Origin of the sequence: Belliella kenyensis (genome assembly GCF_022549675.1) — a bacterium.
GTDB lineage: Bacteria > Bacteroidota > Bacteroidia > Cytophagales > Cyclobacteriaceae > Belliella > Belliella kenyensis.
On the sequence record NZ_JAKZGR010000016.1, the window covers coordinates 1 to 101047 of the forward strand.

General features: G+C 37.2%; 101 protein-coding genes. 30 read left to right on the forward strand and 71 right to left on the reverse strand.

Annotated elements, in window-relative coordinates; genetic code table 11:
- On the reverse strand, nt 1–564 hold a 564-nt coding region (locus MM214_RS15445; protein ID WP_241296727.1), incomplete at its 3' end, for a DUF1016 N-terminal domain-containing protein.
- 220 nt (nt 565–784) lie between these two features.
- On the opposite strand from MM214_RS15445, the gene MM214_RS15450 reads away from it, so the two are divergent.
- A complete protein-coding gene (locus tag MM214_RS15450) occupies nt 785–997 on the forward strand; it encodes a hypothetical protein (protein WP_241296732.1) in 213 nt (70 codons plus the stop codon).
- A gap of 88 nt (nt 998–1085) precedes the next feature.
- Here the strand turns inward: MM214_RS15450 and MM214_RS15455 are convergent, their stop codons facing one another.
- From MM214_RS15455 to ruvB, 7 genes are all read right to left on the reverse strand, one after another.
- Nucleotides 1086–2159 (reverse strand): fatty acid desaturase family protein, encoded by a 1074-nt coding sequence (locus tag MM214_RS15455; protein ID WP_241296734.1) that lies wholly within the window; start codon nt 2157–2159, stop codon nt 1086–1088.
- Nucleotides 2149–3246, reverse strand: a complete 1098-nt coding sequence (locus MM214_RS15460) for a fatty acid desaturase family protein (RefSeq protein ID WP_241296735.1) — start codon at nt 3244–3246, stop codon at nt 2149–2151. The genes MM214_RS15455 and MM214_RS15460 overlap by 11 nt, the downstream gene beginning before the upstream one ends.
- Before the next feature lie 163 nt (nt 3247–3409).
- A complete protein-coding gene (locus tag MM214_RS15465; protein ID WP_241296737.1) occupies nt 3410–4171 on the reverse strand; it encodes a reverse transcriptase domain-containing protein in 762 nt (253 codons plus the stop codon).
- A gap of 707 nt (nt 4172–4878) precedes the next feature.
- On the reverse strand, nt 4879–5691 hold the full coding sequence (locus tag MM214_RS15470) for a hypothetical protein (RefSeq protein WP_241296739.1): 813 nt from the start codon (nt 5689–5691) through the stop codon (nt 4879–4881).
- Nucleotides 5692–5693: 2 nt separating this feature from the next.
- Nucleotides 5694–6263 carry a hypothetical protein gene (locus MM214_RS15475; protein ID WP_241296741.1) on the reverse strand — a complete coding sequence of 190 codons (570 nt, stop codon included), beginning with the start codon at nt 6261–6263 and terminating at the stop codon, nt 5694–5696.
- A gap of 1099 nt (nt 6264–7362) precedes the next feature.
- Nucleotides 7363–8304, reverse strand: a complete 942-nt coding sequence (queG, locus tag MM214_RS15480; RefSeq protein ID WP_241296743.1) for a tRNA epoxyqueuosine(34) reductase QueG — start codon at nt 8302–8304, stop codon at nt 7363–7365.
- 672 nt (nt 8305–8976) lie between these two features.
- A complete protein-coding gene (ruvB, locus tag MM214_RS15485) occupies nt 8977–10011 on the reverse strand; it encodes a Holliday junction branch migration DNA helicase RuvB (RefSeq protein WP_241296748.1) in 1035 nt (344 codons plus the stop codon).
- A 152-nt stretch (nt 10012–10163) separates the two neighbouring features.
- On the opposite strand from ruvB, the gene MM214_RS15490 reads away from it, so the two are divergent.
- The 12 genes from MM214_RS15490 (at nt 10164) to MM214_RS15545 (ending at nt 24518) form a co-directional block, all read left to right on the forward strand.
- Nucleotides 10164–11222 (forward strand): FAD:protein FMN transferase, encoded by a 1059-nt coding sequence (locus MM214_RS15490; RefSeq protein ID WP_241296750.1) that lies wholly within the window; start codon nt 10164–10166, stop codon nt 11220–11222.
- Between the two features lie 33 nt (nt 11223–11255).
- A complete protein-coding gene (locus MM214_RS15495) occupies nt 11256–12029 on the forward strand; it encodes a ZIP family metal transporter (RefSeq protein WP_241296752.1) in 774 nt (257 codons plus the stop codon).
- Between the two features lie 128 nt (nt 12030–12157).
- A complete protein-coding gene (locus tag MM214_RS15500; protein ID WP_241296754.1) occupies nt 12158–12580 on the forward strand; it encodes an IS1/IS1595 family N-terminal zinc-binding domain-containing protein in 423 nt (140 codons plus the stop codon).
- A 204-nt stretch (nt 12581–12784) separates the two neighbouring features.
- Nucleotides 12785–14230 (forward strand): porin, encoded by a 1446-nt coding sequence (locus tag MM214_RS15505; protein WP_241296756.1) that lies wholly within the window; start codon nt 12785–12787, stop codon nt 14228–14230.
- Nucleotides 14231–14253: 23 nt separating this feature from the next.
- Entirely contained in the window at nt 14254–14517 is a 264-nt protein-coding gene (locus MM214_RS15510; RefSeq protein WP_241296758.1) for a DUF4212 domain-containing protein, read from the forward strand.
- A gap of 19 nt (nt 14518–14536) precedes the next feature.
- Nucleotides 14537–16240: a sodium:solute symporter family protein gene (locus tag MM214_RS15515; protein WP_241296760.1), complete on the forward strand. Its 1704-nt coding sequence runs from the start codon at nt 14537–14539 to the stop codon at nt 16238–16240.
- 100 nt (nt 16241–16340) lie between these two features.
- On the forward strand, nt 16341–16544 hold the full coding sequence (locus tag MM214_RS15520; RefSeq protein WP_241296762.1) for a hypothetical protein: 204 nt from the start codon (nt 16341–16343) through the stop codon (nt 16542–16544).
- A complete protein-coding gene (locus tag MM214_RS15525; protein WP_241296764.1) occupies nt 16537–19290 on the forward strand; it encodes an ATP-binding protein in 2754 nt (917 codons plus the stop codon). The genes MM214_RS15520 and MM214_RS15525 overlap by 8 nt, the downstream gene beginning before the upstream one ends.
- Nucleotides 19265–19621, forward strand: a complete 357-nt coding sequence (locus MM214_RS15530; protein WP_241296766.1) for a response regulator transcription factor — start codon at nt 19265–19267, stop codon at nt 19619–19621. The genes MM214_RS15525 and MM214_RS15530 overlap by 26 nt, the downstream gene beginning before the upstream one ends.
- Nucleotides 19622–19709: 88 nt before the next feature.
- Entirely contained in the window at nt 19710–21647 is a 1938-nt protein-coding gene (acs, locus tag MM214_RS15535; RefSeq protein ID WP_290295109.1) for an acetate--CoA ligase, read from the forward strand.
- 242 nt (nt 21648–21889) lie between these two features.
- Complete coding sequence (locus MM214_RS15540; protein ID WP_241296770.1) at nt 21890–23836, forward strand: DUF294 nucleotidyltransferase-like domain-containing protein; 1947 nt, start codon at nt 21890–21892, stop codon at nt 23834–23836.
- Nucleotide 23837: 1 nt separating this feature from the next.
- Entirely contained in the window at nt 23838–24518 is a 681-nt protein-coding gene (locus MM214_RS15545; RefSeq protein WP_241296772.1) for a 3'-5' exonuclease, read from the forward strand.
- A gap of 105 nt (nt 24519–24623) precedes the next feature.
- Here MM214_RS15545 and MM214_RS15550 read toward each other — a convergent pair whose 3' ends face one another.
- Complete coding sequence (locus tag MM214_RS15550; RefSeq protein ID WP_241296774.1) at nt 24624–25811, reverse strand: esterase; 1188 nt, start codon at nt 25809–25811, stop codon at nt 24624–24626.
- A gap of 197 nt (nt 25812–26008) precedes the next feature.
- Entirely contained in the window at nt 26009–27478 is a 1470-nt protein-coding gene (locus MM214_RS15555) for a glycine--tRNA ligase (protein ID WP_241296776.1), read from the reverse strand.
- Nucleotides 27479–27601: 123 nt separating this feature from the next.
- Here MM214_RS15555 and MM214_RS15560 point away from each other — a divergent pair, with 123 nt between their 5' ends.
- From MM214_RS15560 to MM214_RS15570, 3 genes are read left to right on the forward strand one after another with little or no spacing between them, the layout of a single operon-like run.
- The gene (locus MM214_RS15560; RefSeq protein ID WP_241296778.1) at nt 27602–28084 is read left to right on the forward strand and encodes an RNA polymerase sigma factor; all 483 of its coding nucleotides are present in this window, start codon (nt 27602–27604) and stop codon (nt 28082–28084) included.
- Complete coding sequence (locus MM214_RS15565; RefSeq protein ID WP_241296779.1) at nt 28068–28397, forward strand: hypothetical protein; 330 nt, start codon at nt 28068–28070, stop codon at nt 28395–28397. The genes MM214_RS15560 and MM214_RS15565 overlap by 17 nt, the downstream gene beginning before the upstream one ends.
- A gap of 7 nt (nt 28398–28404) precedes the next feature.
- Nucleotides 28405–29073, forward strand: coding sequence for a Spy/CpxP family protein refolding chaperone (locus MM214_RS15570; RefSeq protein ID WP_241296781.1), 669 nt, complete (start codon nt 28405–28407; stop codon nt 29071–29073).
- A gap of 502 nt (nt 29074–29575) precedes the next feature.
- Here MM214_RS15570 and MM214_RS15575 read toward each other — a convergent pair.
- From MM214_RS15575 to htpG, 15 genes are all read right to left on the reverse strand, one after another.
- Nucleotides 29576–30307, reverse strand: coding sequence for a hypothetical protein (locus MM214_RS15575; protein WP_241296783.1), 732 nt, complete (start codon nt 30305–30307; stop codon nt 29576–29578).
- Between the two features lies 1 nt (nt 30308).
- A complete protein-coding gene (locus MM214_RS15580) occupies nt 30309–31220 on the reverse strand; it encodes a hypothetical protein (RefSeq protein ID WP_241296785.1) in 912 nt (303 codons plus the stop codon).
- Nucleotides 31221–31617: 397 nt separating this feature from the next.
- The gene (locus tag MM214_RS15585; protein WP_241296787.1) at nt 31618–31905 is read right to left on the reverse strand and encodes a type II toxin-antitoxin system RelE/ParE family toxin; all 288 of its coding nucleotides are present in this window, start codon (nt 31903–31905) and stop codon (nt 31618–31620) included.
- Nucleotides 31892–32137 carry a ribbon-helix-helix domain-containing protein gene (locus tag MM214_RS15590; protein ID WP_241296789.1) on the reverse strand — a complete coding sequence of 82 codons (246 nt, stop codon included), beginning with the start codon at nt 32135–32137 and terminating at the stop codon, nt 31892–31894. Before MM214_RS15590 ends, MM214_RS15585 begins: the two co-directional genes overlap by 14 nt.
- A 417-nt stretch (nt 32138–32554) precedes the next feature.
- The gene (locus tag MM214_RS15595; RefSeq protein WP_241296791.1) at nt 32555–32941 is read right to left on the reverse strand and encodes a hypothetical protein; all 387 of its coding nucleotides are present in this window, start codon (nt 32939–32941) and stop codon (nt 32555–32557) included.
- Between the two features lie 11 nt (nt 32942–32952).
- Nucleotides 32953–33135, reverse strand: coding sequence for a hypothetical protein (locus tag MM214_RS15600; RefSeq protein ID WP_241296793.1), 183 nt, complete (start codon nt 33133–33135; stop codon nt 32953–32955).
- A 132-nt stretch (nt 33136–33267) separates the two neighbouring features.
- Nucleotides 33268–33666: a hypothetical protein gene (locus MM214_RS15605; RefSeq protein WP_241296794.1), complete on the reverse strand. Its 399-nt coding sequence runs from the start codon at nt 33664–33666 to the stop codon at nt 33268–33270.
- Nucleotides 33667–33677: 11 nt separating this feature from the next.
- Nucleotides 33678–33860 carry a hypothetical protein gene (locus MM214_RS15610; protein WP_241296796.1) on the reverse strand — a complete coding sequence of 61 codons (183 nt, stop codon included), beginning with the start codon at nt 33858–33860 and terminating at the stop codon, nt 33678–33680.
- A 132-nt stretch (nt 33861–33992) separates the two neighbouring features.
- The gene (locus MM214_RS15615; protein WP_241296798.1) at nt 33993–34400 is read right to left on the reverse strand and encodes a hypothetical protein; all 408 of its coding nucleotides are present in this window, start codon (nt 34398–34400) and stop codon (nt 33993–33995) included.
- Between the two features lie 323 nt (nt 34401–34723).
- A complete protein-coding gene (locus MM214_RS15620) occupies nt 34724–35110 on the reverse strand; it encodes a hypothetical protein (protein WP_241296800.1) in 387 nt (128 codons plus the stop codon).
- Nucleotides 35111–35121: 11 nt separating this feature from the next.
- Nucleotides 35122–35304 (reverse strand): hypothetical protein, encoded by a 183-nt coding sequence (locus tag MM214_RS15625; protein ID WP_241296802.1) that lies wholly within the window; start codon nt 35302–35304, stop codon nt 35122–35124.
- Between the two features lie 132 nt (nt 35305–35436).
- Entirely contained in the window at nt 35437–35823 is a 387-nt protein-coding gene (locus MM214_RS15630) for a hypothetical protein (RefSeq protein WP_241296804.1), read from the reverse strand.
- Nucleotides 35824–35834: 11 nt separating this feature from the next.
- Nucleotides 35835–37607 carry a hypothetical protein gene (locus tag MM214_RS15635; protein ID WP_241296805.1) on the reverse strand — a complete coding sequence of 591 codons (1773 nt, stop codon included), beginning with the start codon at nt 37605–37607 and terminating at the stop codon, nt 35835–35837.
- Between the two features lie 199 nt (nt 37608–37806).
- Nucleotides 37807–38265, reverse strand: coding sequence for a Fic family protein (locus tag MM214_RS15640; RefSeq protein ID WP_241296807.1), 459 nt, complete (start codon nt 38263–38265; stop codon nt 37807–37809).
- Nucleotides 38266–38713: 448 nt separating this feature from the next.
- The gene (htpG, locus tag MM214_RS15645) at nt 38714–40597 is read right to left on the reverse strand and encodes a molecular chaperone HtpG (RefSeq protein ID WP_241296809.1); all 1884 of its coding nucleotides are present in this window, start codon (nt 40595–40597) and stop codon (nt 38714–38716) included.
- 935 nt (nt 40598–41532) lie between these two features.
- Here htpG and MM214_RS15650 point away from each other — a divergent pair.
- Nucleotides 41533–42570 (forward strand): DUF6090 family protein, encoded by a 1038-nt coding sequence (locus tag MM214_RS15650; RefSeq protein WP_241296811.1) that lies wholly within the window; start codon nt 41533–41535, stop codon nt 42568–42570.
- Nucleotides 42571–42617: 47 nt separating this feature from the next.
- Here the strand turns inward: MM214_RS15650 and MM214_RS15655 are convergent, their stop codons facing one another.
- The 4 genes from MM214_RS15655 to MM214_RS15670 all read right to left on the reverse strand — a co-directional run bounded on the left by MM214_RS15655 (nt 42618) and on the right by MM214_RS15670 (nt 48081).
- Nucleotides 42618–42983 (reverse strand): DUF2200 domain-containing protein, encoded by a 366-nt coding sequence (locus MM214_RS15655; RefSeq protein ID WP_241296813.1) that lies wholly within the window; start codon nt 42981–42983, stop codon nt 42618–42620.
- A gap of 203 nt (nt 42984–43186) precedes the next feature.
- Nucleotides 43187–44011: a hypothetical protein gene (locus MM214_RS15660; protein WP_241296815.1), complete on the reverse strand. Its 825-nt coding sequence runs from the start codon at nt 44009–44011 to the stop codon at nt 43187–43189.
- Between the two features lie 18 nt (nt 44012–44029).
- Nucleotides 44030–45907 carry a DUF4153 domain-containing protein gene (locus tag MM214_RS15665; RefSeq protein ID WP_241296817.1) on the reverse strand — a complete coding sequence of 626 codons (1878 nt, stop codon included), beginning with the start codon at nt 45905–45907 and terminating at the stop codon, nt 44030–44032.
- 470 nt (nt 45908–46377) lie between these two features.
- A complete protein-coding gene (locus MM214_RS15670) occupies nt 46378–48081 on the reverse strand; it encodes an amidohydrolase (protein ID WP_241296819.1) in 1704 nt (567 codons plus the stop codon).
- 441 nt (nt 48082–48522) lie between these two features.
- Here MM214_RS15670 and MM214_RS15675 point away from each other — a divergent pair, with 441 nt between their 5' ends.
- From MM214_RS15675 to MM214_RS15690, 4 genes are all read left to right on the forward strand, one after another.
- Nucleotides 48523–51525, forward strand: a complete 3003-nt coding sequence (locus MM214_RS15675) for a PAS domain S-box protein (RefSeq protein ID WP_241296822.1) — start codon at nt 48523–48525, stop codon at nt 51523–51525.
- Nucleotides 51526–51752: 227 nt separating this feature from the next.
- Nucleotides 51753–52907, forward strand: a complete 1155-nt coding sequence (locus tag MM214_RS15680) for a lycopene cyclase family protein (protein ID WP_241296824.1) — start codon at nt 51753–51755, stop codon at nt 52905–52907.
- A 150-nt stretch (nt 52908–53057) separates the two neighbouring features.
- Nucleotides 53058–54404: a PhoH family protein gene (locus MM214_RS15685; RefSeq protein ID WP_241296826.1), complete on the forward strand. Its 1347-nt coding sequence runs from the start codon at nt 53058–53060 to the stop codon at nt 54402–54404.
- Between the two features lie 283 nt (nt 54405–54687).
- Nucleotides 54688–55038 carry a hypothetical protein gene (locus MM214_RS15690; protein WP_241296828.1) on the forward strand — a complete coding sequence of 117 codons (351 nt, stop codon included), beginning with the start codon at nt 54688–54690 and terminating at the stop codon, nt 55036–55038.
- A 77-nt stretch (nt 55039–55115) separates the two neighbouring features.
- Here MM214_RS15690 and MM214_RS15695 read toward each other — a convergent pair whose 3' ends face one another.
- The 7 genes from MM214_RS15695 to MM214_RS15725 all read right to left on the reverse strand — a co-directional run bounded on the left by MM214_RS15695 (nt 55116) and on the right by MM214_RS15725 (nt 64285).
- Nucleotides 55116–55871 (reverse strand): LytR/AlgR family response regulator transcription factor, encoded by a 756-nt coding sequence (locus MM214_RS15695; RefSeq protein WP_241296830.1) that lies wholly within the window; start codon nt 55869–55871, stop codon nt 55116–55118.
- Between the two features lie 141 nt (nt 55872–56012).
- Nucleotides 56013–56750 carry a LytR/AlgR family response regulator transcription factor gene (locus tag MM214_RS15700; RefSeq protein ID WP_241296832.1) on the reverse strand — a complete coding sequence of 246 codons (738 nt, stop codon included), beginning with the start codon at nt 56748–56750 and terminating at the stop codon, nt 56013–56015.
- A gap of 12 nt (nt 56751–56762) precedes the next feature.
- Nucleotides 56763–57815: a sensor histidine kinase gene (locus MM214_RS15705; protein ID WP_241296834.1), complete on the reverse strand. Its 1053-nt coding sequence runs from the start codon at nt 57813–57815 to the stop codon at nt 56763–56765.
- Nucleotides 57816–57895: 80 nt separating this feature from the next.
- On the reverse strand, nt 57896–60730 hold the full coding sequence (gene uvrA / locus MM214_RS15710) for an excinuclease ABC subunit UvrA (RefSeq protein ID WP_241296836.1): 2835 nt from the start codon (nt 60728–60730) through the stop codon (nt 57896–57898).
- 129 nt (nt 60731–60859) lie between these two features.
- Nucleotides 60860–62521: an AsmA family protein gene (locus MM214_RS15715; RefSeq protein WP_241296838.1), complete on the reverse strand. Its 1662-nt coding sequence runs from the start codon at nt 62519–62521 to the stop codon at nt 60860–60862.
- Between the two features lie 82 nt (nt 62522–62603).
- Complete coding sequence (locus MM214_RS15720; protein ID WP_262916649.1) at nt 62604–63479, reverse strand: lytic transglycosylase domain-containing protein; 876 nt, start codon at nt 63477–63479, stop codon at nt 62604–62606.
- A gap of 74 nt (nt 63480–63553) precedes the next feature.
- The gene (locus MM214_RS15725; protein WP_241296842.1) at nt 63554–64285 is read right to left on the reverse strand and encodes an LOG family protein; all 732 of its coding nucleotides are present in this window, start codon (nt 64283–64285) and stop codon (nt 63554–63556) included.
- 198 nt (nt 64286–64483) lie between these two features.
- Here MM214_RS15725 and MM214_RS15730 point away from each other — a divergent pair, with 198 nt between their 5' ends.
- From MM214_RS15730 to MM214_RS15745, 4 genes are all read left to right on the forward strand, one after another.
- The gene (locus tag MM214_RS15730) at nt 64484–65086 is read left to right on the forward strand and encodes a YkgJ family cysteine cluster protein (RefSeq protein WP_241296844.1); all 603 of its coding nucleotides are present in this window, start codon (nt 64484–64486) and stop codon (nt 65084–65086) included.
- Nucleotides 65087–65160: 74 nt separating this feature from the next.
- Complete coding sequence (locus tag MM214_RS15735) at nt 65161–65505, forward strand: phage holin family protein (RefSeq protein ID WP_241296846.1); 345 nt, start codon at nt 65161–65163, stop codon at nt 65503–65505.
- A gap of 5 nt (nt 65506–65510) precedes the next feature.
- Nucleotides 65511–65873, forward strand: coding sequence for a hypothetical protein (locus tag MM214_RS15740; protein ID WP_241296848.1), 363 nt, complete (start codon nt 65511–65513; stop codon nt 65871–65873).
- Nucleotides 65854–66636 (forward strand): geranylgeranylglyceryl/heptaprenylglyceryl phosphate synthase, encoded by a 783-nt coding sequence (locus tag MM214_RS15745; protein ID WP_376856758.1) that lies wholly within the window; start codon nt 65854–65856, stop codon nt 66634–66636. The genes MM214_RS15740 and MM214_RS15745 overlap by 20 nt, the downstream gene beginning before the upstream one ends.
- Here the strand turns inward: MM214_RS15745 and MM214_RS15750 are convergent.
- From MM214_RS15750 to panC, 6 genes are all read right to left on the reverse strand, one after another.
- Entirely contained in the window at nt 66616–67548 is a 933-nt protein-coding gene (locus tag MM214_RS15750) for a helix-turn-helix domain-containing protein (RefSeq protein WP_241296852.1), read from the reverse strand. The two genes, MM214_RS15745 and MM214_RS15750, sit on opposite strands and share 21 nt — an antisense overlap.
- A 141-nt stretch (nt 67549–67689) precedes the next feature.
- Nucleotides 67690–68829, reverse strand: a complete 1140-nt coding sequence (locus MM214_RS15755; protein ID WP_241296854.1) for an acyl-CoA dehydrogenase — start codon at nt 68827–68829, stop codon at nt 67690–67692.
- 109 nt (nt 68830–68938) lie between these two features.
- Nucleotides 68939–69625: a zinc metallopeptidase gene (locus tag MM214_RS15760; protein WP_241296856.1), complete on the reverse strand. Its 687-nt coding sequence runs from the start codon at nt 69623–69625 to the stop codon at nt 68939–68941.
- 37 nt (nt 69626–69662) lie between these two features.
- Nucleotides 69663–70664 (reverse strand): lysylphosphatidylglycerol synthase transmembrane domain-containing protein, encoded by a 1002-nt coding sequence (locus MM214_RS15765; protein WP_241296858.1) that lies wholly within the window; start codon nt 70662–70664, stop codon nt 69663–69665.
- 3 nt (nt 70665–70667) lie between these two features.
- Nucleotides 70668–71015, reverse strand: a complete 348-nt coding sequence (gene panD, locus MM214_RS15770) for an aspartate 1-decarboxylase (RefSeq protein ID WP_241296860.1) — start codon at nt 71013–71015, stop codon at nt 70668–70670.
- A gap of 24 nt (nt 71016–71039) precedes the next feature.
- Nucleotides 71040–71885, reverse strand: coding sequence for a pantoate--beta-alanine ligase (gene panC, locus MM214_RS15775; RefSeq protein WP_241296862.1), 846 nt, complete (start codon nt 71883–71885; stop codon nt 71040–71042).
- Nucleotides 71886–72014: 129 nt separating this feature from the next.
- Here panC and MM214_RS15780 point away from each other — a divergent pair, with 129 nt between their 5' ends.
- The 3 genes from MM214_RS15780 to glmS all read left to right on the forward strand — a co-directional run bounded on the left by MM214_RS15780 (nt 72015) and on the right by glmS (nt 76131).
- Nucleotides 72015–72827: a glycogen/starch synthase gene (locus MM214_RS15780; protein ID WP_241296864.1), complete on the forward strand. Its 813-nt coding sequence runs from the start codon at nt 72015–72017 to the stop codon at nt 72825–72827.
- On the forward strand, nt 72811–74151 hold the full coding sequence (locus tag MM214_RS15785; protein WP_241296865.1) for a DUF4270 domain-containing protein: 1341 nt from the start codon (nt 72811–72813) through the stop codon (nt 74149–74151). The genes MM214_RS15780 and MM214_RS15785 overlap by 17 nt, the downstream gene beginning before the upstream one ends.
- Before the next feature lie 138 nt (nt 74152–74289).
- The gene (glmS, locus tag MM214_RS15790) at nt 74290–76131 is read left to right on the forward strand and encodes a glutamine--fructose-6-phosphate transaminase (isomerizing) (protein ID WP_241296867.1); all 1842 of its coding nucleotides are present in this window, start codon (nt 74290–74292) and stop codon (nt 76129–76131) included.
- Between the two features lie 51 nt (nt 76132–76182).
- On the opposite strand, the gene MM214_RS15795 is transcribed toward glmS, so the two are convergent.
- Nucleotides 76183–76686 carry a hypothetical protein gene (locus tag MM214_RS15795; RefSeq protein WP_241296869.1) on the reverse strand — a complete coding sequence of 168 codons (504 nt, stop codon included), beginning with the start codon at nt 76684–76686 and terminating at the stop codon, nt 76183–76185.
- A gap of 305 nt (nt 76687–76991) precedes the next feature.
- On the opposite strand from MM214_RS15795, the gene MM214_RS15800 reads away from it, so the two are divergent.
- Nucleotides 76992–77744, forward strand: coding sequence for an SDR family NAD(P)-dependent oxidoreductase (locus MM214_RS15800; protein WP_241296871.1), 753 nt, complete (start codon nt 76992–76994; stop codon nt 77742–77744).
- A gap of 4 nt (nt 77745–77748) precedes the next feature.
- Nucleotides 77749–78603, forward strand: a complete 855-nt coding sequence (locus MM214_RS15805) for a fumarylacetoacetate hydrolase family protein (protein ID WP_241296872.1) — start codon at nt 77749–77751, stop codon at nt 78601–78603.
- A 585-nt stretch (nt 78604–79188) separates the two neighbouring features.
- Here MM214_RS15805 and MM214_RS15810 read toward each other — a convergent pair.
- The 28 genes from MM214_RS15810 to MM214_RS15945 form a co-directional block, all read right to left on the reverse strand.
- Nucleotides 79189–79752: a pentapeptide repeat-containing protein gene (locus MM214_RS15810; protein ID WP_241296874.1), complete on the reverse strand. Its 564-nt coding sequence runs from the start codon at nt 79750–79752 to the stop codon at nt 79189–79191.
- 22 nt (nt 79753–79774) lie between these two features.
- Entirely contained in the window at nt 79775–81232 is a 1458-nt protein-coding gene (locus MM214_RS15815) for an SDR family oxidoreductase (protein WP_241296876.1), read from the reverse strand.
- A gap of 233 nt (nt 81233–81465) precedes the next feature.
- Complete coding sequence (locus tag MM214_RS15820) at nt 81466–81945, reverse strand: DUF2306 domain-containing protein (RefSeq protein ID WP_241296878.1); 480 nt, start codon at nt 81943–81945, stop codon at nt 81466–81468.
- A complete protein-coding gene (locus MM214_RS15825; protein ID WP_241296880.1) occupies nt 81938–82660 on the reverse strand; it encodes a DUF1211 domain-containing protein in 723 nt (240 codons plus the stop codon). The genes MM214_RS15820 and MM214_RS15825 overlap by 8 nt, the downstream gene beginning before the upstream one ends.
- Nucleotides 82661–82895: 235 nt before the next feature.
- Nucleotides 82896–83288 (reverse strand): DUF1398 domain-containing protein, encoded by a 393-nt coding sequence (locus MM214_RS15830; RefSeq protein ID WP_241296882.1) that lies wholly within the window; start codon nt 83286–83288, stop codon nt 82896–82898.
- 476 nt (nt 83289–83764) lie between these two features.
- A complete protein-coding gene (locus MM214_RS15835; protein WP_241296888.1) occupies nt 83765–84301 on the reverse strand; it encodes a YfiT family bacillithiol transferase in 537 nt (178 codons plus the stop codon).
- A gap of 230 nt (nt 84302–84531) precedes the next feature.
- A complete protein-coding gene (locus tag MM214_RS15840) occupies nt 84532–85806 on the reverse strand; it encodes an agmatine deiminase family protein (protein WP_241296889.1) in 1275 nt (424 codons plus the stop codon).
- A 473-nt stretch (nt 85807–86279) separates the two neighbouring features.
- Nucleotides 86280–86480: a Rossmann-fold NAD(P)-binding domain-containing protein gene (locus MM214_RS15845; RefSeq protein ID WP_241296890.1), complete on the reverse strand. Its 201-nt coding sequence runs from the start codon at nt 86478–86480 to the stop codon at nt 86280–86282.
- A 28-nt stretch (nt 86481–86508) separates the two neighbouring features.
- Entirely contained in the window at nt 86509–86670 is a 162-nt protein-coding gene (locus MM214_RS15850) for an SDR family NAD(P)-dependent oxidoreductase (RefSeq protein ID WP_241296891.1), read from the reverse strand.
- A 54-nt stretch (nt 86671–86724) separates the two neighbouring features.
- Complete coding sequence (locus MM214_RS15855; RefSeq protein WP_241296893.1) at nt 86725–87066, reverse strand: hypothetical protein; 342 nt, start codon at nt 87064–87066, stop codon at nt 86725–86727.
- Nucleotides 87067–87445: 379 nt separating this feature from the next.
- Nucleotides 87446–88264 (reverse strand): SDR family NAD(P)-dependent oxidoreductase, encoded by an 819-nt coding sequence (locus MM214_RS15860; RefSeq protein ID WP_241296895.1) that lies wholly within the window; start codon nt 88262–88264, stop codon nt 87446–87448.
- Nucleotides 88248–89039 (reverse strand): hypothetical protein, encoded by a 792-nt coding sequence (locus MM214_RS15865; RefSeq protein ID WP_241296897.1) that lies wholly within the window; start codon nt 89037–89039, stop codon nt 88248–88250. The genes MM214_RS15860 and MM214_RS15865 overlap by 17 nt, the downstream gene beginning before the upstream one ends.
- Nucleotides 89033–89299 (reverse strand): hypothetical protein, encoded by a 267-nt coding sequence (locus tag MM214_RS15870; protein ID WP_241296905.1) that lies wholly within the window; start codon nt 89297–89299, stop codon nt 89033–89035. The genes MM214_RS15865 and MM214_RS15870 overlap by 7 nt, the downstream gene beginning before the upstream one ends.
- An 87-nt stretch (nt 89300–89386) precedes the next feature.
- On the reverse strand, nt 89387–89956 hold the full coding sequence (locus MM214_RS15875) for a Crp/Fnr family transcriptional regulator (protein WP_241296906.1): 570 nt from the start codon (nt 89954–89956) through the stop codon (nt 89387–89389).
- Nucleotides 89957–90238: 282 nt separating this feature from the next.
- Nucleotides 90239–92197 (reverse strand): DUF1963 domain-containing protein, encoded by a 1959-nt coding sequence (locus MM214_RS15880; protein ID WP_241296907.1) that lies wholly within the window; start codon nt 92195–92197, stop codon nt 90239–90241.
- Between the two features lie 254 nt (nt 92198–92451).
- Nucleotides 92452–93069, reverse strand: a complete 618-nt coding sequence (locus tag MM214_RS15885) for a hypothetical protein (RefSeq protein ID WP_241296908.1) — start codon at nt 93067–93069, stop codon at nt 92452–92454.
- Between the two features lie 342 nt (nt 93070–93411).
- Nucleotides 93412–93789: a nuclear transport factor 2-like protein gene (locus tag MM214_RS15890; RefSeq protein WP_241296909.1), complete on the reverse strand. Its 378-nt coding sequence runs from the start codon at nt 93787–93789 to the stop codon at nt 93412–93414.
- A 227-nt stretch (nt 93790–94016) separates the two neighbouring features.
- Nucleotides 94017–94304 carry an addiction module antidote protein gene (locus MM214_RS15895; RefSeq protein WP_241296910.1) on the reverse strand — a complete coding sequence of 96 codons (288 nt, stop codon included), beginning with the start codon at nt 94302–94304 and terminating at the stop codon, nt 94017–94019.
- Nucleotides 94305–94423: 119 nt separating this feature from the next.
- Nucleotides 94424–94957 carry a CPBP family intramembrane glutamic endopeptidase gene (locus tag MM214_RS15900; protein WP_241296911.1) on the reverse strand — a complete coding sequence of 178 codons (534 nt, stop codon included), beginning with the start codon at nt 94955–94957 and terminating at the stop codon, nt 94424–94426.
- Nucleotides 94958–95145: 188 nt separating this feature from the next.
- On the reverse strand, nt 95146–95763 hold the full coding sequence (locus tag MM214_RS15905; protein WP_241296912.1) for a DUF998 domain-containing protein: 618 nt from the start codon (nt 95761–95763) through the stop codon (nt 95146–95148).
- Between the two features lie 78 nt (nt 95764–95841).
- Entirely contained in the window at nt 95842–96423 is a 582-nt protein-coding gene (locus MM214_RS15910; protein ID WP_241296914.1) for a Crp/Fnr family transcriptional regulator, read from the reverse strand.
- Nucleotides 96424–96623: 200 nt separating this feature from the next.
- Entirely contained in the window at nt 96624–97031 is a 408-nt protein-coding gene (locus tag MM214_RS15915) for a putative toxin-antitoxin system toxin component, PIN family (RefSeq protein WP_262916650.1), read from the reverse strand.
- Nucleotides 97021–97236, reverse strand: coding sequence for a hypothetical protein (locus tag MM214_RS15920; protein ID WP_241296916.1), 216 nt, complete (start codon nt 97234–97236; stop codon nt 97021–97023). The genes MM214_RS15915 and MM214_RS15920 overlap by 11 nt, the downstream gene beginning before the upstream one ends.
- 204 nt (nt 97237–97440) lie before the next feature.
- On the reverse strand, nt 97441–97731 hold the full coding sequence (locus MM214_RS15925; protein ID WP_009183299.1) for a helix-turn-helix domain-containing protein: 291 nt from the start codon (nt 97729–97731) through the stop codon (nt 97441–97443).
- Complete coding sequence (locus tag MM214_RS15930) at nt 97728–98096, reverse strand: type II toxin-antitoxin system RelE/ParE family toxin (RefSeq protein WP_241296918.1); 369 nt, start codon at nt 98094–98096, stop codon at nt 97728–97730. Before MM214_RS15930 ends, MM214_RS15925 begins: the two co-directional genes overlap by 4 nt.
- Nucleotides 98097–98195: 99 nt before the next feature.
- Nucleotides 98196–99221 carry a transposase gene (locus MM214_RS15935; protein WP_241296919.1) on the reverse strand — a complete coding sequence of 342 codons (1026 nt, stop codon included), beginning with the start codon at nt 99219–99221 and terminating at the stop codon, nt 98196–98198.
- A complete protein-coding gene (locus MM214_RS15940; protein WP_241296921.1) occupies nt 99209–99565 on the reverse strand; it encodes an IS110 family transposase in 357 nt (118 codons plus the stop codon). Before MM214_RS15940 ends, MM214_RS15935 begins: the two co-directional genes overlap by 13 nt.
- 466 nt (nt 99566–100031) lie before the next feature.
- The gene (locus MM214_RS15945; protein WP_241296923.1) at nt 100032–100739 is read right to left on the reverse strand and encodes an Abi family protein; all 708 of its coding nucleotides are present in this window, start codon (nt 100737–100739) and stop codon (nt 100032–100034) included.
- Nucleotides 100740–101047: the final 308 nt, after the last annotated feature.

Sequence of the window (101047 nt, forward strand, 5' to 3'; positions counted from 1 at the left end):
ACGCTGTAAATCCATTTCACTGTGGCGCTCAGGTAGATTTAAAAACTCAAAAACATAACTATCCTTAAATGTGTTTATCAAGTCCTGATTATTATCTCTCAACGCTGTCGAGAGTTTTGAGTTTCCAATCATTGTTCGCTCAAAAAGACTTGATGAGATTTGTCGGTCAAGTTCCCGAAAGCTGTAACCTTCTCGTTTAGCTAATTTTAAGTAAAACTCTCTTTCTTCATTGTTTTTACATCTGGAGAAAATAGCTAGATTATGAGACCAACTAATTTCTCTCAACAGTGTTGAGAGTTTTGGCAAGTCCTTGTAAGTCTCATAAAACTGCTTCATTCTCCAAATATTTTTATCGGAGAAACCTTTAATTTCTGGTTCGTGTGCCTGTATGAATTTTGCCAACTCTGTCACAACTGAGTCACCCCATTCTGATTGTTCAATTTTCTTGCTGATATATTCTCCAATATTCCAATAGAGGTTTATCAGTTCAGCGTTTACGGCTTTTATAGCATTAGTCCGAGATTGTTTAATTAGCTGAATTATGTCCGTAAAACGATTGTCCATTATTTATTTCTATATGCTACAAATTTATGTTTTTCCAGTCGTATTTCTCCTTTGGAACTGGTTTTTTGCCATTCTGACTAATGTAAACAAAATCCCTCAATTTGAGCTGATTTCCAATCCTCATTAGTCAGACCGTCCCGATCCTCGGGATGCTTTTATATTCTCTTAACTAAGCCCAACTTTCTTTCACAAAACCTTTCAAACCAAATCCCGCACCTTCTTGATCCATTTACAGGATTCAAGAAAACAAGGGTTGGATCCAAGACATGTCGAAAATTCAAATCCCCATATCTTGGGTAGGGGAAGTCATGCCCAAACCAAAGCAAAAACTCCCAAAGTCATCGAAAAACAGAAACAACCACTTACTAAAACCCACCAACCAGCCTACTATTCCACCTTGCAAGCCCTTCACCCTACGGATGTACGCCACTAGCACAAGTCAGTCACTTACCAAAAAATCTGATAGGTGAATGCATCAATCAGGGATTTTTCCCAAGGTTTTTTGGCTAGTGGGCTAAATGTTAAAGGGCGTTTTTCTTGTCCGCATAGCTCATTCGTTTTAATAATTTCAAGTGTGATATAAGACCGCCCCAATAAGTTGTCTGATTTGGTTTTATATTGTTTTTGTTTAAAATATCATACAGTATTCTGTTAAGTTTGGGGTAGTGAATATGATGAAAATGAGGAAACAAATGATGTGCAATGTGATTGTTGAAACCGCCAAGTATGAAGTTCGCTGTTTCGCTAAATGGATGCATATCATTTGAACTTTTAATTTGGTTCATCAGCCAAGATGTATTGATATAACCTTTATCGTCTGTCGTTGGATATTCAGTATCTTCAACGTGATGTGTCATAAAGAAAGTGAAAAGTAAAAACAAAGACTGTGTTAAGTGCATTAATAAAAAACCAAGCAATACAATATACCAAACTTGAACAGAGAACAGTAATGGTAAAGCAAGAATGAAAGTCAGATAAACAGTCTTTTGCGTCCAAAAGGAAAGATGATATTTTAATCCTTTTTTTTCTGAGTATTCGTCTTTTGAAAACAGAATTACATAGTCCTTAATAAAAACCCAAAAAAGCGAATAAGTAGTATAGGCAAACGGAGCATAAATGTATTGAAACTTGTGATACCAAAAATGTTCACTATTTGGAATTACTCTTATCAGTTTTGTTATTTTCAAATCAGAGTCATAGTCTTCCACATTTGGTGCATAATGATGTGAGTTAATGTGTCTTTGTTTCCAAGCTTCTGCGTGCGCTCCAACGATTGTGTAAATGAAAATAAAGCAAATGTTGTTTAGCTTTTTATTTTTAAAAATCGTGTTATGAGAAAAGTCGTGTGAAAAATTGAAAGCAAATAATAACGACACAAAGCCATATAACACAAAGCTTAGTATGAAATATGTCGGTTTATCAACCAAATACAACAATGAATAAGCTAAAGCCGAAAATGAAAAGTAAAAAATGAATTTAGCCCATATCTTCAACAAAAACATATTTTTGTCAATAATAAGTTGCTCATCAACTTGTCTGTAAATAGTTTTTAGCAATTCGCTATCTTGTGCGATATGAATATGTTTATCTCTCAAAGGGAATTGGTTTAAAAGTTTGTTGTGTACCCATTCCTTTTAAAAATCTGAAATGAGATGCTAATGATTTTCCGTAGGGCATTTCCATATAATTCAGACCGTGTTTTTGTGCCAACTCTCTGAATATTGGAAGAATTTCTAAATAGTGAACGTGACAAATGTTGGGTAGCAAATGATGTAAAGCGTGAGCATTAAAACCACCCAATGTCCAATTAAAAAATTTACTGTCTGCATTATAGTCAACTGAAGTACACATTTGTAATTTTGGCCAACTCATATCTAATTTATTGTTTTGGTCTGGTATTGGATGCTCTACAAAATCTGATAAATGAGAAACTCCTAACACGCCAACAAATAGTATTGAAACCATAAAGTGATTTAACAGGAATGCCAACAAAACTGTTTGCCAACCAAAAGGCAAGAAGTAAATTGGAAGTAAAATCATATATCCGATGTACATAATTTTATAAATAATCAATTTGACTACTTCATTTTTAGGTATTTCTATTTTGATGGTTCTACTTGAAAGATTAAACAGCATTAAGGTTTCACGAAAGAAAAACCAGTTTAATGAATAGAGTAGATAAAGGAATGGTGCGTAAATAAACTGATAACGATGAAACCATTTTAATTCTTGACTTTCAGTCATTCGGAATAGTGGGTTATTTAAAACGTCTATGTCGCTTCCTTCAATGTTGGTATATAAATGATGTGATTCGTTATGATTCTTTCCCCAAACGTAGGCGTTGTTTCCTTGAAGATTAAAACTTAATGAGAAAAGTAATTTGTTCCAAAACTTACTTTTAACTGCAACTCCGTGTGCTGCATCGTGAGAAATATTGAATGCTGTCAGCAAAACAGAAATACCCATTAACAGATAAAAAGTATAAAAAGCTAATGTATTTGTGCTTGTAATCATAAGTCCATAAAACAAGATGTCAAGAATGAAATAAAGTATGATTTTAAAAATCATTGTCTTGTTGCCTGTCTTACGAATTCCTTTTTCAGAAAAGTACTGTTCGATTCTTTCGTTCAGTTCTTTGTAGAAGTCAGAACCTTCGTCCTTTGAGAATTTTAATTTATTCATTTTGTCAATGTTTGTCTTTGTCGGTGGGGTCGTCTTTTAAAATGCCCTATAATCGGGTCAGACGAGGGAATTTCACCCCTACCTTCCCGCAGAACCGTGCGTGAGACTCTCATCCGCTGCGGCGGACTCTTCATGTTTGTAAATCGCTTCGGTTCTAATGTACCTAAGATTGAACCAAATTCCAATGTTCAAACAGGTTGGGGGTAGACTTATATTGTTGCTTTAGCCATCTGACTGCCGCCCATTTGTATAGTCCTTTCTCCCATTTCACCCACTTGAGTAAACGATGGTTGAGTTGGTTCCATACTTCACGTATGGATTCTCCCCTAAGCTTGTGATAGTAATTGAGCAGTCCCTTGATGACAGGATTCAAACGATTGGCCACTTCCTTTATGGGTTTGCGCCACTTGTGGATTCGCATTTCCCTGAACTTGCCAAGTATTGCAGTTCTGGACTTGATACTCACAAATGTCCTAGGTAGCAACATCCCCTTTCCTTTGATATCAAGGTCTACTACAAAGTCATGCCCAAAACAGTTTCGCTCTGATTGGTTCACTGCTTGGTGAGCATTACGATTCGGTCTATAGCCAAATGAACTCTCATGGAACAGTGGCTCGAGTTTTCTCTCCAAATGCGCTCTTACTACTTGCTGGGCAATACGGACGAGAAGTGTGGGTATGCCTAACTTGCGGACACCTCCATCCTTCTTGGGTATCTTAACTTGCTTGACTGGCACAGGAAAATAGCTCCCTGAGGTCAGTCGGTTCCATAGTTTATACAGGTTTGAGGATAGATTGCTGTCTAAGTCCTCCCAGTCCATACGGTCTATGCCTGCACTTCCCATGTTGGATTTCACTTTCTTGTACGCCTGCCACACCATCAGCTTGGTAATTGGTTGCGATTTTGTTTCATAATAATCTGTCATCTCCGCCGCGGCGGATTGTAAACTAGTTTGAAACTAAACATGTCCAGCCCTTGGCTCCACTCCCGTTACAGGTGTTTTATCGCTACTACGACTGGATCTGCCCCCCATGCCTCACCCAACCACGGGTGCAGGTTTCCTCTCTCGATTTGACCTGACGATATGGAGTTCACTTGTTCCTTGAAATGGCCTGTACTGCGTTCCTGCCAGCTTAACCCCGGATGCGATGTGGCCAGTATATCCGATCATCCGCCACACTTTGTCATAGTTATCCCAAGCTATCGGGATAACCACCTATTTTTCACATCGTAATTTGCTTTATCGAGGCTTCGTCACTGGTTCTCCGCCGCGGCGGATCAGCTCCTTCAGTACTCACCTACAGGGATCAAAGCCCCCGTTTTTCCTTACCGCTCACTACATATTGGTTTCCCAGATATGCAGCGTAAGGTAGTTTGATAGCTGCTTTCCCGAAGCTTCGGGACCATCGGAGGGCCTCTCTATTAGTTACCTAATAGTCCTCCATCCATTTCAAAGCATTCGACCTGCTTTTAAGGTCGATTCAAGTCACACACGGTTTGGCGCTTGGCGCAGTAGCGGATTTCGGAGCACAAAACTGTCAATACACCACAAAAATTGATGCGAGGTAGAATGTTCAATGAACCACTTCACCCGCCATTGAGCCAAACGCCTGTTACCACAAGTTGTTCTTCTCATATTAGTTCAAGTAGTCTTTCTTTTTCTGTCCATTTTACAGGCTCTCTAGTTGTCTTTTCTCTTAGTAATTCAAAGATAAAGGCTGATTTATCTGGCAGATAACCATCTGACGTATCATTTACTATTGTTAATCGTTCTTTGATTAAGTCGGTGTATTTTGATTTAACGGCAATTTCAAAATTAACGATAGACTTTCTCAAGTCATTTTCAAAGTATGTCTGTGTCGAGCCGGTAACATAAGTCAATAAGTAAAGCTTTGAACTTTTGTTAATTATAGCATTAAACTTAATGCTTTGAAAGTCGTCAAGTGCAGAACGTAATTTTACTTTGTCGGTGTAGTTCGCTTTCAAATAATCGTTTGCATCTCTTCTAAACGTTTCTCTTTCTTTTTCTTCCTTCTCGTCTTTATACTGAATACAGAAAGCATTCACAACGCCTACAATAAAGTTAGCAAGGTCAAAAACTGCACTCGGTATTTGTTCAATATTGTCGCAAGTCTTGTAGTAAAAGTTTACGCCTTCTTTGTCTACTGTTGATTTTACATTAAATGAAGATTGAAATGAATTTGTAACTCTGTTAATTATAAATTCGGAATCATAATACAAAGGAGTGTCATAATAGTTTTGGTCTATCCAACCGCTGTCTGTGACAACAATTTTGTTTTTTGTAAATGTTATAAAAACTGAAACGAATTTGCTGTTTATTGTTGAATATGCGGTAATAACTTCAAGAGCATTATTTCTAACCTTAAAATTTGTCAGGTTGCAAAATGATGATTTTATTCTGTCTATGATTTCTTGGTTATTCATTGCTATTCAAAAGAAATGTTGTCAAAGTTAATATTTTGAACGGCAGTAAACGCAAATTCTGGTGCTTTATCAATGATACTAGGAAAGTCGCCTGTTGAAAGCTTTGTATTACTTTCCATACAGAAAAGAGAAACTCCAAAGTTCACATCTTCAGCAATTATTTGAGCTTCTTTTTCGTTTTTTAAAGTCTCATTTTTATATGCTATAGGTTTACCATCTTCTTTGTAAGAGTTAAAATGTGGTGTCGTTACTGATTGTTCTTCTAATGGTATTTCAGGAAAATCATTTCTATGTGCTGGTCCATCTGAGTCGAATCGAAAAAATGGTTCTCCTGTCAGCGATGGACAACGTAATTTGACGCCATATTTTGAATCTCTTTTGCTTCTTTCAACGGTAAAGGAAATTTCTTCATTTATTGTTTCGTGTTGAACTGAGCTTTGTCCAGTCAGCCACTTAGCGTTACTTTTCTTTGGTTCTAAGTGAATTGTCTTTGATAAAACAATTTTGTCGACCGTGATTAGTTCTCTAAAAAAGTCGAATTGGTCTCGTATGTCCTTGTTTGTTCTGTTCATCGTTGTCTTTTACAATTGGTGGTAACAAATCTCTTCACGCCATAGTGGCGAATAGCATTCCAAATCGGCGTGATAGACGCCATTATGGCGCTTATTCCTACAATATCTCCAAACATAACCATTCCTAACTTATCATAAAATACCAACTACAGGGTATTTTTCAAGGTAAAAACAAAAGAAAACCATAATCAAGCTATACAAAAGGGAGTAAATCCGACTAAACCCTACACTATTGCGGATAGAGATTTGGAGTTTGTATATACATACTGCCAGTTTTAATAGGTTTTTTATCTACAGATTTATTTTTGTCAACCGATAGCAAAAAATATAATAGAAGGGGCTTTTACCATGAATTTGAGCATCTTCTCTTGATATTAATTTTTCATTAGTCGAACAAAATCTCAAAGCCTTCATTCCATTGAAATCAAACTCCCAAAAAGCACCATAGAGAGCAAAAGGAATAGATCTATTCAATTCTAGATAATTAGAAATTTCAAATTCTTTCAAGCCAAATGACCTTATACAATCTTGATGAATCGTGACTTGATTTTGTGCCTTGTTGATATCACTACCAAAAACAAAACTAAATTCACTTGAGTTAGATTTTTCCCTTTTTATCTCCAAAATAAAATTATTTATTATGGATATACAGAACTTTGCCAATAACATTACAAAATTCCGATTTATCTAACTTCCGATATAAATTGATATTGGTTACTTATGGATATTGACCATTAACAACCTGTTAAGCCAATGAATTGAAGTTACTGGTAAAAAAGCGTATAATCAGGCTTTTTATAAACTTCCTCTTCAAACTATCAAGTTGATGGTAAGTTCGCCCAGAAAAAATAGTTTTCTGCTCAATAAGACAATCAAAATGATTAAGCTCGATTTCATAACGATAAATTTAACTGTTAATAATTATTTTCAGCAAAACTAGGCTCTGGATTCCACCAAATTGGTATTGCTAAGGGTGGAAAAAAGTAGGAATAAGGGAGGAATCTTAATGGGTAGGGGTGAAAAAGATGCTTTTTTACCCCTTAGGCAATGAATTTGAAAAATTAGGATTAATATTTTAGCTTTTTTCTAAGAACACCTTTTACTTTTTCACAAACGAAATATTCCTCCTCAAGCCTTCAAGTTTTGTTCGCTTTACAGCTGATTTTTGAAAGACTTTATTGAATGTCTCTTGGGTAATTTCTTCCCAGTCTCTTGATGTGAATCCTTCCAACTCTGGATGGGGCAAAAATGCAGGCTCTTGGTGAGCCTTTGAAAACCTATTCCATGGGCATACATCCTGACAGATATCACAGCCAAATATCCAATTTTCGAATTTGCCTTTGACTTCTACAGGGATTTGGTCTTTGAGCTCTATGGTGAAGTAGGAGATGCATTTGGAGCCATCCACCACTCCTGGCTGGACGATCGCATCTGTGGGGCAGGCATCAATGCATTTGGTACATGTCCCGCAATAATCCTTTGCCATCGGAATATCGGGGCTCACTTCCAAATCAATGATCAATTCAGCCAAAAAGAAAAAACTCCCCATCTGCCTGTTGAGCAGAAGGCTGTTTTTACCTGTCCAGCCCAAACCTGATTTTTGCGCCCATTGACGCTCCATCACGGGAGCGGAATCAACAAAGGCACGACCTCCTATCTCTCCAATTTGTTCTTGCAGGTTTTCCAGCAATGTTTTGAGCTTGTCTTTGATCACAAAATGGTAGTCTTTGCCATAAGCATACTTTGCAATCTTATACGTTCCCTCCTCCTCAGCTATTGGCTTATCTGGATAGTAATTATAAATTAAGCTCACGACTGTCTTTGCACCATCCACCAGCTTCGTGGGATCCAAGCGCTTATCAAAATGATTGGCCAAATAGGCCATTTGACCTTGGTAATTTTGATTAAGCCAATTTTCAAGTTTCGGTGCTTCCTCCTCTAAAAATTCCGCTTTGGCTATCCCACAAAAGTCAAAGCCCAGACTTTTGGCCTGGGATTTTATGATTTGGGCATATTTTTCTTTAGAAGTTGTTAAGCTCATTTATGGTAAATACAAAGGTTGATTTTTTTCGAAAGGACAGTGGATATAGGGTTGAAATATTTGGGTTAATTAAATATGAATCGAACTAGGGTGTTCCTGTTTATTTCACGACATCTTAATTTGAAATAAAGTAGAAATAAGGTTGAAATATTGTAGAAATATTTGGGTTAATTAGATATGAATCGAACTAGTATGTTCCTGTTTATTTCACGACATCTTAATTTGAAATAAAGTAGAAATAAGGTAGAAATATTTGGGTTAATAGATAGGAATCGAACTAGTATGTTCCTGTTTATTTCACGATATCTTAATTTGAAATAAAGTAGAAATAAGGTAGAAATATTGTAGAAATATTTGGGTTAATTTAGATATGAATCGAACTAGTTCATTCCTGTTTATTTCACGACATCTCTATTTAGCCAAGCTTTACTTTAGAAAGCTAGAGTTTATTTCAACATTATTTCAGCGAAGCTATATTTCTATTTATTTCAATAAAGTGATATTCAGCCAAACCTTACTCTAAATAGCTAAAGTTTATTCCAGCCCTGTCTTGAAAGTAAACCCAAGTATCAATCAATATCAAATATCTACCAATATCTATTTCAATAATATCTCAGCGAACCTGTCTGCCGTAGGTAGAGCAATATTTCTACCTATTTCATTTTAGTTGCATTACGAAAATAAGTTACCTGTTTGACCTCCGAAGTCGGCTTTGATTTTGAGATGCTTGTATGCTAACTCTGTAGCCATTCTACCTCTCGAAGTTCTCTTGAGATAGCCCTCCTGAATCAGAAACGGTTCATAGACTTCCTCAATGGTCTCCGCTTCCTCACTACAAGCCGTAGCTATAGTGCTGAGACCTACAGGGCCACCTTTGAACTTTTCTATAATGGTCAGCAGTATTCTGTTGTCCATTTCGTCCAGGCCATTTTCATCGACATCTAGTGCATCCAATGCCATCTTAGCTATTTCGAGCGTAATCTTTCCATTTCCTTTGATCTCAGCAAAATCTCTCGTCCTTCGCAAGAGCATGTTGGCGATCCTTGGTGTACCCCTACTCCTTCTGGCGATCTCATAAGCCGCCACCTCATCTATTGGCGTCTTAAGTATTCCAGAAGACCTTGTCACGATATCTGTCAGAAGCTTGGCATCATAATATTCAAGCCTTGAATTGATCCCAAACCTTGCCCTTAGTGGAGAAGTCAATAAACCAGATCTTGTAGTAGCACCAATGAGTGTAAATGGACTCAGAGATATCTGAACTGTACGGGCATTTGGCCCAGAATCAAGCATGATGTCAATGCGAAAGTCCTCCATTGCCGAATACAAGTATTCCTCCACGATTGGATTGAGGCGATGAATTTCGTCTATAAATAGCACATCACCCTCCTCCAAGTTGGTCAACAGTCCAGCCAAATCAGAAGGCTTATCCAAAACGGGTCCAGAAGTGATCTTTATCCCAGCTTCCAGCTCATTGGCAATAATATTGGAAAGTGTGGTCTTGCCTAGACCTGGAGGTCCATGAAGCAAAACATGATCTAGTGGCTCTTGTCTTCTCTTTGCCGCTGCCACAAAGATTTTTAGGTTTTCTACAATTTTAAATTGCCCCGTAAAATCGTCAAAGCTCAACGGCCTCAATGCTTTCTCTATCTCTCTATCAGATGAACTTAGATGATCGGAATCACCATTCAAATAATCTTCTCGCATACTTTGAACTGGTCTAGCTACAAAGATAAAAAAAACGGTGAAGGGGAATAAACATTCTATTAGTAATCAAAACTGCAATGTGATTGCAATCTGTTGATACCTACTTCCTCACTTTTGAAAAAATAGCATTAACTTTCGCAAAAAATTTGACAATGAGAAGTAACGCCAATAAAAATATCATTTATTCCATCATCCTTTTGCTCCTTGTAGCTGTAGTATATCTCTACAGACAAAATCAAAATAAGCCAGAGGAAGAAACTGTAGAATTGGCGACAGGCAAGGTAGTATTGACAGGAAGCACCATGGGGACTAGCTATAGAATAGTTTATCTAGATATGGCAGAGCGAGATTTCAAAAAAGAGATTGATTCTGTTCTTGTGGATTTCAATCAATCCATGTCCACTTACATCAAAACTTCCGAAATCAGCCAGTTCAATCAAACTGACACATTATACTTCAAGTCAGGCTATTTTTTGCCCATTTTAGAAGAGAGTAAAACGATTCACGAGATCACAGCAGGTGCTTTCGATCCTACGGTGGGACCACTTACTGACCTATGGGGTTTTGGTCCAAAGGGCCCTCAACTCAGGGACAGTGTGAATATCGATAACATGCTACAGTATGTAAACTTTGATTTGATTTCTTTTGATCAAGAAAAAGCTTGGAAGCCAATGAATGAAATGCACCTAGACTTCTCTGCCATAGCCAAAGGATATGGGGTAGATGTAATAGTATCCTATTTAGAAAGCGTGGGAATAGAAAATATGCTTGTCGAAATCGGGGGAGAACTTGTAGCACGTGGTGTCAATGAGAATGGTGAATTGTGGAAAGTGGGTGTGAGTACCCCAACAGAAGGTATAGACTCAGAAGAGCTCTTTGGAATCATTGCTTTGGACAACAGAGGAATGGCTACTTCTGGCAACTATCGCAACTACTACGAAGTGGACGGTTTGAAAATCTCTCATACCATAAATCCCAAAACAGGCAGACCTGTAAGGCATAACTTACTAAGTGCCACAGTGCTCGCTGAAAACTGTATGAGAGCTGATGCATTAGCCACTGCGATCATGGTTATGGGAAAAGAAGAAGCTATTGCATTACAAGCCAAATCAAATTTTGAATTTTACCTCATTTATAGTGATGAATCAGGAGAGATCAAGTCTCATGCTAGTGAGGGGATCAAGCCATTTTTATCCTTTTCACTTAATTGAACCATTTAGTATAAATCACGGATTATTCCTTATATGTTATTCAACTTCCTTTTGCTCTTCTTTACTGCCCTGATAGCGGGTGGCTTAGCTTATTTTCTACCCAACTGGCAAGAGCGCTACTTCAAGTTGGTATTGGTATTTGCTGGTTCTTATTTGTTTGCCATCACAGTAATGCATATTTTACCTGAACTATTTGTTGGCACAGAGGATGCAAGGTTTATGGGCTTGTATATTCTTTTGGGCTTTTTACTTCAGCAGATACTTGAATTATTATCTTCAGGAGTAGAGCATGGACATATTCACCATCATGGACATCATCATGGAATAGAATCAGGTGTATGGACCTTGATGATTGGTCTTTTCTTACATGCCTTTTTGGAAGGGACACTCTTATCTCATGATGGTATGCTTGCTCTTCATGATCACAGTCACGATGGGCATCACCACCATCACCACCACGGTAGCAACAATCTCCTTTTTGGCATCATGCTGCATAAGGGTCCAGAAGCTTTTGCTTTGGTAGCAGTATTAATGACTGCATTGAAAAAAAGATGGGTTCTTGCGCTTTTAGTAATCTTTGCATTGGCTAGCCCTTTGGGTATGTGGGCCAGCTCATTCCTTTATGAAACAGATTTGATTGGCAGAGGTGCATTGAATGTGTTCTACGGAATGGTAGCAGGAGGATTTTTACACATTTCTACTACCATCTTTTTTGAAAGTAGTCCAGACCATCGCTTTCATTTGAATAAAGTGATCATCTCTATGATAGCATTTGGGCTTGCCATCGGATTTGAATTATTAGCTTAGTATTCATTGTTTGTGCAAATTTTTGGGTATCGTATTCATGTTTAGTAAATTATATGGCTGATGAGCTTGTATTATTGCTAAAATATTATACTTTCGCTAAATTGATATATCGAACCCAAAATTCAACTATGGAACAGCCAATATGTCCCAAATGTGATCATACCAAAGTAGTCAAAAGTGGTATAGTAGGAGGAAGACAGAGATTTAAATGCAAACGCTGCAGCTATCACTTCACGGTGAATAAAATAGGAAAAGCGATCGATAAATACTACGTAGTCAAAGCTTTGCAACTCTACATCGAAGGGATTTCATATCGAGAAATAGAAAGAATTTTGGGCGTAAGCCACGTTTCAGTAATGAACTGGGTAAAGCAATATAAAATCAAAGCCCCAGAAAGCTATGATTACCGTCCCACCTACAAAGTACTGAACCATACAGAATTGGTCAAATTCATGGCTATCAAAGAAAACCTTCTTGATACGGGTATGCTGATCACAGAACTTGGTGACAAGTTTATGATTATCAAATGGGAAAGGTTTAAAAATAGGTAGTTTTAACAATTTTTTGACTATTCACCACCTCTTCGAAATTGATATCAATTCATTAAAAAATCAGGTTGATAGATTCACATAGATGTATTTCTATATTCAATTAACAAAAATCTATCATCAACTTTTCTTTTCATGGGCTTCTTTTCAAATTGGACTTCACATCATTACCTCGATGGTGTGAAAAAACCCAAATAGCCAATAACCATGAAAAATCACTTTCCCTCCATACTTGGTTATGCATTGATGTTCCTGGCATCCACAGGCACAGCCCAACAAATAACTAGCAAAAGTCCTTCAGAAAAAGGAAACGAAGATTTTGTAGATCACACATACAAGCCTCTTACACTCAAGCTTGATGAAGAGGGAAATAAGTACATCAGGTTTCTATTTTGGAATCAAATGTGGACAAGAGCAATCCAAAACAATCCAGGATCACTCGACTTTGCTGGAAATCCACAAAAATACACCACCGATATAGGAATCCGAAGAGCCAGGGTATTGGCATATGCAGAGATCTCTCCCAGGTTTATGATTCTGACACACTGGGGTATCAACAATCAAACATTTAGAACAGGCGGGGTACCTGGTGGTGGATTCACTGGAAATCCAGGGGATATCCCTGTTCAAGTGGACCCAATCAACGGTATAGGCACAGCCAATGGAATGTCGGCAAAAAAGCCTCAACTTTTTTTTCATGATATCTGGACAGAATTCAAAATCATACCAGAGCTGTATGCAGGACTTGGGCTTCATTACTGGAATGGAATCTCTAGAATGTCTAGTGCAAGTACTTTGAATTTCATGACACTTGATGCTCCAATTTTCAATTGGCCTCTAATTGAAATGACAGATCAGTTTGCTCGTCAGTTTGGCTTTTATGCAAAGGGTCAAGTCAACAAATGGGACTATAGGCTCGCACTCAATAAGCCATTTGCAGTGGGTAATGGCGGGAGTTTTGACACTGAGCGAAATAGATCCGTTTCAAATCATATTGTAAATGATAATTGGGCTACACAAGGATATATTGCTTATCAATTTTGGGATACTGAGAATAACAAGCTACCCTATTTTGTAGGATCATATTTGGGAAGCAAGAGGGTTTTCAATATCGGTGGAGGATGGCACCACCATCCCAAAGCCATGAACTCCTCCAATGCTTCAAACCAGATCCAGTTTCATGACATGAAACTTTTTGGGTTAGATAGCTTTCTAGACTTGCCTTTAAACAAATCAGCTGGAACTGCTTTGACAAGCTATGCTGTATTTTATCATTATGACTTCGGCCCTAACTATATCCGAAACATTGGAATCATGAATGTGGGAATGGGATCAGGATCATCACAAAATGGACCAGGAAATGCCCAACCAACCATTGGTACTGGAAATATCTTCTACATTCAAAGTGGCTATTTACTCCCCAAAAAAATACTCAAGGACAAAGGCAAGCTTCAACCTTATGCCGCATTCACCCACAAAAACTTCGAATACTTTGACGAAGGATCTTGGCAATATGACTTGGGCTTGAATTACTACATCAATTCACATCAAGCCAAAATAACCTTACAATATAGTCAAAGACCTATTTTTGAACAATATAGAAGGTCTGGATCCGCTTCGGAATTTATCTTACAAACTCATATTTTCCTATAATATTCACCAATAACCCAATAACCATGAAACAATCAAAATCAAGTAAAGAAGCCTATTGGAAAAAAAATTTAAAACTCCTCGGAGTGCTTTTAACAATTTGGTTTACAGTATCATTTGGATTTGGAATCCTATTAGTTGAGCCCCTAAACCATATTAGAATCGGAGGTTTCAAGTTGGGGTTCTGGTTTGCACAACAAGGTTCTATCTATGCTTTCGTGGTCTTGATATTCATCTATGTATTCATGATGAATAAGCTTGACAAGGAATTTGATGTAAACGAACAATAAACCACCTAAATACTTTGAAATGGATATTTTAACTTGGACATATATACTTGTAGGCTTATCGTTTGCACTATACATAGGTATAGCAATCTACACAAGAGCTGGATCTACAAAAGAATTCTACACTGCTGGGGGTGGTGTGTCTCCCCTAGCCAATGGCATGGCAACCGCAGCTGACTGGATGTCAGCAGCATCATTCATTTCTATGGCTGGAATCATCTCTTTCTCTGGATATGATGGCTCTGTATACCTGATGGGATGGACCGGTGGCTATGTATTACTTGCGTTGCTACTCGCCCCGTATCTTAGGAAGTTTGGGAAATTTACAGTTCCAGATTTTGTTGGGGACAGGTATTATTCTAATAAAGCCCGAGTGGTGGCTGTAATTTGTGCCCTTTTTATTTCTTTCACCTATGTAGCTGGACAGATGAGAGGTGTGGGAATAGTCTTTTCAAGATACTTAGAAGTCGATATCAATACAGGTGTGATCATAGGAATGTGCATCGTTTTCTTTTACGCAGTATTAGGTGGTATGAAAGGAATCACTTACACCCAAGTGGCTCAATATTGCGTATTGATTTTTGCTTTTATGGTACCTGCGATATTTGTTTCGATGCAACTGACGAGTAATCCTATTCCTCAGTTGGGACTGGGAGGTACAGTGGCAGATGGATCGTATTTGTTGGATAAACTAGATGGAGTACTTACCGAATTAGGTTTTGCAGCATATACTTCAGGGAGAAAAGGTATATCCGACATATTTGCCATTACCTTGGCTTTGATGGTTGGTACAGCTGGTCTTCCTCATGTTATAGTGAGATTCTTCACAGTGCCAAGGGTCAAAGATGCAAGACTTTCAGCTGGATATGCGTTGGTATTTATCGCTATATTGTATACTACTGCTCCAGCAGTGGCAGCTTTTGGGATTTATAATGCCATAGACACAGTGGCAAGCAAACCTATAGATGAGCTACCTGACTGGGTAGAAAACTGGGAAAAAACGAATCTCATTAGGATCGATGATAAAAACGGAGATGGTATAGTGCAGTATGCCGCTAATCCTGAAACTAATGAACTCAGCATTGACAAAGACATCATGGTACTTGCAAGTCCCGAGATCGCTAATCTACCAAACTGGGTTATTGGTCTGGTAGCAGCTGGAGGAATGGCTGCGGCACTTTCTACTGCTGCTGGTCTGCTATTGGTCATATCAACATCAGTCTCAAGAGATCTCTTTAGGACATTTAGACCTCAAATGACTGAAAAAAGAGAACTTTGGATAGCCAGGATTTCAGCCGCAGGAGCTGTGATACTTGCTGGGTATTTTGGTGTCAATCCTCCCGGATTTGTGGCAGAGGTGGTCGCATTTGCGTTTGGTCTGGCAGCTGCATCATTTTTCCCTGTGATCATCATGGGCATATTTTCTACTCGGATGAACAAACAAGGAGCCATTACAGGCATGTTGTCAGGCTTGATATTTACTCTAGTCTATATTGTATATTTCAAGTTCGGTGTTACACTCTTTGGTATATCTCCTGATTTGGTTAGTTCTGATTATTATTTATTTGGAATTTCACCAGAGGGCATTGGAAGTGTAGGTATGCTGCTGAATTTTATAGTTTGCTATATAGTGTCCAAGCTCACGCCTGCACCACCACAGGCAGTTCAAGAAATGATTCAAGAGATCAGGATTCCAAGAGGTGCAGGAAGTGCGCATGATCATTGATAAAACCACACTAACTAAAAAGTAGACAGCCAAGGATGATGACACATCCAATCAAAAAGTGTAAATTAATCATGCTAATCAATAATCACGAAAATTAAGAATGAAGGAAGGTCTGAAGTCACAGTATTTATGGGCACTGTTCCTTCTTGGATTGTTTCTTTTGAACTATCCCATGATGGCAATATATGATATACCAAGCAGATGGCTTGGTATACCTGTACTCTACTTTTGTGTATTCAGTATTTGGATTGGTCTTATCGTGCTGACCTTCATCATCATCAAGAGAAGCAAAAAAGATGTTTAGCAACCTTATCATCATCTTCTTTACCTTCGGCTATTTGGCTTTGCTTTTTGCTATAGCTTGGTTTTCAGAACTGAAAGCCAAGCAAGGCAAAAGGCTGTCCAACCATCCAGCGATTTATGCATTGACTTTGGCTGTATACTGTACCGTATGGACCTATTATGGATCGGTAGGAAGAGCAGCTACTAATGGACTAGAGTTTTTGACCATTTACATAGGCCCTAGTCTGATAGCTCCCTTATGGTGGCTGATCATGAGGAAGATCATCCGAATATCAAAAGTACAGCGGATCTCCTCTATAGCCGATTTCATTTCCAGCAGGTATGGGAAAAATATCACCTTAGGTGGAGTAGTGACCGTGGTGTGTCTTCTTGGTGTATTACCTTATACTTCGATTCAAATCAAAGGGGTAGCAAGTTCTTTTGAGATTCTTCAAGGTGCTTCAAGTATTGCTCTTTTGCAAGTTGTACCATTCTATCAAGATACTGCATTCTATTTGGCTATAGGGCTAGCATTGTTTACAGTGCTTTTTGGTACAAGAGATATCGAAGCCACTGCACAGCATGAAGGCATGGTCATGGCCGTAGCATTTGAATCTATTTTCAAACTGCTAGCCTTTTTGGTGGTGGGGATATTTGTAAGCTTTTTCGTATTTGATGGAGTTGTTGAGATTTTTGATCAAGCAGAAAAAGCTGGTCTAAGTACGCTTTTTCAGATGAAGGGAGATGGAAGCCCAACGGAATGGTTCTGGATGTCCGCCCTATCCATGATGGCCATATTATTTCTGCCCAGACAGTTTCAAATGAGTGTGATCGAAAACTCAAATGAACGACATATTGATACAGCGATGTGGCTCTTCCCATTGTATCTCTTGCTGATTAATTTGTTTGTGATGCCAATAGCCCTCGGGGGATTGGTCTACTTTCCATCTGGGAGTTTTGAAGCGGATACCTTCGTCCTTGCATTTCCTATAGCATTTGATCAGAAATGGTTAGCATTGTTGGTTTTTCTTGGAGGTTTTTCGGCAGCTACAGGGATGATCATCGTTTCGACGATAGCATTGAGCACCATGGTGAGCAACAACTTAGTGATGCCTGCCTTATTATTGAGTAAGCATTTTCAAGCAAGAAATCAGCACCAACTAGGGAAAATCTTGATTTGGACTCGTAGATTAGCCATTTTCGGCATTATTCTAGCGGCTTATCTTTATTATAGGCATGTGGCTGGGCAATTCACCTTGGTCAGCATAGGTTTGATTTCCTTTGTGGCCATTGCCCAGTTTGCTCCAGCTATCATAGGAGGTATATTCTGGAAAAGAGGAGCTAGAGTAGGTGCCTTGGCAGGAATTATTGGAGGATTTATCATTTGGTTCTATACCTTAGTGATACCTACTATGATTACAACTGGTTATATTGATGAATCCCTGATGACCGAAGGCCTTCTTGGAATAGGATGGTTAAAGCCACATGGACTGCTCGGGTTCGAGGACTTGAGTTACATCACTCATGGATTGTTCTTCAGTCTTTCGATCAATGTAATGTTATACGGGACATTAAGCCTCCTGGCAAATCAAAGCTCAAAGGAACACAATCAGGCAGCGGTCTTTGTTGATATCTTCAAGCACAGCGAGACAATGGATGATGTTGTGATTTGGAAGGGTCAAGCCTACCTCTATGATTTGAAGAGATTGCTCAGCAGTTTCATTGGAAAAGAGCGAACAGATCAAGTTTTGGAGGAATTTGAAAAGAGTACGGGCAAAAGCTTAAACCAAAATGAAATGGTAGACCCTGCATTGGTCAATTATTCCGAAAGGCTTTTGTCAGGAATCATTGGGGCTGCCTCTGCGCGCATCATGGTATCGTCAGTAGTGAAAGAAGAGGAGATTACGATGGATGAAGTATTGGGCATCCTCAAAGAGACGCAAGAGCTCAAATCATTGAATAACGAACTCAATGCCAAAAGTCAAGCCTTAAAGAAGGCTACAGAAGAGCTCCAAGACCTCAATCAAACACTTCGCCTAAATGATATGCTGAAGGACGAATTCATTTCTACAGTCACTCACGAAATGAAAACCCCGATTACTTCTATTCGGGCATTTTCGGAAATCCTACTTGAAGAAGAAGGAAGTCTGTCTCAAGATGAAAGCAGAAAATTCTTAGACATCATCATACAGGAAACCAATAGAATGACCAGACTAATCGATCAAGTCCTTGACTTGGAAAGGTTTGACTCTGGAAAGCAGGAATTGAACTTAGAAAATGTAGCAGTAAAGTCAATCTTGATGCAAGCGGTAAATAGCATAGCTCAAGTTATCAAAGAAAAAGGACTTAAATTAACAGTCGCTATTGAATTGGAAAATATAGAAATGATAATGGATCAAGATCGAATCACACAAGTCATCTTGAATCTCATGTCAAATGCTTCAAAATTTGCCCAAAGAGACATTTATTTTCAAGCAAAGATCAATCAAGATCAATTGATAGTGACAATCAAAGATGATGGCAAAGGAATACCAGAGGAAGAAGTCCCATTCATTTTCGACAAGTTTTTCCAAGCTAAAAACCAAACGAGTAAAAAGCCAATAGGTAGTGGACTTGGATTAGCGATTTGTAAAAAGATTATAACATATCATCAAGGAAATATAAAAGTAGAGAGATTGGATGGCATGACATGTTTTGAATTCAGCATACCCATACAATTTCAACAAACTCAAATAAAAACCAATGAACAAAATTCTAATAGTAGATGACGAACCCAACATTCTGCTCTCTTTAGAATACCTATTCAAAAAAGAGGGATTCACGGTTTACATAGCACGAGATGGAGAAGAAGCCATGGAGATCATCGATGTGGATCTTCCAGAAATAGTGATCTTAGACATCATGATGCCTAAAGTAGATGGCTATGAAGTTTGTAAATATATCAAAGAAAAAAACGAAGCAGTCAAAGTCGTATTCTTGACAGCTAAAAGCAAAATTCAAGACATTGAAAAAGGGCTTGAAACTGGTGCTGATTTATACTTAACCAAGCCATTTACCAACAAGGATTTGATCACAAAGGTGAGGAATCTAATCAATTGACATTACTTACAAATCTAAGGTTTGTTTGGAGTGAATATTAGAAAATTGACATGCTAAAGCATAAATCAACCATTAATAAAACATTGAAATAAAACGAAAATCACATAATCAACTCATCAAAATAACCAAAACTATGAGCGACAGAATTCACACCCTTAGTGGGTATTTTCATGAATATCAAAAATCAGTAACCCAACCAGAAGAATTTTGGGCAAGAATAGCAGACTCATTTCATTGGAAAAAGCGCTGGGACAAGGTGCTAGACTGGAACTTTGAAGAACCAGATGTGAAATGGTTTGTCAATGCCAAACTCAACATCACTGAAAATATCCTAGAGCGTCACCTTTACACCATAGGAGATAGACCAGCTATCATCTGGGAGCCCAATGACCCAAATGAAGAAGGTCGTACTTTGACATACAAGGAATTGTATAAAGAGGTATGTAAATTTTCAAACGTGCTCCAAGAGAAAGGAATCAAAAAAGGGGATAGGGTTATCATCTATATGCCTATGATTCCAGAAGCTGCCATTGCAATGCTTGCTTGTGCCAGAATAGGAGCTGTACATTCTGTAGTTTTCGCTGGATTCAGTTCTTCCTCACTGGCTGATAGAATCGAAGATTGTAAAGCGAAAGCTGTACTAACTTCAGATGGAAATTTCAGAGGAAGTAAAAAAATTGCTGTCAAAGCAGTAGTAGATGAAGCCCTTGAAAAAGCGACAGTGGACACGGTGATTGTATATCAAAGAACTCATCAAGAAGTTAGCATGAAATCAGGAAGGGATTTCTGGTGGCATGAACTTGTCGAAGGAGTCTCTGAACAGCATGAAGCGGTAGAGACTGATAGTGAAGATATGCTATTCATCCTTTACACTTCTGGGTCTACAGGAAAACCAAAGGGTGTAGTACATACCGTGGGGGGATATATGGTTTATACCAAGTATTCATTCGAAAACGTCTTTCAGTATACACCAGGAGATGTATATTGGTGTACAGCTGACGTAGGATGGATTACAGGTCACTCTTATATTGTCTATGGGCCACTTTTGGCAGGGGCAACTACTTTGATGTTTGAGGGAGTTCCTACTTTTCCAGATGCAGGTAGATTTTGGTCTGTAGTAGAAAAGCACCAAGTAAATCAGTTCTACACAGCGCCTACAGCAATCCGTGCGCTACAAGCACACGGTACAGAGCCTATTGAACCATACGACTTGAGTTCGCTCAAGGTACTCGGGTCAGTTGGAGAACCGATCAATGAAGAAGCATGGAATTGGTATCATACACACGTCGGAAAATCTAGGTGCCCTATCGTAGATACCTGGTGGCAAACAGAAACTGGCGGAATCCTAGTTTCACCAATCGCAGGGATCACACCTACCAAGCCAGCTTACGCTACACTTCCCCTCCCAGGTATTCAGCTCTGCATTGTAGATGCAGAAGGCAATGAACTGAAAGGCAACTCTGTAGAAGGCAACTTATGTGTGAAATTCCCATGGCCCAGCATGATAAGAACAACCTATGGAGATCATGAAAGGTGCAAGCAAACTTACTTCTCCACTTACAAAGGTATGTACTTCACAGGTGATGGTGTCAAAAGAGATCACGATGGCTACTACAGAATACTGGGAAGAGTGGATGATGTGATCAATGTATCTGGACACCGTATGGGTACCGCAGAGGTGGAAAACGCTATCAATGAGCACCCACTGGTAGTGGAGTCAGCTGTGGTAGGCTACCCTCATGAGGTAAAAGGCCAGGGAATCTATGCCTATGTAATCTGTGACATGAAAAATAGGACAGAGGAGAACCTCACCAATGAGATCAAAGATACAGTATCAAAAATCATCGGCCCGATTGCTAAGCCTGACAAAATCCAAATTGTCTCTGGACTTCCTAAGACTAGATCTGGAAAAATCATGCGAAGGATTTTGAGAAAAGTAGCAGAAGGAACTGTAGACAACCTAGGTGATACCTCTACCTTACTGGATCCAGAAGTAGTTCAAGAAATCATAGAAGGCAGGCAATAAATCAGGTATAAGTTACGCAATTTGTGATTTACATATGCCTTCGGCGATAAATTATAGTACACCTACAGGCTGAAATAAAAGTATCAGAATAAACATATTTCAATTTGTTAAAATATTGCTATAATGTTTCACCGAAGGCTTATTTCTACATTATTTCCATCTTTTCTCTACCATATTCCTAATATATATCAAGTTCAAACCATAAGAGCTTAATTTTGCATTCTATAGCAATGAAATAAAACATGTCCAACGTAATCTTCAATAGAGTTAAGGAGTTCTTGAATCGTTTTCCTCCATTTCATTTTCTGGATAGTGCCACACTACTTGCTGTAGCACAAGTAGTGGAGGTTCGATACTTTTCAGCAGGTGAAAGACTTTTCCAAAAAGGTGATCCAGCACAAGATTATTTCTTTGTACTAAGAGAAGGTTCCGTTCACTTGATCGATCATGAGGACGGGAAAGACATCATTGTGGAGGTGTGTGATGAAGGTGATGTATTTGGTGTATTGGCCTTACTAGGCAAACGTCCCTACATACTACAAGCTTTGGCTAAAGAGGATAGTTTAGTATATGCTATTCCTGTAAGTACATTTGATAAAATTTTGCAAGAAAATAGTCGAGTGAGTCTATATTTTGCTGCTGGATTTGCATCTGGGCAAGTAGTAGTTAGGCGAGATTTGTCTCAGGTACAAAAAGCAAGAAGTGAATTCAAAGAAATTTCCCAGGACAATGGACTGATGATATTTACAGGTCAATCCGATATGAAGTTTTCGGAGGATGTCCTTTGTGTCCAGCAGGGCACAAGTATAAGACAAGCGACTATCGCAATGTCTGACAAAGGAGTGGGCTCTGTAGTGATCACAGATGCGAAACAGTTTCCAGTGGGAATTATAACAGACAAAGATATAAGAAATAGGGTGGTTGCAGCTGGGTTAGGATATGATGTACTCGTCGAGTCAGTAATGACTACACCAGTGATCACGAGAAGAAAAGATGCAGGTTTTGCGCCACTATACCTTACCATGATCAAAAATAGGCTTCATCACTTGATATTCACAGAAGATGGTAGTGATCAGAGTCCTGTGACAGGCATCTTATCTGATCATGACATCTTACTTTCTCAAGGCAATAGCCCAGCAGTTTTGATCAATGCACTGATGAACACTTGGGAAGTAAGCGAAATGGCTCAAGTGAGAAATAGAGCCGAGCGACTACTGAAGTATTATTTGGAAAATGAAATTGGGATGGAGTTCATCGCCAACATCATTTCAGAGATCAATGACATCATCATCCAAAGGGCTGTTCAAATCGCCAAAAAGAAATATGATGAAGCTCATCCAGAAGCTTCAAAAGTTAAATTTTGCTTTCTTTCCTTAGGAAGTGAAGGTCGAGAAGAGCAGCTACTGAGGACTGACTTGGACAATGCAATTGTCTATGAAGATGTCCCCGCTGATCAAGCAGAAGCTGTTCAAGCATACATGCTTCAAATAGGCAACGAAGTGATTGATATCCTTCTGCATTGTGGGTTTGAGCCCTGTCCAGGCGATATGATGGCCAACAATCCCAAATGGTGTCAATCCTTGAGCCAATGGAAGCAGTATTTTTCAGATTGGATACTGATTCCTGATCAGAAGGCCTTGATGCATGCCACCATATTTTTTGACTATAGGCCTGTGTATGGACACAAGGCCCTGTCAGATGCCATGACAGATCATATTTACCAAGAAATAGCTGGGAAATCTGTTTTTCTCAATTTCCTGGCAAAAAATGCATTGCTAAACCCCGCGCCATTGGGATTCTTTAAGAACTTTATAGTAGAAAAAAGTGGTGAACATCGAGACAAGTTTGACATCAAACTCAGGGCAATGATGCCTTTAGCCGACTTAGGTAGATTGCTTGTCCTTAGTCATAGGGTCGTGGGAATCAACAATACTTTTAGACGATTTGAAAAAATTGCAACCCTAGAACCTCAGCACAAAGAACTCATGCTAGAGGCTGGCAAGGCCTATGAGATTCTCATGCGCATGCGTGCCATTGAAGGGCTTAAGTCTGGTTCGTCTGGAAGATACATACAGCCAGATGCTCTGGGAAAGCTCCAAAGACAATTACTCAAAAATGCTTTTGCTCCTATAGATGAGCTTCAGCGTATCATGAGCGTCAGGTTTCAAATGGAATACTTCAACAGGTGATATGGGATTCTTAGATTTTATATTCAGAAATAAGCCTAGCAAATCTAACTTTGTAGTGCAGTATGAGAAGTTTATGATCAAAAAACAGGCAGAATTTACTCCTATAGATCAGTTGAACTTTACGATTTTGGACACTGAGACTACTGGATTAGATATTAAGAAAGACTATATAGTCTCTTTCGGTGCTGTCAAAATGAAAGGCTATAGACTCAATCTAGAACAGTCTTGGGAAGTATACCTAGATGCTCCATTGCAAAATGAAGCTTCACTGAAAGTTCATGAAATCCTCTATCCCATTGAGATTTCTCCTCTCAAAGACTTTGCAGCAGATTTGTTGAAATACATTGATAGAGATATTATCGTAGGTCACCATATAGGCTTTGATTTGGGAATGTTGGAAAAGATATTGAAAAGCTTTGGCCTAAAACAAATCCTCAACCCTATTTTAGATACACAAGCATTGGCTATAAGACTAGAACAAGGACCACACTTTGACCGCAGGCTCATGAGAAAAGGAGAATATGCTTTGGATGCACTCTGTGAGCGTTATGGCATACCACTCGATGACAGGCACACAGCTTCGGGAGATGCTTTTCTCACTGCTCAACTTCTCATGAAGCTATTGAAACTTGCAGAGAAGAAGGGTATTAAGAACTTTAAAGACTTGATGATGGTATACTGATGCTAGAAGTGCATTGGAGTTTTTACTATGAACCACAATGCATGATCAAATTAACCTAACAGCGTCCAACCGATGAATTTACGTTTAAAAGCCAATTACTATTCACTAAAACAACTGTGGTGCAAACTGGCTTAGGTATACCCTCCAATTTCTCCAAATATGTCCTCCTTCACTTTCTACATAGGTATATGACATATCAATCCCATCTAGCAATTTCTTAAACTCCTGGTTGGCATCGTATAAGAAGTCTGTTTTGCCTATCGCGATCCAATATAGCTTGTATCCATTATCACGCTGTACTTTTAAGGTCCCTTCGATATCTTTATATACTTTTCCTGTGGCATCTTCTCGCGGCATAATGGCTGCAGAATATAGACCAATAAAATCGAAAGTGTCAGGAAAAAACCTAGAAACATGCATTGTATGAAACCCTCCCATTGATAGACCAGCTATGGCACGATGAGACTTTTGAGGAACAGTTCGATAGTTTTTGTCTATGAAATTTACAATTTCCATGAAATTCTCCTCATAGGTACCATCCATGGTCTTTGGTATCATGAACTGTGGCTTATAGAACCCTAGCGTGCCTTCTCCAGGTGCTGCATCTTGAATCACATTACCGTTTGGCATGACTACAATCATGGGTTTTGCTTTACCCTGTTGGATTAGGTTATCCATGATTTGAGCTGTCCTTCCTAAAGAAATCCATGCCTCTTCATCACCTCCCGCACCGTGTAAAAGGTACAATACAGGATATTTCTCAGCAGAAGACTCATACCCTGGTGGAGTATATACAGTCAGTCTTCTTTCCATTAGCAATCCATCTGAAGGATACCATCTTTTAGCCACAGTTCCATGAGGGACTTTTTGTACCCTATACAAATCAGCATGAGCACCTTCGATGATAAATATATTGGTAACAGAAGCCACATCTCTTATCAGAAATGGATTGTTGGGATCTGTAGCTGGCAAGCCATCTACAAGGAAAGAGTAGCTATAAAGTTCTGGTTGTAATTTACCTGATTTGAATTCCCAGACGCCATTTTCTTTTTTAGTAAGTTCCGATTTGCCTGGACTATCTACTTTGCCCATCGGTGATTCTACTTTTTCTGTAGGCAAAAAATCTCCGGTAATCTCAACTTTTTCCGCATTAGGAGCATAAAATCTAAAGGTAACTACATCCCCTTCGATCTCGGGAGAGGTTAATTGCCCTGCACGAAAGATCGCTTCTTGGGCCGAGAGACTAGTGATTGTAAGGAAGAAAAACAGCTTGGCAAGTAATGTCTTTTTCATCAATTTCGGGTTTTGATTGAGCAACTAATTTACGGCTATATCCATGAAAATCGTAAAAGTATTTTCAATTCCTGCAAATATGATTCAACAAAAAAGGAGCAAGCTCAAAAGCTTACTCCCTGACTGTATGATGATCTAAAGGATTTACGACAAAATTTATAGAAATTATTCTCGAAGCAATTTTCAGCACGCCCTTTTTAGCCAACACGCTCAAATATCCTTCTGAAGCTACATGCCTCTGCAAGTTTGCCATGCAATTCGGAAATTGGCACTCGCTCTTGCTCTGTAGTATCTCTGTGCCTGATCGTCACGGTATTGTCTTCTAGTGTCTGATGATCCACAGCGATACAATATGGTGTGCCTATCAAGTCTTGTCGGGTATATCTCTTACCGATCGACGCTGCATCTTCATAGATGATATTGAAATCATACTTCAATGCTTCAAAGATTTCCTTTCCTTTTTCAGGAAGCCCATCCTTTTTGGTCAATGGTAAAATTGCTGCTTTCACCGGAGCGATTGCAGGGTGGAATTTCAAGTAGGTACGTTTTTTCCCCTCCACTTCTTCATCCACAAATGCATTGCAAAGCGTCATCAAAAACAACCTATCTGCTCCAATTGAAGTCTCAATGACATATGGAATATAATTCTGATTGATTTCAGGATCAAAGTATTGTTGCTTCTTTTTAGAGAACTCCTGATGACTCTTCAAGTCAAAGTCTGTTCTCGAGTGAATACCCTCTACTTCTTTGAAGCCGAATGGAAATTGGTACTCGATATCCATTGCAGCATTGGCATAATGTGCCAACTTCTCGTGATCGTGTCTTCTTAGCTTATCCTGCGGCACTCCAAGTGCCAAGTGCCAATTCATTCTGGTATCAGACCAAGCTTTGTACCAATCAAGTTCAGATCCAGGGCGTACAAAGAATTGCATTTCCATTTGCTCAAACTCCCGCATTCTGAAGATAAACTGTCGCGCTACGATTTCATTTCTAAAGGCTTTTCCAATCTGTGCAATACCGAAAGGCACTTTCATACGTGCTGTTTTCTGTACATTCAGAAAGTTGACGAAAATACCTTGTGCTGTCTCTGGTCTCAAATAGATCGTAGAAGCATCTTCTGCTACAGATCCTACTTGTGTAGAAAACATCAAGTTGAACTGTCTTACATCTGTCCAGTTACTTGTACCAGAGATAGGACATTTGATGTCCTCTTGAATGATCAAGTCCCTTACGCCAGCCAAATCTTCTGCTTCAAGCAATCTCCCCATGGCTTGGAGCAAGTTTTGAGCACGATCTATATCACCAGCATTTTCATAAGAGGCAGCTTTCTCTTCTATCAACACATCCGCTCTATACCTTTTCTTAGAATCTTTGTTATCGATCATTGGGTCGTTGAAACTATCCACGTGACCAGAAGCTTTCCAAGTAGTAGGGTGCATAAAAATCGCCGCATCTATCCCTACGATATTCTCGTTGAGACGAGTCATCGTCTCCCACCAGAGTCTCTTAAGGTTGTTTTTCAACTCCACACCATAGGCACCATAATCATACACTGCCTGCAGTCCATCATAAATCTCAGATGAAGGGTACACAAATCCATACTCTTTGGCATGGGAAATAATATCTTTCAGTTGAGCATTCTCTGCTCCTTGTTCGTTTTTTGCCATAGGCGCAAAAATAAATAAACTTCTTGATAAGTAGGCGAAGAAATTGGCTTTTGGAACAGCTTATCAAAATTCTTTTGAAATGCTTGTCATATAATGAGTAAATTTATTCACCAACATGTAGTTATGACATCAAAGGAATTGGAAGTTTTGATCAAAGCGCATCACAGAGAAGCATTTCTCTGGTCTAGGCAATGCTGTGGTTTTGATACCTCACTTGCTGAAGACATACTTCAACATGCTTATCTCAAGGTATTGGAAGGAAAAGCAAAATTCGGTCATCAATCCAGTCCAAAAACATGGCTTTTTGCAGTGATCAGGTTTACAGCTATGGAATGGCTACGCAAAACAAACCACACTCAAACATTGGATGGTGTAGAAGTAGAAGATATAGAGCCTGATAGGCCAGTTGAAAGTCAAGAAGATATGCTCAATCTTCTCCCTAGCCGACAAAAGGAAGTGCTGCTATTGGTCTTCTATCATCAGATGACCATCGAAAAAGCTGCCGAAATCATGGAAGTAAGCTTAGGCACTGCAAGAACGCACTATGAGAGAGCAAAGAAGAGTTTGAAGGTATTAATTGAAAAGAAACATGAAAATGCTAGATAAAGAGGAAAAGGAGTTGGAGTTGTTCTTTTCCGAATTGAAATCAAAAGACCAAGGTATCTCTACTCCAGCCTTGCCTGCTTTCAAAGCTAAATCTTACAAAATATGGCGATGGATACCCGCCGGCATAGCTGCAGCACTTGTCGCAGCCATCTGGATGGGTACAAGTGACAAAAAGGATGAAACATTGGCAAAAGATGTGATCATCATTTCCCTGATAGAAGATGAAAACCAAAAACAACAGCTGATCATAGAGACCACCTCTTCCATGGATATTTGGGAATCTCCTACAGCTTCATTATTAGAACTAAACTAACAACAACATGAAAAATTTGATCACCATATACTTTCTGCTTCTTGCTGGAATAGCACAAGGGCAAGATTTGTTTCAGGGCACGCTATTTTCTGCTGACCATATCATGAAAAACAGGGACAAAATATCCCTTACTGATCAACAAGCAGATAAAATTAAAGCAATCCATGGCAAAAACGCTGGGGAATTCAGTACACTAAAATGGGACCTAGATGCAGAGAATGAAAAGCTCAAAAAAATGCTTCAAGAACCAAAGATCAACACAGATGCTGCATCAAAACAAATGGACAAAATCCTGAACTTGGAGACCCAACTGAAGAAAAAGCAGTTCACTAACTTACTGGCAATCAGAGGTGAGCTCAATGATAGCCAAACAAAGTCACTTGCTGATCTCAACAAGTCAGTCTTATCCTTTAAAGCAAGTGGGACAGACAACAACACGGCAAATAACAATTCGGGCACTAGCATTAAGCTCAGTGGAAAGTCCACCCTTTCGCCAGAAAACAAACCCCTATTTGTAATAGTCGAAAATGGTAAGGAAACATTTGTGAAAGACATTGATCAATATGACCCAAATGAAATAGAGTCCATTTCAGTCCATAAAGATGCTAATGCAATCAATCTTTATGGTTCTAGGGCAGCAAATGGAGTAATTGTGATCACTTTGAAAAAGAAGTAAAACTATGTAGGCTACAAAAAGTCGGATTTGAGTAAGATGGGGGTGTACCAATGAAGGCAATTGAATTATTAGTACAATTTTGTAAACTCAATGTTCACGGCAAAGAATTAGAAGGCTACGTGAAGGACGCTAAGGGGAATTGATTTCATCAAAGCACAGAATCTCCTTTGCGTCCTTTACGAAAACTTTGTGGCCTCTGCGGTTAATCTTTTGTATGAAAGAAAACCAAGAAAACATCCACTATACATATGCAGGTTTCCATACCCCTACCCATCTTTGCGCCTCTGCGTGCAAAAAAATCCAACTAACTTCACAGAATCTACAATAGAACAAACCTCCGATCCACCATAGCAGACCGAAGGTTCTATTGATTTAATCTTAGCGACCTCTGCACCTTTGCGTTCTTTGCAAGAGGAAAAAAAGAATCAAATAATTTAAAAATAGAAATAAATGAAGGCCGTAATTTTACAACCTTCATTCACAAAAACTGTATTTCAGATGCTTATTTGAGACTCCCCTTGTTCCAGTTGAACGGTAGCCCCATTTCAAACTGCACAGAAAAGTAAGGAAATGAATCCTTTGGAGGACTACCAAGGTTTGTGAAATAAGACTCCCAAGGGTAGTTACCTGTAGGTATTCTGTATGCAAACTTCAACCTAAATAAGCCTGTAGATTCTACCCAATGTTCTGCCAGGTCAACCCCAAACCCTACCAAAATACCTTCCGAAAAATGCTGAAGGTTCATGGAAGTACCTGGGTTTTGTAGCAAATTCCCTATATCATCAGGTTCTATCTCCTTAGACAATATAAGGTTGGTATCAGTCAAAGAGATTCCTATCAATGGGTAAAATGTGAATGAACCCTTCCTGAACAAATGATACTGCAGAAAGATATTTGCAGTAAGAGGAGTTCGGTTTATTTGTGAGTTCAATTGATCAATGTAAACCGTTTGTGATCCAACCAAAGCATTAATCCCTGTTTCAAAACGCTTCATTCTGTAGGAAACGCCAATCCCATAATTGAAACTACCACGAGGGATATAGGGATACCAATTCTCTACCAACAATGAGTTCAGGTTACTTGGACTAGATATCATGAATGACGGTATGATCAAAGATACACTAAACCCTCTATCTAAATCAGGTCCATCTCTGACGGTATTCCAAAAGGATTCTTGCGCAATTGATGAAAATGATATCAGAAGCGCAATGAATGATAAAATTGTTTTTTTCATATTACCAAGCGACTTTAACTGCTGCATAAATTGACTCTTTTCCTAATCCCTTCCATTCCTCGTCCCACTTTTGGACAGCCCCAATCATTCCTTTACCCAAACCATATGTTAATGCTGCATACATTTTACCCCCTGCTACCGTGGTTTTAGTTGTTACTGCTGCCAACCCCGCTTTATGACCTAAATATAGACTTTTCAATTTAATGGCAGGAACAGCAAGTCCAACAGTATAGACTACTGCAACTGTAATTGCAGCTACTAATAAGGTTCTAACTAAAGCTCTTCCAAACCTTGTTCTTATAAATCCATTTTCAAGTGTAGTAGGATCTTGCAGAATTAAAGAAAGTTCATCGGTAATCTCATCGAATACATAAAATGCATCTGATAAATCGCCTCTATCAGTTGTCGAAAGATTAGTGTCAGATTTAATAATGTTCCCCCTACTTTTACAAATGGTCTTCAACTCATTTCTAACCTGATTTTCAGACATAAAACCCTTCTCATATCTATCAGCAATTTGATTCATTGCATTTTCAAACTGATCAATATGCATTCTTACTCTAGGACTCAAACTACTTTTGTCTAACACTGCTTCATTTGCAAGCACATTCCCTTGAAAGGGGGCATCCCATGAAGTTTCTGGAATTACATTGAAAAAAGAATCACTGGTATTAAACCCTTGGGCTATATCCCCAATATACCTCTCTATCCTTTTCTCACTATCATAAATCGATCTAAAATTTTTGCCCTTTTTGGAATTTCTTGCTTCCTCCTCATAAGATCTAGTGGCTTTATTGACCGCTCCCAAAAACACGAGCCTGTCAAACTTTTGTTCTACACTTTCAGGTTCCTTCGCCAGTGGCTCCTCTTTTAGCTCTTGACAAGATGCGAAAAACAACAATCCAACCATCATAAAAACAGTCAAGCTGTTTGACCCTAATCTGCTTACAAAATTAAATCTGTAATGTTCTGTAATGTTCTGTAATGTTCTGTAATGTTCTCGTAATTAAAATTTGTTTTTGATTAAAGAATAAGTATAAAATAATGTTTTATTAAGTAAATAAAACATTATTAAAAAAATCAATTCATAAATAAAAAAATATTGAATTTTTCATTTAAGAGCTGAATGTGGTGGGCTATTTGGTGAAGCTCTATCCTTCAATAGCTCTATCAAGGTTGTAAACAAAACCAAGGAAATTCTCGAACTTAAGAAAAATCACAATGTAAAGAAGCGGAAGAAATGAGATAATTAGACAGCCGATAACTAACTCAAAATAAATAGGTTAAAGTTTTCAAATGCTTCTATGTAATTACAATATTTGACCAACGTCTTGCCTTCCAACGATAGCCATGATCTCCACAACCTCACTATTTATATTAAAATAAATAGTGTCTGATCCACACACGCAACGCCTATATCCCTTTTTTATGTGATCTATTGCTTCAAATGAATAGGGTCTTTCAGCTATCGCATCAAAACAAATAAATAAGGAATTAAAATACTTATCAGCTTGAATCGTCCCAAAATTTCTAACTCCATAGTGATGAATTCTGATCAAATCTTCTTTAGCAGCTTGACTAAGTTTATATCTTGCCATTGAGCCTTGATTTTGACTCTTCAAGAATCTGATCTTTAGTGTTTTCGGTAAAACCGCTTTTCTCCGCCAAATCCAATTTTTTTCTAACCCAATCTATCTGTGCTTGCTGATTTCTTGCCTGTCTGATTAAATCATTCACCAATTCACTTTTGCTACTGTACTCCTTGCTATCCACTTGGGATTTCAACCATTCATCATTCGGTTCTGTCAAACTGATACTTTGTCTGTTCATGATCTATCTATTTGGTGCGAATTTACACCATTTTTGAACCAATTCAAATAAATAAAAGTAATTACTTAAATCCACTTTTTCTAATTGAAACTAAAAAACTAATAATCTTGCCAATTGAAAATTGGCAAGATCGTATATGTAATTATTTACATCATGGTAGATTCCTCTTCTCAGCATGATATTTCTCATCACAAAACAAGGTGTTTCAATCCAATATGTAACTTAATCCCTAACCTGACCGATATAGTTTTTGTTATTCCTAACATTTTGGTAATTGGTAGAAAAAAAGAAATCAGCCTTTATCCAGTCGAGAACTTTTCCAAAGTTTCGAACTTTGGAAAAGTTTACTCCCAGATACTCACTTTATAGCCAATCTCACTAACTGATTTGTTTCTGGTTTTATTTTGGTGATAGTCCTTATTTCAAATCCTCTTCTGTGATCTCAAAGACAAACTTTTGGTAATGTTTTCTATTGACTACCAATAACCAACTATCCCTATCATCCACATTGTATATATTCTTTCCAGGAGATTCTGGATAATAGGTTTTTTTGACTATATTGTTTACTTGGACTTGTATAGAATCAAAATAATCATATGAAAGAGACCAACCACCCCTATCACATTCACTTAGCTGAGTAAATGAAGTATTTGAATCTATCTCATAACTAAAAGATTCCTCTCTACCTTCAAACAAAATTAAAATTAAATCATTTTCTGTTTCATTTTCAATTAAATAAAGAACACAATTATCTTTTCTACAAGAAGTTAGGACTAGAATAATTAATATATAAAACTTTTTCATACTTTTTCCTTTCAATTATAATAATACGCTTCAAATAAATTATTCACTGCCTGCTGCTGTTGATTTCCATTGTTTTGAAGCAACCTGGTCCTAAAGCCCTGCACTGTCTCGACGCCCGGACGCAATGCCCCAAAGATTTGACTGATCGTGTAACCACTTGCATCATCCGTAAATCCAGATCTGACAAGATCCACATTGGTATCAGTTAAGTCAAATAGGAGAACTTTTCCAAAGTTTCGAACTTTGGAAAAGTTTACTCCCAGATACTCACTTTATAGCCAATCTCACCAACTGATTTGTTTCTGGTTTTATTTTGGTATTATTCCTCAATTCAAATCCTCTTCTGTGATCTCAAAGACAAACTTTCTGTAGTATTTTTTACTCTCAGATATTCTCCATGAATCTTGATCTTGAGTGTTGAAAATATTTTTCCCAGGACTATCTGGATAATAGGTTTTTTTGACTATGTTATCAACTATTAAATGAATAGAGTCACTTGTTATCTCCAGAATGGTTGGTGAACTCCCAATATCGCACCTTGAAAGTTGATTCTTAAAGGATCTCGAATTAATTTCTTGGTCAATAAAATTAGATTGATCATGTGAACGTAAAATTATATTTGAATTCAATTTATTTTCAATCAAATAATCTACACATGAATTTGGATCGCAGCTATACAAACCCAAAATAATAATACTTAACACTAAAATTTTTATCGCTTTCATATCTTTTCCTTTCAATTATAAAAATAAGCTTCAAAAAGATGATTCACCGCCTGCTGCTGTTGATTTCCATTGTTTTGAAGCAACCTGGTCCTAAAGCCCGGCACTGTCTCGACGCCCGGACGTAGTGCCACAAAGATTTGACTTATAGAATAACCACTTGCATCATCCGTAAATCCAGATCTGACAAGATCCACATTGGTATCAGTTAAGTCAAGTAGGAGAACTTTTCCAAAGTTTCGAACTTTGGAAAAGTTTACTCCCAGATAACCACTTTATAGCCAATCTCACTAACTGATTTGTTTCTGGTTTTATTTTGGTATTATTCCTCAATTCAAATCCTCTTCTGTGATCTCAAAGACAAACTTTCTGTAGTATTTTTTACTCTCAGATATTCTCCATGAATCTTGATCTTGAGTGTTGAAAATGTTTTTCCCAGGACTATCTGGATAATAGGTTTTTACAACGACATCGGAAATTTTTATTTGAATTGAATCTATCATGAAATATTCAAACCTCCAAGAATTTCCCAAAGCACAATTGCTTTCCTGATTATAATAGCTATTGGAATTTATTTCAACAAAGCTTTCTTTTTGAGTTTTTTCAAAACTAAAAAAATAAATTTCTAAATTTTCTTTTGTAGTATTTTTGATAAGATAATCATCACATGATTCTGGATCACAAGCAAACAAGCTTAGAACCAAAATAGTCAACGAAACAAGTTTTATCTCTTTCATATCTACTCCTTTTAATTATAATAATACGCTTCAAATAAAATATTCACTGCCTGCTGCTGATTGCCGTTATTTTGCAACAATCTATTCCTGAAACCCTGTACTGTTTCCACTCCTGAACGTAATGCCCCGAATATTTGGCTGACTGTATATCCGCTTACATCATCCGTAAATCCAGATCTGATAAGATCCGCATTGGTATCAGTTAAGTCAAATAGGAGAACTTTTCCAAAGTTTCGAACTTTGGAAAAGTTTACTCCCAGATACTCACTTTATAGCCAATCTCACTAACTGATTTGTTTCTGGTTTTATTTTGGTGATAGTCCTTATTTCAAATCCTCTTCTGTGATCTCAAAGACAAACTTTTGGTAATGCTTTCTATTGACTTCTAATATCCAAGTATCCCTATCGTCCACATTGTATATATTCTTTCCAGGAGAATCTGGATAATAGGTTTTCAAGACTAAGTCATTTATTCTGACTTGAATCGAATCAAAAATCTCATATGAAAGATACCGATGACCAACATCACAAATCATAAATTCTACTAATGTGGAGTTTGATTTAATTTCAGTATTTCGGCGTTCAGTACCTTCTTCAAATAAAACTAAATTCAAATCTTTTTCTGTTTGATTTTCAATCAAATAGTCTACGCAATTATCTTTTACACAAGAAGTTAGCGCGAGCAAGATTAATACTACTATTTTTTTCATGATCTCAGTTATCAATTATAATAATAAGCTTCAAATAAATTGTTCACATCCTGCTGCTGATGGTTTCCATTGTTTTGAAGCAACCTGGTCCTAAAGCCCTGCACTGTCTCGACGCCCGGACGTAGTGCCACAAAGATTTGACTTATAGAATAACCACTTGCATCATCCGTAAATCCAGATCTGACAAGATCCACATTGGTATCAGTTAAGTCAAGTAGGAGAACTTTTCCAAAGTTTCGAACTTTGGAAAAGTTTACTCCCAGATACTCACTTTATAGCCAATCTCACTAACTGATTTGTTTCTGGTTTTATTTTGGTGATAGTCCCTACTTCAAATCCTCTTCTGTGATCTCAAAGACAAACTTTTGGTAATGTTTTCTATTGACTACCATTAACCAAGTATCCCTATCGCCCACATTGTATATATTCTTTCCAGGAGAATCTGGATAATAGGTTTTAACGATTATATCATTGACTTTTAATTGAATTGAGTCAATAGGTTCATATGTAATTGAATTTATATACGACTCACAAATACTTAATTCGCTAAAAACACCATTTGAAAGGATTTCGATATTGCGATATTCAAAACCTTCTTCAAATAAAATTAAATTCAAATCATTTTCTGTTTGATTTTCAATCAAATAGTCTACGCAATTATCTTTTATACAAGAAGTTAGAGCGAGCAAGATTAATACTACTATTTTTTTCATGATCTCAGTTATCAATTATAATAATAAGCTTCAAACAAATTATTCACAGCCTGTTGCTGATGATTTCCATTGTTTTGGAGCAATCTATTTCTGAAACCTTGAACTGTCTCTACTCCAGGACGCAATGCACCAAAGATTTGACTGATCGTGTAACCGCTTACATTGTCTGTGAATCCCGACCTGATGATATCGGCGTTCGTATCAATTAAATCATGTAATAACCCAGCTGGTATCCAGCCCTCCATTCTATATATTCTATTATTAATTCTATGTATAACTATACTCCTATTATCAGGTTTCTGAACAGGCGTGAAATCCTCTAAACCAATCGGTCTTATAATTGGATTATTATTGTTGTTACCAAAATGTTGTAGTGTTAGAAAATATCCATAGTAAAAACCCCACATCTCACCTACAGCACATACGCCATTGTTCATACCACTACCATCTCCATAAGGACCGTATGTAATGATATAATTGATGTATTTCACCCAAAACCCACTGCCTACCTGCCTAAAATGCGAGGCATGTGCCAGTTCATGGAAGGTAGTGGAATATATGCTTGCAGTACCTAGTGATGGTGCTGATTTAATGATCAAATCAGGCTGTATAAATTTGGTTATGTTTTGCAATAAATTTGCAGCTATTGTGATTCCACTCGATTTAGAAAGAAAAGTTACCAATTGAGAATTGGTTGTAAAACCTACCATACCCCAAACTCTTCTCAACATAGGAGCTGAACTTGAACCAGTCCCATTTTGTGCTACAATTCTCAGATCTGAATGTGGTAAACCTACATTAAATTGATTGCAATAATTTAGGTAATGCACTGTGGCATTATTTACCGTAGCAAATCTCCATGCATCTGAACTTGTAGTAAAAGTAATATTTTGCCCTGCTGGACTATGCTTTCCTCCATTATATCTACCAGAAGAAATGCTAATCATGGAAGGCCAAATTTTGAACCCTCGTGAATTTTTGAACACAACTTCATAGTTCACATCCCTTTCGAAAGTGTTATCCACGCTATAGAAACCATTACTATCTGTGTATCCACTACCCCACTTGAACCATCTTCTTGTTTTTACTTTCACTCCAATTACGGGATCGATCGTGCCAGTGGTGGTATTTTGAACTCTAATATACCCTTGAGGTCTACGATAAGTTCTTGCCATTTGCAAATTGGAACTTTTACTTTCCCCTTGGTCTAAGTTACCAGTCAATAGCAGAGACTCTTCTTCAAGCGCATATAAAAATGAACCTACATATGATTCTTTATTATTTTGACGTCCATTCATTCCATTTTCACCATCAACTGATTCGGGTAAAAACAACTCTTCTAAAATTTCATATTCGATTTCTTCATGGAAATTGTAGTCTGTAGGAACTGATGTATAGACCCAATAACTATTGAGATTGGTATCACCTATTTCAATGTCCCCTTGAGACACAATCTCATGATCCAAAGGTAATACAGAGTAGTTTAGCGAATCAGCAATGATCTTTTGTAAATCATCATCAGACTTTATGTGAAACTTCACATAAAAATCTGTAACATCAATTTCCAATTCAGCAGCATTTTTATTTAAGCCTGTATTTTTATTAGTCAGCCCTGAGTTTTTTGCCAATAGACTTGCATAAGCTTTTCTCATATTTTTTACCGAATATGGATTTTCTAATTTTTTACCAAGAAAACTGTTTAATTCACTACTTGGGTTTTCTTCAGAAAGATCAGGGAGATCTTCTTCTTGACAAGATGCGAAAAACAACAATCCAACCATCATAAAAACAGTCAAGCTGTTTGACCCTAATCTGCTTACAAAATTAAATCTGTAATGTTCTGTAATGTTCTCATAATTAAAATTTGCTTTTGATTAAAGAGTAAGTATTAAATAATGTGTCGTTAAGTAAATGAAAAATTAGATGAAAATCAACTAGCAAGACGACAAAGCTTATGAAAAATTTTATCTAGAGTTGAGACGTTTAGTTCTTTTCATATCGGGTAGTTTTTTTATCTCCTGTTTTATTGATCAAACCAAGCTCCACCCCACATTTCAAATCTCTACTTGCTGTAGCCGTAGAAAGTATATTGTGAAATTTTAGGTAATCCTTCCTAGTAAATGAATCATCGATTTGCTCCAAAAACACCTCAAGCCTCTCGACATCTGTCAATTTTCTTGAACTTTCTTCAAGAAGTTCATTCAAGGAACTTTCAATCACGGCCAACATGTATTCTATAAATTTGGTTGATTTACCTTCTTTGTCACTTGCAGATAATGCCATATAATATGCCTTTTGATTCTTGGCAATAAGACTCTCAAATGGCAAGAATTCAAACAGTGGATATTCATTCATCAAAATGGTCGTTTGCCATAGCCTACCCATTCTACCATTTCCATCCATAAATGGATGAATAAACTCCATTTCGTAAGGTGGTTTCATTTTTTGATAGTATCAAATGATAGTATCAAAGGTAATAAAATATCATGAACTCGATTTCTGAAAACTTGAATCATAATAAAAAAGCTGTGATAAAGAGTAGAAAGACATTTAAGTTTTAGATCTAAGCCTCAACACCATGCAAACTCGTCAAAAAAGTCCCTAAGAAATATTTCCAATAGCCATTTCCAAGATCTCCAAACCTCAACCCTTCCCTGCGCCTCTGCGTGCAAAAAACTCCAACTAACTTCACAGAATCTCTAAAAGAAAAACCTCCGATCCACCATAGTAAACCGAAGGTTCTATTAATTTAATCTTAGCGTCTTTTGCGCCTTTGCGGTCTTTGCGAGAAAAAGAAAACCCCGAAAACACCCATTCAAGGAATTCTCGGGGCTTTGGAATTTAGATTGAAAACCTTCGGGGTCTGAAAAAGACCCCAAAGGTTTGGTATTTAAATCATCCCAACAGAACGTTGCACAAATGCCGTCAAGTCCTTACCTGTAAGCAAGCCTTGAGCAAGTAGTGCCAGGTCAAAAGCCTGCTTCGCCAACTTGGTCTGCTCTTCTTCGCTATCTGCTTTGAGGATTTTGTCAATCACCCCATGGTTACCGTTGATGGCTACTTTGTAGCTGTCAGGTAGTGAACCGTAGAAGCCCATTCCTCCACCAGTGGCTGCCATGTCTTTCATTCTGCGCATGAACTCATCCATTGTTACAGTCACAGGAAGCTCTTCAGGGTTTAAGCCTTCGATTTCCACACTGTAAGATTTGTTGTCGATCGCCTTTTCAAAGATTTCCTTCACTTTGGTAGATTGCTCTTCAGATAGAAGATTGGCATATGCATCATCTTTTTGGATCAGCTTTTCTACCACATCGGCATCCACACGCTTCAGTTGTGTTTTCTCCTCTTTACCTTCCAAGTGCTGGATAAAGTGACTATCGATAGGTGAATCCATCACCAAGACATCATAATCCTTCTTGTTTGCTGACTGAATGAAAGCATCTTGCTTATTGACATCCGTAGCGTATAGGTAGATGGTCTGATCGTTTTTGTCCTTTTGAGTAGCTTGTACTTTTTCCTTGTATTCTGGCAAGGTATAGAACTCTCCCTTGGTATTTTTCAACAAGACGAAATCTTTACCCTTTTCAGCAAATTTCTCCTCAGAGATCATTCCGTACTTTACAAACAGCCCTATATCATTCCATTTCTCCTCATAGACTTTTCTGTCCTTTTTGTAAAGTTCAGCCAATTTATCAGCTACTTTTTTGGTGATATAGTTGTTGATTTTCTTCACATTACCATCCGCTTGTAGGAAGCTTCTAGATACGTTCAGAGGAATATCTGGAGAATCAATCACCCCATGCAAGAGCATCAAGAACTCAGGCACAATGTCCTTTACTTCGTCTGTGATAAATACCTGCCTGCTGAAAAGCTTGATTTTGTTCTTCTGAAAGTCGAAGTCATTTTTCACTTTCGGGAAATATAGCACACCTGTCAAGTTGAATGGATAGTCCACATTCAGGTGAATCCAGAAAAGCGGGTCTTCACTCATTGGATAGAGTTCCTTATAGAATGCAAGGTAATCCTCATCTTTTAAGTCGCTTGGTGACTTGGTCCAGATCGGAGAGGTGGTATTGATAATGTTATCTACTTCTACCGACTTCCACTTTTTCTTGCCCTCTTCATCTTCCCCATCTTCTACGCTTTCTGTTTTTGTTCCAAACTTGATCGAAACAGGTAGGAACTTACAGTACTTATCCAAAATGCCTTGAAGCTTCCACTTGTCTAGGAACTCCTCAGACTCTTCATTGATATGAAGGATGATGTCTGTACCTCTTTCTGTTCTGCTACCTTCAGCAATCTCAAAAGTGGTACTTCCATCACAAGTCCACTTTGCTGGTTCGGCGCCTTCTTGGTAAGAAAGGGAATTGATCTCCACCGTATGAGCGACCATAAAAGCTGAGTAAAAACCCAAACCGAACTTTCCAATGATCTCATTGGCATCTTTGGCATCTTTGAATTTCTCAACGAATTCTGTAGCACCAGAGAAAGCAATCTGATTGATATACTTCTTGATCTCTTCAGCTGTCATTCCAAGGCCACGATCGGAGATGGTGATGGTCTTTTTGTCTTTATCAAAAGACACTTCCACAGTAGTATCTCCAAGTTCTCCCGTGTATTGGCCTAATGTAGCCAATCTTTTGATTTTTTGGGTAGCATCTACCGCATTGGATACTAACTCGCGGAGAAAAATTTCATTGTCAGAGTATAAGAACTTCTTGATAATCGGGAAAATATTCTCTGTATGGATCGAGATGGTTCCTTTTTCCTGCATAGCTATATTGAATTTTTAAATTGTTAGAAACAAATTTGACAATACAGCTTTATCAATGCCTGTTCCAAAGGATGAAAAATGTCATTTTGGCAGTTTAAAAAGAAATATACTACGTGAAATATGTAGATATATACCTTCGGTGAAATATTATTGAAACATGGAATAAAAGATACTCTTGGATATTTACTTCGTGATACTGATTGATATTTGGGGAGTTTAGTTGAATGATGGAGGAAATACGATTGAAATATACTTTGTGAAATATAATAGAAATATGCCTCTTCCTATCGATAGTCAGGTATGGCGAAAATATATTGAAGTATGGAATAAAAGATACTCTTGGATATTTACTTTGTGATACTGATTGATATTTGGGGAGTTTAGTTGAATGATGGAGGAAATACGATTGAAATATACTTTGTGAAATATAATAGAAATATGCCTCTTCCTATCGGTTGACTGGTTCGGCGAAATATCAAGATCTCAGTGCATATTAGCTTTTGATGATATTCGTAGATATTTACTTTGTGATATAAGTTGATACTAATGATAAACAATTAAAATATGATATAAATAATTTAAAATTGAAATTAAATAAGTGCATTAGTTTTTAAGAAATCCATAATTCTACTTTTCATAGATCAACTAAATTAGGTCTTTAAGGCAATAGATTTGGGATAAATTCAAAAGAATTTCCTCGCTCAAATACTTCAAGGTATTTCCACCTTATTTCTACAATATTTCCATGTATATCAATTTCTTATAAAGTATCCCAATATCCAATAAAATCTCCGATATATTATATTATTGGCTTGCCAAATTTCTATTTATTTCACTACATCTCCATGTATATCATTTTATAAAAAAAGAAGGAAGTTTTTTTTATAAAATTATTAACCTATTTTTCTAAAGCTTATTGTAATAAAGCAAACTATATGATTAATATTTTTAAAAATCTAAGAAGAGGATTTATTCAAAAAGGGAAATTTTGGAATTATTTAACATATGCCTTTGGTGAGATCTTTCTTGTAATTGTTGGGATTCTATTAGCCTTACAAATAAACAATTACAATCAAAAAAAATCAAATGAACGTCGGTTTCATTTAATTTTGGAAAATCTACAGCGTGAAATTGAACTAGATATTTCAACCTGCGACTATTCGATCAAAGAGCATGCTAAAAGGGACTCGACCATTGCAGCAAACTATTTTCTTGATGCCTCATTGGACAGTATTAAAAAGATAAAAGGAGCCGATTTTTACCCACATTTGTCATACTCTGGCTTCAAAGCAAATAAATCTATCTTTGGTACACTTTTACAAAATCAAGAGATCGTGCCTTCCAAAAACATTGACTTGATATTTTCCCTAAGTGCCCAGTATGTCAATTGGTATGATTACATTATGGAAGTGCAGGGAATCCTAAAAACACAAGCCTATGAAAAAAGAAAAGAGTATCTTGATCTATTCGAAATTATCTCGGATGATGTATGGCTATCATTTGTTGCAAATAATCCTAGGTACAAATCTGATTTGTATAACTACAAGACCTTGGATGATAATTTCATTAAAATGGTGCGGGGTTACAGGTCACGAGGCATTGAAAATTACTTGAAAATTGACTCCATCTTACAAACTAATTCACCAAAAAACTTTTTACTTGCTTTAGAGGATGAACCATTTTTGGGAACCTATATTTTTAAGGAAGATTCGACGAGTATTGAATTGATAAGGAAGGAAAATCAGCTTTTATTCAAAGAAAATAGCAGTTTTTACAATGGGTATGATAAGAGTATAGCACTGGCTAAGATCAATGATTCCACTTTATTTTTCAATGACGAGCTTAATGTTCATTTTATCATCAAATTGAAAAAAGAAGACAAAACCTGGAGCATGGTACTTCCAAAAAGCAGGGAAAGGTATAAGTTAGAAAAACTGATTGACACAACCGAGGTCGATAATTTTTCGAAATAAGCAGGTACTCCTTCATAGATCAACAAATTCTAATGCATATTTTGGGATTAAGCGTTCCTCAATATCTTCTCCATCTTCTTACCTTTGGCTAGTTCATCGACAAGCTTATCAAGAAATCGGACTTGTTTGGTGAGTGGATTATCGATCTCTTGGATCTTGTAGCCGCAAATGGTCCCTGTGATCAATTCGGCATTCGGATGTAGCTTGGCTTGCGCAAAAAACTCCTCAAAAGTTACCTTTTCATCGATCATAGTCTGAATCTTATTGTCATCAAATCCAGTCAGCCAAGTGATTACCTCATGAAGCTCTTCTTTGGTTCTTGCTTTTTTCTCCACCTTAGTGACATAGTGTGGATAGACCGATGCAAAGGTCATTTTTGCCATTCTTTCGTTGTGCTCTCGAGTAGGGATCATAATCTATTTGATTTTGTTCTAGACTTACTAAGGTATAATAACATTATATGGATATACGGAACTTTGCCAATAACATTACAAAATTCCGATTTATCTAACTTCCGATATAAATTGATATTGGATACTTACGGATTTTGACCATTAACAACCTGTTGAGCCAATGAATTGAAGTTACTGGCAAAAAAGCGTATAATCAGATAACATTATTTTTCTACTATTACATAAAATCCCTGACTCTCTTTATTATTTCTAGCAAATCCTTCCCCTTGATTAACGAGTACAACCTCTTTACCTCCTGTTAATTCTCTAGGAATTTTATAGTAACTAATTTCAAATTTAAAATTATTATCTCCATAGTCATTTGCATTTTTTTTGTAAGTCAAAGCCCCTTTTTCTAATTCAATAGTGAGGTAAGCCTTTCCTATCCATTTTGGTGGTCCATACCCTGTTGGGTTAAAATTTGGAAGAAACCAACTCCAAATAAATTTTTCTTTGGCAAAATGTTTCAAATATAAATCAGGAGACAAATCTCTAATGTCAAAAAACGGATACGGAGGCTTGATAATTTGAAACTCACTTTCTTGAAGATTAAAATTTATGCTATCCTTACTGATAATGCCCCCCAAATAATCAAATTCAATCCATTCATAGACAGTTTTCTTCATTGAGGTATAGGCATCCTCACTAGTTTGGTCTACTGGATATTCCATATCATCTACTTCATCAAGTATTTTGATCCAAAAAGTACCCTTGGTCGCGTGATACAATACTTCACTTCTTAAGTCACTTCGATATACACCTGTAGCATTTAAAAATGTATCATTTTCTTCTTGGGAATAAAAGTAAGATTCTAAAAACTCCTCCAATCTTTTGTCTGTTAGCCGAATGATTTTATAACCTTCTACTTGCTCAATCTCATGAAGATATCTATATTTTTTGTTCCATTTTTGACTACCAAAATAATTCAAAATACCTGGATATGTAACTATAAATAAGATAGATGCTATAAAAGTCAAAATAAAAATCATCTTTCTCATAGTTTCATATTAGTTATCATTCATCCTCACCAAAATATTGTATCTCAAAAATATGGATACATTCTCAAAACTCCAGACGTTATCATTGACGCTATCGGCATAATAATTGGCAAATCGGATCTCTTCAAAATCTATTGTAAACTCGTAAGCTCCCAGTTTAAATGTAGTTCGAAGTTCGGAAGATGGTTGCATGATTTCATAATCAACATCATTTTTCAATTCAAATTTAGATTTTAGAAATGAAATCAAATCATAGCTATCTATGTGCTCTCTGCTTTCACTTTCAAGCTTAAAAATCATTTTTCTCTTTTCATTTTTATCCCATAGATTCTGCTCTATGGAAAGAATCACATCATTGAGTTTCATTCTACTTCCTGCATAAACTTTATCAGAAGTAAGATAATAGTCAACATTTCTCACATCATGAAAAGCATTTCGCTCATCATCCACTTTGGTAATCAGAAACTCATAGACATCACGATTATAATTGTCTTCTTCTATATTCGTGAAATGCTTTGTAAAATTCCAATCATAAAAATCCTGTGGGTCTTGGAAAGAAAGTGAATCGGGAGATTCTATCAAATTCTTAACAAAATCCATCTCTTGATGTCTGGCCAGAAACTTCGCTATATCTCCTAATCGTCTCAAATCTGAGCGCTTGATAGGTTTATCTACTTGAATATAACTATTTTGATATAGTCCAAATTCGTCCAATAATATCAAAAACTGTTGCATTTGGCTTCTTTTGGAGACGCTGTATGCATTGAAATAAGGAAGTGAGATACTGAAAAAACCAAGCACGAATAAAGTAACTGGTATAACAAAGATTTTGGAGTTTTTGAAGAAAATAAAATATAAACTCACACCTGCTATCCACAAGGCTAATATGAAGACAAAATACCTATTAGGTGTGATACCATATTCAAAAATCCTGAATAAAATTGCAACAAATAATAACACCAAAACAGGTATCATCGTGTAGAAAAATGTCCGGTCGAAAATTCGAACCCACGGCTTGCTTGTACCAGAAAATAAGGGGTAAATCAACAAGATAGCCACAAAACCTAATACGGCATAAGCTATTACCATGTAGCTTACCCAGCCTTGAGGAAGTGACCAAAGTAATACTATCTTTGCCATATAGGCATACAAAATCAACCCATAGATAAGGATAAGAGGAATCAGAATATACTGAACAAAAAAGCGCTGTACGGAAGGCACTTTAGAATCCTTAATCATACTTTCAAAGCCATCTTTACAAAACAAAAGGAAGACAAAAGCAGATCCAAACACACTAGAAACAAGGCCTACATATAGGTAATACTTCTCTAAGTAACTTTTGATGTTAAATAAATTTCCAATAGCTGCAATAGCAAGTAAAAGACCGCCAGTAAGTACTCCTACAAACAAAATCGTCTGAGCCAAATTTCCAAAAAGTGTCTTATTATAACTCCAAAAAGAAATTTCATCTCTTTTTAGTAGAAGAAAAGGTAAAAATGAAACTGCCAGATGGTGTAATAAAAAAATCACGACAAAATTTGTCACCTCCACACTAGACCAGATTTTAACATCATCTGGAAAAATCAAAAAATAAGTAAATAATAACACCACTCCAACTAAAGGTAGCCATTTCCAAGGTCTGAATTGCTTGATAATTTCCACTGCAAAAAATAAAGAAATCCCCAATGTAAAAATCATGTACAACTTAACAAATGGTATCACTACTAAAAATGGATGATCTTGTATTAAAGTACTCCCCCTCCTAAACTCTTCGAGCTCAAAAGCAAAAATTGCCGAAACAGTAGCCAGCAATGCACACAAAAGTGTGAAAGGATAAGAAACCCACACTTTTTCTGATTGGACAAACAAAGATTTGATTCTATTCATAAGAGGGAATTTAAAACAATATTTTCGATCTTTTACAAAAAATCATTGAGATGAATAACCAGAATTCTGAGTTAGTAAGCTTGAACCATGCAAAAAGTAACGAGATTCAGGTTACATTCCAATTTCAAATCACTCACTTCTCCTATTTTTCCCAAATTCCTCATTTTGTAGTCCTAAACCTGTCTCGTTGCCGACAAAATCACGAAAACAATAAGTTTTGAATATGCAAGATAAAAGAGGTGAGACTTTAGATGGAATGTGTTTGGTTCTTTGAAATTGCACCTCGCTCTTGTTTCTAGTCTATCGTCACTGGCATCTTGTTTCTTCATCATATTTCCTTGTTTCTTGTCTCTTGTCTCTTGTCTCTTGTTTCTTGTTTCTTGTTTCTTGTTTCTTGTTTCTTGTCTCTTGTTTCTCGCTTCTCGTTTCTCGTTTCTCGTTTCTAATCTCTCGTTTCTAGCTTCCTGCCATTACTCTCTCTGATACACTATCTTACCTCCTACTACAGTCATTACCACCTTCACATTGAGTAGCTCATTTTCAGGAATCTCCATAATATCTTGATCGAAGATCGTAAAATCGGCTGCTTTTCCGACTTTAAGTGATCCTTTAAAATCTTCCTCAAATTCAGCAAAAGCCCCTGAAAGTGTGTAAGATTCCAAAGCCTGCATTCTAGTCAATTTTTGATCTGGTTCATAACCTCCTTCAGGAGTCATTTTGAGTGTTTTTCTACTTACAGAAGCATAAAAAGAAGGGATTGGATCCAAAGGCTCCACAGGTGCATCAGTCCCATTAGATAGTACTGCACCCGACCCAAGGAGTTTTTGCCATACATAAGCTCCATCTTTGATCCTTTTGGCTCCTAGCCTGCCTATAGCCCAAGGCCTGTCAGAACTCAAATGAATCGCTTGTATAGCAGCAATGACTCCAAGCTCTCCAAACCTGCTGATATCATCTGGGTGAAGATGCTGAGCATGTTCGATACGAAAGCGGTGATTTTTCTCCTTTGGAAACTTCGCAAAAGCTGCCTCAAACCTATCCAAGACTTCTCTGTTTGTACGGTCTCCAATGGCATGAGCATTCACTTGAAATCCTAGCTCTAAGCCTTTTTCAGCAACCTGACTTACTAGATTGATCGGCATGGTCTCATGCCCTCTATGTCCAGGCTTATCTTCATAATCTTCCAATAGCCATGCTCCCCAAGGTCCGAGAGCCCCATCCATGTTCAATTTGATCGATCTTACTGTGACCATGTGGTCTGAATCTATCATTGGCCCTCTTTGATACCATGTTTCGAGCAATTCTGGCATTCTACCTGAAAGCATCACATACATCCTTGCTGTCAGTTTTCCTTCACGCTTGAATCTCTCCAAGAGATCAATTACCTCTTGACCACTTCCTGCATCATGGAAAGAAGTGATGCCTTTCGATGCCAATTCTTCCAAAGCCAATTCAAGAGCTTTTTCTGCCCGCTCAGGAGTATCTTTCGGTACTAAACTACTCACTAAGCCAGATGCTCTCTCTACCAAAACACCCGTAGGATTCCCTACCTCATCAAGAATAATCTCGCCTCCTTCTACTACTCGAACAGGCTTTTCATTACCCAAAGTAGTGATACCAGCCATTTCCATTGCCTTTTGGTTGACAAATGAGGCATGACCTGAGGCATGAGCCAAATACACTGGATTATCAGGAGTAACTTTGCTAAGCTCATCATGAGTCTGAAATCCCCCTACAGTTTTATCTGGCATTTCTATCCACTTGTCTTGATGCCAGCCTCTTCCTGTGATCCACTCTCCTGGCTCCACATTTTTGGCCGCTTCGGCTACTTTTTCTACCAGCTCATCATAGGTTTTGACATACATCAGATCTATCTCCAATTTATTATAACCAATTCCCATCAAATGAGCATGAGATTCAATCAACCCAGGAGTCATTGTCTTACCACCTAGATCTATTCTCTCTGTGCTTTTGCTTATAGATTTTTCTACATCTTCCAAAGAGCCCATGGCGATGATCAGGCCATCTTTGATCGCAATAGCCTCCACTGTAGGTTGATCTTTTTCTACTGTATAGATTTTTCCATTGTAAAATATCTTATCTGCACGTTCTTCATGGGAACTACAGGCTGAAAGCAGCCCTATCAATACGCTGAATAGTATAATCTTTTTCATAAATATAATGTCTCGGTCAAATCTAGGAAAAATCTAGCTTGGAAGAATAGCCTTTCCTGTAATTGGTCTTTAAAAGATCATTATAAAGTTTAATTAAAAATCAAAAAACTTAAATTATAGTAAAAATCCATTTTGATATTTTTAGAATTTGAGCCTATATTGAGCATGAATCCAAATAGAAAAAGGAACAATTGAATTCAAAATACATAAAATGTTGCTCACTTTATCATTTCAGCATTTTATACTTATTCTTGAAAAGTTTGTAAAAATTGTAAACCAAGCTCAATTCAATCGAGAGACAGCTGTTCACGGAATTCAAAAAAACAATGCGAATTATTTAGTGTTTTCATCACAAGAAATTCATTGATATTCACCCATTGCTATCGAGTTAAATTTAAAATTGGAGTCTAGAAGGAGATTGTCATAACAGGGATTGTTAAGATGGAAAAGAGTTTAAATCATATTGAAGAACTATGTAAGCAGATCAAAAACAATGATCAGGTTCTAGATTTTTTGACTGAAATGTGTTTTCAGAACATTTGGTTTTGGGACATACACCATCCAGAAGAAATTTGGATTAATGAAAAAATGCGCTTGAACTTAGGCTATGAAAGTCCTCTTGACAGAGTAACTTGGAATGGAATAATCTTTCAAAAAGACCTAGAAGCTTCAAGCAATGCATTTATCGATTATTTAAATAGAAAAAGATCCTCATTCGATCAAACTGTACGATTCAGACATCAAGATGGCCATACCTGTTGGTATAGATGCCAAGGAAGCATCATATCAGAGCCGAATGGGGATCATTACCGGGCAATAGGATTTTTCTCTAATCTTACAAAGCAAAAGGAACAGGAAATAAAAAGCCAATTGATATTTGAAGACACCAATACTGGTGTCTGGGAATTAGACATAGGGACTGGAAATACAACTTGGAGCGAAACGGTATATGCCATTCATGAAATACCGAGAGGTTTTGACCACAACATGTACAATGGCATCGAGTTTTATCACCCAGATTATAGATCCATTATATACAAAGCCATAGAAAACTGCATCAAAGAGGATATATCTTTCAACTTAGAATGCATCTTGATCACAGCCCTGCAAAATCAGAAATGGGTAAAAGCTACTGGTAGTAAGATAGGTAATAAACTCATTGGCAGTTTTCAAGACATCACAGAGATCAAAGAGCAAGAGCTGAAATTCAAGGGCATTTTTAACTCCACATTTGCCTTTATTGGGTTTTTGAATACTGATGGTGTTTTGTTAGAAGCAAATGATACAGCAGTAAAAATGGCCGGTATCACGCATGATGATGTGATTGGGAAGTACTTTTGGGATTGTTATTGGTGGCAAATATCGACTCAAACTCAAGAAGAACTAAAAAGAAATTTTCAAATTGCTCTTTCTGGAAAATCTGTCGAATATGAGGTAGAAGTTTGGGTGGCTGGTAAGACTGCTATTTCAATTCTTTTTTCTTTAAAACCGATATTTGACGACTATAACAATGTGGTCTATGTAATACCTGAGGGTAGAGCTATACAAGAAATCATAGAAACAAGAAATCGATACAAGGCTGTGCTCGAAGGCACTCAAGCAGGAACTTATGAATGGGATATCGAATCAGATCATGTTATCATCAATGACAAGTTTGCAGATTTGTTGGGATACTCTCAAGAAGAGTTGCAAGCAATTCCATTTAAGCACTGGTCCAAGTTCGTGCATGAGGACGACCTGCCACTTGCTTATAAGATGATCGTCAAAAACTTTAAAAAAGAATTGAATCTTTTTGAGCTAGAAATGCGACTAAAACATAAGTCAGGGTATTGGATCTGGGTAAATGTGAGAGGCAAAATTTCAGCTTGGAGTGAATCCTCAAGGGCATTGAAAATGTATGGTACTTTCATAGAAATCACCAAAAGGAAAAATGCAGAGCATGAACTACTATACAATAAAAATATCCTAGAGGCACTGTACAACTTATCTCCAATTGGTATCGCTTTGAATGATTACGAGACAGGCAAATTCCTAGATATCAACCAAAAGCTTCTCGAACCTACAGGATATACAAAAGAGGAATTTCTTTCTTTGAGCTATTGGGATGTGACTCCTATAGAGTACCAAGAGCTAGAACATCATGTACTTTATCAAATGAGGACAAAGGGCCAATATGAGCTCTTTGAAAAGGAGTATATTCGAAAAGATGGCTCCAGATACCCAGTTTCACTACAAGGTGTTTTGATAACTGATGTGAACGGAAGGAAGCTTATCTGGTCATTTATTAGAGATATTACTATCGAAAAGGAGTCAAAAAGGAAACTTCATGAAGCAATCGGAAACCTTCAAGCAATACTAGATGCAAGTACCCAAGTATCTATCATCGCTACAGATCAGGAGGGCTTAATCACACATTTCAACTCTGGTGCTGAGAAGATGCTAGGCTACAAAGCTGAGGAATTGATAGGAAAATCTACCCCATCCTTGATTCATCTACAATCAGAAATCAATGAAGCTGCACAAGAGCTTTCATTAACTGACGAATTGCCAATCAATGGCTTCGAAGTATTCATACATTCTGCCATTAAGCATAATCATTTTACAAAGGAATGGACATTTGTTAGAAAAGATGGGTCTACTTTCCCTGTGCTACTCTCCTTTACCACGGTAAAGCAAGAGTCGCAGGTCACTGGATTCTTAGGAATAGCCACTGATATTTCATCTTTGAAAAATGTAGAAAAAGATATCAAATCACTTTTAGATATTACACAAGATCAAAATAAACGATTAAGAAATTTTGCACACATAGTATCTCATAATCTCAGGTCACACGGTTCAGGTATCGATGGTTTGTTAGAGATTTTTACACGAGAAAATCCAACACTTCAAGGAAACGAACTTTTGAGCCTTCTTGATCAAGCAACGAAAAACTTGATGGGAACTATAGAAGACCTTACGGAAGTTGTACAAGTAAACCTCAACAATAAGGACAAGCGACAGATCTATTTAAGAAAAATTATTCAAAAAAATCTTGAAAGCTTATCAGCTCAGTTGAGCTTGTCAAAATGTAAAGTAATCTTTGAGGTTTCAGATGAGCTATCGATTTTGGCAGTTCCAGCCTACATGGACAGCATAGTCTTGAACTTTATCACCAACGCTATCAAATATAGATCTCTAGAAAGATCTCCACAAATAGAAATTTTCACTACCCTGAAAGATGATCGAATCTTTATTCATTTCAAAGACAACGGACTAGGAATCGATTTAGAAAAATACGGAAGTAGCCTATTTGGAATGTATAAAACATTTCACCAACATGAAGATGCTAGAGGTGTCGGCCTTTTCATAACCAAAAACCAAATTGAAAGTATGGGAGGATCCATAGATGTTCAAAGCAAGGTAGGTGAAGGAACGACTTTTATAGTCTCTTTTCCTAAAGATTAAAAACATCCCATCTGAAAAATAAGAAACTTCGTAATAGGAAACTTTACAAGCAAACTATATCTAACCGATTGATCTTGATCCTCAAGTGATCACCTATTTGTCAGAAATCCCTTCTCCGGAGCCACAGTGTCTATCGACAACAAGCAAATCGCAAAGAACTTTGTAAATGACCCGAAATTCATTCCATCTTTATCTACAAAAACTAAACTACATCAGAATAAGAATCAATGGAAAAGCGATATGATTATATCATCGCAGGCGCAGGACTAGCAGGTCTTAGTTTGTTAGATGGGCTTTTGAAAAGTGAAAAATTGAGAAATAAAAGAATATTGGTTTTGGAAAAGAGCTCCAAAAGTCAAAATGATCGTACATGGTGTTTTTGGGAAATGCAACCTGGGCCATTCGAACATCTGGTGGTCAAATCTTGGAAAAATCTCCGATTCTTGTCTCCTTCGGTAAATAAGACTTTTCAAATGAAGGAATATAGCTATAAGATGATTCAGTCGGGAGATTTTTATAGTTATGTTCGTCAGCTAGCCACTTCTTATGAAAATGTAACATTCTTAGACACCAACATCTTGTCTATCAAAGAACATGAAGGAGAACCAATAGTACACACTGATCATGGTGTATTTTATGCCTCATATATATTCAATTCGACGGGTTTGTTTTTCCCACCTATGTCGGAAGAAAATACGATTTTACAACATTTCATGGGATGGTTTATACAAACTGATAAGCCTGCATTTGATAAGGAGGTAGGTACTCTTATGGATTTCACCCTCTCCCAACATCATGGTACTACATTCATGTATGTCTTGCCTACTTCTGATAGGGAAGCTCTCGTGGAATATACCTTGTTTTCTAAAAAGGAGCTAGACAAAAATGCTTATGAGGAAGCACTTGAAGCCTATATCGAAGAGAACATTGGTCTGAAATCCCCTAAGATAATCCATAAGGAATATGGCGTGATTCCCATGTCAATTGCAAAATTTCCAACTACTATAGGACCTCGACGACGCATTATAAATATTGGAACAGCAGGAGGCCATACCAAAGCAAGTTCAGGATATACCTTCCAATTTGTACAAGCTAAAATTCAACGTATGTTGGGTCAGCTAGAAAAAGGTAACTCTCCAGTAATAATACCTAGCCTGAGAGAAAAAATGTTCGAATGGTATGATAGGGTGCTGGTAGATGTTTTATTACAAGAAAAGGTAAGTGGAGAATTCTTGTTTTCAAGTCTTTTCCAAAAAAATGATCCAGAGCGAATTTTGGCCTTTCTAGCAAACCAGAGTGGCTTCTGGGAAGAGTTCAAAATCCGAGATAGTGTTCCTTTTTGGCCATTCTTTACTTCTGGCATGAAGCATTTAATCAAATAGCCACCCACAGCTTCATTTTATCCTTTTGAATATCAAAACGATAGCACCAAATTCATGAATATGCTATTAATTTTTCTCTATAGACATGGTGTTCCTTCTATTATTTTTTATACCTTATTGGAAGCTAACAACCACTAAAAACATCTACCTATGCCAAGAGCCAAATCCAATAAAGAACGAAAAATCTTTGTGCTGGATACATCGGTCATCCTTTATGCGCACAACAGCATCATGAACTTTGCAGAACATGATGTGGTCATCCCGATTACCGTATTGGAAGAGCTCGATCAGTTCAAAAAAGGAAATGACACCAAGAACTTCGAAGCAAGAGAGTTTATCCGAATTTTGGACAACCTATCAAAAGATAACATGATCCATAATTGGACTCCTTTGAATGGGAAAACTAAGGGAAACTTTAGGGTACTGATGAACCCTGACAATACACTCAATGCCAACGAGATATTTGGGGAAGAAAAAAATGATCATAAAATACTTAATGCCGCACTTTACTTAAAACAAACTGAGAAAGGAAGAAAAGTCATCCTTGTCAGCAAGGATATCAACCTTCGATTAAAAGCAAAATCTCTTGACATCTTTGCGGAAGATTATGAAACAGGGAAAATCAAGAATATTGATGAACTAGAAAACACTGGTAAATTTATCATTGACGATATTGCTCCAGAGATTATCAATGATTTCTATGAGCATAGAACAATGGATGCCAAGAAAATTTTCGGAAGAAAAAAGGTGAAATCTAATGGATACTATATTCTGAAAAGTGAAAAAAACTCCGTCTTGGCATATTTCAGTGCTGAGGAGAATACAATGGAAAGAGTAGATAAGCAGCTTTTTTATAATATCAAACCTAAAAATGCTGAACAAACCTTTGCCATGCATGCAATACTTAATCCGAGAGTAAAGCTGGTGACTATACAAGGTGTAGCAGGCACAGGCAAGACTCTTCTAGCGCTGGCAGGTGCTCTGGAGCAGCGTAGAGACTTCAAGCAGGTCTATCTGGCAAGACCCATCGTTCCATTGAGCAACAAAGACATAGGCTACTTGCCAGGAGACATCAAATCTAAGCTCAATCCATACATGGAACCCCTATGGGACAACTTGAAATTTATCCAAAATCAATTCAAAGAAACAGACAAAGAATATCAAAAAATCACTGAACTAGTCAACCAAGAAAAACTTGTAATTCAACCACTAGCCTATATCAGAGGAAGATCTCTTTCCAATATATTCTTCATAGTAGATGAAGCTCAGAACCTGACACCTCATGAAGTGAAGACTATCATCACTAGAGCTGGAGAGAATACTAAGATCATATTCACTGGAGATGTATACCAAATAGACACTCCCTACCTAGATTCGCAAAGTAATGGACTTTCTTACCTTATCGATAGGGTAAAAGATCACCCACTATATGCTCATATCAAACTTGAAAAGGGAGAACGTTCTGAATTGGCAAACCTCGCCAATGAGCTACTCTGATCTCTGAGACACACTTTATTTGATATTAAAAATAGCCTAGCGATGCATTCGCTAGGCTATTTTTTTTGAGATTCGCGCAACTCATTTTTTCGAAATATTCTATCGAAATATGTATCAAATTGAAAACATACTTGTTCGATTACGTACACTATAGCAGGTCAGAAATCAATTTTATGTTCTGATTTTCAACGATTTAACTTTTTTGGATCAGGTTTTGGCATATCCCTATTGTCGATAAGACATAAAGTGACACAGGATATAAAAAAGCAAAAAACAAAAAAATATGAAAACTTCCATCTTAACTCAGAAAAACGTATGTGCCTTCATAGGCTTAGTAATGGCAATCATGATCGTGTGGAGTGCAAATGCTCAAGCCTCAACATTGAAAAATGATTCAACTACAGAAAAAACTGCATTGACGCCAAAGTCAAATGCTCCCGAATCATCGAATCTTGTCCTTGAATTACCATCCTTGAAAGAAGAGCCTACAGCAGTGCTGATCAATAAATATGGCGATGTAGTTGCGGAATTCTACGGAGAGATGGAAGAGATCAAAGTAAAATTCAGTGGTCTTTTTGAAAAATGTGATTACATCACCAAATCAGGCAAGCAATCATTTTACTTGAAAAGCTAAGACATATAAGAATTGTTTGGTTTAACGATAAAAAAGAAGGTGAGCGATGCTCACCTTTTTTTTAAATATCTCCACAATTAACTTTCTGTAATAGTGTTCAACTTGGCTAAAAAGCTATTATAATATTGTCTACCCACTTGGACTACTGCACCTGTCTCCAAAGATATTTCTTTGGTGTTGAAACTTTCGATTTGACCTAATTGGACGATAAAAGACTTCTGAACTCTCAAGAAAAGATGAGCAGGCAATTTTTCTTCCATATCTTTCATTGATTTTCTGATGGTATAGTTTCTATGTCTTGTATATATCGTGACCATGTTACCATTTGCTTCTACATAAAAAATATCCGTATAAGGCACTTTTTCATACGAATTATCAGCTTTGATATATACAGCATCAGTTACCAAATAAGGGCTTTCATCTTTTGATTTTACGATAGCTGCATCTGAGATAGGGTTTACTCTTTTGTTGTAAAGAACAATCTCGACGATGGCATGAATATCATTTGTATTGAAAGGCTTTACGATAAATCCAGCTGGATTGATTCTTTTGGCTCTTTCGATGATCGTAGGATCAGAGTAAGAAGTAACGAATACTAGCGGGGCGTCTACCATCTGTCTAAGGATCTCACCTAGCTCTATACCGTCTTTATCTCCCTTTAGCTTGATGTCCATGAAGATCATATCAGGTCTATATTTCTTGATGATCTTGATGGCTTGATTAGCTGAATTAGCTATATCAATATTGACATAGCCAAGCAATTCAAGGATTTCTTCAATATTCTCTGCGATATTTACATCGTCTTCGACGACTAGTATTCTTTCCTCTTTCATAGATGTCTAAGGCAAACTTGGAGTGATTAATGGGAACAAATCAATTTTTCTGTATACAAAATTAATTAATTCTATATACAAAATCTAAATTTACTAATCAATAGTTTGCTTTTTTACTAAAATATATCAACAAACTTTCGATTAAAGGCTCATCATGTCCTTAAATCTCGCAGCTTGTCGCCTACTTACCTCTATTCTATCTCCTCCTTTTAGTGTCACTACCAAGCCTCCATTGAACCAAGGCTCTATGGCCTCTACCCAGCCAAGATTAATGATATGCTTACGGCTAGCTCTAAAAAATGACTTTTCATCCAACTTCTCATCTAGTGCATTGAGCGATTTGTGAATCATCGGCTTATTGTTATCGAAGTAGACTTTGATATAATTTCCATCTGATTCGAAAAGTCTTACATTCTCCAATTTCACAAACCAGCACCTGTCGCCATCTTTGACGAATACTTGATCATTGAGGGTAAGTTTTTTTTCTGTAGTGTCCTTGTCATCAGAGCTTGATCTTTTCTCTTGCTCTTGAATCTTTTTCTGCAATCTCTCAAGTGCTTCACCAAGCCTCTTCGGCTCTATAGGCTTGAGAAGATAGTCAAGTGCATTTACTTGAAAAGCCTTTAGGGCATATTCATCATAAGCTGTAGTGAAGATTACATGTGGGACATTATCTAATTCTTCTAGCAAATCAAACCCTGTTTTTTCGGGCATTTGGATATCCAAAAATACCACATCTGGTAGGAGGTTATCAATTTTTTCTTTTGCATCATCTACATTATTTGCTTCTCCCACGATTTCTACATTATCGTATTGGGATAGCAAATTGATCAGCTCCTTTCTTGCTAATCGTTCATCGTCTATAACAAGTGCTCGCATTACTTTGAAATTTTAACCTAATGTAAGGCTTTGTTTTGGAATTTTTATTTCGGTGATAACAAAATCATCTCCTGAATTGAATATTTTGAAGGATGACCTGCTTCCATAAATCAATTTTAATCTTTGGATTGTATTGGATATACCATTGCCTTCACCATTTCTCTTTTTTGTATATGATTGGCTCTTAAGTTGTCCGCTGTTTTTCACCTGTATATACAAGTCATCAGTCAACCCTTCATAGCATTTCACAATGATCAGCCCTCCCTTGACACGATTTGATATCCCATGCTTGATGGCATTCTCTACGATAGTCTGTAGCATCATAGGTGGTATCCTGTAGCTGTATGCCTCCGGCTCTATATCATATTGTACCTTAAGCCGTTCTTCAAACCGAATCATCTCCAGGTTAAGGTAGTCTTTTACTGTATTGATTTCCTTTTCAAAATCAATCACCCTTTTCTTATCCATCATCAGTGAGAATCTCAAGATATTAGATAATTGAGTTATGGCAGATTTTGCTTTATTAGGGTCTTCGTCTATCAAGGCTCGCACACTGTTGAGCGCATTAAATATAAAGTGAGGGTTGAGCTGAGATTTGAGGTGATTGAGTTGAATTTCGTTGATCTTGGCCTCATACTTCAAAGATTGATTATAATTGTCCAAAAAGTGAAATATAAAATACAACATGGTCCAAAGTGCATAAAACAAAAAGCTAACGAAGACATTCGCCGCCAAAACCAAAGGACTCAAATCTTCATCTAGAATGAGGATATCATAGGCAAGATTGATGAGAATTTGGGCTATGGTATTAGACAATCCCAGAACGAGCAAAGCTACGAATGTATTCCAAAGAAGCTGATTGAAACTCCTATTGAACCAATGATACTTTTTGATCACATACCTCAATGTGTGGGTAGAAATGAAATAATACAACGCCAAAGAAAAGTATGCACCGACTTGCACGGAAGAAATTCCTCTTCCTAAAGACACAAAAAATAGGTTGATCAGCGCAAAGCCTGTCCAACCCAGTAATTGCAATATCCAATATAACTTGATTCTATTCATTGTATAGTCCAAAGATAATCAACTCACTAAAAGCTTGACCAGCTAATATGCCAAATGGCATAAAGCTTCCATTAAAAGCTTCATGCTTGTTTTAGCTCCTCTTTCAAGAATTTGGCTGTAAAACTGCTCTTATTTTTGGCTACTTGCTCAGGCGTACCTTCAGCGATGATTTGACCTCCTTTGTCCCCCCCCTCGGGTCCTAGATCTATGATATGGTCTGCTACTTTTATGATGTCCAAGTTATGCTCTATGATCAACACCGTGTTCCCTTTATCAACAAGTCTTTGAAGAACCTGCATCAAAAGGTCAATGTCTTGAAAATGCAACCCTGTGCTCGGTTCATCTAGAATATAGAAGGTCTTTCCTGTGTCCTTTTTTGAAAGCTCCGTAGCTAATTTTACCCGCTGCGCTTCACCTCCAGAGAGCGTGGTAGCATGCTGACCCAAGGTAATGTATCCAAGACCTACTTCATTGAGCGTTTGGATTTTTCTTAAAATTTTCGGTTGAAACTCAAAAAACGCTACAGCTTGTTCCACTGTCATATCTAATACATCAGAAATAGACTTACCCTTGAATCTTACTTCCAGCGTCTCCCTATTATATCTTTTTCCTTTGCATGTCTCACATGGCACATGTACATCTGGTAGAAAATCCATTTCGACCAATTTCATTCCAGCACCTTCACAATCCTCACACCTTCCTCCTTTTACATTGAAGCTGAATCTTCCTGGTTTATAGCCCCTAATTTTAGCTTCTGGCAATTCCGTAAAGAGGGCTCTGATATCTGTAAATACTCCTGTGTAAGTGGCAGGGTTCGACCTTGGAGTCCTTCCTATAGGTGATTGATCTACTTCTATTACTTTGTCCAAGTGCTCCAACCCATCGATGCGTGTGTGAGCAAGTGGTTCCCGCTTTGAATTGTAAAAATGAGAATTGAGTAGAGGAAATAGCGTTTCATGAATCAATGAGCTTTTTCCTGAACCTGACACCCCTGTCACGCAAATCATTTTGCCTAGAGGAAGATGAAGGTTCACATTTTTGAGATTGTGCCCAGATGCACCTAATAGGCTCAAAGTCTGTCCATTTCCAGCTCTTCTTTTCTCTGGTATTTGAATCTTCAGTTCATTTGCCAAGTACTTGGCTGTAATGCTCTTTTGATTGAGAAACTCTTGCGGGTTACCAGCAGCTACGATTTGTCCTCCATGTCTACCTGCACCTGGACCGATATCCACCACAAAGTCCGCCTCTAGCATCATGTCCTTATCATGCTCAACTACAATTACAGAATTTCCCAAATCTCTCAAATCTTGTAAGGCTTTGATCAGTTTGACATTGTCCCTCTGATGAAGTCCAATGCTGGGCTCATCCAAGATGTAGAGTACTCCTACTAGCTGAGTACCTATCTGTGTGGCTAGCCTGATTCGCTGTGCTTCGCCTCCAGAAAGAGAGCGAAGCGGTCTATTGAGTGATAGGTAATCAAGACCTATATCGAGAAGAAATCCTATTCTTTTTTTGATTTCTTTGAGTACTTCTTTGCCTATAAGTAGCTGACGATCTGACATCTTTTCTTCTATTTTGTCAAACCAATCTCCAAGAGTGGCTATATCCATCACTGCCAATTCGCCTATATGCTTCTCGGCAATTTTGAAATGAAGTGCTTCCTTTTTCAATCTAAATCCCTCACAATCTGGACATACCTTGGATGTAGTAAAGTCACTCACCCATTGTTGAATTTTGTCTGAGCTTCCTTCTTGCTGCTTTGTTAGGAAGTTGATAATTCCTTCAAATGTTGTCGTCCATTTGGTACCAGGATATTTTACTGAATCTACCTCTACTTCCTGTTTGTCCCCATACAAAAGTACATTGACTACTTCCTTTGGCAGCTTTTCAATAGGTGTGGTGATGCTACACTTATATACCTTTAATATGGCATCGATCTTTTTGAAGATCCAAATATCTCTGAACTCTCCCAGGGGAGCTATGCCACCTCTGCTGATACTCAAGCTTGGATCGGGAATGATATTCTCCTGAGTGATCTCTTCTATCACACCTAAGCCATTGCAAGTCGGGCAGGCTCCGTAGGGACTATTAAATGAAAAAGTATTGGGTGCAGGCTCATCATATGAAAGACCGGTGGTAGGGTCCATCAGGTATTTTGAAAAATGATGGATTTCTCCTGCCTCATCCCTCAGCATCAAGATACCCTTACCGTGCTGAAGTGCTGTCTTGAGGGATTGAGTGATTCGGTACCTGTCGGATTCCTCTGCTACTATCCTATCGATTACTATTTCTATATCGTGGATTTTGTACCTATCGACTTGCATCTTGGGTACCATATCCATCACCACACCATCCACACGAACTTTAGAAAATCCCATTTTGCGGATTTGCTCAAAAAGCTCACGATAATGCCCTTTTCTTCCTTTGACTACAGGAGCAAGGATGAAGAGTTTCTTCCCTTGAAAATTGCTAAATAATTGCTCTATGATCTGATCCTCTGTCTGCCTGATCATCTTATGACCAGAAAGATAAGAGTAAGCTTCACCAGCTCGGGCATACAACAACCTCATGAAGTCATAGATTTCTGTTACTGTGCCTACTGTAGAGCGTGGATTTTTGGATGTAGTCTTTTGCTCTATGGAAATCACAGGTGATAATCCATTGATTTTGTCTACATCCGGCCTTTCCATTCCTCCCAAAAATGACCTAGCATAGGCAGAAAAGCTTTCCATATACCTTCGTTGACCTTCGGCATAGATGGTATCGAATGCAAGAGAACTTTTACCACTTCCGCTTAGACCTGTGATCACTACGAGCTTATTCCTTGGAATCTGAAGGTCTACATTCTTCAGATTGTGCTCTCTAGCACCATATATTTCTATATATTCTTCTTTTTCAGTGATTTTTTCAGTCATGGAAGGGTAATCCTTTATATATCAAGCATGCAAAAATAGGGATTTAAATCTACTCATCCCAAAAGGAAGGGAAAGTGAACTTTATATTTTGAGGTGAAATCATTTTTGCAAATAAAGTCATCAGGTATCTTAATCATTAGCCTTGGATTTCAAATCTTCAAGGTCCTCTCCTGTCACAGTAGATTTCAAACCAGAGAAAATCAATTGCCACCAAAAGTGAAACATAGATTTGTGTTTTACTCTTTTTGCATAGACCACACCCTTTTCTAGATTCCCATTTTTTCTAGGATTTTGGGATTTGATGACTACTTTACTCGCTAGGAAAGAGCCTATTTTTCGGAAGATATTTTTATCCTTTTCAAAATCCCTATTTAATATTTCGATTTGTAAGTCTTCATACCGCACGATCACTTCACCATGACCATCATCATCATTGGCATAGATATTAAAGTCCAATCTATTGATGATTCCTGACTTGAGACTTACTTTGGCCTCAGGTTCTATCATGGGATTGATTGCCGTAAGATCCATCTTACCAAGCGAGCCTCTTAAATGAAACTTACCACTCGGATCTTCCAGATCATAAGAGGCCTCAAGATAGACCTTGCCTTTACCCATGAGTAAGGCATTTGCTATAATCTCAAAATTCTTTGCTGTCTCAATATCATCTTCTAAATTGCTCAATCTGCTGATCTGAGCATTGACATCGGAGAAGAAAAGCTTACCTGTGGTAGGAGCACCATTATCAGGTTGCTCTTCTATTTTGATATGAGCATTGACTAAGTCTATATTCCTCAATACCATAGGGAATTCTATGGTCTGGAACATATCGTGTACCATTGATGGTCTGCGCTCATGATCCTCAGGTCGATTTTTGTTGTTAAACGCTTCGATTTGTAGCTCACTGATTTTCAAGCTGTCCACATCAAGAATCCCCTTGCGTAGAAAAGAATCGAAATTCACTCCTTTCACATCCAATACCCCATTGGTAAGTTCAAGCCAGGGTGTCCTTAGCTTGAATGACTCAGTGTACTCAAACTTACCCAGCTTGTGATTCAAAGAAAAATCAGCCACTTTGACTGTCTTATCTCTTGTGTCAAACATCAAATCTTTGATCTTTGCGTGTTGCTTATAATCATCAAAATGAACTGATACGTCTTCAATCTCACCATGAACCATTCCTACATCAAACAAAGCATCTTGATTGTCGATATCTTCTTTGGAAAGTCTAAAATCTGCAGCTTCTACCCTTAGATCTGTTATTTTCATTCTGACCGAGTCACATTTTAAATCTCTATTTTCAAGGTTGAAATGATTGAGTAAGATTTTATTAGCAGATATCATATCATAGTCTTTCTTATCTCCTTTTTCACCACTTGTCTCTATATTCAGAGAATCGATAGGTGGAGTTACTGTCTTGATATCTAGATTTTCTAGTTTTGCGGAGTCTATTTTTATAGAGTTGTTGAACAAAAAACTACTCCAAGTGAACCCTGTAATCCTCGCAAGTCCTAATTTTAATTCAATTTGAGATTGGGTAACGTCGATATCACTGGTAGGCTTGATAACTACATCTTCAATATTCAAATAAGTCCCTGTGTAATTATAGTCAAGTCTGATATTTCCAAAGCTAACTTCGTGATTATCAAACCCACTCGTCCGAGTGATCATATCACTAACTATTCTATCAGCATTCTGATTGAGATAGACATTAATTAAATATGGGACTCCTCTCAAAGCCATTATAGCAACGAATAGGAGAATCAGCAGTACAACTGGCCATTTTTTCATAAAAATTGAGCTGGGTAATTTTTTAAACTTTATTAAGTTAGAAAATTTATCATAAAAATAAACTATCAACTACTTCAATTGTTTATTTCATCGGAATCTTGATTTCATAAACCTTTCCTTTACTTCCTTTAAGCTTATCAGACCTAAGCCAAGGGTTGTAGAGCTTGAGCATTTTGTAATTTGTATTGTGTTTGATTGCCCATTCAGCCAGATTTGTTATATCACCACTTACGGCTACTTCTCTTAGTCTAGGCATAGCATACTTATCTTCAGGGGAAAGATTGAAGCCATATTTTTCAGCATTTTCGAAGATCTCCTTGAATGCAAGTAATCGAAATACATAGCGACTTGTCTCGTCATTGAGTAAGAGATCATAATAATTATGCTGTCTTTGTTCCGACTTTCTTTTGGATAATCCGCCCATACCCATGTTATAACTAGCAGCTACTGATGTCCAATTTCCATATCTGGCGAAGGCCTTTTTTAAGTATTGACAAGCTGCAATGGTGGCTTTTTCTAGATGATATCTTTCATCTACTTCATTGGTTACTTCTAGATTGTATTCCTTGGCAGTGGCAGGCATAAACTGCCAGAAACCCTTGGCTCCAGCCGGTGAAGTTACATTCATAAGTCCGGATTCAGCCATGGCTAGGTATTTGAAATCTTCCGGGACGCCGTTTGCATGCAAGATTTTTTCAATGGTTGGCATGTACCTTCCTGCTCTTTTCATCAGCAAGATCATGTTCGACTGCCAGTAAGCATTGACATAAATCTCTCTTTCAAGCCTTTCTTTTACATCATCCAAATCTAATGGTACGGGCTCATCGGCAAAAGTGATAGCTTCAGGCATGTCAAATAACTTCGCCCTCGTGTCTGGAATCTTCATGACAAATTCCTCCCCACTTTCTGGACTGACAATGACCTCTTGATAAATAATCTCAGGCTGCTTTTGATCCAATTTTTGAATCAAAAGCAGCCCGAATAGAATGATTATCAAGCCATAAATAATGTATATATGATAACGCCTCACTATTAATAGTTTGGTGACAAAAGGTATTTGCTATAAAAATCATCTATGACTTTAACGGCATCTGTTGGATTGTCAACTATAGAAAATAAGTCCAAATCTTCTACATTGATATTACGTTCTGCCAGCATGGTATCTTTCAGCCAGTCTACCAGTCCTGCCCAATACTCTCTGCCGACTAGCACGATTGGAAACCTTCCTATTTTATTGGTTTGGATCAATGTCAAAGCTTCAAATAGCTCATCTAAGGTACCATACCCCCCTGGAAGTGCTATAAACCCCTGTGCATATTTTGTAAACATTACTTTCCTAACAAAGAAATAATTAAAAGTAATCAATTTGTCAGGGTCAATATAAACATTGTTGAACTGCTCAAAAGGAAGGACAATATTCAGTCCTACAGACTTTCCGTTTTCAGAATGAGCCCCTTTATTACCTGCTTCCATGATCCCAGGACCTCCACCAGTGATCACTCCGTAGCCATGCCTTACCAGTTTAGCAGCAATTTCCTCTGCCATTTTATAGTACTTGTGATCGCGAGGTGTTCTAGCCGATCCAAATACCGAGACGCATGGGCCTATTTTTGCTAATTTTTCGAATCCCTCAACAAACTCAGACATGACCTTGAAAATCGCCCAAGAGTCTGCACTCTTTATTTCATTCCAATCTCTTTCTTTGAACGCTCTACGAATTCTTTCTTCTTGTTTTGGGTCTATTGGACCATTGTTTTCACTCATAACTTATATACTTTTATCAAAAAACACATCCATTATTGGCTTAAAAATGAAATTAAGCTCTTAAAGGTAGATTTTTCTTTTTTTCTTGAAAAGAAATCCATCTATTAAAACATGAATGAAGAAAAAAAGTTGCCAAAAAATAAATGTTGTTTTAGAATCTAAGGTGTGTTACTTTCGCAGGCTTTTATATATGAACCTATGAATTTGAGAGAAAAGTCTCTGGAAGTCAGGAAGGTATTTGATGAATTAGATATTGAAATCAAGTCCTTCATGCAGTCATCACAGTTGTCTTGCGTGACGGGCTGTGGAGCTTGTTGTGCAAACCCAAATGTACATGCTTCAATTTTAGAGTTTTTGCCCTTAGCTTTTGATCTGTATGAAAAGGGAAAAGCTGAAAAAGCACTATCAATACTCGAAGAAGCTGGTGAAGATTCAAATTGTATCATTTACAAATCACTCTCAGCAGATGCAAAATCAGGGTTCTGCTCTGACTACAGCAATAGAGGCATGATATGCAGGCTATTCGGAAGCTCCGCTAGAAGAAATAAGGAAGGCAAAAAAGAGCTGATCACATGCAAAATCATCAAAGAACAAAAAGCAGATGCATACCAGGGTACAGTATTGGCCATCAAAGAAGGGCTATCCGTACCATCTAGTGGTGATTTTTATTCTCATTTGTATAATATAGATTTTCAACTAACAAATCAGCAGTATCCTATCAATATAGCCATAAAAAATGCTCTTGAAGTCGTATTGACTTATATGTTTTACTTAGAAAATAACGAACCAGAAAGCTTATAAAATTTTTAAAGCACGGTTTTTGATCGTATATTGTAGTCGACTTTGTTTTTGAAATTTTAACTAAATCTACATATATGCTCAACGTATCAGAAATTGTTCAAACGATCAAGCAGCTGATTGAAGTCAGGATTCAAATGGTTAAGAGCCAGTTGGAGGATAGCTTTTCAGAAATTATATCGAGAGTTTTCATCTTAATATTAATGGGTCTTGCATCTTTGATGATTTTGCTTTTTGCTAGTATTTCTTTAGCATTTTACTTAGGTGAAATTTTGTATTCGAACTATCAGGGCTTTTTGTATGTCAGCCTGATATACTTGGTAATATTCGTGATACTCTTCTTGATAAGAGAGTCAGATGGAATTATAACTTCCTTTAGGCAGTTTTTTAGGCGTTTTCTTTTCAGGATCAAAAAGCAATAATCATTATGGAACTAGAAAAAAAAGCACAAGAGCTGGAGCAAACACTTCAAGCTCAGCTTAATGCACTCAAAGGCGACTCTGGGGATTGGATCAGGGTAGGCTCAGGGGTACTTGCAGGTGGGATAGTAGCTTTTGGCTTGGTAAGACTTCTCAAAGGGAAAAAGAATAAAAAAACTAAGCAAGTCATGGCCGTATTAGAAAGGGAAGGCTTGCTAGATAAGGAAATTAGTGCCAAGCTCACTGCTAAAAAAGAAGCGGGTTTTATGGCACGAATGGCCGCTATAGTTCTTCCTATGGCAATCGCTTATGGAAGAAAAAAGTTTCTCGATAACTACCTCAACAACACCAGTGATATTGAAGAAGAATAATGGATTAGCCCAAAAGATTGATGATTTTGCTTTGAATGGAAAAAAATCAGTTGCATGGCTTATTGATCCAGATAAAATCAAGTCCATTGACACACTGAAGTTACATTTAGAACATGCGGTGGCTACTGGGCTTGATTTTATTTTCTTAGGCGGCAGCCTTGTATCCCATCAAAAACAAGACAACCTGATAAGGAAAATAAAGGATTTTAGCCCAGAAATCCCAGTTATTCTTTTTCCTGGAAGTATTTCGCAGTTTTCACCTATGGCAGATGGAATACTTTTCTTATCACTTATCTCTGGAAGGAATCCCGATTTGCTTATTGGGCAGCATGTGGTGATAGCTCCTATATTAGCTAGATCGAGTGTAGAGATACTGCCGACGGGATACATGCTAGTCGATGGAGGGAAATCTACAAGCGTTCATTATATTTCACAAACCATCCCCTTGCCAAGAGACAAGGCTGATATAGCAGTTGCTACTGCATTGGCTGGTTCGTTTTTAGGCTTGAAGTATTTTTACTTAGACGCAGGTAGTGGTGCTCACCTACCAGTGCCACATGAAATCATACATTCAATAAAAGAAAATATCAATGCCCCTGTGTTTGTAGGCGGAGGTTTGGATACTTTGGAAAAAGTAAAGGCTGTGTTCGAAAGTGGTGCTGATCTGGTGGTACTAGGGAATGGGGCAGAAAAAAACCCCAGTCTATTGACTGAGGTTCTCGAGTATGTAAATGTATTAAACTTATCCTTGAACATTAATTAGTGATTCCCTTCTTCGCATCTTTCCTGCTGGCAAACCATACATCATCTTGAATCGGCGACAGAAGTATGCAGTGTCCTTGTAGCCTACTTCTTTGCCTATATCTCTTATACTTTTCTTAGATGTGCGTAGAAGCTCTACGGCGGCCTCCATTCTTTGGTACTCAATATAATCTTGAGGATTTATTCCAGTCAGCATTTTGAAATACTGACCCACATAGTCCTCAGAGACATTGGCTACTTTTGCCAATACCTTATTAGAAAGGTCACCACCAATGTTTTTCTTTATGAAATTGAACATTTCAATTAGCCTTGGATCTTTGAAATAGGTGCTGTTTGTAGAAAGTTCTTCTACAAATAGTCTATTTTTCAAAATATGGCGTACAATTTCGATAACTAAAAGCTCCGTATGCAATTTGATGACACGCTCTTTCCCTGGTGTATTTTGCTCATTTTCTTTTACTATATCTTCTAGTATAGAAGCTATGCGATCATTGAACTTGATAGCAAAAGGAGGAATACCAAGTGAATTGAAAAAGTTCACTACATCAAATACTTTGGCGTCAAAATTCACCACAGTAATGCAATCTTCCTCTGCACCTTTGATCTCTTTGAAACTTATTGTCTGAAGATACTTTCGCTTGTTGTCTAAAAATTCCTCGTTGGACATTTCAGATTTCTTTGAGATAGACCCAAAAGTGACGTTCGTTCTTCTTCCTGCTGGAATAAATAGCATCTCACCTTCATTGACTCCTTCGCTTTCGTCTGAATACTTTAATGCTCCTTGATGTAAAAGAATTACTGTATTCTCGGTATCACTATAATCCGCAATACTTGCTGGTTTTGTGATTTTGTAGTTATTGCCTTTTAAGAAGCGTACTCCTACTGATTCTATGACTTTATTGTAAAATTCCATGAATACAAGCTTTGTAGTTTTCTCGTAAAACTAGGACAAATTTTTAATTCACAATGTATTTATCCCATAAAAATTTCATGTAGCCAAGAAAAAGGGAAAAAAAATTGTATTTTTTGCCCTTTTTAACCTATAAACATTGTACTATCTCAATAGGCCACGAGATATAACTATTCTCTGAATCTCACTAGTACCTTCATAAATCTGAGTAATCTTTGCATCACGCATTAGCCTTTCGACATGATACTCTTTGACAAATCCATAGCCTCCATGAACCTGCACAGCCTCTACTGTCACATCCATAGCTACTTGAGAGGCGTATAGCTTTGCCATAGCTGAAGCATGAGCATAGTCTTTTCCTTGATCCTTAAGCCATGCTGACTTGAGAACTAAGAGTCGAGCAGCTTCTATACTAGTAGCCATATCTGCAAGTTTGAATTGTATGGCTTGATGCTGACTGATGGGCTTTCCAAATGCTTTTCTCTCTTTGGCATATGCCAAGGCAAGTTCGTAAGCACCAGCAGCTATTCCCAGAGCCTGCGCCGCAATCCCTATTCTTCCACCATTCAGGGTTTCCATAGCAAAGTTAAATCCAAAGCCTTCTTCTCCTATTCGGTTTTCTACAGGCACTTTCACATCTGTAAACATCAAAGAGTGGGTATCCGACCCTCGTATACCTAACTTGTCTTCTTTCTTTCCTACTACGAAACCTTCCCATCCTTTTTCCACTATAAAAGCAGATATTCCTTTATGCCCTTTGGCCACATCTGTCTGTGCTATCACCAAATAGACGCTCGCCGTATTGCCATTAGTGATCCAGTTTTTTGTCCCATTCAAAATGTAAAAATCCCCTTCCCTTCGGGCTTCAGTTTTTTGAGAAGTAGCATCCGAACCAGCTTCTGGTTCAGATAAACAAAATGCACCTAATACCTCCCCTGATGCTAATGGTTTTAAATATTTCTCTTTTTGAGCCTCTGATCCATATTTTTCCAAACCCCAACATACCAATGAATTATTGACAGACATAGCCACAGATGCTGATGCATCTATTTTCGACAGTTCTTCCATCGCTAGCACATAGGAGATCGTATCCATTCCTCCTCCATTATATTTAGGATTCACCATCATACCCATAAAGCCCAGCTCTCCCATTTTTTTGATTTGATCTGCGGGAAACTTGGCTTCGGTATCTCTTTCTATGACCCCAGGTAACAATTCTGATTGTGCAAACTCTCTGGCTGCATCCCTCACGGCTAAGTGTTCTTCTGTATATTCGAAGTTCATATATTTGGGTTATTTGTTTAGTGTTAGAAATATAATTCAAAAAAATAAGAGGTACAACGAATTGCACCTCTTATGTAAACTCAAAATGAGTTTTTTGGTTTCCTTTTTTCTAATCTCTATTTCCAAAAAAGATGAAGATGTAGTATGCCAATGTAGCTAAAGAAGCTAATGCTGCAACCACATAGGTCATTGCTGCCCATTTAAGTGCATCTTTGGCCATTCCATATTCCGATCTGGTGACTATGTTTCTTTGGTTGACCCACGCCAATGCTCTATTGCTTGCATCAAATTCAACTGGCAAAGTGACGAGTGTGAACAAGGTCATGATACCGTAAGCTCCCACTACGATTGCGCCTATGAATTCATAAGGTAAACCTATCAAGAAACCCCCAAATAGAGATGCAATAAGCACGATGTTCAAGATTTTACCACTAGCATTTTGGACAGGAACCATGGCAGATCTCAGCTGAAGCCAAGTATAAGCTGTAGCATGCTGTATTGCGTGACCACATTCGTGGGCTGCTACCGCAGTAGCCGCAGCATTTCTTCCATAGTAGACATCCGGACTCAAATTGACGGTTTTATTACCTGGATTGTAGTGATCAGATAGCTGACCCTCTACACAATGCACCGATACATCTCTGATATTGTTATCAGCGAGCATCAATTCCGCTACCTCTTTTCCTGACAGATTTGCCTGTAGAGGTATCTGTGAATATTTTTTGAATTTACTTTTTAACCTGTTGCTTACTACGAATCCTAAGATTCCAAATACAACGACGATAAGAATAATCATAGCTTTGATTTATTTTAACTGCTTGTTCAATACGAATTTAAGAAGTCCTAGGTTTTTTCTTTGCAGAGATTCTGAGAAAAATGCCTAAAGCCAAAAGGCCAATGGCAATGATTGTCAACACTTGTGATCCATGTATAATTGCTGCAAAAATTTTCCCTTGTTCTTCGCTCAAATCATACTTCATCAAAATGAAGGCCACAAGTGCATGAAAGGTACCTATACCTCCTTGTACAGGCGCAGTCATGCCAATACTTCCCATCACCATCACCATCAATATAGCACTAGCTGTCAAACTGGCAGTAGAAGGAATGCCCAGCGCTACTGCATACATGGTGAGGTAGTAACTCAACCATACACCAAGAGAAGACATCCAAAACCCTAATTGATTTTCCACATCTTTGATCGAAAGCATTCCCTTGTAGAGATTTTTGCCAAAGTTTCGAACTTTGATCACTATACGACTTTCTTTGAATTTTTTAAATATAAAAAACACAACAAGACTCAAAAAGATAACCACACCTATGCCAATAGGTAGTATGTTCATCAAACTTTCTGATAGGTCATCAGTAGCAACGAGCTCCTCAAAAATACTTACAAACAATTCTCTTTCAATAACAAAGGCAAGAAAAATACATGACACCATCATTAGCAGGTCTATGGATCTTTCCACTATCACTGTTCCCACAAGTTTTCCCATATCTAGGCCGTCAGTTTTTTTCAAAACCCCACAGCGTGCTACTTCGCCAGCTCGAGGTACTATCAGATTTGTTAGATAACCTACCATTAGGGCCCAAAAAGCCCGAGAGGTTCGCACGTTTGACTCAGTGCTTGCATCTATGAGTAATTTCCATCTCCAAGCTCTGAGCCAAAAACCAAACAATGCAACTAAAATAGAGGCAGCTAGCCAATACCACGAGAGTTCAGCGACTGCCCCTGAAAGTTCTTCAAAACTGATGTCTTTATATAAAAACCAAAAGATACCAACTGCTACGATTAATGATACAACTACCTGAATCCCTTGCTTGAGAGTGATTTTCAAAATTTATATGACTTTGTTATGGTCATCGGGAAAGATGACGATAGGTTGATGCTTCTTGGCTTCTTCAAAATCCATAGAGGCATATGAAATGATGATTACTATATCTCCGACTTGAGCTTTTCTGGCAGCAGGTCCATTCAAACAAATCATCCCACTACCCCTTTCGCCTTTGATCACATAAGTCTCAAGTCTTTCACCATTATTGATGTTGACTATTTGAACCTTTTCGTTTTCGATGAGATTGGCAGCATCCATCAAGTCTTCATCTACGGTGATACTTCCTACATAATGAAGCTCCGCTTGGGTGATCTTTACTCTATGGATTTTAGATTTTAATACTTGGATATGCATGATTGAAATTTTGCGCAAAACTAATCAAATTATCTCTAGGTTGTCTATCAACCTAACATCTTCGACATAAGCAGCAATACAAATGGAAAGCCCTGAAGCTTTATCTAAATTATTTTTTGGCTCAAGACTATTGGTATCTACTAGTTCGAAATATTCAAGGGAGCAGGTTGAGATATTTTGAAAATTGCTTTTCACTTGCTCTTGGATAATAAACCATTCCTTGCCTGCCAATAGTTCATCTTTAGCAAAAGTAAGGCTTTGGTAAAGAATCGTGGACTTTGCTCTACCCTCTATACTTAGTCTCACATTTCTTGAGGACATGGCAAGTCCATCGAGTTCTCTGACGGTAGGTACTGTAATGACTCGGACATCAAATTCAAGCTCCTCAACTAGGCGTTTGATGACAGCTACTTGCTGTAAATCCTTCTGGCCAAAGAAAGATTTATGAGGTTTAACAATATTTAACAGTTTGGAAACGACCAGTCCGACACCACTAAAATGGCCTGGTCTAAAGACTCCTTCTAATGTCTTATCAAGGTATCCAAAATCAAATTTTACAATAGATTTACTCGCATATAGCTCCTCAACTGCTGGAAGAAAAACGAAATCAACCCCTTTTTGTTTTAACAAATCTAGGTCTTTCTCTATGGTAATTGGGTACTTCTCGAAGTCATCTTTGTTATTGAATTGGGTCGGATTTACAAATATAGAGGCGATAACCAGATCAGAATTTAATTTGGCATTATCAATTAATGTCAAATGTCCTTCATGCAATGCCCCCATTGTCGGAACAAAACCTATTATTTTTTGAGAATTTCTTACCTGATTGAGTCTAGATTTTACGTCTAATTTGGTTCTGAGGATCTCCACTTCTGGGCGGGTTTATCAAATGTAAAATAGGCGCAAAGCTATGTTATTATCCAGAAAAACAATGGATTTTAGGGATTTTTTTTGTAACTTTGTAGTCCCGTATTATACCCTCAACAAAAATTACAAGATATGTCTAAACTTCGTATCCTTTACGTTGCAAGTGAAATCAATCCATTCCTACAAACATCAGAAGTAGCCAACTTTGTAAGAGCACTGCCTCAGGCGATGCAAGAAAAAGGTATGGAAATTCGCATTCTTGTTCCTAGATTTGGCTTGATCAATGAAAGAAAGAACAGGTTGCACGAGGTAGTGAGACTTTCTGGAATCAACATCGCAGTTGGTGAGGAAGAAAAACCATTGATTATAAAAGTAGCATCAATTCCGAATGCAAAGCTTCAAGTTTATTTTATAGACAATGAAGATTATTTCCAAAGGAAAAGCGTTTTCCATGATAAACAAGAGAAGTTTTACGAAGACAATGACGAAAGAGCCATTTTCTTCTGTAAAGGAGTCATAGAGACCGTCAAAAAACTTGGCTGGGCTCCGGATGTAGTACACTGTAATGACTGGATGACCAGCTTGATTCCCTTGTACTTAAAGACTACTTACAAAAACGAACCTCTATTCAAGGATACAAAATCCGTATTTGCTATTTATAATACAGGATTTAGCCATAAATTTGGCGACGATTTGTTTGATAAAGTCAAAATGGTCGACATAGACGATAACATTTTGGCTCCTCTGAAATCTAAAGATTATGAAGGCTTCCTGAAAATAGGAATGGAATATGCCGACATGGTCATCAAAAGTGAGGAAATTTCAGATAAGTTGACGCAATTAATTGAAGAGTGCTCTAAAGATAAAAAGTGTGAGATTAACAAAGAAGAAGACGAAGAACTTTTTGAAAGTTACTACAACATCTATAATGACCTGGCCGGCTAAAGCTGTCGCAGGGCTATTCCTTACATTATCCATAGCAAGTTCTTGCAGTGATCCATCTAGCATTGGCTTAGATCTGGATCCTAACAACAACCAGATAGGGGTTTTCTATGCAGAAATACCCCTTTCTGCTTCTATGGTTTTGCTAGATTCATTCAATACTACCAATGCAGGAGTAATGGTGGTAGGCGGTCTCACTAGTGAATTCTTTGGTACTACCGAAGGCATAGGATTCTCTAGATTGGCCATCAGTCCGACAGTTGCCAGACCCCAACAAAACGCTGTACTGGACTCTGTGAAATTCAATTTTCAAATAGAATCTGTGATAGGCAATGACTTGAGTAATCCAAAAACACTATCTGTACACCTGCTCAATGAAGCAATCCTAGATACTACATACTACAATAGTGATCGGCTTGAATTTGATGCGCAACCAATAGCCCAAGGAAGTTTCAATTTCTCTACTAGGCAAGATACTACTGTAAACGTACACATGGAAAGTGGCTTTTCAGAATTTATCTTTGATGAGTTGAAAAAAGGAGACGCTTTTAGGGATATTTTCACCTTCAGAAACTTGATACCAGGTATAGCGTTTCAGGGGGATCCTTCCGAAGAAGCTTCTACGTCTATAAGAGTAGGGAGCAATACAGCAATCATAGTCTACTACAAAAATGAAGGCGATACAATATCTCGAGGATATACCATTTCGACAGCTCAATCAAGGCATTTTAATTTTGTCAACAACGACCGAACTGGCACACCCACCGCAGAAATAACGGAACCTAGAGTAGCTTATAATGTAGGAAATAGAGTGGGCTCTATATCTAATGTGGGTATTGTTGTAAAATTAGACACAAGCCCTATCGATAATTTTCTCGATACTTTACAAAATGTGACTTTCAATGATATTGAACTTGCCATTGGTCCATTGAGTAGTAACATCAGCACAAATAGACCACCTTCTGGACTGATGATGTACTTGACTGATGCGCAAAATAGAATTTTAAGAAACTCAAATAATAACTCCCTTTCTGTACAAAGAGAAGGAGTAGCTCAGGTAGTTACTGAAAATGGCAGTGTTTCACCCGCATTTTCAAATCCTGCTTTCTTGACATATGGCTCTACCGCCAACACATACCGGGTAAAAATAACATCCCACATGAATGCCTTATACAGACTAGGATTAGAAAGAAATGATTTTCTACTTTATCCTTCAGTAGGACAGGCAGAATCTGGTGATATTTTCAAAAGATCATTTAGGGAATTCGTGGTAAATCAAGATGATATTAAATTGAAAATTTACTACTCAAAAATACGTGCATTTTAGATAAGTATCTGAGAAGCAAAAGTTTCAAAACCCAAGCGAAAAATCAAAAATTAACCGAATTTTTGATTTTTCGCTTGGGTTTTTATATTTTTTTTGAACAAAAGAACTACCTTTAAGCTCTAAAAATTTTTAAAAATTATGTGTGGAATAGTTGCTTATGTAGGGCAGAAAGAGGCGCTGCCAATCATCATAAAAGGTCTCAAGAGGTTAGAATACAGGGGATATGACAGTGCTGGTGTCGCACTGATCGATCATGAAGGGCTCAATGTCTATAAGAAAAAAGGCAAAGTGTCTGAGTTAGAAAATCACCTTACAGAAAAGGGAACATTGAGTTCTACCATAGGTATCGGTCATACCCGATGGGCTACTCATGGAGAACCCAATGATGTGAATGCTCATCCTCATTACTCATCAAATGAAAAGTTTGCTATGATTCATAATGGCATCATAGAAAATTATGATGTTTTGAAAACAGACTTGAAAAACAGGGGCTATGTATTCCAAAGTGATACAGACTCTGAGGTCTTTATGAAATTTATTGAGGATATCCATAAAAACAACGATTGTAGTCTAGAGGAGGCGGTCAGACTAGCCCTACACAAAGTAGTAGGTGCCTATGCTATTGTCATCATGAATATAGAGGAACCTGATACATTGATAGCTGCCCGTAAAGGTTCGCCACTTGTGATAGGTGTAGGAAAGGGAGAGTATTTCCTTGCTTCAGACGCCACTCCGATCATCGAATATACCAATCAAGTAATCTACCTTGACGATTATGAGATCGCCGTAATACGCAACGGCTCACTACAAATCAAAACCATCGAAAACGTAGAAACAAATCCTTATATCAACCAGCTCGAAATGGAGCTAGAAGCGATAGAAAAAGGTGGTTATGAACATTTCATGCTTAAGGAAATCTTTGAACAACCGCGATCTATTGCTGATTGTCTTAGAGGTAGATTAGATGCGAAAAACGGTCGTTTGGTCTTAGGGGGATTGCGGGATTATATGAACAAGTTCCAAAACGCAGACAGGATCATCATCACAGCTTGCGGTACTTCATGGCACGCTGGTTTGGTCGCAGAATATTTGTTTGAGGAATTTGCAAGAATTCCGGTGGAAGTAGAATATGCATCAGAATTCAGGTATAGAAATCCCGTTGTTAATGAAAAAGACTTTGTTATCGCTATTTCTCAATCAGGAGAGACTGCGGATACTTTAGCAGCCATAGAGCTGGCAAAATCAAAGGGTGCTACAATATTTGGTGTGTGTAATGTGGTCGGTTCATCCATCGCACGCGCTACGCATGCTGGCAGCTATACACATGCTGGACCAGAGATCGGCGTAGCATCTACCAAGGCATTTACAGCACAGATATCAGTACTTACGATGATGGCTTTGATGCTTGGCTATCAAAGAGGCACTCTTACAGAGAGTAAGTATGTGCAGCTATTGAATGAGTTGGAAAAAATTCCAAGCAAAGTAGAAGAAACACTCCAAATGAATCCTCATATTGAAGAAATTTCGGCAGAATATAAAGACGCAAGAAATTTCTTGTATTTAGGAAGAGGTTATAATTTCCCAGTTGCTTTAGAAGGAGCATTGAAGCTCAAAGAAATTTCTTATATCCATGCGGAAGGTTATCCAGCTGCTGAGATGAAGCATGGGCCTATAGCTTTGATAGATGAAGAAATGCCAGTTGTATTCATCGCTACCAAAGACAACTCTTATGAAAAAGTAGTGTCGAACATTCAAGAAGTAAAAGCCAGAAAAGGAAAAATTATTGCTGTGGTCACTGAAGGAGATACTACAGTAAAAAGTATGGCTGATCATGTCCTAGAAATCCCAGACACCGCCGAAGCATTCGTACCATTGCTTTCTGTTATTCCGCTACAGATACTTTCTTATCACATTGCGGTAATGAGAGGCTGTAATGTAGATCAACCAAGGAACTTGGCAAAGAGTGTAACAGTAGAATAAAAACAAAACCCGCTAATGATAGCGGGTTTTTTTATATATCTAAAGCTCTTATCAACCTATTTTCAATTTTAATTCTCCATTTCTTTTGACAATCTTCAGATCAAAATACTGATTGACAAAGGCTTTGCATTGATTTTCGGACCATTCCGCTCTAGACTCTGTATCATAAAGCACGGTCATTCGTAGCATTGTTTTTACATAGGGTTCGAACCTGCCAAGTTCTCGCAGCCAAGTGGAAAATTGCAAAATCCAGTCCTCTTGAAATTTTTCAAAATGGCTTCTGCCATCAAAAAGCAGTTCGAGTTGATTATCACCAAACTTGTACCTGTAAATACCACAGAGCTGACGATAAATTAATCTAATTCTCTCTCTTGGAAAGTCATATGTATCGATGATCTGATTGTAAGTAGCATCCATAAGCATGAGCGGATTGTACAATGCAGTATACGACTTCTTCAACTCAAATACCATCAAGTCCAAAGCTTTATCCTCCAAGGCCGTCTGAGCCTGTCTGAGAATATAGTTTTTATCTAAAGGAAATAATTTTTGAATCATCAGAATTAGAAATATTTCGCAAAATACATGATTAATAGTGATAATTAAAATTTACAATCGGAAATCATCTATTTCATATCCAAAACCAATAGAAAATTAATATTCCTGATGCAATTTTTAAACTCTTTTGAAGAATATTCTTTTGTAAGAATCTCAAAATTGGAGGATTATGAATAAGCTTGCTAAAAAATAAATAAAACAATAGAATAAGTGTATTTTGAACGCTTCATTTTTCTAATTTAGAGATTTGAATTTAATAAGCCTCATAGCAACAGAGATAACTTAAGGACCTGAATAAAATAAATATGGAAAACAAAAAGGTGATTGTAACAGGTGGTGCAAGTGGAATAGGGCTGGCCATCACGAAAAAATTCTTATCTCAAGGGGCTAGTGTTTATATTTTAGATTTTAATGAGACTCTTGGCCAAGAGGTATTAAAGAAATTGCGGTCAGATTATAATCAAGTGCACTTCATGGCCTGTGACGTAAGCAATCAACATCAAGTCAAAGAAGTGTTTGCCAATATTCCCTCCATCGATGTACTCATCAATAACGCAGGTGTGTCACATGTAGGAAATATTGAAAAAACTACAGAAGAAGACTTTTCTAGGCTGTTTAACATCAATGTAAAAGGGATCTACAACTGCGCACAAGCTGCCATTTCAAAAATGAAAGGCAAAGGTGGGGCTATTTTGAATATGGCTTCAATTGTGTCTTCGGTGGGAATACCAGATAGATTTGCTTACTCCATGACCAAGGGAGCTGTGCTTTCTATGACTTACTCCATAGCTTGCGATTATGTCAGTGAAGGAATTCGCTGCAACTGCTTGTCGCCTGCTCGAATCCATACCCCATTTGTAGATGATTTTTTGGCAAAAAATTATCCAGGCCAAGAAAAAGAGGTCTTTGAAAAGCTTGCTAAGACTCAGCCTATAGGTCGTATGGGCACCCCCGAAGAAGTGGCAGAAGCAGCATTTTTCATTTGCTCTGATCAAGCAAAATTTATAACGGGAACCAACTTCCCTGTAGACGGTGGATTTGTAAGTATCAAAAACTAAAGATATGAAGTTAATAAGATTTGGAAATGTAGGTCAGGAGAGACCAGGCATAGAAGATACAAATGGAGCATGGTTAGATTGTTCTTCATTTGGTTCAGACTGGAATGAGGGGTTTTTAGGGAACAGTGGACTAGAAAAACTTGCTGATTGGTTACAAGAAAATAAAGCAAATTTGCCCAAGATTGACAAAAGCACAAGGCTAGCAAGTCCTATCGCTAGGCCTTCGAAGATTGTCTGTGTGGGCTTGAACTATTCCTTGCACGCAAAGGAAAGTGGAATGCCTATCCCAGAAGCTCCCATTTTATTCATGAAGGCTTCATCTTCTTACTGTGGCCCATTTGACCCTATTATCATTCCAAAAAACTCTGTCAAAACTGACTGGGAGGTTGAATTGGCAGTAGTGATTGGCAAAAAGGCAACCTATGTGGAAGAAGCTGATGCCCACAAACATATCGCAGGGTATGTGCTACATAATGATGTGAGTGAAAGAGATTTTCAACTTAACCATGGAGGTCAATGGGTAAAAGGAAAAAGCGCTGATAATTTTGCCCCATTGGGACCTTACCTAGTCACTCCTGACGAACTAAAAAACCCAGAGAACTTAAGACTATGGCTTAAACTCAATGGTAAAATGATGCAGGACAGTAATACTTCTGATCTAATATTCAAAATCCCATTTCTGATAAGCTATATCAGCCAATACATGACTTTACTTCCTGGTGATGTGATCTCTACTGGAACCCCATCAGGCGTAGGACTTGGACTCAATCCTCCACAATATCTCAAAGAAGGTGACGTAGTAGAGCTAGGAATAGAGGGATTAGGCATAGCGAAGCAAGAAGTAGTTGCTTATAGATAATACGCATTTGATTCTTATTTGAATCTAATCGATCAAATTTAAATGAAAAGACAGCTATAATATTTCCGCTGCTGTCTTTTTAATTTTGCTTCTGATAGACCAAGCTTATAATGAAGTATCAACCAATGAAAATCTTTTTCTATCATTAACTTAAATGTATTGATTCATAAGTCTAGAGTAAAAGTCTAAGCTAGACTTATGAAAAAACAACACACATAAGTGCAACATAGCTGCACTTGTGTGTGTTGCTTTAAATTATTTTTCATGTATATCCATCTTTGTACAAAAAGAAGTATTTCATTCAAATATTAGTTTACTTCGGGATTAGTATCAACTAATATCTAGATCTTGAAAACCCCGAATATGATTTGGCTACTGGAATCTTTATGGATATTCATTTTGTTTTTTTGAATATACGGAACTTTGCCAATAACATTACAAAATTCCGATTTATCTAACTTCCGATACAAATTGATATTGGATACTTACGGATATTGACCATTAACAACCGGTTGAGTCAATGAATTGAAGTTGCTGGCAAAAAAGCGTATAATCAGAGAAAAAATTATCAAAGCGTTAAACTGATTAATATTCAATATGAATGTTATATTTATCAAGAAGGCCAGCAACATTCGATAGTGAGAATTTAGCTCCTTTTATCCGGTTATTTTCTGGATCTATGGAATAACCTGAAGAGGTGCGCAAATCAACTTTTTCTAGAATCGTACGATCAAAAACAGCCTGAGTAAGATTACAGTTTTCAAAAACAGATCCTGTCAGGTCAGCTTCGACAAAATCAACTTCCATCAAGGAAGTGTTTTTGAATAGGGTTTTCTTAAGTTTGACTTTGTAAAAAGAAGCGTGATTCATTAGGCAATTCTCAAATCTAATGCCTATACCAAAAGGATCACAGGTATCAAATCTCCCACCTAGTAGCTTAGATTCTTTGAAAACCACATCGCGAAAGGCGGTTTTGTGAAGCTTGGCCATACTAAGGTTACAATTCAAAAAAATACAGTCTGTGAAAATAAAGCCAGAAAGGTCCTTTTCAGAGAAATCACATTGATTGAAGGTACAATTTTCGTACTCAGCTTTGGGCAGATCGCTATTCCTAGCGATGGTCTGGTCTGATGTGTAACTATCAGTCATATCATTTACGCATTTTTTGTGTTCAATTTTGAGCTTTGTTCTCAACATGACCTGGTACTGTAGCTGCAAGCTTATTGATCATTCCTCTAAAAATAAAACCATGAAATGGTAATACAGCGTACCAATACAACCTTCCATAAAGGCCAATAGGCCTAAAGGTAGCCGTCTGAGTGAGTATATTGTCTTTGTCAATCTTAAACTCAAGCCATGCCTCTCCAGGTAGCTTCATTTCAGCATAAAGAAGAAGTCTTCGCTCTTCTCTATCGGCTATCATTACTCTCCAGAAATCAAGCGCATCGCCTGTAAATATTTCTGTATCACTTCTTCTTCCCCTTCTCATTCCTACGCCACCGAATATTTGATCTATAAACCCTCGAAGCTTCCACAATGCTGTACCGTAATACCAACCCGTCTTACCTCCAATTTTCCAAATTTTGTCAAGAGATGCTAAACTATCCTCTAAAGGTAGCGAACGCGTGTCTTTGAAGCAACCATTTGTAGGGACTTCTACAAATTTGGAAAAGCCACTCTTGAAAAGCTCACTGGTCTGTGCATCTTTCCAACTGGAAGTGACTTGGTTCTGCTCAATTTTATCAAATGCCAATTGAATCGCTCTATCATAACCCAGAAGATTGATGTTTAGCATAGATGCGAGATCATTTGGTTCGCAGACCACTTCTACTTTCATACTGTTCACCAGATTCTTGGCCAATGAATACGAAGTAGATGTGATGAAATACAGCCAATAGGAAGAAATCGTAGGGCTCATCACTGGCACAATACCGATGCGCCTCTTAAGCCCCCTGGCTTTAGCAAATCGCAGAAGCATTTCTTTATAAGTTAGAATATCAGGCCCGCCGATATCATAATCCTTGTTGAAGGTTTCGTTTTTGTCAATTACACCTATCAAAAACTCTATAACATTTCTGATAGCTATAGGCTGACATTTGGTCTTAAGCCATCTGGGAGCAACCATGATGGGGAGCTTCTCTACCAAGTCACGTATGATTTCAAAAGATGCACTACCAGAACCCACAATGATACCTGCCTTGAGAGTAGTGAGTGCATATTTTTCACTTGAAAGTAAAGTCTCTACCTTTTTTCTAGAGGAAAGATGCTTCGACAGTTCCTCCGAATTACTTATTCCACTGAGGTAAATCACCTGTCTCACGTTTGTTCTTTCTATTCGGTCTTTGAAATTCTTGGCGCAAGTCTCTTCCAAATCTCCAAAATTCCCGCTTTGAGTTGACATGGAGTGAATTAGATAATAAGCTAATTCTATGTCATTGGGGATAAATTGCAAGCTATCTTCTTTCAGAAAGTCTACTTCGATTACAGAGATATTTGGAGAATCGTATTTCTTAAGGTTAAACCTATTGCTATCTCTCACGCAACACACGACAGTATGTCCATTTTCTATCAGCTCTGGCAGTAGACGCTGCGCAATATATCCAGTAACTCCAGTGAGTAAGATTTTCATAAATGTGTATTTAAGTCAATTTACCACCATCTCCAAGGTTCAAAATTTGAGGGTCATTCAATTTAACCAAGCAATGATTGATACATTCAAAGAACTTAACCCATATAACCTAAGAAGTGTTTGTCTTGCTTCCTTGGGTTGCTTTGGCTATAGCCACTTCAACTTTTACTTCACAATGATAGAGAACTCTTGGATAGAGGTGGGTAACGGTTGCAGAAATGCTAAAATCAAGTCTATTTGAGAAAATACTTGCTCCATTTTTTTTCTTTCCAAAAAATAAAAATTGAGCCTATCGTAAAGATAGATGCAGTGGCAATTGCAACCATGGTATAAAATGGACGGTCGGGTATTCTTACGATGAGTTCAGATGCAAATGCAGCATAGAGACCCAAAACTGAATAATACATAAACCAAAGGTGGAACACTTTATTTTGCTTCTGAATACTCTTGATCCAAATAGGTAACATACCAGCCAAAAGTGTAACAAAACCCACAATGGCCAAAACATGAAAGACACCAAACCTGCCTGTCAAGTTGAAAATAAAAAATGCAGAACCACAAACCAATACCATAAAAATCACATAAACATAACCTGCACACTTGTGAAGTTTAGTTCCTTTTGGTATGTAAAGGACAATTCCTCCAGCAAGCATAGCTATCAGGGCGCATAAAAAATGAAACCATCCTAAAGTGGTATTTACTAAATTATACATAGTCGAATGCTTTTGATCTTGATTTGAACTTAATCTGCCACCAGATTATCAATGGTGTATAAAGCAAATACACAAGACCCCCTGCCAAAGATGCCCAAATAAATGAATATCGATTGATCACAAGTGTGACCAAAATTGATAGCAATGGAATCGAAAACATGATAAATAACCTCCACCTTTGAGAAGAGGTGTAAAATACTTCAAATTCATTAAGTGCCAACTCATGTTTTATCTTGAATGCTCTTTGATAAAACAAAAACAAGATAAAGTATAGCGCAAAAGCTATAAAGCCATAATAAATCATCAAGCTGGGAACTTGATTGCCTTCTATGGTTACAGCTATATCAGTATAAAAAAAATAGTTGGTAAGGTACAAAGTCAAAAATCGAAGTGGGTAGACATAAAAAATTATCAATGCTATAAAGATCGTATTCAAAAACGCAAGCATAGAATCATTCAGGGTGTAAACTTCAGAGAAATAAAGGTGCTCATTCCATATCAAAATGATAAATGAAATACTAATCAAAAATGCCGGTAATGTTTTGGTAAAAGTCAATAGATCCTCGAAAGAATTGGGATTGGTGAGATTGAAAATAAGTAATGTGATAGCTATTCCAAAGACAGCATCCGTCAAATTGTCTAGTCTTGAAGCATTCTGGCCACGATAAGCAATCCTCGGATCATGGCTTCTATTTTTAAACACTTCATTCCTCATATTCTTAAGATATTGATTTTCAGCACAAAGTATGAAAAAAGAACCGTAATTTTAATTAAAATATAAAAATTAAAATTGGCTAATTTGTATAACATGAAAGTAAAAATATAACATCTAGTTTTTAAACCCCAACTACTAGTAGGAGTCTTATGGATACGGACTAAAAAAAATGGCTTTATAAAAAATACTTGTCTAGGCAATAATAAGGAAAATCACTTTTCAAAAAACCCAAATGTTAGGATTGGGGGATCTTTTCTTCTACCATAATATTTCCAAACTTATCAAAATAGGTGACAGTCATATTAATCATATGTGTAGTCCATTTTTGAACTCCTGAATCTGCTGCTTGCTTACAAAATGTGGGATAGTCTGATTGGCCTTGCTGATGTATTGTAATCGCTTGCTTGAGTTTTGTGGATGAGCTTTCTTCATTTAAAGTTAATGATGGATATTTAGAATTTCCTTCTAAGACAAAATTGTCCCTACCAAAAAACAACGTACTACCATCTGTTACAAAATTATCATAATGTGAGACACCTATTCTTTTAAGGTCTTGAACAAATCGGGGGAAATCCTCTCCAGTTTTTACTTTATTGAAAGCCTCGTGTATTTGCTCTATCGTAAACATGCTTATTAATTAATCGTGAAATCAGTCTTTTTTTAAAAATTCAAAAATCTGGTATCAAAATTAAAAGAAAATTTTTTAAAAAGCTTCTTTTGCTAATCGTTAAGATCGATAGAACAACTTATGGTAGGTAATCGGCAAAAAACCTTCTGCATTAGATGATCTAACATCTTAAACCTCAGGATGTGAACAGCCCCTCACAAAGAGGACTAATAATTAAAAAATTGTTTTTAAGATGCGTTACTTACCAAATTCCTTTGAAGACTTTTTGGTAAATTTGAACGCTCAACGAAAGATTTTGAACCTGTGAAAAATGAATAAAAATCTGAAAAAGCTGCATATATTGGAGTCAAATTGGTATTCATCTTTCTTCCGTTTTAATGTAAATGTACACAGTTTAAAGGTACGTTTCCGCTCTTATATTAGACCTTTTTCTGATTTTTACTTTGGAGGTTTCTTAGGGTTTGTTTTTAATGGTTTTAAATCCAATTATGTCGTTTTTTGGTTTCTACTATATGAGCAAGATGATGGTTTCCATGCCATGCATACAATCCAATATTCTCATCTATTCTAAACGTTTTGCCTTGTTCAGGATGAATAAATACCCTTTCTAATTGATCCTTGGTCAGGCTATTCAATAAGGAAGTCCATCTTTCGTGTATACCTTCTAGCATTTTTAAGGAAGGGTGTATCGGCATGTTTTTCGTGTCAGTTAATTCTGCCCAAAGTTCCTCAAAGTATGGTTTTATTACAGGCTGGTCCTCCGTTAGAGCCAATTTCAGTCGAATCAAGCTATTCATATGGCTGTCAGCACAATGATGAACCACTTGTCTTAATGTCCACCCATCTGGCCTATATGGTGTGTCAATCTGTGGGTCTGTCAGGTCAAGAACCTCTTTTGAAATTCTTGCTGGAAATGTTGAAATATCAGTAATCCACTCTTGTAGGTGGCCTGATGTAATCTTCACTGGTTTTACGAACTTTCCTATGGGAAATTTTAATTTTTCGATGTCCATATTAATATTTCTGATTATACGCTTTTTTGCCAGTAACTTCAATTCATTGGCTCAACAGGTTGTTAATGGTAAATATCCGTAAGTATCCAATATCGATTAATAACTGGATCTTAAAAACCTCAAATATGACTTGATTACTGGAATCTTTACGGATATATATTTTATTGTTTTCACTTTATTAATTGTATGCTGGGTTTTGGATTTTACCGTTTCTATTTATTTTTTTGCTTTCAATTTTTCCTAAAGTTAGTGGACAATGGCACTTGTTTGGTAAAACAATGAATACCTCCTCCTTCCCAGTTATATTTCATAGCGTCTATCCACACAAGGTCTTTATCTGGATAAAGTTTGGTGAAAATTCTTTTCACTTCTTCCTCCTTTTCTTTTGAGCCACCTACATGGAGATAGGTAGGCAATAGAACTTTGTCGTTTGAAACAAGAAAATTGAGATATGAGGAGGCTGCTACCTGTGTAATTGTATCTCCAACTTTATAGCCATCAGATGCTGTAAACAATGAAATGCCCACAGTAGTATCACTAGTCGCCCAACCTTCGACTACTACCACAGGCCTGTAAATCAAATCCGGCAAGGGTAGTTTTATGATATTGAAAGGTTGCCCGTTTTGATCTTTAGCTTGTTTGAGAATTTGGAAGGTTTCGTTTAATCGTTCATAATTCCCTTTGTTGATCGGATGCTTGTCCCTTTCATTTTCGTCAACCCATGCCAAAAGAATAGTGGTTGCATTGGCAAACCTGATATATTCATCCGTATGTCCATCAGTACCTGCTCCAAAGTATCCTGGAATAATGGTGGCAATATCAGGTGGATCTTCCATTAGCCCCTTACCTACCCATACAAAGTTGCTTACATTAAGGGTTCTTCTCAATTCATTTTCAATACTGTCTTTGGGTATCCCATTGTTGTATTTCAGCATCCAATATTCATTGAGGAGGATAGTCCCTTTTCCGTTCACTTCAATAGCTCCACCATCAAGTGTCAGACAAGATGAAATCACTTCGTGTCCGTTTTTGATTGCCAAAATACTGTCAACTTTTTGATTCCTTTCCAAAAATGAAGCATATTCTGCTGCCTTGCTTGCTTCTATACCACGTGCTATCAAAAATTCCTTGTATGCCTCCTGAGCTGCCCACTTGAAATCCACTACCTTTTTCTCACCCCTACCGTTGAGCAAGTATACTGGTCCAATATCTCTGGGTGCCATAGGGTTGTTCATGGGTAATGAAATAAACTCATAATCATCAGGAGAAATATTTTTATTCAACAAGAAGTCTTTAAGTACTTGTACATTTTCACTGGTGTCACTTAAAAAAATGATCGGTGTAGTTCCGTTCAGGGCATAGACAATATCAATAATAAAAGGCCAAGCCTCTCTTTTCCACTCAGCCTCATATCCCCAACCTATGTAGATTGCTTGGTGAGACTCCCATTCGGCTGGATAATAAAAGGCAGTATTGTCATTTTCTTCTTTACAGGAAAAAAGCATAAAAATGATTATGGGTAAAAGTAAATGTTTTGATCTCATAATCTTATATACTTTTTGGATTGATGGTGGTAATTGATACATTCTCCGCTCACGGTTGTCAAATACTCCCAAGCGGAATTTTTTATGATTTTCATGCAAAATCTTGATCATTCGATTTACCAAATCTCATTGAGGGAAGCACGAATTCCAAACTTCCCTATTGGCTCTATTGACATTACCGCCTAAGGATGAGTCATTTACCTAATTTCTGCTTATTTTTAGTCATATCAAAATCTTTTATCATGAAAACTCAAAAAAATCATGGTGGACACGGTAACCCAAAGTGAATCTTCCTAAACACATTTGATTAAACTAGTTTCTTTCTTTATAGTCTAAGTATGTACCAAGTGGTGCTGACTAATGGTAATCAGTAATAATCAAAATTGTAAATAACTGAAAATCTGCTTATACCAAAAGCTTAGGATATGAAGCCTTCACCAAGGATATTCGTTTCCATCAAAGTTTAGGAATTTACCACTGTCACTCATAGAAACTTTTGAAATGATATTGATTAAAATGTTTGTTACCGCTTGCTCTGTCGTGAATTGAGCTTTTTGTCTACCCATGTCCGTTTGAACCCAACCCGGATTTACGTTTATGCAAATGATGTTTTCTTGTTTCAATTCGTTTGCCATTGATTTGTTCAATACATTTAATAAGTTCTTACTGCCAACATAGCCATAGTGTCCACCAAAGTTCTGCTGCTTCTTGTGCTTTTTCTAAATCTCTTGCAGTCAAAATTACTTTGTAACCTTCTTTGCCAAGCTGCTTGCACCATTCAAAACCAAGTCCTTTGTATGCACCTGTAACTAATGCTGTCTTCATGTTTTGTCAATTGTTTTTTATGGCCACATGGAATTCTCCACATGACAAACTTATTTATCTGTTTCCGATTACCACACGTGTGATGTCTCCTTTTTCTTTATATGTCAACCAAAGAATGTAAGGTGCAAATAAAACTATGCCAAGTACCATTGCTACTAATCCCAAAAGAATTGACTTATTATTAAACTTGTTTCTCCACATTATCCAAAGACCTGAAAGGAGAAGATAGCACATAAAGTCAAGATTAAACTGTCCAGACCAGTTCAGTGAAAACACATTTTTAACGAAGACACTAAATAAATCTACACCATCTGTTTGAATTGCAAAAAAAGTGTAGGTCAAAAGTCCGATTGTTTGAACGATTAATAACGTTTTAAAAAGACTTATTTTATCCATGATATTAAGATTTGAGTATAAACGCAAAGATACTAGTAATCAAGTTATCTAAGATGTTTTCAAGATTCAGAAATTAATTGATATTGGATACTAATAGCATTTGATCCAGAAGCTCAATTTTATTTGTATAAATTACTTCCACTGGAGTAAATTCGGATATTCAAAAGGCGGTTTTTGCAAATTTGATTTTTTTTTCAAAAGTTACTTTTCATCGATAAAAAACAAAGCCGTTTTGGTATATTCTTCTCATACTTCGCTGAGGATTTATGAGGCTAAACTTTATTAAAACAAAGAAGTGTGATAGATCATTGAATCCATCAAGGACAGCAGACAGGGATCGGTAGCATGGATTTTTTGCTGGCGGGAGTTATGTTGGTGATTAAAGCTTTTTTCTCTGGTGTTCTGTCATTCCGCCCATTACTTTTTCCATTATTTTCACTTTTCCCCATCTTGGAACTGTCCGAAGTGAATATACCAAGAATTTAGTCAATAATCCTGGTAAGACAGTAGTCTTTCTTCCTAATGCTTCTAAAATTGGAACTCCTACTTGTGAAGGCGTAAGCGACATTGACATTTTCATATTTGCTCGCTTACTAAATCCACTTTCAACTGGGCCTGGTGCAGCAGCTAAAACATCAACTCCCTTTGATTTTAACTCAACAGCAATTCCTTCAGCTAGTGTTTGTACGTAGGCTTTGGTTGCAGCATAGTTTGCAGAAAAAGGTGTCCCTTGAAAAGCCACCATTGAACTCATTAAAATAATTCCTCCACGGCTTTGATTAGCGAAATGTTGACCAAAATAGTGAGTTAATGAAAGTAAAGCTTCACAATTTACTCGAAGCATATTGATTTCTGAATGAAGTGAGCTATCAATAAAATTGCCTGACGTACCATAACCAGCCGAAGCAATCAAAAGCCCAACTTTCGTACCCTTAGTAGCTTCAATTATTTGGTCGATTCCTTCTGCTTCGGAAACATCAACATTCACAATTTTAATCTCAATAGATGTGTTTGCTTTCAGGCGGTTTTCTACTTCTTGCAATTTATCTAAATGCCTTGCTATAAGCACAAGATTAAAACCTGCACTTGCTAATTGTACCGCTAATTCTAAACCAATACCAGACGTTGCCCCCGTAATGACTGCCCATTCTCCATATTTCGCTTTTAGCCTCGCTTTTTCTTTATCTGATAGTTTCATTTTTTCCTTGTTTAAATGTAAATAATGGTTTGCCTTGCAAGGCTTGAACAAGCGTCATTAATGCGAGAAGTCCGTATAGAATCGATACAAAAATGGTAGCTTTTGAATTTTTGAAAACATAAAATGAGAGAATAGGTAAGACTTGTAAGGCGTGCATACCAATAAAATGAGAAACTCTCAAATCACCTGCCTTCTTGCTCCAACCTACTATAAACCAATTTGAATTGTCATTTATTGCCCCAACTGTATGACTCAATTTTGAACCCATTACAAAACCTTCAAAGGAAAAAACCACAAAAATTAAAATACCCAAACGAATTGCCCAAACATAATAACTCGGTAAATCTGGGAAGGACTGGCTGAAAAATAAAAACCCGACATAAGCGGTATATAGTGTCACTAAAGTAGCCGCCAATGCCATTACTGAAAACATTGTAGCGTAAAATGGAGACGATAAATTGTAATGTGAGGTAAGTCCTTTGCTTGCCATTATGGTGATATATACTATCTCAAAACCCAACAATAAAATGACAGTCCAATTGAAAAGAGCAACATTAAAACTGGGAAGATAATAACAATACCAAGCCATTGCCCAAGCAAATAAGAAAGTGGAAAAGGCAAATTTAAACGGCTTGTAGTATGCGTTCACACCATACACTTGTGTCGCAGTTGTTTTAGTCAAAACCAAAAATAAAAAAGCAACTCCCAAGCAAACTAAACCGAAGTAAAATAAGGTTTCGTTTCTTGTTTTTAGATCTTGAATAAACGCTACCATAGGTTTTCGTTTTTAATTTTGAGTTCAGCAAGCCATATGTCGTGCAGTTTTTTTAGTTTAATGGGTTGAAAAGTCTTTTCAAAAAATGTGAGCCAATCCATTATGTGTGAAGTATTGAATTCTACTAGGTTATCAACATAGAATTTGCTGCTTTTAGGCTTATATTTTGCTGGCAACTCAATGGTGACCTCTCTGTTTTCTTGGGCAAGCATAGAAAATATTGCACCAAATAAGGCGACTGCGAAAATGAATTTTGTCATTACCATTTAATTTAAAATCATAATGCAAATTTCAGCAATCTATAAAGCTTTAAACGATAACAAATGTTTAGACTTTCGTGCCGATAGCTATCGGGAAGCTTTTTTTAATCGGCTTAGATGAACAGGAGTGATTCCTAAATAGGAAGCAATCATATGTTGAGGAACTCGATTGTGAATGTTTGGAAATACGTCAGTAATATTATCGTATCGTTGTTTTGGTGTCCTCGAGAAGGTATTTTTGATGCGATTGTCTTGGTAGATAAAATAATATTCTGCAATAAGTCGACCCATTTTTTCACCTTCTTGTAAATTTTTGTAACCCCATTCAATGGCCGAACGGGACAGAATGACTACCTGTGTTTCTTCAAGTGCCTGCAAGGTATAAAAAGAAGGTTGCTTTTGGATAAAGTTGGAATAATCCGAAATAAATTGATTCTCTAAGGCAAAGTGAACCGTGTGTTCAATTCCTTCATTATCGGTAATCATCACTCGTATCAAACCTCTATTGATGAAGAAAATTTCGTTTGGTACCGCATTCGGCAGGCTCACTGTTTCGTTTCGTTTGAAAGTTTTAGTAGAACATTGACCAAGGAAGTCATCAAGTTCGACTTCCGATATCGAAATCATATGTTTCATTATTTGTCTAATCTGCTCCAATTTTTGTGTTTTATTTAAGTCGATTATTCGGTTTTCAGACTTTTACCGCCAATAAGATTCTGTTTGGAAAGAGTGGGCCTAGCATACTATATGATTGCAAATCTATGATAAGGCAGGCATTCGGAACTGTTCCTTTCCAGACTACTCTTCCTTCTTAAAGATACTAAACTTTCTATTTACTTTGAATGGCCCGCTGAATCCAAGGGGATGTTGACGGTCCGTCTTTTAAACCCACTCCTTGTAATTTGAAGTGGTCTAGAAATGCTAATGCCAATTGCGGATTTAACTACTATACATGGTGCAAAAGACATTATTAAAGTTTCTTTTTGCAAGGTCACTTTTATGGATAAGGAAGAACAGATCACCTGCATCACCAAAATGAAAGTCTTTGACAGCAGGGACTTTCAGTAAAATGATCCAATCCATCGGGTTGCCTCTTTGGCCTATGGCTGCTACATGTTCTGGGTATTCATGCTGAGAGAATCCATAGGAATTTATGGCTATATCTTGCTTTTGAAAGGGTTCAAAGAGCTCATTGATTTCGTAGCCCAGGTCATCTTCAAGCAATGCATTTTTAAATCCTTCGGTTGAATTTTTGAGGATGTATTTGTTGGAAGTAACAGCATAAAAATCCGGGAGGTCAGCAAAAGTATATGGGTTTACCTTATAGCCTTCGTACGGAATATCAGAAGTGGTCTCGAAGTAGTCTTCCTCTGTAAAATTCCATTTAGTGGCTGACCCGAGGTGCTTGATATCGCCATCAAAAAACAAAACCTTTGCCGCATTGGACCCACCATACACCTCATGAATGGTGCTTAAGAAAAAATACAACATTCCAGATTTTGGCAGATAGTCTTGCAAATGTGAAACCTTTGCACAGTTGATTTGACCAATAAACTCGTAACAATTTGACTCCTTACCTTCCCGCCAATTTTCACCAAAACGAGGGTATTCCCAATCCTTGGGAAGATCAGGTAACCCCCCGAAACGATGGTTTCCTACTTCTTGGTAATCTTCTTTCGATATAAAATCAAATCCAAGGGCCTTTTTAAGAAGTACTGTAAGGTCATCTTGAAACTTGCGGGGCAATGCATTTTTCCAATAATCAGAAATACTCTTCATTAAAGCGCTATCCCCACTTGCATAAAACACATCATCATCCCATGTAATTGTGCCCAAGCCATCTGCCCCTTTGTAATCATAATCAAAGAATTTGATTTTATAATCCAGCTCCAATTCCAGGTTAGGTATTTTTTCAAATTCTGGGGAAAGATACTCCCAAGGATTATCTTCTAGGTTCAAAAATTTTAGACAAGGTTGATTAAAGATGGCTACAGGCAGGGTTTTAAGTTGGTTATTTTTTAAATTGAGTGAGGTGAGCTTAGGTAGGTCCACTTGCTCAGGTATTAATTCGAGATTGCAGTAGGAAAGGGTTAATATCTCTAATCTAGGCAGTCTCACTATCCCATCAGGAATTTGCTTGATGGGGGCATCGATATGGAGATGAGTTAATTGAGCGAGCTCTCCAATTTGATCTGGGAGAGTCTCTAAATTGGCACTTGATACTACTAAGGTGTTTAGGTTCTTGAATTTATTGATCCATTGAGGAATTAGTTCAAGATTGTATTGCGTATCTTGATTATAGTATGACCCAATATAGAGCATTTCAAGATTCACAAATCGCTCGAAAGTTTCTGGAAATCTGGTGAGGCCATTTTTAAAATCTATTCTATGTACTTTCTCTGAAGGTGCAACTATTAATTCTTCCTCGGTAGTAAAAATGTATTTACTCCAGTCCAAGGTATCTTCATCATAATAGAGTTGGATGTTTATCGGAAAAATTTTATCCCCCTCCCAATTGCCAATGATTTGAATGAGGTTTCTTTTTATTTTAACAACTCCAAAAAATTCCCCATAGCATAAGCCATCCCAATAGGTAGTGAGGTAGCTTGAATGAAGAATTGTATTACTTTCTACTTCAAATTTTCTATCTATTCCGTCATTTCTAAATATGTCTTCGAGTTCAAATCTCAGGGTGACCACTCCCTTGGTGTTATAACGATCTAATACATTATTCTTTCTCAGGATTTTTGCATCCTTGGTTTTTGCTGCAATTTCAATGGAGAGACCTCTAATATGCTCAAAAATCCCAATTTTGGTGTTTTTGCATAGATCCGGTTCATTGATAAAATAAAATTCGTGGCCATCTATACTAAAAGTATTCTCTTGAGCTGTTTCCATTCTTTCAAAAAGGTTGATTGAATTGTATTTTTTTCTTCATTTTCTTCGCTAAAGTTACATTGAAAAAAAGTTCGCCGTGAAAAGAAATTTTGAAGTGTTTTGGGATTTCAAGAGAAAAGATGGCGTTTGCAATCTGATCCTGTATGCCCATATTTTGTTGTCATTAATTTTTATAACCTGTTGAATACTCTTTATACTATCCAATTAACTAGTGGGATATGGGATATTAAAATGAACAAAGCTAAAGTCAACAGCTATTTTTCAATAATAATGTACCATCCTGCATTTTCCTCATTTCCATTATATTTATTTTGATACAAAAAAACTACTTCCTTTCCCTGCGTATATTCTTTCGGAACCCTGTAGGAGGACACAACCGTTTGATACCCATGAGACTCACTTAATTTACAGCCTGTTTTAAATATAATATTCTCTTTTGCGAGTTTCAGCTCCATGAAGGCTTCACCTATCCATAACCAATTTAGTTCCACACCTCCGGTTGTACTTCCAATACCTGCGAATGGATTGAGCCTAGACCAATTATACGTTTGTTTTGCAAAGTAGCGGATGTATAGCGCTGAGGGTTTCTTGGTAAAATAGTTGGATTCTAGTTCTTTTTCAACCATTTTCCAAGAAGTGTGATGTGGATTTTCTTCACTGGCTAATGTTCCAAGAATCTCACCTTTTGCATTGAATTTTACCCATTCCCGATTATCAGTAATAAGCTTAATGCCGAAAACGCCTTCACTTGGATTGTAAAAAACATGAGAATATATTGACCCTGGATACTCTCCTGAATCAATAATAGCTTTTCGTTCTTTTTCTGAAAATAATACCATATCTGAGTTTTCTTCTACTTGCTGATCTGTCACTCTCATAATCTTGTAATGCGCTGTATCAGCTATCAAGTGAAGATGTGAATACTTTTTGAGCCAAATGGAACTTCTGAATTCCCTTATAAATTGGGGGATGAAAACTACTCCTAGTATCAGACTAAAAATTAGAATAGTTATTAACATTGGTTTTTTCATAGTTTAGGTTGTCATGTTTTTTGTTTTTTTATCGGTATCAGTTTTGACTTAAAAAATGCAATAGTGAGCCTGATATCCTATTTTATAGTAATACAAATAGGACCCCAAGAGCACTATAAAAATTTCTTTGTCTGCCATGTTGCTAAAAAATAATTCGATAATCACTGGCTTTTCCATTTATGGCTAAATTTCAATTACGTATGATGTTATTGATTTTAAAACAGTTGATTTGGTATTCTTAAATACATAAAAATCAGAAAATGCGTATTGTTTTCCGTTTTGCATTTTCATAATTCCGTTGGAAGCTCCTTCTTTTCCATGCGACAAGATTTGGTTAATTATTAATTCGGTAACTTTTTTAGATTTCATTTTTTCTAATTCTTCCATAAACTTATCGATTCCATCAATTTTTCTATCTCCCACTATATTCCAAACAATATCCTCCACAACACATTCGCTAAGAAAATCAACATTTCCTTCTGCAAAGGCAATGTTGAATTTTTTTAAAAATTCCATTTTGGGTGAATTCCCACAAGTTGGGCTGGAAATAATTTTTGTCATTTTTTAATCTTTAATTCATATCCGATTAATTTTTCGATTCTTGCCAATCGGGATTCAGCTTAGAGACGGGCATGTTTGACGCCAGGCAGGTTTTCAGAACCATTCTCTTCCAACCTACTCCCAATTTCTTAAAGATACTAAACTTTCTATTTACTCTGAACCGCCCGCCTGTCTGCCGACAAAGGCAGGCTGTCTTCCAAAATGATGTTATGGCATCATTTTTCTTTTCACGTGGATAAAGGATCAATTCTTGATTGACCACCTCCAGCTTTTGATACTTTCATTATTGTTTCAAATTGTGGCTTCGATCCTGTTGTTGATAAGGCTTTATACAAACTTGGCCTACTCATCCCTGTTTCTTCTGCTATTTTGGACATACCAATTACTTTTGCGATGTGCCCAAGCGCAACAACTACATCATCATTATCCCCTTCCTCCAATACAGAATTCAAAAATTCTGCAATCATTTCTGTATTGTCCAAATAATCTGCAATATCAAATTTTGATGTTTCCAAATTTCTACTTGTTGTAATTTACAGATAGAATTTTCTGACTATAGTAAATGAGTTTTTGTCAGTATTCTGATACACAATTTTGGTTAGTCACTAGCCTAGCATTCATTTAAATACGTACCTTACAAACTTGAAATATGTATAAATTCTATACTATTTAAAACTAAATGTGCCGTAAAAACCCAAATCAGATTCCCTCTTTTGAGGACAATAATCGCAAGAGGCACACCGACAAAAAGTCCTGTTAACATGATGTACCAAAATCCCCCGAGCCAATGCATCAAACCAAACATAGCTGATGTAATTACTACGGTTTTTAATTTACTATATTCTTTCAAAAAAATGGTCATTGCAAAATTCCTATACAGGCTTTCTTCCACAAAAGGAGCTAGGATGACATTGGCTATAAAAAACACCATAGTATGCTTGCCTAATGATGTCATAGCCTCTCCCGCAGGTACATAGTCTCCAATATGCATTTGTAAAATATGCTGCATAGGTGATAAAAAGTAAATATAAGTTATTGCAATGACTGACCCCGTTACAATTCCTCCAATAACATCTATGGGTATCTTACTTTTACATGTTTTCCAGCCATTCTTGAAAATATTAAAACCATATTTTCGTGTAGATGCTAGTAAATAGACTAACATCATTATCTGAGCAAACAAAAGTATAAAAGGAATATTTGAATTCATATGCTCAGTAATAACTGATTGATCCAAGCCAATTATTAAATAATAAGTAATCAGCACGAATAAAATCAACAGAAACCATATGGATGCTAAAATGAGATTCCGCCAAACTGTTCTCAGTGAAGTCATATTAAAAATCTTATTTCATGTCAATGGATTTGTTTCATAAGAGACTGGTAATTGTAAAGCCTAAAAGCGTGGAGTGCTATCCAAAAGAAATATAGTGAAAACACTATTCTTTGACCTACTCCTGGCATGTCAGTAAAGACAAATGGCCAAGCACCAAAAATTATCGTGAGCCATGTCAATGTCAATGAGATAAAAATAACGGGGCTCCAATAGGCGCTTTCTCGCATCAGTTTGGGATAGGTAAATGCACCAATGAGAAAAAAAATGTAGCTTCCAAAACTCCCAATGGTATGAAGTATCATGGTTGTGGAAGTTCTGTCATCAAAATCACCAGGGAAAATTCCAGAAATAGCCATGAACAAGCCACTTAAAAAAATGCCTATGAGGGGTAATCTGCTACTTGTCTTTTGAGCCATACTTTGATAAAGCCCTATCGAAAAAATGGATATCGATACACCCGGAAGAATGTAGCCAAAAATATTCCAATACCACTTGTTGGGTGCGTCTAATGAACCGAGTTCACTGACTGCTTTGGTTAAAAAACTGTACTCCGGTCTTTGAGCGGACATGATCATATAAGTCAGACCTAAACATAAAGGTGCTGATAAACCGATTAAACCAAATCTTTTGTTTTTCATCGTCTTTTTTGAATTAAAATTAAAACGATGTAAAATTCTGATTTTCTCAAATAACTAAAATTACCATATGGTAAAAAATCATTTTTCCCTTCTTATTCTACTTAAACTTTGAGGTGTAATACCAAGATATGATGCTATATGGGATTGTGAAATACGGTTTTGAATGTTTGGAAACTGACATAATAAAACTTCATATCGTTGCTTTGCCGTTTTGGTGAGTAAGTCTATTTGTTGCAATTGTTTATCTATAAATGAAGCTTCAGCAGCTACCGTTCTGATGACGCTTCCTAGAGGTGTGTGTGTAATCTTGTGGTAGCTCTCTTTCGACATTCTGAGCATTCTACAATTTTCAAGAGCTCTTAATTGTAACGGGGTCGATTCATTTGTAAGTATAGACATATAATCTGAACAGAATTGCCCTTCAAAAGCAAAATCTAAACAAACAAAATTGTTTTCTTTCCATAAAAATAGCCCCACACTTCCTTCAATTATAAAATAGAAGTATCGTTCAGTAGTATTCTGTTCTTTAACCACTTCTTCTTTACTGAAAGAGACAACAGAACAATGATGAACAAACTCTTCCCACGCTTCATTGCGAGTTTGATAGTACTTATCAAATGACGATTTTAAAAATTGAATGTATTGTTTGTTGTCGCTCATATAGGTTTTTAATTGGCAGTTTTTTTTTCACTGGTGGTAACGTGATTCAGCTTTGAGCCAACAGGCAGAACTGTCTGACTCAGCCAGGCTTTCGGAAACGTTCGCTTCCAGCCTACTCCAGACTTCTTAAAGATACCAAACTTTCAATTTACTCTGAACCGCCAGCTGTATCCAAGGTGATGTTGTGGTGTCGTGATTATTTATTCTTGTGAAATGAATTCAGCCCAAGAAACTATTTTTGTCTTCTCTATCTTCCCTAATACTAATAAGTCAGAATCTCCTTTTACTAAAAAATCTGCTTTACCATCAATCGAAAGACTCAATAAGAAATTATCTTTTGGATCCCTACATTCATTGATTTTTGATTCCACCCTTATTAATTCTCCAAAAGTTTCAATTTGGATCAGAAGTGTTTTGATATCTGATTTTTTAAAAAATCTTTTGAATTTGGCCCTTTCTGAAACCTCTAAGAACTCTTCAAGCAATTCTTGCGAAAAAATCAGTGTTACTGCCCCAGATTCAAGAAGGACATCCAATTCCTTTTGTCTTTTGGAGATCAAAAAACTTATCCACAGATTTGTATCTAGAATTACCCTTCTATTTTTCATACCGGGCTTTGCGAACTGCTTCAACCTCTTTAGCAATTTCTTCTAAACTTGGGGCTTCATCTGACTTACTCCTGAATTTCTTCAATACTTCAGAAAAAGCATTCTCAGATTTGTCTTTCTTAATCCTTATCAAATCCAAATTTGCCAAATCTTTCAAAAGGGCTTTGGCCTTAGGATTCAATATATCAACTTTAATAGTTTCCATATTTTTATTCTTTCTTAAAGATACGAATTTTTTAAATCGGTGGTCATTTTATCATGCACTATAACGGGATTCAGCTTGGAGACGGCGGGCATTCGGAGCACCTCCCTTCCAGCCTACCCCAATCGTTAACAATATACGAATCTCCTTCTTTCAACGAAACTGTCCGCTGTATCCAAGGTGATGTTATAGTGCGTATTTCCCTATTCAGAGCTCAATGGAGATTTTCACCTTCCCACCCAATCCCTTTTCAACTATTTCATAAAGGGTTTTCAGTGTTAGATTACTTCCATTGTTTTCAACTCTTGAAATATAAGTTCTCTTTTTATCAACTAATTCTGCTAATTGCTCCTGAGTTAGATTCTTATCCTCTCTTGCCTTTTTTAATAGCAAACCAATTTTGAAAGACTCAAAATCCCTTTCTAATTCATCCCTGCGTTCGGTTCCTTTGACTCCATACACATCATCTTTGATTTCTTTCCAGCTCTTCGTATTCATTTCTTTTTCTTTTTACCTTTTTGAACTTCCTTTTCAGCATAATATTCATCCATCAGTCTGGCAGCTTTTTCAATTTCCTTGGTTGGTGTTTTTTGGGTTTTCTTTTGAAAGCCATTGAGAAGTATCACAAGCTTTCCTTCATCAAAAAAACAAAACACCCTCCATATATTAGATGCCAACTGAACCCTTGCTTCATATAGTCCTTTCTTTGTTTTGATAGGTTTCAAGTAAGTCTCCGGAACTCTTTCAAATGTTTCAATCGCTTCAATGACCTTAAAAATCTTATTTTGAACTTTTTCTGTCTGGGCTTTTAAAAAGTTCTCAAAATGGTCCTGATAAGCAATGACTTCTCTTACTTTTTCCATAATACAAATGTAACTTTAAAGTTACTATTTTCAAAATTAAAAAACTGATTGTGCTAGGTTTGGGGTTCTTAATATTATGACTAACGTAATCAAAATCCCTCAATTTGAGCTGATTTCGAGGCCTAAATCCTGATTAGTCAGACCGAATTTATCGATTTGCTTTTTAATTCTTTTAACTAATCCCAACTTTCTTTTCTGATCCAGAAATAGATATCCTTCTGGATTGACATATGGCTCTCCTTTCACTACCATGTTCCAGATAATCACTGCAAGCTTTCTTGCTGTGGCACTGATGGCAGATACTCTACCTTTTCTAAAGCTTATCCTTTGGAAAAAGTCCCTCAAGGGTGTTGAGTCTTTCAAGTTCCCGATGGCATTGGCCGCATTCCTTAAGGCTATTTTAAGTCTGTTGCTTCCTTTCGGTATTTTGCTAGAAAGAACTTTACCACCACTTACTTTATTGTTTGGGGCAAGCCTAAGCCAAGAAGCAAAGTGCTTGGCTGTTTTAAACTTCTTGATTCCCTCCATGCCTACTTCACTCATCAATGCCAAAACTGTAGAAAAGCTCATCCCCTCAATGGCCAGAAGGTCCGTACCTTCAAACATCTGATAGGCTTTTAAATTCATATCGATATCTTTTGGGGTATTCTTATTTACTCTTTTATGGGGTTTTGATTCGAGGTAGTGTTCTCGCTTATTATCATCCGAATCGATGATTTCATTCAGCTTTTTCTCTATCTCCTTATCACAATCTTCAATTTTCATTCGAAGGTGATCATAAGTGTCCAGCTCCTGTTTTAAGGCAAAAAGGTAATCCTTCCTTCCATTACTTTGTAAGGCAGCTGCTATCTCTTCCTCACTCTTTCTGCAATTCCCATGTCGGAGTGAAGCCAGCTTCTTTGGATCTGTTTCGCCCTCACAGATTGCTCTGATGATCAGCAGTCCAGTAAGCCCACATATATCATTTACAACTACATCCAATCGGAAGTTTAATAGCCTTAGATATCTCTGCATTTTCTTTGATGCTGCAGCAGCTGAATGAAGTAAATTTGATCTGTGTCTGCAGTAAGTCCTTAACTCCTCTGTCTGTCCATCAGGCAAAAAACTTCCAGTTAATAACCCCAATGTATGTAGTTTTTGGATCCCTGCCTGACGGCAGGCAGGCACTGACAGTCCATGACATCACTCTTTTTTCCTTTGATATTCTTGGTGAACTTACCATTACAGAGTATCAGATGGAATCCCCGTGAAAGTAATACGGCATAGAGATTTTGCCAATAGGTACCAGTACTTTCCATTGCTATAGTCCTCACATTCCTTTCCTTCAACCAATCTGCCATAGCAAACAAATCCTGGTTGAATACCCCAAATTCCCGAACATCATGCTCGGTTTGACCTACTGCTACCCAGTGGGAGCGACTGCCGACATCACATGCGAAGCATTCATCGACACCAATTAAAAATATCACTAGGAGATAATTCCCGCAGCCTGCGGATTGACGACTTCCATGGAGATAGATTCTTGTTCCATTTGATTAAGAATTGATAGATCTCTCAGGGGATGTGCTTTTGGCTAGAAAATATTCTGAACGGGGTATCTGGCTTTTTAAAGACAAATCCGCCACTGAAATCATCGCAAGCATCCCAACCAGAATGACGCCCGTGCTCTTCGATTACTCGAGGGCAACATTTCTTAAATCGGCCTTGCTGAGAGACCAGTAATTTACAAAAAATCTTGCCATGATGCTGTCCTGCGTTAGCTTACGAAATCAACTTTTTAAAAGTAGGGGGAATTGCCACCAACGGTTGGCGTGTATGTGCAGTAGCGGATTAGAAGCACTTATCTGTCCGATTAGCACAAAGTTTCTTAGAAGCACAGACCTTCGATTTACCACTTCACCCGCTATTGCCACATACACGCTGTTGGCTGGGCTTCTATATTGTTTTCGCTTTGTCAATCGTCTTTTTTACTTTGTCCAAGTCTGAAATTAGTTTTATGATTTCGGGGTCAATCCAAGTCAGTAAGTTGGTTATAGATTTGTGAACCTCTAATGATTCTGTGAAGTCAATGTTGTTACCATTAAAGCAAATTGGTTCGTTATGATTAATTCGATTTCTGAAACGTCTAACCTTATCCAATTCATCATTTACTTCTTTTCGTCCGTGTCCAGCAGGTAATGACTGAAAAATTTGTATAGGTTTTCCTTTTAATAAACGATAATGGTGAACTTCAAATAAATCTGTCCAAAAGCCTAAAGTTTGCTCTGCAATGATTTTCCCGCTTGTGATTGGTGTTCCCGTTTTTAGAAGTCGCTTTTCTGCTTTGTTAATTTCTCTTTTTAGAAAGTCATTTGTTTTTTGCTGTCCAGTTCGTTTGTATGTAAATCTTAAAGAAGGGTCAGACATAAAACCTGTTTTCTGATTAATTATCCAGTCAGGGTCAGTAAAGTGAGAGGTTAAGATGTCATTGAGTCTATTTCGTAAAATAACTTCAAAAACCCCGAGTAATGGATGAAACGCTTGTGAAGTTTTAAGATTTGCCTTATATAGCTTAACTGCTTTACTTGTCGAGTTACCAGTCGCAAGTAAGTATCGATTTACCCTCGCTGCTGAAAAATATTGCCTAAAGTCTCTGAATTTCATTTTTTATTTTGTCAATTCAACAAATATAGTTACTTTTGTGAAGTGATGCTTGGTCAAGCCTCTTATCCTCGGATAACGTAACCAAGTTAAAGAACTAAGACCTGTTAGAAATGATAGGTCTTTTTTTATGTCGGTTTCTGTTGTCATAGCCTTTTGACTAACGCAAAGAAAATCGCTTAATTTAGGGCTTCTTGCTTAATTATTAACTAACTGATAATCAGTAAAATAATTAACAAAAACATAACACAAAAACCCCGAATTTGGCTGTTCCCAGCTTTTTTCGGGGTTTTCTTTTTTGTATTTTAAGG

What these genes read in the sequence shown, in the direction of transcription:
- MM214_RS15835 (WP_241296888.1), bottom strand. Translation starts at nt 84,301, where the DNA reads ATGGACATCGAAAAATTAAAATTTCCCATAGGAAAGTTCGTAAAACCA.
- MM214_RS15825 (WP_241296880.1), bottom strand. Translation starts at nt 82,660, where the DNA reads ATGAGGAATGAAGTGTTTAAAAATAGAAGCCATGATCCGAGGATTGCT.
- MM214_RS15755 (WP_241296854.1), bottom strand. Translation starts at nt 68,829, where the DNA reads ATGAACTTCGAATATACAGAAGAACACTTAGCCGTGAGGGATGCAGCC.
- MM214_RS15585 (WP_241296787.1), bottom strand. Translation starts at nt 31,905, where the DNA reads ATGGCAAGATATAAACTTAGTCAAGCTGCTAAAGAAGATTTGATCAGA.
- MM214_RS15665 (WP_241296817.1), bottom strand. Translation starts at nt 45,907, where the DNA reads ATGAATAGAATCAAATCTTTGTTTGTCCAATCAGAAAAAGTGTGGGTT.
- MM214_RS15865 (WP_241296897.1), bottom strand. Translation starts at nt 89,039, where the DNA reads ATGGTAGCGTTTATTCAAGATCTAAAAACAAGAAACGAAACCTTATTT.
- MM214_RS15560 (WP_241296778.1), top strand. Translation starts at nt 27,602, where the DNA reads ATGACATCAAAGGAATTGGAAGTTTTGATCAAAGCGCATCACAGAGAA.
- MM214_RS15845 (WP_241296890.1), bottom strand. Translation starts at nt 86,480, where the DNA reads ATGGCAAACGAATTGAAACAAGAAAACATCATTTGCATAAACGTAAAT.
- MM214_RS15800 (WP_241296871.1), top strand. Translation starts at nt 76,992, where the DNA reads ATGGAAAACAAAAAGGTGATTGTAACAGGTGGTGCAAGTGGAATAGGG.
- MM214_RS15515 (WP_241296760.1), top strand. Translation starts at nt 14,537, where the DNA reads ATGGATATTTTAACTTGGACATATATACTTGTAGGCTTATCGTTTGCA.
- MM214_RS15520 (WP_241296762.1), top strand. Translation starts at nt 16,341, where the DNA reads ATGAAGGAAGGTCTGAAGTCACAGTATTTATGGGCACTGTTCCTTCTT.
- MM214_RS15605 (WP_241296794.1), bottom strand. Translation starts at nt 33,666, where the DNA reads ATGAAAGCGATAAAAATTTTAGTGTTAAGTATTATTATTTTGGGTTTG.
- MM214_RS15915 (WP_262916650.1), bottom strand. Translation starts at nt 97,031, where the DNA reads ATGAAAAATAGAAGGGTAATTCTAGATACAAATCTGTGGATAAGTTTT.
- MM214_RS15640 (WP_241296807.1), bottom strand. Translation starts at nt 38,265, where the DNA reads ATGAAACCACCTTACGAAATGGAGTTTATTCATCCATTTATGGATGGA.
- MM214_RS15510 (WP_241296758.1), top strand. Translation starts at nt 14,254, where the DNA reads ATGAAACAATCAAAATCAAGTAAAGAAGCCTATTGGAAAAAAAATTTA.
- MM214_RS15525 (WP_241296764.1), top strand. Translation starts at nt 16,537, where the DNA reads ATGTTTAGCAACCTTATCATCATCTTCTTTACCTTCGGCTATTTGGCT.
- MM214_RS15660 (WP_241296815.1), bottom strand. Translation starts at nt 44,011, where the DNA reads ATGATTTTTATTTTGACTTTTATAGCATCTATCTTATTTATAGTTACA.
- MM214_RS15630 (WP_241296804.1), bottom strand. Translation starts at nt 35,823, where the DNA reads ATGAAAAAAATAGTAGTATTAATCTTGCTCGCTCTAACTTCTTGTATA.
- MM214_RS15925 (WP_009183299.1), bottom strand. Translation starts at nt 97,731, where the DNA reads ATGAATACGAAGAGCTGGAAAGAAATCAAAGATGATGTGTATGGAGTC.
- MM214_RS15695 (WP_241296830.1), bottom strand. Translation starts at nt 55,871, where the DNA reads ATGAAAGAGGAAAGAATACTAGTCGTCGAAGACGATGTAAATATCGCA.
- MM214_RS15690 (WP_241296828.1), top strand. Translation starts at nt 54,688, where the DNA reads ATGAAAACTTCCATCTTAACTCAGAAAAACGTATGTGCCTTCATAGGC.
- queG (WP_241296743.1), bottom strand. Translation starts at nt 8,304, where the DNA reads ATGAGCTTAACAACTTCTAAAGAAAAATATGCCCAAATCATAAAATCC.
- MM214_RS15855 (WP_241296893.1), bottom strand. Translation starts at nt 87,066, where the DNA reads ATGGATAAAATAAGTCTTTTTAAAACGTTATTAATCGTTCAAACAATC.
- MM214_RS15475 (WP_241296741.1), bottom strand. Translation starts at nt 6,263, where the DNA reads ATGAACAGAACAAACAAGGACATACGAGACCAATTCGACTTTTTTAGA.
- MM214_RS15780 (WP_241296864.1), top strand. Translation starts at nt 72,015, where the DNA reads ATGTCTAAACTTCGTATCCTTTACGTTGCAAGTGAAATCAATCCATTC.
- MM214_RS15840 (WP_241296889.1), bottom strand. Translation starts at nt 85,806, where the DNA reads ATGCTTTTTTCCTGTAAAGAAGAAAATGACAATACTGCCTTTTATTAT.
- MM214_RS15730 (WP_241296844.1), top strand. Translation starts at nt 64,484, where the DNA reads ATGAATTTGAGAGAAAAGTCTCTGGAAGTCAGGAAGGTATTTGATGAA.
- MM214_RS15945 (WP_241296923.1), bottom strand. Translation starts at nt 100,739, where the DNA reads ATGAAATTCAGAGACTTTAGGCAATATTTTTCAGCAGCGAGGGTAAAT.
- MM214_RS15670 (WP_241296819.1), bottom strand. Translation starts at nt 48,081, where the DNA reads ATGAAAAAGATTATACTATTCAGCGTATTGATAGGGCTGCTTTCAGCC.
- MM214_RS15870 (WP_241296905.1), bottom strand. Translation starts at nt 89,299, where the DNA reads ATGACAAAATTCATTTTCGCAGTCGCCTTATTTGGTGCAATATTTTCT.
- MM214_RS15470 (WP_241296739.1), bottom strand. Translation starts at nt 5,691, where the DNA reads ATGAATAACCAAGAAATCATAGACAGAATAAAATCATCATTTTGCAAC.
- MM214_RS15595 (WP_241296791.1), bottom strand. Translation starts at nt 32,941, where the DNA reads ATGAAAAAGTTTTATATATTAATTATTCTAGTCCTAACTTCTTGTAGA.
- ruvB (WP_241296748.1), bottom strand. Translation starts at nt 10,011, where the DNA reads ATGCGAGAAGATTATTTGAATGGTGATTCCGATCATCTAAGTTCATCT.
- MM214_RS15545 (WP_241296772.1), top strand. Translation starts at nt 23,838, where the DNA reads ATGGGATTCTTAGATTTTATATTCAGAAATAAGCCTAGCAAATCTAAC.
- MM214_RS15760 (WP_241296856.1), bottom strand. Translation starts at nt 69,625, where the DNA reads ATGATTATTCTTATCGTCGTTGTATTTGGAATCTTAGGATTCGTAGTA.
- MM214_RS15850 (WP_241296891.1), bottom strand. Translation starts at nt 86,670, where the DNA reads ATGAAGACAGCATTAGTTACAGGTGCATACAAAGGACTTGGTTTTGAA.
- MM214_RS15930 (WP_241296918.1), bottom strand. Translation starts at nt 98,096, where the DNA reads ATGGAAAAAGTAAGAGAAGTCATTGCTTATCAGGACCATTTTGAGAAC.
- MM214_RS15570 (WP_241296781.1), top strand. Translation starts at nt 28,405, where the DNA reads ATGAAAAATTTGATCACCATATACTTTCTGCTTCTTGCTGGAATAGCA.
- MM214_RS15810 (WP_241296874.1), bottom strand. Translation starts at nt 79,752, where the DNA reads ATGACTGATAGTTACACATCAGACCAGACCATCGCTAGGAATAGCGAT.
- MM214_RS15580 (WP_241296785.1), bottom strand. Translation starts at nt 31,220, where the DNA reads ATGATGGTTGGATTGTTGTTTTTCGCATCTTGTCAAGAGCTAAAAGAG.
- MM214_RS15575 (WP_241296783.1), bottom strand. Translation starts at nt 30,307, where the DNA reads ATGAAAAAAACAATTTTATCATTCATTGCGCTTCTGATATCATTTTCA.
- MM214_RS15805 (WP_241296872.1), top strand. Translation starts at nt 77,749, where the DNA reads ATGAAGTTAATAAGATTTGGAAATGTAGGTCAGGAGAGACCAGGCATA.
- MM214_RS15795 (WP_241296869.1), bottom strand. Translation starts at nt 76,686, where the DNA reads ATGATTCAAAAATTATTTCCTTTAGATAAAAACTATATTCTCAGACAG.
- MM214_RS15620 (WP_241296800.1), bottom strand. Translation starts at nt 35,110, where the DNA reads ATGAAAAAAATAGTAGTATTAATCTTGCTCGCGCTAACTTCTTGTGTA.
- MM214_RS15635 (WP_241296805.1), bottom strand. Translation starts at nt 37,607, where the DNA reads ATGATGGTTGGATTGTTGTTTTTCGCATCTTGTCAAGAAGAAGATCTC.
- MM214_RS15740 (WP_241296848.1), top strand. Translation starts at nt 65,511, where the DNA reads ATGGAACTAGAAAAAAAAGCACAAGAGCTGGAGCAAACACTTCAAGCT.
- MM214_RS15680 (WP_241296824.1), top strand. Translation starts at nt 51,753, where the DNA reads ATGGAAAAGCGATATGATTATATCATCGCAGGCGCAGGACTAGCAGGT.
- MM214_RS15900 (WP_241296911.1), bottom strand. Translation starts at nt 94,957, where the DNA reads ATGATGTTAGTCTATTTACTAGCATCTACACGAAAATATGGTTTTAAT.
- MM214_RS15655 (WP_241296813.1), bottom strand. Translation starts at nt 42,983, where the DNA reads ATGATCCCTACTCGAGAGCACAACGAAAGAATGGCAAAAATGACCTTT.
- uvrA (WP_241296836.1), bottom strand. Translation starts at nt 60,730, where the DNA reads ATGACTGAAAAAATCACTGAAAAAGAAGAATATATAGAAATATATGGT.
- MM214_RS15590 (WP_241296789.1), bottom strand. Translation starts at nt 32,137, where the DNA reads ATGAACAGACAAAGTATCAGTTTGACAGAACCGAATGATGAATGGTTG.
- MM214_RS15890 (WP_241296909.1), bottom strand. Translation starts at nt 93,789, where the DNA reads ATGACAAAAATTATTTCCAGCCCAACTTGTGGGAATTCACCCAAAATG.
- MM214_RS15750 (WP_241296852.1), bottom strand. Translation starts at nt 67,548, where the DNA reads ATGGAATTTTACAATAAAGTCATAGAATCAGTAGGAGTACGCTTCTTA.
- MM214_RS15490 (WP_241296750.1), top strand. Translation starts at nt 10,164, where the DNA reads ATGAGAAGTAACGCCAATAAAAATATCATTTATTCCATCATCCTTTTG.
- MM214_RS15460 (WP_241296735.1), bottom strand. Translation starts at nt 3,246, where the DNA reads ATGAATAAATTAAAATTCTCAAAGGACGAAGGTTCTGACTTCTACAAA.
- MM214_RS15565 (WP_241296779.1), top strand. Translation starts at nt 28,068, where the DNA reads ATGAAAATGCTAGATAAAGAGGAAAAGGAGTTGGAGTTGTTCTTTTCC.
- MM214_RS15530 (WP_241296766.1), top strand. Translation starts at nt 19,265, where the DNA reads ATGAACAAAATTCTAATAGTAGATGACGAACCCAACATTCTGCTCTCT.
- MM214_RS15880 (WP_241296907.1), bottom strand. Translation starts at nt 92,197, where the DNA reads ATGGAAACAGCTCAAGAGAATACTTTTAGTATAGATGGCCACGAATTT.
- MM214_RS15500 (WP_241296754.1), top strand. Translation starts at nt 12,158, where the DNA reads ATGGAACAGCCAATATGTCCCAAATGTGATCATACCAAAGTAGTCAAA.
- MM214_RS15685 (WP_241296826.1), top strand. Translation starts at nt 53,058, where the DNA reads ATGCCAAGAGCCAAATCCAATAAAGAACGAAAAATCTTTGTGCTGGAT.
- MM214_RS15540 (WP_241296770.1), top strand. Translation starts at nt 21,890, where the DNA reads ATGTCCAACGTAATCTTCAATAGAGTTAAGGAGTTCTTGAATCGTTTT.
- MM214_RS15785 (WP_241296865.1), top strand. Translation starts at nt 72,811, where the DNA reads ATGACCTGGCCGGCTAAAGCTGTCGCAGGGCTATTCCTTACATTATCC.
- MM214_RS15555 (WP_241296776.1), bottom strand. Translation starts at nt 27,478, where the DNA reads ATGGCAAAAAACGAACAAGGAGCAGAGAATGCTCAACTGAAAGATATT.
- htpG (WP_241296809.1), bottom strand. Translation starts at nt 40,597, where the DNA reads ATGCAGGAAAAAGGAACCATCTCGATCCATACAGAGAATATTTTCCCG.
- MM214_RS15650 (WP_241296811.1), top strand. Translation starts at nt 41,533, where the DNA reads ATGATTAATATTTTTAAAAATCTAAGAAGAGGATTTATTCAAAAAGGG.
- MM214_RS15830 (WP_241296882.1), bottom strand. Translation starts at nt 83,288, where the DNA reads ATGTTTACGATAGAGCAAATACACGAGGCTTTCAATAAAGTAAAAACT.
- MM214_RS15860 (WP_241296895.1), bottom strand. Translation starts at nt 88,264, where the DNA reads ATGAAACTATCAGATAAAGAAAAAGCGAGGCTAAAAGCGAAATATGGA.
- MM214_RS15715 (WP_241296838.1), bottom strand. Translation starts at nt 62,521, where the DNA reads ATGAAAAAATGGCCAGTTGTACTGCTGATTCTCCTATTCGTTGCTATA.
- MM214_RS15465 (WP_241296737.1), bottom strand. Translation starts at nt 4,171, where the DNA reads ATGACAGATTATTATGAAACAAAATCGCAACCAATTACCAAGCTGATG.
- MM214_RS15905 (WP_241296912.1), bottom strand. Translation starts at nt 95,763, where the DNA reads ATGAAAAACAAAAGATTTGGTTTAATCGGTTTATCAGCACCTTTATGT.
- MM214_RS15725 (WP_241296842.1), bottom strand. Translation starts at nt 64,285, where the DNA reads ATGAGTGAAAACAATGGTCCAATAGACCCAAAACAAGAAGAAAGAATT.
- panD (WP_241296860.1), bottom strand. Translation starts at nt 71,015, where the DNA reads ATGCATATCCAAGTATTAAAATCTAAAATCCATAGAGTAAAGATCACC.
- MM214_RS15505 (WP_241296756.1), top strand. Translation starts at nt 12,785, where the DNA reads ATGAAAAATCACTTTCCCTCCATACTTGGTTATGCATTGATGTTCCTG.
- MM214_RS15705 (WP_241296834.1), bottom strand. Translation starts at nt 57,815, where the DNA reads ATGAATAGAATCAAGTTATATTGGATATTGCAATTACTGGGTTGGACA.
- MM214_RS15675 (WP_241296822.1), top strand. Translation starts at nt 48,523, where the DNA reads ATGGAAAAGAGTTTAAATCATATTGAAGAACTATGTAAGCAGATCAAA.
- MM214_RS15815 (WP_241296876.1), bottom strand. Translation starts at nt 81,232, where the DNA reads ATGAAAATCTTACTCACTGGAGTTACTGGATATATTGCGCAGCGTCTA.
- MM214_RS15910 (WP_241296914.1), bottom strand. Translation starts at nt 96,423, where the DNA reads ATGAGCGACAACAAACAATACATTCAATTTTTAAAATCGTCATTTGAT.
- glmS (WP_241296867.1), top strand. Translation starts at nt 74,290, where the DNA reads ATGTGTGGAATAGTTGCTTATGTAGGGCAGAAAGAGGCGCTGCCAATC.
- MM214_RS15550 (WP_241296774.1), bottom strand. Translation starts at nt 25,811, where the DNA reads ATGAAAAAGACATTACTTGCCAAGCTGTTTTTCTTCCTTACAATCACT.
- MM214_RS15920 (WP_241296916.1), bottom strand. Translation starts at nt 97,236, where the DNA reads ATGGAAACTATTAAAGTTGATATATTGAATCCTAAGGCCAAAGCCCTT.
- MM214_RS15615 (WP_241296798.1), bottom strand. Translation starts at nt 34,400, where the DNA reads ATGAAAGAGATAAAACTTGTTTCGTTGACTATTTTGGTTCTAAGCTTG.
- MM214_RS15495 (WP_241296752.1), top strand. Translation starts at nt 11,256, where the DNA reads ATGTTATTCAACTTCCTTTTGCTCTTCTTTACTGCCCTGATAGCGGGT.
- MM214_RS15735 (WP_241296846.1), top strand. Translation starts at nt 65,161, where the DNA reads ATGCTCAACGTATCAGAAATTGTTCAAACGATCAAGCAGCTGATTGAA.
- MM214_RS15700 (WP_241296832.1), bottom strand. Translation starts at nt 56,750, where the DNA reads ATGCGAGCACTTGTTATAGACGATGAACGATTAGCAAGAAAGGAGCTG.
- MM214_RS15820 (WP_241296878.1), bottom strand. Translation starts at nt 81,945, where the DNA reads ATGTATAATTTAGTAAATACCACTTTAGGATGGTTTCATTTTTTATGC.